Below are 110,546 nucleotides of genomic sequence, written 5' to 3' on the forward strand. Positions count from 1 at the left end.
GACCACCACGGGCTTCTTGGAGTTGGGGTCCTCGCCCAGCTCGCGCAGCGGCGCCGCGGCGGCGGCCCGGCCCCTGCCCCGCTGCTTGGGCTGCGCGAACAGCTCCTTGGCCTGCTCGATCGTGACCGTGAGCAGGTCGTCCTCGGAGGCCAGCGACCGCGAGTCGGTGCCCTTCTTCAGGTACGGGCCGAACTTGCCGTTGTGGGCGACGACCTGCTCGCCCTCCAGCTCGCCGACGAGCCGCGGGATCGACAGCAGCCTGAGCGCGTCCTCCAGCGTCACCGTGTCGAGCGACATGGTCTTGAACAGCGAGCTGGTGCGCGGCTTGGGCGCGTCGGCCTTCTTGGTGCGCCGCTTCGGCGCCCCCTCGTCCTCCTGGGCGGCGGGCAGCACCTCCGTGACGTACGGGCCGAAGCGGCCGTCCTTGGCCACGATCATGTGCCCGGTCGCCGGATCGTTCCCCAGCTCCCGGTCGCCCGTCGGCCGCGAGAACAGCTCCTCGGCCTTGTCGGCGGTCAGCTCGTCGGGCGTCATGTCCTCGGGGACGTTGACGCGGGCGCCGTCGCGGTCGAGGTACGGGCCGTACCGGCCGACCCGGATCACGATGTCGGTGCCCCTGATCGGGAAGGAGCTGATCTCCTTGGCGTCGATGTCGCCGAGGTCGGTGACCATCTCCTTCAGGCCCTCGTCGCCGTCGTGGCCGAAGTAGAAGCGCCGCAGCTCCGGCACCCGCTCGGCCCGGTCGTTGGCGATGTCGTCGAGGACCTTCTCCATCTCGGCGGTGAAATCGTAGTCGACGAGGTTGCCGAAGTGCTGCTCCAGCAGGTTGACCACGGCGAACGCCAGGAACGACGGCACCAGCGCCGTCCCCTTCTTGAACACGTAGCCGCGGTCGAGGATCGTGCCGATGATCGAGGCGTACGTGGACGGCCGCCCGATCTCGCGGTCCTCCAGCTCCTTGACCAGCGACGCCTCGGTGTAACGGGCCGGCGGCTTGGTCGAGTGGCCGGCCACGTCCAGCCGCGACAGGCCGAGCACGTCGCCCTCGGCCAGGTTGGGCAGCCGCTTCTCGGAGTCGTCACGGTCGGTCGACGGGTCGTCGGCCCCCTCCACGTACGCCTTCAGGAAGCCGTGGAAGGTGATGGTCCGGCCCGAGGCGCTGAACTCGGCGTCCTCGCCCGACGAGGACCGGCCGCCCACCTTCACCGAGATCGACTCACCGACGGCGTCCTTCATCTGCGACGACACCGTGCGCTGCCAGATCAGCTCGTACAGCCGGAACATGTCGCCGGACAGCCCGGTCTCGCCCGGCGTGCGGAACTCCTCGCCCGAGGGCCGGATCGCCTCGTGCGCCTCCTGCGCGCTCTTGACCTTGCTGCTGTAGACGCGCGGCTTGTCGGGCACGTACGCCGCGCCGTACAGCTTGATCGCCTGCGAGCGGGCCGCCGCGATCGCGGTCTCCGACAGCGTGATGCTGTCGGTACGCATGTACGTGATGAAGCCCTGCTCGTACAGCCGCTGCGCGACCTGCATCGTGTACTTGGCCGAGAAGCCCAGCTTCCGGCTGGCCTCCTGCTGCAACGTGGTCGTCCGGAACGGCGCGTACGGCTTGCGCGTGTACGGCCTGCGCTCGACGGAGCGGACCGAGAACGAGGCGCCCTGGAGCCGCGCGGCCAGCTCACCGGCGGCGGCCTCCGACAGGTGCAGCACGTCGTTGCTCTTGAGCAGGCCGGTGCTGGCGAAGTCGCGGCCCTGCGCCACCCGCTTGCCGTCGACGCCGGTCAGCGTCGCGGTGAAGTCGCGCGGCTTCTCCTCGGGCTTGTTGCTGTCGAACAGCGCCTGCAGGTCCCAGTAGTGGGCCGGCGTGAACGCCATGCGGTCGCGCTCGCGCTCCACCACCAGCCGCGTCGCCACCGACTGCACCCGCCCGGCCGACAGGCGCGGCTTGACCTTCTTCCACAGGACGGGGCTGACCTCGTAGCCGTAGAGGCGGTCGAGGATGCGCCGGGTCTCCTGGGCGTCGACCAGGCGCAGGTTGAGGTCACGCGGGTTGGAGACGGCGTCGCGGATCGCCTGCGGGGTGATCTCGTGGAACACCATGCGGTGGACCGGCACCTTGGGCTTGAGCACCTCGCGCAGGTGCCAGGCGATGGCCTCGCCCTCGCGGTCCTCGTCAGTGGCCAGGAACAGCTCGTCGGCGTCGCGCAGCAGCTGCTTGAGCTTGTTGACCTGCGCCTTCTTGTCGGGGTTCACGACGTACAGCGGCTCGAAACCGTGATCGACGTTGACGCCCAGGCGTGCCCACGCCTCCCCCTTGAACTTCTCGGGGATGTCATCGGCCTTCTCCGGCAGATCGCGGATGTGGCCGATGCTGGACTCGACGATGTAGCCGCGCCCGAGGTACCCGGCGATCGTCTTCGCCTTGGCGGGCGACTCGACGATGACCAGGCGTGTTCCGCCGGCGCTGCCGTTGTTGGCTGGCACGCTGCTTCCTACCTCGCTGTTCGCTTGCAATTCCCCCTGCCGGGAGCCGGCACAGATCTGAAAGGTAACCCGACTCGCGGAAATTTCCTTCCCCCGGGGCTACCCACTAGCTTTCGGGTCCACCCACAAGCACGCAGAATAAGGCCCAACGAGCGGCACCGCGCCCTGACTCACCCTGGAGACTAATCGTTGTGCTCGACTACTCCTACATGGATATCTTCATTCCGCGCGACCTCTCCCGCGAAGCCGCACGTCAGCTGCTGACCGAGCACGCGGAGTACGGACAGTGGGAGCTCTCCCGGGTGCGCCTGCACCCCGACGGGAGCCGGCACGTACGGCTGCGCCGCAAGGTCATGCGGGTCCGCAGCACCCTCTGACCTCGCCTGACCTCGGCCTGACCTCGGCCGACGCCCTCCGACGTCTGTTCAACGTCCAGGGCCTCCAGAGGCTTCCGCGGCCCGCCCGCGGGGCTCGTCCCGCCGCCCGGACGCGGACATGGCTTTGCCCGTCCCGGGCCGCGCCCCCGAGACGGGCAAAGCGTCTGTGAACCCGCCCGCCTCCTGGTGCGGAGACTGGCGGGGTTTTCGGTCCGGCCGCCCATGGCGTCAGCGGCGGACCGTACCTCTTCTTATGGGTGCTGACGTCAGCCCTTACCAGCGGGTGAGAGGCGCGGGACGTCAGGTGAGACTGGCCGGTCGCTTACTCCGCGTGCCTGTGCCGCACCGGCTTCGGCGACCGCTGCCGGCTGTTTCCGGCTGTCTGTGACTACTTCCGGCCGAGGCGGAAGCGGCGGGTCGCCGCGAACAGCGTCGCCGAGGCGGCGCACATCCCGCCCAGCAGCAGCGCGACCAGGGCGCCGAAGCTCATCCCGGTGATCCCGGCGGGCCGGGCGGCGCTCATGAGACCGATGTCACCCACCGGGAGGGAACGAGCGGCCGAGGTGGCGGCGCCGCCGACCGGCGTCGAGGCGACGAGCGAGGTCGCCGGGGAGACCGCGGACAGCGGGCCGGACACGCCGCCGGCGTTGCTCACGACCTCCTTGGCGTGCTTGCCGCGCGTGACCGGCTTGGCGGGCTTGGCGGGCTTGGCCGGCTGCGCGGGGCTCGCGGGCCGGGCGGGACGGTCGGGCAGGCCCGGCAGCGACGGCAGGACCGGCAGACCCAGCGAGTCGGACATGTCGCCCACGACAGGGATCCCGGCCGCGCCCTGCATCTGACGCGTCACGTCGCCGGCGCCCTGCAGGCCGCCGACGGCCGGGACCGCGGGCAGGGCGGGCAGCATCCCGCCGCCCTGGGCGCCGGGGCTCGCCGCGTACGGGTGACGCCCAGGCTTGCCGTGACCGCCGTGGCCGTCGTCGCCCGGCTTGCCGACGTGCGCACCGCCGAGGCACCCGGCGGCCGCGTCGCCCAGGACGGCGACGGCGTTGCCGCAGACGGTGATCGGCGCGGTGATCGGCGCGACCACCTGGTTGCCGCCGAGGACGCTGTGGTCGCCGGAGGTGCGGTTGCCGCCGGCGCCGGAGCCGTGCTGCGGCGAGACGTCGGCGCCGCCCTTGCAGCGGGCCCCGGCCAGGCCGAGGGCCGCGATGGCGTTGCCGCAGGCGTTGATGGGGGCGGTGATCGGCGCGACGACCTGGTTGCCGCCGAGCACGGAGCCGCGGCCGGACGTCCGGTTGCCGCCGGCGCCCTGCCCGCCGCCGTTCTTCACCGACGCGCCGCCCTTGCACCCGGCGAAGGCTCCGCCGAGCACGGCCACCGCGTTGCCGCAGACGTTGATCGGCGCGGTGATCGGCGCGACGACCTGGTTGCCGCCGAGCACCGAACCGCGGCCGGACGTCCGGTTGCCGCCGGCGCCGGACCCGCGGCCGCCGGAGCCCTCCACGGACGCCCCGCCCTTGCACCCGGCGACCGCGTTGCCCACCGCGTTGCCGCAGGCGGTGATGGGCAGGCTGATCGGGGCGATGACCTGGTTGCCGCTGCCGGCGCCGAAACGCCCGTCGGTGTCGTTGCCTCCCGAGCCCGGCCCGCCGTGGCCGCCGTGGCCGCCACCGTAGCCCTGGCCGCCGCCGTGGTGCCCGCCCGGACGCCCGGTCGTGACCGACGAGCCGCCCTTGCAGCCCGCGAACGCCTCACCGAACGCCGCGACGGCGTTGCCGCACACGTTGATCGGGGCTGCGATCGGCGCGACGACCTGGTTGCCGCCGAGGACCGAGCTGCGTCCGGAGGTGGTGTTGTGGCCGGCGCCGCCGCCCCGGCCGTTGTTCTTGACCGAGGCTCCGCCCTTGCATCCGGCGGTGGCCTCGCCGAAGACCGCGACCGCGTTGCCGCAGGCGTTGATCGGCGCGGTGATGGGCGCCGTCACCTGGTTGCCGCCGAGGACGCTGTGGTCGCCGGAGGTGCGGTTGCCGCCCGGACCGCCGCGGCCGTTGTTCTTGACGGTGGCGCCGCCCTTGCAGCCGGCGTCGGACCTGCCGAACAGGGAGACGGCGTTGCCGCAGGCGTTGATGGGGGCGGTGATCGGCGCGTTGACCTGGTTGCCGCCGAGGATGCTCGAGTCGCCGGACGTCCTGCCGGGGATGCTGGAGCGGCCGGTGTTCTCCACCGACGCGCCGCCCTCGGAGGAGGCGTGGGACTCGCCGACCGCGGCGACGGAGTTGCCGCTGATGTCGATCGGCAGGGTGACGGGCAGGTTGACCTGGTTGCCGCCGCCGACGGAGTGGTCGCCGGAGGTGTCGGCGAACGCGGTGCCGCCGCCGAACGACATGACCGCGACCGCGAGCAGAGCCGCGGGTGTGGAAGCCTTCGCCCACGTACGCATGATGAGTGCTCCTATGACTTCTGGGGGGAAATGAATTGCGCCTGACGATCCGCGGGAGGCGAGGCCGTACGGGAGCGTGACGCGTCGCCGTACAAGCGGGACCTCGCGGACCGCGGATCAGTGATGACTGACGTGTCGCCCGCCGGCGGAGGGGCTCATGCCCCACCGGTTCGTGCGGGCGGGCTGACGGCGCCGCCGGAATGATCGCCGGCGGCCCGGCCCGTCGCGGACGGGAACCATGACTCGCCCGTGTCGCCTCGCCCGATCCGGTTGCCGGCCACTTCGCGCGCCGACCGCTTCCCGGCCACGAACGTCGTCGCCGGACGACCGCCCCGGCGTGACGCGCGTCCTGTCAGACGCGCCGCCGTGGTGCGGCGGGCGTCCCGCCTGACGCGCCGCCGTGGAGCGGCGGGCGCCCCGCCTGACGACCCGCCCTTGTACGGCGGGCGCCCTGCGTGACAGGCGTCTGGCTGCGTCGGCCGCGGGCCCTGCGGGCCGGTGGCGAGTGGAACCGTGACAGTCCCGGACGAGTGGAACCGAGGCAGTCCCGGACGATTGAACCGGGGATGGAACCTGCCGGTCCCGGGCGAGCGGAACCTTGGCGGTTCCGGGCGAGTGCGGGCCATGGCCGCGCTCCGCCGCCGGCCCGTGAGGACCGGCTGCAACGGCGGGGTCAGTCAGGTGAGAAAGAAGGGTCGTCCGCCGCTGTGCGGACGACGGGGGGAAGCTCGCGCGCCATGACGACACGCCCGGCCTGAAGCCCCGGGTCGTACACGGACCTCGCGATGTCCCCCATGCCTGGCCCGAAGGGGCCGCCACCGCCGCCGGGCACCAGTCCGTCGGTGCCCAGGATCTTGTTCGCGGTGGAGGAAGGCGGCAGACCGGGGTCGGACTGGCTGGTCAGCCCGTCGACCGTGCGCCCTGCCATGGCCTCGGCGTTGTCCGCCGCCGAGATGCCGCCGTCGCCCGTGGGGAAACCGTCCGTGATGGACCCGGTGACGGTGTCGGAGGTGCTGGAGCGGGAGTCGGCGAGTGCCGTGATTCCCGTGGCGGCTCCGCCGGCCGCGTCTGCCGCAGCCTTGTGCGCCGCCGTCGTGCTCGCGGCCGTGTGCGCCGCGGTCGTGCTCGCGGCGGCCGGAGCGGCGAAGAGCGTCCCGAACAGGACGGCGAGCAACCAACCGGCGGCGATCATGCCTCCGGTCACGGCCGCTCGCGCGACCACCCGGCGGGCACCGGCCGCGAACCGCGCCATCCGGTCCGCCCGCTCGGTGATCGCCTCGCCTGCCGGGACGGCCACGGGCACGGGCGCGCCGAAGACGGCTCGGGCCACAGCCCTCGACCGTCGCACCGGCGTGCGTGTCACGTGACCTCCCTAAGCTCCGGAACCGGCCTCACGCCGTGAGGCCGGTTCCTGGACTCACCCCTCAACGGTCCGTAACCGTAGCAGCACCCAAGGTGATCGCAAGCAGTTTTCAGCGCAGTCCCATGAATCAGTCAAGCCCCAGCGTCACCAAGCCTCACCAACCACCATGAACTACCCAGCGACGGCCCCTCCCTCGCCCCGAGGCCCGGTCGTAGCGGTCGGCTCGGAAGCGGTCGGCGGACGCGGAAGGGTTGGCGTGGAAGCGGTCGGCGGACGCTGGAGGCCCTGCGCCGCGGGCCCTCCGGCGGCACGCAGCGCGGCCTCGCACCACCCGCCGGACGCCACGTCACCCGCTCTCGCGGATTCCCGGTATCACGCACCCCCCAGAGTTTGCTAACCTAACTGAGCCGACGCGAGATGACGGTCTCGCGTGCAGGCACCAAGTCCGGGTGGCGGAATAGGCAGACGCGCTAGCTTGAGGTGCTAGTGCCCAGTGATGGGCATGGGGGTTCAAGTCCCCCCTCGGACACCAGACCCAGAATCCTGGTTGCTGAAGACAGCAACCAGGATTTTGTGTTGTGAGGGGTGCTGCAGAGCAACGGAATCGCGGCCGGCGTCGAGGTAATCCCGGCGCCGGCCGCTGATCAGTGCCGCCTCTGGTGTGCGGGCCGCACCCGTACCGCCGCCGGTCAGGCGGGGCGGCGCTTCTCGTACTCGTCGATGACCTTGCCGAGCTTCGCCAGCCGCTCGGTGAACCACACGTTCTCCGCGCCCGCCGCAGGCCGGTTCGGGTCGACGTACTGGTAGCCGAGGTTGGAGAACATGGCGACGATGTAGGTGCGGCCGCCCTTGCCGGGCAGGGCCTTCACGATCCCGGCGTCGGCGCCGGAATTGTTGACCCAGCCGTTCTTGTGGGCGTACGTCACCTCGGCCTTCTGATTGCACGGTCGCACATCGCGGCCGTACGAGATGCCCTGTCCGGGGATCGTCACGGTGCCGTCGGCGCCGAGCCACCGCGAGGGCGTGAGCTGCGGGATGCCGGGAGCGGGATAGTCCGCGCCGCACCAGTTGGTGGTGGAGAGGGCGACGTTCATGCCCTGCTCGGCCAGCCTGCTCCTGAAGAACGCGCGGGAGGCGTCGCTCAGGACGTCGGCGGTGACCGCGGTGCCGCCCGGGGTCTCCCACAAGGTGCCCACCCCGCCGTTGACCAGCATCAGCAGCTTCGCCGTGTCGAGCGAGGTCATGGTGACGGGGTTGCCCCATCGCGCGCCGTTGTCGGGGTTGGTGTTCTTGAGCTGCAGCGTCTCCAGACCGAGATCCTGGAAGGTCTGGTTGAGGCCGTTCACCGCGCCCTTGTCGTGCAGCAGCTTGACCATGGCGCAGGCGGCGGCGTTGGACGACCAGGTGAGCGCGGAGTCGAGGTAGTTGCGGACCGTGTCGCTGCTGGCAGGTCCGCACAGCGAGCTGACCGTGACCGGCTGGTAGGCGTAGGTGTCGTCGAGCGAGATCTGGCCCTGGTCCACCAGCCGCAGCACCCCGAAGGCCACCATCAGCTTCAGGACGGACGCGGGGTAGGGGCTCATGAAGTCGATCGGGGCGTTCTCGCGGCCCGGCACGATGTCGATGCTGCCTTGGCCGCGGTTGGCGTACCAGCCGGCGTCGTCCCACTGCCTCCAGCGGACGTCCGTGGTGTGCAGTTTGTCGTCCACCGGCACGGCCTTGCCGTCCGGGTACTGCGGGCTCATCAGCACGGTGCCGGAAGAGACGGGGCGCCCGAGCCTGTTCAGCTCGATGACGGTCAGGTCGATCTGGGGCTGCTGCGTGATCGGCGCGGCCGCCGCGACGGCCGCGCGCAGGTCCGCCTTCTGCGGAAGCTGCTTCGCCTCCTTGTCGGCGCCGTCGCGCCGCAGCGCGTCCAGCTCGGACGTGCTCGTCGGCGGGTTGGTGTCCAGGACCTGCTCGAACTGCTGACGGTCGAGCGCCTGCCGCAGGAAGCGCGCCAGGGCGCTTACGGAGCCGTTGTCCACCTCCGCGTGCGCCGGGGGCGTCGCCACGAGGCCGCCCAGCAGTACGGCTGCGGCGGCGAGCCCGGAGGCGACACGCCTTCGATGACTTGTGGATCTGGTGAAAATCACCTGACCACTCTAGTAAGAATGATCATGGCGATCCCGTAAACCGGCAAATCAGCAGAAATGCAGGCGGTATTCCTACACGCCCGTTGGGGCGCACCACCTGCTCAGTGAGCCGTCCAGCCGCCGTCGACGGGCAGGATCGCGCCGGTGATGTACGAGGCGGCGGGACTGGCCAGCAGGAGCGCGGCTCCCGCCAGTTCGGTGGGCTGCGCCCAGCGGCGCGCGGGCACCTGGTGGTCGAGGAAGTCGCGGACGCGCGGGTCGTCGTCGGCGCCTTCGTTCAGCGGAGTGTGGAACGGCCCCGGGGCGAGGGCGTTGACGCAGATGCCGGTGCCGGCCAGCTCGACGGCCAGGCTGCGGGTGAGCTGGACGACGGCGCCCTTGCTGGCGGCGTACCCCGCCCGGCCGGCGGCGCCGACCAGGCCGAGCGCGCTGGCCAGGGTGACGATGCGGCCGTATCCCGCGGCCCGCATGACCGGGACGGCCGCCTGGCAGGCCAGGAACGTCCCGACCACGTTGACCTCCAGACAACGCCGGAACTCGGCCGCGCTCAACCGGCCGAGCTCGCCTCTGGCCTGGACCCCCGCGCTGGTCACCAGGATGTCCAGGCGGCCGAACCGGTCGGCGACCTCGCCCACGACCCGTTGGACGCCGTCCTCGTCGCTGACGTCGCAGGCCAGTGCCGTGGCCGGTCGTCCGGTGAGCGACGTCATCCGCGCCGCGGCCCGGTCGCCGGCCTCCCGCTGCCGGCTGACGAGCGCGACGGCCGAGCCGGCCTGGGACAGGGCGAGGGCGATGGCGTGTCCCAGGCCCGAGGAACCGCCGGTGACGATGGCGACGTGTCCGGTCAGATCGGTGCCCGCGCCTGGGGCCGGAGCCGGTTCGTTCATGGTTCCGTTCTTTCGTCGTGCGCTCTACCGGTCACCAGTCACCGGTCACCGGCCGGCCGGCCGGCCGAGGTAGGCGGCTCCGTTGACCCAGTTCTGGACGAGCAGGCGCGCCGCCCGATTGAGGTCTCCGTCGCGGATGGCGGTGAGGATGTCGCGGTGTTCCTCGATGCTGCGCCGGGCCCGTTCCGGGCCGCCGAAGTAGAGCACGTCGTAGCGCTTGAGCAGCGGCTTGGTCTGGGCGATGATCCGCATCAGGTGGGCGTTGCCGCAGGCCGACAGCAGCATCGCGTGCCACCGGTCGTCGAGTTCGGCCAGGCCGCGCTCGTCGTCCAGGGCGGCCCGCATGTCGTCGATCTGCCGCTCCAGCGGGTCGGTGAGCCCGAGCAGGTCCTGGGGAGCGCTCCAGCGCAGCGCGAGGGACTCCAGCTCACCGACGAGCGGATACAGCTTGCGAGCCTCGTCGAGGTTCAGGGGCGGCACGCGGAAGCCACGCCTCGGCTCGGCGACCAGCAGGCCGCGGTCGGTGAGCTCGACCAGCGCCTCCCTCAGCGGGGTGCGGCTGACCTTCAGCTCGGCCGCGAGGCGGACCTCGTTGATCCGCGCCTCGGCCGGCAGCCGGCCGTCCAGGACGCGGGCGGTGACCTGCTCGGCGATGTCGCGCCGCAGGGGAGCCGTCGTGGTCTGATCCACTCTTCCGCCTTCTTGCATGCAGAACGTGATTTCTGTATTCAGAATATCGGGCTCGCATGCACGAGTCGCGTCTCGTCCAGCCATGAGCATGAGCTGACGGTCCCTGTCTATGATGTCAGAATGACAGATGCCGCCGACGCCAAGCGGGAGCAGGTCGTGACCGCCGCGCTCGAGGTGTTCGGCCGCTACGGCTTCCGCCGTACCTCGATGGATCTCATCGCCCGGGCGGCCCGCATGTCGCGACCGGCCGTCTACCTGCACTTCAGCAGCAAGGACGACGTCTTCAGAGCGGTGGCGCAGAGGTTCGCCGGCGGCATCGTCGCGGCGGCCGAGAAGGCACGACGGTCCACGCGGCCGATCACGGACCGGCTCTATGACGTGCTGGCGGTCAAGGTCGAGTTCTTCGTCGGCACGGTGGAGGCGGAGTACCGGGCGGAGTTGTTCGCCGAAGCCGAGGTGCTCGTCGAGGACGTCATGGTCGCGTTCGAGGCGGACTATCTCTCCGTGGTCGAGGCAGTGCTCGACGACGCCGCGGAGGAGCTCGACCTGCTCGGTGTCGATCTTCCTGCGGGTGACGTCGCGGCGGTCCTGGTGGACGCGGTGGCCGGGATCGCGCGGCAGAAGGCCGACCCCGCCGTCCTGCGGCTGCGTCTGCGCCAGCTCGTCGAGCTCGCGGTGCGGGGTCTCACCAGCAAGCCCGCCGTCCTCCCGTCAGCGTGATCCGTCCCGCCGGTCGGCGGGCCAGTCGGGCGCCCCAGGCGAGCCCAGGTCGTCGTGCTGCCCGGACGTGGCGTGACAGCGCCCGCGCTGTAGCGCGCCCTCTTCTCACACTCTGACGTTTTGTGTCTATATTGTCAGCATGAAGCTCGTCACCAACCTCGCCATCACAAACGCCTGCAACGACCAGAAGCGGGATCACTGACATGTGGACGACGGCACTGCTCACCTTCTTCGCCGGCGTCTTCGCGGCGAACGCGACGCCCCACTTCGTCAAGGGCATCACCAAGGAGCCCTTCCCGACGCCCTTCGGCCACACGCCGCTGATCAACCTCGTCGCCGGATGGGGGATGTACGTCATCGCCGCCCTCCTGCTCGCGGGAGCCGACGTGGCCGTGCGGCCGTGGCCCGCCGCCGTCTCGGGGGCGATCGGGGTGCTCGTCATGGGCGTCTTCCACGCGCACGTCGGCGCGTTCGGCAGACGGCCGCCGGCGGAGGCGGCGCCGCTCGCATGAACGCCCGTCTCCGCGTACGGCATCGTCCAGCCGTACGCGGAGACCGCCGTACGCGGAGACGGGCCTGGCCGCCGGTCAGGCGGCGGGACGCGGCAGCGGGGCGCGCAGCAGGGACCACGCGGCCGCGCCGAGCAGGAGGACGAAGCACGCGGGGCCAAGGGTCTGGGCCACCTCATGCCGGGTCGCGCCGATCACGGCGTCGACGAGCTGCACACCCGCGTTCAACGCGAGCACCAGCGCCAGCGGGCGCCACGCCCGCAGTGCCGCGAACACGGCCAGTCCGCCGAGCAGCACGATGCTCCGCGCGGCCATGTAGGCGGCGAACGCGCGCGGCGCCGCCGCGTCACCGCCGGGAACGAGGATCCCCGGGGCGAGCAGGCCCGAGACGGTGAAGTAGCCCGACGAGAGGACGGTCAGGACGACCACGACGGTCGCGAACACCCGCGCCGATCGTCCGGGAGCCATATGATTCGGTACCCTAATCATATGGGGAAGCTAGCATTGCGGTCATGACGCCGCAAGTGACCGACAGCCTGGCCTTCCTGCTCAGCAAACTCGGGCAGGCGACCGCCGAGCGCTTCGCCGACCGGCTCGCGCCGCTGGGCCTGCGCCCCCGGCACTGCGCGGTGCTGCAGTTGCTGGAGACCGCACCGCTCGGCCAGCTCGCGCTGGCCAGGACCATCGGCGTCACCCCCAGCGTGGTCGTCGACATGCTGGACGAGCTGGAGGGCGTGGGAGCGGTACGGCGGGTGCGCGACACGGCCGACCGGCGGCGGCAGCTCGTCGAGCTCACCGACGAGGGGCGCGAGCTCAGCCGCTCGGCCGCGAAGGCGGCCGCCCAGGTGGACGCCGAGCTGCTGGGCGGGCTGCCCGCGGATCAGCAGAGCGCGCTGCGCCTGGCCCTGACCGCCATCGCCACCACTCACGACCTGCTGCCTCGCGGTTGAATGGTTCCTCCCGACCTCTCGAAAGGTGAACGATCATGGAGTTTTCCCAGGCGCTCGACGCGCACTTAGCGACGATCGAGGCGCGTGACCTGGAGGGTTATCTCGCCACCGTCCACCCGGACGCCTCACTGATCCTGCCGAACGGGACGCTCCTTCGCGGCAAGGAGGCGATCGCCGAGTTCCACGCCGCCTGGTTCGACGACACCGACTGGTCGATGCGGACCGAACCCGTGCGGGTGGAGACGGCGGGCGAGGCCGCGTTCGCCCTGCTGTCGGCGGTGTACGACGACCTCGACCCGAAGGGCGAGCCGTACCGGAAGACCTACCACCTGACCCTGTACTTCACCCGGACCGACGGGCGGTGGCTGCTCGTCCACGACCAGAACACCTACTCCTGAGAGCCCACCGGCGAAGGAACTCCGGGAGGGGCCGGATCGTCCTGTCCTACATGAGGGAAAAGACGCAGGACGACCGGTTCCGGAACCTGCCGGAGCGGCCGGACCCGGCGACGTGGCGCTCCGGCAGGGACGAGAGTCCCCTGCCGCAGGCGATCGCCGAGCCGGCGATGGCCGAGGACGCCGCCCTGCGCTGGGTGGCTCCCGAGCTCGAAGCCGCCCGGCGGATCAGCGACGCCGTCGTACGGCGTCGCGGTTCCCGCGACTGAGCGCACACGTCGCCGGCCGCGGTCAGGACGCCGTTACGGACGTGAGGCCGTCCAGGGCTTCGCGAAGCGCGGTGGCGAAGCTCGCGGCCTCGAAGATGAAGCCCAGATGGTTGCCGGGGAACTCGACGTACGGGCAGCCGAGGCGTTCGGCCTGGATGCGGGCGGTGCGGGCGTAGTAGGCCCCGGCGCTCTCGCGTCCGGCGGCGGTGACCATGGCGACCTCGTTGCCGCGGATGGTGTCGAGGTCGGGGTTGTAGGTGGCGAGCGGGAGGTATTCGCGAGCCAGCCAGAACTCGGCGTTGCTCGTCATCTCACCCGCCGCCACGCGGGCCTGCTGGGGATGGGCGGCGTCGAAGCCGACGAGTTCGGTGGCGAAGACCTTCGACGCCGCCGCCGCGCCCTCGGCGATGAACGTACCGTGCACGCGGTCGGCGAAGGCGAGCCAGGCGTCGGCGTCGGGCAGCAGCGGCGAGGTGGGGCCCTCGTGGGCGACCAGTGCCCGGATGACGTCCGGCTCATCGGCGGCGAGCTGCAGGGCGATGTTGGCGCCGCCGCTGTTGCCGAAGACGTAGGCGTCGTCGCCGCCCATCGCCCGGATCACGGCGACCGCGTCGCGGGCCTGCTGTGCCATGTCCAGGTCGACGGTGGTGTCGCCGGTGCTGCGGGAGTTGCCGCGGCGGTCGTAACGGACGACCGTGTAGTGCTCGGCGAGGAAGCCGGAGATCCGCGCGTAGTGCTCGGAGGCGCCGCCGCCACCGGAGATCATCAGCAGCAGCGGGCCGGTGCCCTCGTGGTCGTAGACGATGTCGGCGCCTTCGGTGTGGACGCGTGCGGTCGTGGTCATGCGGTTGTCTCCTTCTTGCCGGCGGATGCCGGTCTCCGGGTGTGGTGCCGGCCGGGCGTGCGGCCCGGCCTGTCGGGGTCGGCCTGTGCGGGTCGGGCAGGCGGTTGACCCGGCCCTGCGGGACGATGAGCGTCACCGCGCTGCCGAGGGACGCGCCGAGCTGCATGACGACCCTGTTGGCGGCGCTGCGTTCGGCGGCCGGACGACGGCATGCCGGATGGAGCGGCCTCGGACGAGGCCGCTCGGGCCGGTGGTGGTGGACGGGTGGGGGCGCGCTAGCGCGACGGGCCGGCCGGCGGGGCCGGGAGTCCCGCGGCGACCTGCCGCAGCGCCTCCCGCAGCAGCGGGACCAGCGGGACGGGCGGATCAGCGCGCAGCCACTGTTCGGTGGCGACGTGGACGGCGGTCGTCACCGCACCCGCGACCAGGCGCGGATACATGTCGCGGCCGGGATCGGTGCCTGTCCGTTCGGTGCCCGTCCGTTCGGCGACCGCCGCGGCGAGCTCGCTGTCGGCCGCCAGGGCGGCCTTGAGCGCCTCGGCCTGGAGCGCGGGCTCGGCGGCGATCAACCGGATGCCGCCGAGCACCTCCGCATCCGGGCTCTCGTGCGCCCGGTCGGCCTCGGCCAGCGGCGACAGCACCGCGTGGGTGACGGCCTCCCACAGCGGCTCGCCGGCCGGGCGTGCCCGCAGCGCCTCGGCCGCCTGCCGTACGCGGTCGACGTGGCGGGCGACCAGGGCCTCGTACTTGGTGGAGAAGTAGTTGTTGAACGTCCGCGTCGTCACCTGCACCTCGGCGGCGATGTCCTCGACCCGGACGTTGTCCAGCCCCCGCTCCAGCGCCAGGCGCAGGGCCGCGAGGGTCAGCGCCTCGCGGGTCGCGCGCTTCTTCCGCTCACGGAGCCCGGTGCGCCGGCCGCCTGCCGGGGTGCGTTCGGTGGTCACACCCCCACCATAGCCAGAACTTTCCGAATAAGAAAGATTTCTCATTCAGAAAGTTTTGGCTATGCTCTCCCGCATGGGGTTGAGAGAGCGGAAGAAGCGGGAGACCCGGATCGCGCTGAGCTGGGCGGCGATCAGGCTCACGGTCGACCGCGGCTTCGACGACGTCAAGGTGGAGGACATCGCCGCGGAGGCCGGCGTCTCGCCCCGCACGTTCAACAACTACTTCGCCGGCAAGGCCGAGGCGATCGCCGCGCGCCACTTCGAGCGCGCGGCACGGATCGCGGACGAGCTGCGCGCCCGCCCGTCGGACGAGCCCCTGTGGGAGGCGATCCGCGCCGCCGCGCTCATCGGGGCGCCGCTCGTCACCGAGTCCGCGGACACCCAGCCCGACGCGGGCTGGGTGGCGGGGCTCCGGCTGCTGACCGGGCATCCGGCGCTGCGGGGCGAGTTCCTCAAGGCCGGCATGGCCGCCGAACGGGAGCTGGCGGCCGCCGTGGCCGAGCGCACCGGCGCCGACCCGGAACGCGACCTCTATCCGCGGCTGGTGGCGGGCACGGTCGGCGTCGCCATCTCCGCCTCGACCGATCTGTGGTTGCGCGTCGGCCCTCCGGCGTCGTACGGCGAGCTGCTCCAGGACGCGCTCGACCAGGTCACGAGGGGCCTGCCCCTTCCTACCGGTCCTGCTCCCGGAAGAAGTGGGTGACGGTGTCGCGCAGGACGGCGGCCTGCCGGCGCACCGCGGACAGGCGGACGTAGTCGTCGCCGAGCAGGTCCCCCTCTTCCGGCACCCCGAACATCACGGTCGGGATCCCCCGGGACGACGGGCCGCCCGCGTCGAAGCTGCCACCGTAGATCGTGTGACGGGGTTCGCCCACGTGCGTCCGGATCGACGCGGCCAGGGGGTCGAGAACGTCACGACGCTCGGGCGGCAGGTACGCCGGGAGCATCGTGACCCCCTGCCGGACACTGATCTCACAGCCGGTTCCCGCTCCCTCGACGGCCGCGCGGATCTCGTCGATGGCCGCGGCGGGGTCGCTGCCGGGCAGCAGCCGCCGGTCCACCGTGATCCGGGCGCGGGCGGGGAGGGTGTGCGGCGCCAGCGGCTCGTACCGCACCTGGTACGGGACCACCTGCTCGTGCCCCAGTTCCGGGTGGGAGCGCGTTCGCACGACGGCGTCGAGCTCGCCGAGCCGCCGGACGACGTCGGCGGCCGCGTCGATGACCCGCCCGGCGGCCGGCGGGGACGACGAGTGTCCCGTCGTCCCCTCGATCTCGACGAGCACGTCGACGCGCCCGCGGTTGCCGACGGTCACGTCGAAGCCGGTGGGGAAGAGCTGGATGAGCAGGTCCGGCGTACGCGGGAGGCCGTCGAGGATGGCGTTCGAGCAGTCATGGGTGCTGCGTCCCTCGTTGTTGACGCAGAGCAGCAGGGTCCCGCGCAGCGGCACGCGCTCGGTGATGATCCACCGGGCGAGGTCCAGGAGGCACGCCTGGTGGGCCTTGTTCTGGGTGATCCCCTGGCCGAACACGCAGGGCTCGTCGACGCCGAGCTCGACGGGCGTCCGGATACGTCCCGACCAGGGCTCGGCCATCAGGTTGTGGTGCTGCGTCGGCGTGTACGCCATGAGCGCGAGGCACGGCCCGGCGCCGTCCCCGAGCCGTACCGCGAACTGGTTGCGGGGCAGGTCGATGATGTCGAGGGCCCCGAGGCCCTGGAACATCGGCCGCAGGCACTCCTGGACGTAGTGCCGGAGCGTCGGGTGGTCCGGCTCGATCAGCGTGTCCGCGCCGAGCGGCACCGCGGACGGCACGCGGGCGAGCGTCACCAGATCGGCGACCAGCGGATCCGCCGGGCCGGGGGTGTGGGAAGGGGAGGGCATGGAGGCTGCCTGAGGTTCCAGATGCATGACGACCATCTTCACGGTCGCCATCTACGCACTCATCCGCCGCCCCTCGTACATCAGGCGCGGCGGCTGATATGACTACTGAATGCGGGAAGAAGCCGCTCAGGCAGCGATCGACATGTTCCTGTCCGCGTTCAACGTCTCGGACGACGACCACATGACCCCCTTGCTGTCCCAGGCGCTGACCTCTGACGTGGTGTTCTGGGGTCCGCTGGGACGGAGCGAGGGAGTCGCGGCAGTCGAACGGTTCGTGCGGGACATCCGCCGGCACCCGGCCGGTGTCGGCACGATGGTCCGGTGTTCGGCCGTGGACGTGCCGGGTGAGTGGGCGCGCTATCAGTGGGTCTTCACCACGCCCGACGGGGGACCGCGCCTGGCCGGAACGGACGTGGTCCACCTGCGGCAGGGCCGCATCGACCAGATGATCGTCTTTGCGGGGGACGTCGGGCGCTCTTCCTGACGAGCGTGCGCGGAAGCTCGTGTTCGCCTCGGCGGCCCTTGTCTCAGATCGTGACGGCGAACTTGCCGACGGTTCCGCCGGTGAAGTCGGCGAGCGCGCGCGGTGCCTCGGCCAGCGGGTACGAGCGGGCCACCGGCACGCGGAGGCGTCCTTCGACCGCGTCGGCGGCGAGCCGGGACAGGGTGTCCGGGGTCGGGTCGGCCATCACGGCCGTGGCCTTGATGTCGCGGCCGGACTCCTCGGGCCGGTAATGGATCGTGGAGGCGAACCGCCCGCCGTCGGCCAGCAGGGCGGCGACAGCCGCTCCGTCGCCCACCAGGTGCAGCGCGGCGTCCACCCCGCCGGGCGCGATCGCGCGTACCCGCGCCGGCAGATCCGTGTGGTCCACGGCCCAGGTGGCGCCCAGGCCGGTGACGAAGGCGGCCTCGGCCCCGGGGCGGGCGGTGGCGATCACCCTGGCGCCGCGCGCGGCGGCGAGCTGGACGGCGAACGCGCCCACGCCGCCGGTCGCGCCCGAGATCAGGACGGTCTCCCCCGGCGCCGGGGCGAGGGCGTCGACGGCGTTGAGCGCGGCGGTCCCGGCCAGCCCCAGCACGCCCGCGCGGGTGTGGCCGAGCCCGTCGGGGATCCTGGCCACGCCGTACGTCTCGCTCACCACGACGTACTCGGCGAAGCCGCCCTGGCCCAGGGTGGGGCGCATGACCACGCCGAACACGTCCTCGCCCGGCGTCAGGCCGGTCACGTCCGGGCCGACGGCCGCCACGGTGCCGGCGAAGTCCTTGCCGAGCACGACCGGGAACTCGTACTCGTACGCGCCCTTGAGATAGCCGCCCAGGACGCCGAGGTCGAAGCCGTTGACCGAGGAGGCCAGCACCCGGACCAGCACCTCGCCCGGGCCCGGCTCCGGCACGGGCAGGTCGGCGGGCGCCAGTTCGGCGCCGAAGTCGGGGAAAGCCATGGCACGCATAGTGATCGCTCCGTTTCGGTGGACCATGGGAAGGCTGCTCATCGCAACAGCACTTTCTGTGCGCTGGTTACTTCTTGTGCGCGCATCGAGTCTCGTCCACAATGCCGCCATGGCGAAAGAAGGCACTTTGACCCACGCAAGGCACACCGATGTGCGCGAGGCGATCGGCGAGGACCATCCGAGCTGCCGGCTGCGCGACATCCTCGACCGCGTCGGCGACAAGTGGAGCGTGCTGGTGATGGACCTGCTCGGCGACGGCCCCAAGCGCTACTCCGAGCTGCAGCGCGCCATCGCGGGCATCTCCCAGCGCATGCTCACCCTCACCCTGCGCAGCCTGGAGCGCGACGGCCTGGTGGAGCGCACCGTCACCCCCACCTCGCCGCCGCGGGTGGACTACGCGCTGACCCCGGTCGGGCGGACGCTGTCGTCCCAGGTCGCCGGGCTCATCAGCTGGGCGCGGCAGCACCGTGAGTACGTGGCCGCCTCCCGCGCGCGCTACGACGCGTCATGAGAGCCCAGGGTCTTCTATGGTCGATAGTAGATCGCTGCCGCCGGTAGGGGGTATGGGTATGTCGCGTGGGGACGGCGGCCACGTCCCCCCGCGATCCACACGGGTCAGGCCCGGGCCTCCTCGGGCCGGGAGTCCGCCGCGACGGACGTCTTCCGGCCGCGCATGAGGACCAGGGCCAGCACCCCGCCCGCGGCCGCCACCACGGCGGCGCCGACGAAGGCCGCCCGGAACCCGCTCGTGAGCTGGGACAGGTCGCCCAGCTCGGCGGCGCCGCGCGAGGTGGCCACGGCCGTCATGACCGCCAGACCGAGCGCCGATCCCACGTTGTAGGTGGTGTTGACGATGCCCGAGGCCAGACCGCTCTCCTCCGGCCGCACCCCCGACATGGCGGACATCATCGCCGGGATGTAGGCCAGCGACATGCCCACGGCGGCGATCAACGAGGCCGGCAGCACGTCGGCGACGAAGGCGCCGTCCGGCCGGACCAGCGAGAGCACACCGACCCCGGCCGCCAGCACGAGCATGCCGATCACGATGAGCGGCTTGGCGCCGAAACGGCCCAGCAGGCGCGCGGTGATGCCGATCATGAAAATCATGATCGCGACCGTCATCGGCAGCAGCGCCGCGCCGCTGGGGAAGGCGCCGTAGCCGAGGACCTGCTGCAGGTAGAGGTTGAGGAAGTACCACATCGGGATCCACGCGGCGCCGAGCAGCGCCATCGCGAGGTTGGCCATGGCCAGCCCGGGGGTGCGCCAGATGCCGAGCGGCATGATCGGCTGCCTGACCGTGCGCTGGACGACCAGGAACGCCGCGAGCAGCACGGCGGCGCCGGCCAGCTCCAGGAGGGTGGCCGGAGCGCCCCAGCCCTGCTCGGGAGCGCGCACGACGGCGAACACGGCCAGGGCGATGCCGCCGGTGACCGTGGCGGCACCGAGCAGGTCGACCGAGCCGCGCCTGCCCTGGACGGCCGGCAGCAGCGCGGGCACCGCGGCGAGGGTCGCGAGGCCGATGGGGATGTAGACGACGAACACCCAGGGCCAGCTCAGGTACTCGGTGACGACGCCGCCCAGGAACACCCCGGCGGTGCCGCCGGCCGGCGCGGCCGCGCCGTACAGCGCCATGGCCTTGCCGAGCTCCCGGGAGTCGTGGCCGAAGAGCATCATGAGCAGGGTCATCGCGGACGGGGCGATCAGCGCGCCGCCGACGCCCTGGACGGCCCGGCCGAGGATCTCCACCCAGGCCGTGCCGGCGGCCGCGGCGACCACGGAGCCGGCGAGCAGGACGACCCAGCCCGCGGCGAAGACCCTGCGGGCCCCCAGCAGGTCGGACAGCCGGCCGCCGAGCAGCAGCAGGCCGCCGAAGGCGATCACGTAGGCGTTGAACACCCACTGCAGGCCGCCCTGGGTGAAGCCGAGTTCGCGCTGCATCTCCGGGAGCGCGACCCCGATGATGGAGGTGTCCATGATGACCATGAACTGCGCGGCGGCCAGCACGGCGAGTGCCCACCACCTGCGGGGATTGACGGCGTTCATGCCGTACTCCTGATTCCTCGCACCGTACGATGCGATCTATGGGTCTGGGGTGATCGGGAAATCGGACCGGACCCGCCGGTGGGCGTGCGTGCCGACGCACGCCCACCGTTCGTGTTCCTAGGACCCGGTCCCGGACAGGCGGTAGCCCGCACGCTCCACCGCGGCGCGGATCTCCTCGTCGGAGAAGCCGGCGCCGCTGACGGTGACCGCGCCGGTGGACAGCTCGACGGCCACACCGGAGACGCCGGAGACGCCGCCGATCTCCGTCGAGACCGACGAGACGCAGTGGCCGCAGGTCATGCCGCTCACCGAGTAGACGCTCCGGTCGCCGCCGTCCGCGGTGACGGTCGCCGTCGCGGCCTCACCGGTGCCGCACGCACATGCCGTGCACATGTCGCCCTCCTCTTCATACCCATGGGGGGTATCTCTGACGCCGAGGAAGCTAACATACCCCCTGGGGGTTTGCAAGAGCCCCGCTTCCCGGACGCGGGCCGGCGGGTGGGCCTAGAAGGAGAGGAACTCGAGGCAGTGGTGGGCGAGCAGGGACGCCAGGCCCGGGGCGAGGCCGGTCACGGCCGGCCCCGCGAGCAGCACGCCGACCGCGAGCGCCCCGGTGACCCGCTCGCCCCGACCGAGCGGCGGCGCGGGGGCGAGCAGGCGCCGTACGCGGGCCAGCGCGCTCTCGCCGCCGGCCCCCAGGGTGAAGGCGGGCGCGCGGCCGGTGGCCAGGCGCACCAGAGCGGACGCGATGAGCACGCGGGGATGGCGGCGCGCTGCCAGGTCGTCGGCCAGCAGCTCGACCAGCCGGGCGAGCTCCGCCCGCCCCCGCTCGAACAGCGGCATGCCGGGGAACGCCCGGGCGAACGTCTCGCCGAAGGCGAGCACGAGGTGGTGCCGGCCGCGCAGGTGCGCGCGCTCGTGGGCGAGCACGGCCGCGGTCTCGTCGGGGCTCAGGTCGCGCAGCGCGGCCGTGGTGATCACCGCTTTGCCCTGCCGGCCGGGCACGCAGTACGCGAGCCGCTCGTCGAAGTCCACGACGATCGCGTCCAGCGCGCCGTCGTGCCGGCCGAGCAGGGTGAGCGCCTCGGCGTGGCGGCGCCGCTCGGCCCGGGCCCCGGCCAGGACGGCGACGGCGCACCAGGCGAGGCGCGCCACCAGCGCGCCGGCGACGCCCACGCCGACGAGCGCGGTCGCCGCGGTGAGACCGGGCCCCTCCGCCAGCACCTCGGCGCACTGCGCGAACAGCTCGGCCAGGCCGTGGCCCACCACCGGCGCCGGGACCGCCAGCACGAAGACGGCCGACAGCACGGAGACCACCACCGAGACGCAGGCCGCCTGCCACACCATGATCGCCAGCCGGGGAGCGCGCCCGGTCCAGGACGCCCTTCCCAGCAGCCGGGGAAGCGCGACCGCGGCGACGAGCGCGTAGATCGTCAGCCCGGCGGCCAGGACGGCCGCCACGGTCACGCGCGGCCCTTCGGGGGGTAGACCTTCAGCGCCGCCTCCAGGGCGTCGGCCTCCTCGGGCGTCAGGCGCTCCAGGAAGTGGACGAGGGTGGCGGCCTGGTTGCCGCTGCGGGCCAGCGACTCGCGCATCAGGTCGGCGGTGTACGCCTCCTTGGAGGAGACCGGCCGGTAGATGTACGCCTTGCCGACGGCCTCCCGCCTGAGCAGGCCCTTCGTGTGCAGCTTGTCCATCACCGTCATCACGGTCGTGTAGGCGATCTCCCGCTCGCGGCGCAGATCCTCCAGCACGTCGCGCACGGACGCCGGCCGGCGGTAGGACCACATGCGGTCCATGATCGTGGACTCCAGCTCCCCGAGACCGCGCACCATGCAGAACCCTCCAGACAGCCAGGTCATCCCCATGCTAACGGCTGTCCGACGCCGCTTCTACTATGGTGCTTAGGGGAACGAAGGACATCAGCTCGGGGGGCGGACGGTGCGAGGAGCAGTGGAGGGGTGGCGCCGCGGCTCGCGGCTGGCGCTGCTCGTGCTGCTCGTCCTCGGGGTCTGCGGGATGCACACCCTCGGCCACGTCGGCCTCCACCGCGCGCACGGCGGTACGGCGGCGCCCCACCGGTCACACGGCACCACCGTGGCGGACCACACCCGGCTCGACCACACCCGGTCCGAGAGCGCCCGGTCCGACCACACCGGGCGTCATGCCGCCGGTCAGGCGTCCTCGGCGGGCGGGCAGTTGCCCGACCTCGACCCGGGCAGCGTGTGCCTGGCCGTCCTGACCTCGCTCCTCCTGCTCCTCGTGGCGGCGGCGCGGGCGCGCGCCCGCCGGGGGACGGAGCCGCCGGACGCGATTGGGCGGGTCGCGGGCCGGATCGCCCGGCCGCCGCCCCTCCCCCTGTCGCTCCGGCTCGCTCGGGTGTCGGTGCTGCGCATATAGGCCGTTCGCCTCGCGACCACGGCCATGCACGCGTACGACGACAGGAGTCACCCGACCATGCCCACGAACCGATTCACGCCCACGAACCGATTCACGCCCACGAACCGATTCACGCCCAAGCGCCTCTCGTTGACGGCCGCCGCCGGAGCCGGCGCGCTCGTCCTGCTCACCGCCTGCGGCGGCGGCACCGCCCCCATGCCGGAGCGCGGCCTGTCGGCCGCCACCGGCGCGGCCACGACGTCCTCGGCGCCGTCGGCGCCCGCCACCCGGCCGGGAGGCTCGTTCGACGACGCGGACGCGATGTTCGCGCAGATGATGATCCCCCACCACCGGCAGGCCGTCGAGATGGCCGACCTGGCCGCGACCCGGGCGAGCGATCCCGAGGTCAAGGAGCTGGCCGCCAAGATCAAGGCGGCCCAGGACCCGGAGATCACGACCATGCGGGGCTGGCTCAAGGACTGGGGCAAGCCCGAGCCCACCGACATGGGACACATGGACCACGGCATGCCCGGCATGATGTCCGCCGAGGACATGGACAAGCTCAAGGACGCCAAGGGCACCGCGTTCGACAAGCAGTTCGTCCGCATGATGATCGCCCACCACGAGGGCGCGATCCGGATGGCCGGGACGGAGCTGGCCCAGGGCCGCGACGAGGCCGCCAAGAAGCTGGCCCGGAGCATCGAGTCGTCCCAGCAGGCCGAGATCGACCAGATGAAGAAGATCCTCGAACGGCTCTGACCTGCCCCGCCGGACGCCCGCTCAGGCGGGCGTCCGGCGCGGCCCGGAGGTTCAGCCGGTGAGGAGCTTGTCCGCCGGGATGACCTGGCGCGGGATGCTCGGGCTCGACCAGCGCAGCTCGGCGATGGCGTCGTAGCCGTTGTCGTAGAACTCCATCGTGATGTCGTGCGGGCCGGCGCTCAGCGCGACCGAGGCGGTGTCGTCGCGCTTGGAGTGGTCGGTCCAGGCGTCGATGAGCAGCTTGCCGTCCACCCGGAGCCGCACGCCGTCGTCGCTGGTCGTGATGAAGGTGTACGTCTCGGCCTTGTCGGCGACGACCTTGCCGGTCCAGCGGGCGCTGAAGGTGTCCGGGCCGATGGCGGGGTCGGGCGAGGAGGCGCCCCAGTCGAAGTTCACCGTGGGGTCGACGCGGGTGACGCTCGCGCCGGTGAGGTCGGCGTTGTCGAAGTAGGTCGCCTTCAGGCCCTGCTCGCCGATGACCAGCGTGGTGGCCGACCCGGCCGGCAGCGTCACCGTGGCCTTGCCGCCGGAGACGGTCGCGCTGCCGGTGCGGTGCGGGGTCCAGGCGTCGGAGGTGCTCTGCCAGACGGCGGCGGTGCCGCTCGACAGCCCGTTGAGGGTGAGCGCGGTCTCCAGCGGCTCGGCGCCCACGTTGACGAGGACGACGTTCTTGGCGTTGTCGGAGGCGAAGACGTGCAGCTTGGCGGTGTTCGCGCTCGCCTGGACGACGGTCGTGCCGAACGGCCGGAACAGGCCCTCGCCGGTGTACATGCCGAGGCCGTGGTAGATGGGCAGCGGCTCGCTGCGCGCGATGCCGCCCTCGCCCTTGGTGCTGGTCAGGCCGAGCCGGCCGTTCTTGTCGCCGTACTGGTAGGCGCTCGCGCCGGCGTGCAGGATCTGGCCGAGGGCCGCCGCGCCCCACAGGGTGTTGAAGTGGGCGAGCGTCCGGTGACCGTCGGGGTCGTCGAAGTCGGAGTTGAACTCGCCGATCTGGATGGGCAGGTCGCGGCCGAGCACGGAGCGGACCGTGGCGCGCACGCCCTCGATGTCGGTCTCGTACGCGCGGATCACGTCGCCGAGCAGCGCCTCGTCGGTGATCTGCTCGGAGCCGTTGCCGTAGTCGTGGTAGTCGACGAAGCTCACCCGGTCGCCCGAGCCCTGCAGGAACGTGCGGATGTAGTCGTCGGCGTTCCAGGCGGTGGCGGGGCCGCCGATCACGAGGGCCGGGTTCTCGGCGCGCAGGGCGTCGGCGATGAGGTTGAAGCGCCTGCTGTACTCCGTGGCCGACATCTCGGGCTTTTCGGGGGTGCAGGCGCAGTTGAGCTCGTTGCCCACGATGAAGCGCCGGATCGGCTTCCCCGTGGCGGCGAAGTGCCGGTAGAGGGCGACCGCGTCGTCCCGGTTCACCTCCGCGCTCTGCCGGCCGTCCACCTGGAGGATGACGACCGGCTCGGCGCCGAGGTCGCGGATCGCGTCGATCCAGGCGTCGCCCGACACCTGGGTGTCGCACTTGTAGCCGCCGCAGACGATGGGGCTGCTGTGGTCGCCCGGCTGCTGGTAGTGCAGCTCGATGCGCATCCGGCCGGCGGCGAGCCGGCGGAGGTTGTCGCGGTGTCTGGTGTCGTTGGTGATGTACGAGCCCTCGCCGTACCCGGTGATCCCGATGCCGATGTCGGCGGGGGAGATCGTGCGGATCGGCTTGGTGAAGTCCACCGAGACGGTGGCGGCCGCGGCCGCCTCCGCCGATGCGCCCGCCGGCCAGACCAGCGCGGCGGCCGCCAGGCCGCCGGCGAGAACGGCGCGTAACGCGCGTCGTGCAGTTGCCCTCATCCTGCTCCTGTCAGAGTCCTCAAGATCTGGAGGATCATGACACGGCCGGATGTCCCGGGGGTTACGTGAGCGGTCAGCGACGGGGTTGCAGCCAGCCGAACGTGCGCTCCACGGCCCGCCGCCAGTTGTCGTACTCCGACTCCCGGCGGGCCGGGTCCATGGCCGGCAGCCACTGGGCGGCGCGGTGCCAGTTGCGGCGCAGTCCCTCCAGGTCGGGCCAGTAGCCGACGGCCAGGCCCGCGGCGTACGCGGCGCCGAGCGACACGGTCTCGGCGACCATGGGCCGCACGACCGGGACATCCAGCACGTCGGCGATGCACTGCATGAGCAGGTTGTCGGCGGTCATGCCTCCGTCCACCTTGAGCACCCGCAGGTCGAGCCCGGAGTCCGCGTTCATGGCGTCCACGACCTCGCGGGTCTGCCAGGCGGTGGCCTCCAGGACCGCCCGCGCCAGATGCCCCTTGGTGATGTACGAGGTCAGCCCCACGATCACGCCGCGCGCCTCGCTGCGCCAGTGCGGGGCGAACAGCCCGGCGAACGCGGGCACGATGTAGCACCCGCCGTTGTCGTCCACGGTCTTGGCCAGCGTCTCGATCTCCGGGGCGCTGTTGATCAGGCCGAGGCCGTCGCGGAACCACTGCACGAGCGCGCCGGTGACGGCGATCGGCGCCTCCAGGGCGTACACCGCGGGCTCGGCGCCCACCTGGTAGCCGACGGTGGTGAGCAGGCCGTGGGTGGAGCGGACCGGGTCCTTGCCGGTGTTGAGCAGCAGGAAGCCGCCGGTGCCGTAGGTGCACTTGGCCTCGCCGGGTGCGAAGCAGGTCTGGCCGAACAGCGCCGCCTGCTGGTCGCCCAGCGCGGCGCCGATGCGGACGCCCGGCAGGACCGTCCTGGCCACGCCGTACGTCTCGGTCGAGGGCCGGATCTGCGGCAGCATGGCGCGCGGGACGCCGAAGAAGTCGAGCAGGTCGTCGTCCCACTCCAGCGTGGTCAGGTCCATCAGCAGGGTGCGGCTGGCGTTGGTGACGTCGGTGAGGTGCAGGCCGCCGTCCGGGCCTCCGGTGAGGTTCCAGATGAGCCAGGACTCCATGGTGCCGAACAGCACCTCGCCCCGCTCGGCGCGCTCGCGCAACCCGGGTACGTCGTCGAGCAGCCAGCGGATGCGGGGCGCCGAGAAGTACGTGGCCAGCGGCAGGCCGCAGCGCTTCTGCACCATCGACGCCTCCGGCCGGGCGGCCAGCTCGTCGACCAGCGCCGTCGTGCGCGTGTCCTGCCACACGATGGCCCGCCGCAGGGGAACGCCGGTGTTGCGGTCCCACACGAGCGTGGTCTCGCGCTGGTTCGCGATGCCGATCGCGGCGACCTGCTCCAGGCCGACCCCGGCCTGTCTGAGCGCCTCCGGGGCGATGCGTTCAAGGTTGCGCCAGATCTCGACGGCGTCGTGCTCGACCCACCCGGGCTGCGGGAAGTGCTGGCGATGCTCCCGCTGCGTCACCGACACCAGGCGTCCCTGCTGGTCGAAGATGATGCACCGCGTCGACGTCGTACCTTGGTCGATGGACATCACATAGCGCGTGGCCATGGCGTTCACCTCGGTATGTGTGAAGTGGGTGTCACCAGCGCGCGGCACCGAGATCCCGGGAGACCGCGCGCGCCGCGTCGCGCACGAACGTCACCAGGGCGGTGTTGGGCTGGCCTTTGGCGTCGCAGATCCGCTCGACGGCCCCGGAGATGCCGATGGCGCCGACCACCAGGCCGCCGTGCCCCCGGATGGGGGCGGCGATGCCCGCCTCGCCCACGGTCATCTCCTCGACCTGGGCGGCCCACCCGACCTCCCGGATGCCCGCGAGGCTGCGGGTCAGGTCCTTGGGAGCGACGATCGTCCTGCGGGTGAAGGCCTCCAGCGGGCCGTTGCCGAGCGCGGCGCCGGCGCCGGAGTCGAAGGCGAGCAGGACCTTGCCGAGGGCGGTCGCGTGCATCGGCATCAGCGAGCCGACGTCGAGGGTCTGCAGGGTGTCGTCGGGGCGGAAGACGTGGTGGACCACGAGGACCTGGCCGTCGAGAACGGTGCCGATCTTGACGGACTCGCAACTGCGCGCCGCGAGCGCGTCGGCCCAGTTGATGGCGCGGGAGCGGAGCTCGTTGACGTCCAGGTAGCTCGTGCCGAGGTGCAGCAGGGCCGCGCCGAGCTGGTACTTGCCGGTCGCGCTGTCCTGCTCCACGAAGCCGACCAGTTGCAGGGTGCGCAGCAGGCCGTGCGCCGTGCCGCGGGGAAGGCCGAGCGATGTGGCGATCTCGCCCACGCCGAGCTTGCCCGAGCTGCGCGCGAGGAGGCGCAGGATGGCCGCTCCCCGCTGGATGGACTGCACTGGACCTGGCACGGCATCGAGCCTAGTCGGGCGGCGCTTGTTCGACAATGTCGGCGCCGCTCAAAGAAAGATCTACACATATCACCTCATACCGCTCAGAGTGTGCGCCGGTTCATAGGCTCAGACCATAATCCCGGATGCCATAGCTGACTAGTGTTCGACATTGTCGGCACCCCGTCGTTGACCCTGTGGTTTTCCTCACTTAGCTTCCAAGCAGCCGTGAAGCACTCGAAGCTTCACCGGAGGTTCTGCCTGCGACGACACCTGTTCCCGCCCGAGGACCGGAGCGTGGTGAGGCACTGTGAGGAGGAAGACATGGCGGAGCGACTGAAAGCCCGTGGGATGCTCGGCGAGTTGGCCGCCGAGTTCGCGGGGACGATGATCCTGATCCTGTTCGGGGTCGGCGTGGTGGCCCAGGTGGTCGCCGGCGGCATCGGCGATCACGACAGCATCGCGTGGGCCTGGGGGCTCGGCGTCACGCTCGGCGTCTACGTCGCGGCGCGGATCACCGGCGCCCATCTCAACCCGGCCGTCACCATCGCCATGGCCGCGTTCAAGGGCTTCTCCTGGCGCAAGGTCGGACCGTACGCGCTGGCGCAGACCGCGGGGGCGTTCGTGGCCGCGCTGATCGTCCGCTTCAACTACGCCGAGGTCCTCGCCAAGATCGACCCCGGCCACACCATCAAGACCCAGGGGGTCTTCTCCACGCTGCCCGGCAACGGCACCCTCCCGGTGGACACCTGGGGCGCCTTCCGCGACCAGGTGATCGGCACCGCGATCCTGCTGTTCCTGATCCTCGCCATCACCGACGTGCGCAACAACGCGCCCCTCGCCAACCTGGCCCCGGTCGTCGTCGGCCTGCTCGTCGTGGCCATCGGCATGGCCTGGGGCACCAACGCCGGCTACGCCATCAACCCGGCCCGCGACTTCGGACCCCGGCTGGCGTCGTTCCTCACCGGCTACCACACGGCCTGGCAGGACCAGTACGGCCAGCTGTACTTCTGGGTGCCGATCGTGGCGCCCGTCATCGGCGGCCTGATCGGCGCGGCCCTCTACCAGGTCCTGGTGGGGCGGTTCCTGCCGATCGAAGATGAGCCTGAGCCCGGCCGCGTGCCGGCCAAAGAGTCCTACGAGACCGTCTGACCACCCCACCCCCCTTCCGAGGAGGCACGATTCCATGCCGGACTTCGTCGGCGCCGTCGACCAGGGAACGACGAGCACCCGCTTCATGATCTTCGATCACGGCGGCAACGAGATCGCCCGCCACCAGCTCGAGCACGAGCAGATCCTGCCGCGCGCCGGCTGGGTGGAGCACAACCCCACGGAGATCTGGGAGCGCACCCGGGCGGTGATCGAGACCACGCTGAACAAGGCGAATCTCGTGGCCTCCGACCTGGCCGCGCTCGGCATCACCAACCAGCGCGAGACCTCCGTGGTCTGGAACCGCACCACGGGCCGGCCGTACTACAACGCCATCGTCTGGCAGGACACGCGTACGGACCGGATCGCCTCGGCGCTGGAGCGCGACGGCAGGGGCGACGTCATCCGCGCCAAGGCCGGACTGCCGCCCGCGACGTACTTCTCCGCCGGGAAGATCCAGTGGATCCTGGAGAACGTCGAAGGCGTGCGCGAGGCGGCCGAGGCCGGCGAGGCGATCTTCGGCACCACCGACACGTGGCTGCTGTGGAACCTCACCGGCGGCCCCGACGGCGGCCGGCACGTCACCGACGTCACCAACGCCAGCCGCACCATGCTCATGGACCTGGAGAAGCTGGACTGGGACGACGAGCTGCTGTCGTTCTTCGGCATCCCGCGACGGATGCTGCCGGCCATCGTCCCGTCCTCGCACGCCGAGGCGTACGGGCACACCCGGGAGAACGGCCCGCTGGGCGGGCGGGTCACGCTCGGCGGCGTGCTCGGCGACCAGCAGGCCGCCACCGTCGGCCAGGTGTGCTTCGAGGTCGGCGAGGCCAAGAACACCTACGGCACGGGCAACTTCCTGCTGCTCAACACCGGCACCACCCCGGTCCGCTCGAAGAACGGGCTGCTCACCACGGTGTGCTACCAGTTCGGCGCGGAGGCCCCGGTGTACGCGCTGGAGGGCTCCATCGCGGTGACCGGCTCGGCCGTGCAGTGGCTGCGCGACCAGCTCGGCATCATCTCGGGGGCGGAGCAGAGCGAGTCGCTGGCCCGGCAGGTCGAGGACAACGGCGGCGTGTTCTTCGTGCCCGCCTTCTCCGGCCTGTTCGCGCCGTACTGGCGCTCCGACGCCCGCGGCGCGATCGTCGGCCTGTCGCGCTACAACAACAACGCGCACATCGCCCGCGCCACGCTGGAGTCCATCTGCTACCAGAGCCGCGACGTGGTCGAGGCGATGCGCCAGGACTCCGGGGTCACCCTCGACGTGCTGCGGGTGGACGGCGGCGTCACCGCCAACGACCTGTGCATGCAGATCCAGGCCGACGTCCTCGGCGTCCCGGTCTCCAAGCCCGTGGTGGCGGAGACGACGGCGCTGGGCGCCGCCTACGCCGCCGGGCTCGCCGTGGGCTTCTGGAAGTCCACCGACGAGCTCAAGCAGAACTGGCAGGAGGACCGCCGCTGGCAGCCCTCCTGGTCGCAGGAGCAGCGCGACGGCGGCTACGCCACCTGGAAGAAGGCCGTCACCCGCACGCTCGACTGGGTCGACGTCGGCTGAGCCGCGCGACCACCCGGGCCGCGGTCCGCGCACGGCCTCGCGCGGACCGCGGCCCAGGGCCCGCCTGACTTTCTTGAGATGAGGAGCTCTACTGTGACATCTGTACCGCTGGGACCCGCGTACCGCGCGGAGACGCTGCGGCGGCTGGGCGACGACGAGTTCGACGTGCTGGTCGTGGGCGGCGGCGTCGTGGGCGCCGGCGCGGCGCTCGACGCCGTGTCCCGCGGCCTGTCGGTCGCGCTGGTGGAGGCGCAGGACTGGGCCGCCGGCACGTCGAGCCGGTCGAGCAAGCTCGTCCACGGCGGTCTGCGCTACCTCGAACAGCTCGACTTCAAGCTGGTCAGGGAGGCCCTCAAGGAGCGCGGCCTGTTGCTGACCCGGCTCGCGCCCCACCTGGTGCGCCCGGTGCCGTTCCTGTTCCCGCTCCGGCACCGGCTGTGGGAGCGGTTCTACGTGGGCGCGGGCATCGCCCTGTACGACATGCTCGACGGCAGGCGGATCCTGCCGCGGCACCGGCACATGAGCCGGCGTGGCGCGCTGGCCGCCGCGCCCTCGCTCAGCCCGGACGCGCTCGTCGGCGCCGTCCAGTACCACGACGCCCAGGTGGACGACGCGCGGTTCGCGATGACGCTGGCGCGCACCGCCGCGCAGTACGGCGCGGCCGTCGCGACCAGGGCCCGCGTGACCGGGCTCGTCCGCGACGGTGACCGCGTGACCGGGGCCCGGGTGGCGGACCTGGAGGGCGAGCGCGAGATCGTGGTGCGCGCCCGCCAGGTGATCAACGCCACCGGCGTCTGGACCGACGAGACCGCGCGGATGGCGGGCAACAAGGGCGGCCTGCGGGTCAGGGCGTCCAAGGGGGTCCACATCACGGTCCCGCGCGACCGGATCACCCTGCACACTGGCCTGATCCTGCGTACGGAGAAGAGCGTGCTCTTCACCATCCCGTGGGGCCGGCACTGGATCATCGGCACCACCGACACGGACTGGAACCTCGACAAGGGCCGCCCCGTGGCCAGCCGGGCCGACATCGACTACCTGCTCGACCAGGTCAACAAGGTGCTGAGCACGCCCCTCACCCACGAGGACATCGACGGCGTCTACACGGGCCTGCGCCCGCTCCTGGCCGGTGACGCCTCGGACACAGCCAAGCTGTCCAGGGAGCACACCGTCGCCCGGCCCGCGCCGGGGCTCGTCGTCATCGCCGGCGGCAAGTACACGACGTACCGCGTCATGGCGAAGGACGCCGTGGACGTGGCCGCGCGCGAGCTGGGCACGGCCGTGCCGCGCTCGGTCACCGACCGGCTGCCGCTGCTCGGGGCCGAGGGGTTCGAGGCGCTGCGCAACGGCCGCGCCCGGCTGGCCGCGCGCGCCGGGGTGGACGTCGCCCGCGTCGAGCGCCTGCTCGGGCGCTACGGCTCGGCCGTCGAGGACGTCCTCGGCCTGATCGAGGAGGACCCGTCCCTCGGGGAGCCGCTGACCGGGGCGGCCGACTACCTCCGGGCGGAGGCGCTGTACGCGGCCACGCACGAGGGGGCGCTGCACCTGGAGGACGTGCTGGTGCGCCGTACCCGCATCTCCATCGAGGAGCGCGACCGCGGCGTGGCCGCGGCGGCCGAGGTGGCCGCGCTCATCGCCCCGGTGCTCGGCTGGGACGAGGAGGACGTGCGGCGCGAGACGGAGCGCTACCGGACCATGGTGCACGCGGAGATGTCCGCGGAGCTGCAGCCCGACGACGTGTCGGCGGTGGCGGCCCGCGCGGAGATCTTCCAGGAGGCGGGCCCTCGCGCCGACGATCGGGCAGTCGGCGTCTGACGGCCGGGGCCGGTGGGCGTCCCGGGGCCTGCGGTAGGGTCCCGGGACGCCCGCCGCGCCCGACCCAGGAAGGATCTCCGTGTCCGTTTCCGGCAAGCCGTGGAGCCAGGCGAAGGTGTGCGGATAAGCTGGACACCATTCCCGCTGGTCATGGGTGGCGACGGCATCGACTCGGCGACGGAGAGGCAGTGCCATGGCACGCCTGGTGATCGATATGGAGCGGCACGGCGACGTCGACGTGGTTCGCCTGACCGGTGAGCTGGACATGAGCTCCAAACATCTGCTGACCACGGCCCTGGCCGGGCCGCTGGCCGCGGAGCGGCCGCGGATCGTCCTCGACATGGCCGGGCTGCGCTTCTGCGACTCCAGCGGGTTGTGGCAGCTCATCGACAGCCAGCGCCGGGCAGAGAGCCGCGGCGGCGGCCTGCGCCTGGCCGGTGTGCGCGGCGTGCTGGCCCGGCTGCTGACCATCACGCAGCTCGTCGACCAGTTCCCGCCCTACGGCTCGCTGGAGGACGCCTGCCACTGGTCGTCCCTGCGCTGAACCCGCCCCCCATCGCTACGATGGCCGCTTGCCGATCTTGCGGGAGGACATCGTGACCGGACTCGGGGTGCTGGGCGTCCACGCCCATCCGGACGACGAGGCGATCTGGACGGGCGGCACGCTGGCCAGGTGCTCCGCCGAGGGGGCCAGGACCGCGGTCGTCACCTGCACCTGGGCGGAGGGCACCGTGCGGGCCGGCGAGCTGGAGCACTCGCTGGACATCCTGGGCGCGGGCAAGCCGCGGCTGCTGGGCTACGCCGACGCGCACAAACCCGAGTCGGCGCCGGGCGCCCCGCGCTTCCTGGACGTGCCGTTCGACGAGGCCGTGGGCCAGGTGGTGCGGCACATCAGGGAGTTCAGGCCCGACGTCGTGCTGACCTACGACGGGTACGGCTCCTACGGGCACCCCGACCACGTCCACGTGCACCGGGTCACCCTGGCGGCGGTGGAGGCGGCCGGGTACGACCAGCTCTATCCGGACATGGGCGAGCCCTGGTGGCCGCGGGCGCTCTACCTGTCGGTCATCCCCCGGTCGGTGGTGGTGTCGCACTGGCGGGCGGTCTTCGGCGCCGATCCCGAGCCGGGGCAGACGCTGCCCGGCGTGCCCGACGACCGGGTCACGACGACGCTCGACATCGCGCGGTGGGGCGAGCGCAAGCTGGCGGCCATGCACGCGCACCGGTCGGAGCTGGAGCGGGGCGCGTCGATGACCCTGCTGACCGCCCTGCCCGAGCAGGCGCGCGCCCAGCTCCTCGGCACCGAGTGGTACCGCCGCGTCGGCCACACCGGCCCGGCCGAGACCTCGCTCACCGCCTGACCGGGACTCCGTCGGCCCAGGTCGCGGCGGCGCAGGCCGACCCGTTCTTCGCCGACCGGAAGCGTGCGCCTCGGGCGCGTGGAGACCGGGCCCGCGGCGCGCCTCCCGCACCGCGGACCCGGTCGTCTGGGGCGGGGTCAGCCGGTCGGGAAGTTGTCCGGGGTGCGGATGCGGTCGCGCATGTACGCGCCCGACTGCGTCAGCACGGCCGTCCCCGTGTACGTGCCGCCCGAGCAGGTGCCGGGCCTGAAGGCGGCGCTGCTCTCGTCGGCGTCGGAGTAGGTCCAGTTCGCGTAGCTGATCTTGTACTGGTCCAGCAGGTTGAGCCACGTCGTCGTGCTGGCGAGGTCCACCGTGCCGCCTCCGGTGTAGGTGACCGTGCCGAACTCCGTGACGAACATCGGGATGCGCGTGGCCGCCCTGCTGAGCGCCGCCCGGTAGGTGTCGGTGTGGGAGGCGGCGTAGAAGTGGAACGTGTACATGATGTTGGCGGCGTTGACCGGGTTGTTGACGACCTCGCTCTCGTTGCCGCCCTCCGAGACGCCGAGCGACGACCAGCCGCGGGTGCCGACCAGGACGACGGCGTCGGGGTCGTTGGCGCGGATGACGGGGATGACCTGCTCGGCGTAGCTCTTGATGGTCGCCCAGCTCACCCCGTTGGGCTCGTTGGCGATCTCGTAGACGACGTTCTTCTTGGCGGCGTTGCGGGCCGCGACGGCGGCGAAGAAGGTCTTGGCCCGGTCGAGGTTGTACATCGGGTCGCCGGGCGTCAGCGTGTGGAAGTCGATCAGCGCGTACAGGCCGCGCGCCTCGGCCATGTCCACGAGGTTGTTGACCTGGGCGGTGAAGGCCGGCGGGTTGGTCTCGTAGCCGTCCTCCTGGACGTACATGGAGATCCGGAGCAGGTCGGCCTTCCAGTCGTTCGCCAGCGCGTCGAGGGAGGCGGTGTTGTAGCACTTGGCGAACCACTGCAGGCCGTGCGTGCTCATGCCGCGTAACTGGATGGGCCGGTTGTACTGGTTGCAGAGGTTGACGCCGCAGACCCGGAGCTGCCCGTTGATCCCCACCGGGGTGCCGTTGGTGGGCGGCGTCACGGTGGGCGTGGGGCCGGGGGTCGTGGAGCCGGTGCAGGTGACGCCGTTCAGGGTGAAGGAGGTCGGCGCCGGGTTGGCGCCCGTCCAGCTCCCGTTGAAGCCGATCGTGGTCGAGGCGTTGGTGGCGAGCGCGCCGTTGTAGCTCATGCTGCGCGCGGTCACGGCGGCGCCCGTCTGGCTGTACGTCGCCGACCAGCCCTGGACGACCTTCTGGCCGGAGTCCGGGAAGGTGAAGCCGAGCGTCCAGCCGTTGACCGGGTCACCGAGGTTCTTGATCGAGATGTTGGCGCTGAAGCCGCCCTGCCAGGTGCTGGCCGTGTAGGTGACGGCGCAGCCGGTGGCGGCCGCGGCGGTGACGGCGGGGCTGACCGCCACGCCGCCGAGGGTGAGCGCGGCGACGGCGCCGATCGCGAGAGCGGCACGTCCGCGGAGCGGGCGTGGGAGCAACGTCACGGTGGTGGCCTTTCGCGTCCGATGGGCCGGCGGGGGATCGCGCAGGCGTGCTGCGGAGGGGGTGCGCGCGATCCGGGGCAAGGTATCAACGGGGCCGGTCCGAGCTGTAGGAACGCGGGTCTCCCGGCTGCCTGGGGACGGGCGGCGCGGGAGGCGTTTGTCCTGTTCGGCGGGGTTTGCGGGGTGCCGCCGGTGGTTGAAAGTTTCAGGTCGACCGAAAATCTCCAACCGTTGAATTACACCATCGGTCAGCCTATGGTGGAGATCGTCACGTCAACGGCGACGACGAGGAGCGACATGCTGGAGGTCATCGGGGCGGGCCTGCCGCGTACCGGGACGTTGTCGACGAAGGCCGCGCTGGAGCGGCTGGGATTCGGCCCCTGCTACCACATGTTCGAGGTGATGACCCATCCCGACCACGTGGACCGGTGGCTCGCGGCCACCGCCGGCGAGGTCCACGGCCGGGAGGGGTGGGACAAGATGTTCGCCGGATACCGCTCGGCGACCGACTGGCCGGCCAGCCACTACTGGCGCGAGCTGGCCGAGACCTATCCGGACGCCAAGGTGGTGCTCACCGTGCGCGACCCGCGCTCGTGGTACCCCAGCATCAACATGCTCATGTCCGGGCCCGCCGCCTCCGTGATGGCCCGCGACGGCCGGTCCCTGGAGGATCTGCCCGAGCAGGCCCGCGCGATCTTCGCGGGCATGGTCCGGATGCGGCCGGCCCTGGAGGCGATCGGGCGGTGCTACTTCGGCCCCGACTGGAGCTCCGGGCACGGCGTGCCCAGCGAGGAGCTGGCCGTCGAGGCGTTCGAGCGGCACGTGGCCGCCGTCAAGGCCGGCATCCCGGCGGAGCGGCTGCTCGTCTTCGACGTACGCGAGGGGTGGGGGCCGCTGTGCGCCTTCCTCGGCGTCGAGGCCCCCACCGAGCCGTTCCCCCGCCTGAACGACACCGACTCGATGCGGCAGAACTTCGAGCGACTGCTGCAGGGTGAGTCGTTCACCGTTCCGCCGCCTCGCTGACCGCGTCCTCCTGGGCCTGGTCCGGGCGACGGGAGCGGAGCAGGCTCGCCGTGACCGCGGTGACGAGGATCGCGGCGACCACTCCCAGCGAGAGCGCCGTCGGGATCTTGTAGACGTCCAGGAGCAGCATCTTCACGCCCACCCAGACCAGCACCAGCGCCAGGCCCAGCTTGAGGTAGGTGAAGCGGTGCATCAGGCCGGCGAGCATGAAGTACATCGCCCGCAGGCCGAGGATGGCGAAGGCGTTGGAGGTGAAGACCAGGAACGGCTCCGAGGTGACCGCGAAGACGGCCGGGATCGAGTCCACCGCGAACACGATGTCGCTGACCTCGACCAGCACGAGCACCGCGAGCAGCGGCGTGGCCACCCAGCGGCCGCCCTGGCGCACCAGGAACCGCTGGCCGTGGTAGTCGTCGGTGACGGGGACCAGACGGCGGAACAGGCGCAGTGTCCTGCTGCTGCCCGGGTCCACGCTCTCGTCGCGGTGACGGGCCATCCGGATCCCGGTCAGCACCAGGAAGGCGCCGAACACGTACAGGATCCACGAGAAGCTCGCGATCAGCACGGAGCCGGCGGCGATGAACACGCCGCGGAACACCAGCGCGCCCAGCACCCCGAAGAACAGCACGCGGTGCTGGTAGCGCGCCGGGACCGCGAAGTAGCCGAAGATGATGGCGAAGACGAAGACGTTGTCGACCGCCAGCGACTTCTCGATGAGATAGCCGGCGTAGTACTGCCCGGCGAGCTCGCCTCCCCACAGCCACCAGACCACGGCGCCGAAGCCCAGGCCGAGCGCGATCCACAGCGCCGACCAGAGGGCGGCCTCGCGCACGCCGACCGCGTGCGCGCGCCGATGGGAGAACAGGTCGATCGCGAGCATCACCGCGATCACGCCCAGCACGGCAGGCCAGGCCCAGAAGGGGACGTCCAACGAGATACCTCCGGTCCGATATCGTCGGCCGGAGGTCTCCCCGCCCTCCCGCGGCGCTCGCGCGCGGGACGGCGTCAGGACCGGGCGGGCCTCGGGGCTCGCCGTACTGACGACCCTGACGGTTTCGGGTACTCCCCTCCGCTCCCTAGGGTACGAAAGGGATCCCTATCATCAAAATCCCCCATAAGGGGACGCCCGCGACTCAGCGGCCCGCCGCGACCCGGCGCACGGCGGCCACGATGTCGGTGTTGGGCAGCCCCTTCAGGAGGTACTCGGTGACGCCGGCGCGCCGCATCTCCTCGACGGACCCGGCGTCGCCGTAGGCCGAGAACGCCATGACGCGGGTGCCCGGGCAGCGGTCGCGGATCACGCGGGCGGCGTGGGCGCCGCCACCGCCGGGCATGCGGACGTCGAGGATGGCGACGCGCGGCGTGTGGCGCTCGGCCAGGGCGATGGCCTCCTCGGCGTCACCGGCGACGGCGACCACGCTGAGGTCGGGCTCGGCCTGGAGCACCTCGCTGAGCACGTCACGGATCATCGGCTCGTCGTCACCGATGAGGACGGTCAGCAGCTCCTTCACGGTTTCCCGGTCGTGCCGCGCGTTCACCCGCGGACACCCTCACCGCCAGCGGCCAGAGCCGGCACCCAGAACTCCACCGTCGTGCCCTCGCCCGGGCGGCCGCGGATGCTCCACCAGCCGCCCGCCATCTCGGCGCGCTCGCGCATCTCGATGAGGCCGAAGTGGTCGGGCGTCGCGAGGATGCCGAGCGGGTCGCCGACGCCGACACCGTCGTCGGCCACCCGCACCAGAACACCGTGGCCGCTGGACGACAAGGACACGTTCACCGCCTTCGCCTGCGCATGCTTGCGGACATTGGTCAGCGCCTCCTGACATATCCGAAATATCGTGATCGCTGTCTCGGAGGGCGGCTCCCGGTCGAGCTCGTGGCACAGCTCGTACGCCAGCCCCGCGCCGGTCACCACCTGGTCCAGGTACGAGGTCAGCCCCTCCACCAGCCCGTCGCGGTCGAGGCCGGGCGGCCGGAGCCGGAAGGTGAGATCGCGCAGCCGGCGGATCGCCGCGGACACGGTCTCGTTGAGCCGCCGGGCCGCCGAGGCGCTCGGCCCCTCCAGCCGGTCGGCGAGCAGTTGCAGGCGCATCCCGACGGCCACCATGGACTGGATCGTGTCGTCGTGGACGTCCCAGGCGATGCGGCGCCGCTCCATCTCCTGGGCATGGACCAGATGGGTCAGCAGCCTGCTCCGCTCGTCCAGGGCGCGTTCGGCGGTGCGCCGCTCGGTCATGTCGCGGGTCACCTTGCCGAAGCCGCGCAACCGGCCGGTCCCGTCGAACAGCGCGGTGATGATCACATTGGCCCAGAACCGCGTGCCGTCGGCGCGGACCCGCCACCCCTCGTCCTCCAGCCGCCCCTCCGCCACGGCCACCTCCAGCTCGCGAGCCGGCTTGCCCGACGCCACGTCCTCCGGCGGATAGAACACCGAGAAATGCTGCCCGATGATCTCCTGCGCGCGGTAGCCCTTGATGCGCTCCGCACCCGCGTTCCAGCTCGCGATCCGGCCCTCCGGATCCAGCATGAAGATCGCGTAATCGACGACGCTCTGCACGAGCAGCCGGAAGCGCTCCTCGCTCTCCCCCAGGGTGCGCTCGGCGGCGCGCCGCTCGGTCATCTCGCGGGTCACGTTGCCGAAGCCACGCAGCCGGCCCGTGTCGTCACGCAGGGCCGTGACGACCACATTGGCCCAGAACCGCGTGCCGTCGGCGCGGACCCGCCACCCCTCGTCCTCCAGCCGCCCCTCCGCCACGACCGTCTCCAGCTCGCGAGCCGGCTTGCCCGACGCCACGTCCTCCGGCGGATAGAACACCGAGAAATGCCGCCCGATGATCTCCTGCGCGCGGTAGCCCTCGATGCGCTCCGCACCCGCGTTCCAGCTCACGACCCGGCCCTCCGGATCCAGCATGAAGATCGCGTAATCGACGACACCCTGCACCAGCAGCTGGTGGTCGGCCTGGATGATCTCTCGGGGGCTCTCGTCGGACATAGTGCAGCTTCGCACGTCCGGCTGTCAGTTGGCCCAACTCGGGGCGGGAATCGCGGCCAGCTCGCACCAGACGACCTTGCCGCCGTCGTGCGACTGGGAGCCCCAGCGGCTGGAGAGCCGGTCGATGACGTTGAGCCCCCAGCCGCTCCTCGGGCCCGGCTCGCGCGGCTCGGGCATCCGGGAGCTGGAGTCGCGGACCTCGATGCGCACGCGGGTGGGCCCGGCGACCAGGTGGAGCACCGGCGCGCCCGCGCCGTGGACGAGCGCGTTGGTCACGAGCTCGGAGACGATGAGCAGCGCGTCGTCGTACGGTCCCGTGTAGCCGCTCTCGGTGAGCGCCTGCCGCGTCAGGTCACGGGCCAGCGTGATGCTGTCGAGCTCCTCCGGTAGGTGGTGCTCGACCGTATACACCGAACCCTCAGTGCCCATCCTCTCAGTTTCGCCTGCATACGGCCGCGCGGCGAGACTCACCGGCTTCATCCCGTCTAGTGCATGTGCATCAGTCTCATGAGTCGGCATGGGCGTCAGTCGACCAGCCCCTCCCGGCGGGCGATCGCCACCGCCTCCAGCTTCGACCCGGCGCCCAGCTTCTCCAGGACCCGCTGGATGTGGTTGCGCGCGGTGTTGTGCGCCACGCCGAGCCGTTCGCTGATCAGCGCCGTGCTGGCCCCGTCCGCCAGCAGGAGCAGCGTCTCCATCTCCCGCGCGGTCAGCTCGGCGCCCGCGGGCTTGGCCCGGCCGGTGAGCCGGTCGAGCACCCCGGCCAGCAGGTCCGGCGCGAACACCACCCCGCCCGCGGCCACCTGCCGGACCGCCGACTCCAGCTCGTGCAGCGCCGCCGACTTCAGCACCAGACCCGCCCCGCCCGCCTCGGCGACCCGGGTGGCCGAGGCCGAGGTCCCCTCACCGGTCAGCACCAGCACCCGCGTCCGCGGCGCGGCGGTCGTGAGCCGGCCGATCGCGGAGATCCCGTCGCCGTCCGGCAGCCGCCGGTCCAGCAGCACCACGTCCGGCTGGAGGCGCTCCGTGTCGGCCACCGCCGTCTCGATCGACCCGGAGCGCGCCAGGACCTCCACGTCAGGGGTGCGGTCGAGCGCCAGCCCGAGCGCCTCGGCCACCATGTCGTGGTCCTCGACCAGCAGCAACCGGATCAACGGCGACTCTTCGGGCGGAGGCTCTCCGGGCGGGGACTCGCCGGGGGGTGGTGACATCACGGGAATCCTCACGACGACGATGCGCGGACGACGATGCCGGCGTGCCCATTCTCCCGCGTCCCTCACCTCCCAGTCACGTCGGGTGTCACGACGGTGACAACCGGACGCGCGTCCACACCTCCGTCAGGCGACCCCCTCCAGGCGGGTGAGGCAGCCGCTGATGGCCACGGGGTTCCTGATCAGGTTGAGGATGGGGCAGACCCGCTCCACCTCGGCGTGCAGCCGCGCCAGGTCCTCGTCGGAGGCGGGCGAGGACAGCCGCACCTCGTAGCGGAAGTCGTACGGGTGGACGGGCACGCCTTCGGCCTCCGGGCTGTCCGGGGCCTGGGCGCGCGGGTCGTACTGGGCCTGGACGTCCACGTCGAGCGAGTCGAGCGGGATCTCCAGCTCCGCCGCCTTGATGAGGAAGATGTGGGTGACACAGCTCCCGAGCACCCCCGCCTGCAGCTCGGGCGAGCCCGGGCCGAGGCCGTAGCCCGCGAGGTCGGGGCCGCTGTCGCTGATGATCTGGAAGTCCCTGATCCTGATGCGGCGCACGCCGCTGCGGCCCTCGGCGGTGACGTGGGCGTGCAGCGGCACGGGTCCGCTCGACGGGGCCGCGCGCCGGGCGAGCAGCGCCTCGCGCTTGTGGGACAGGTATGCGCGCAGAGTGGTCATGTCCGGATTCCTGCCTAGGAGAGGGTGACGGGGCCGTGCGGGGTGTCGAGGTGCGCGCGCAGCGCCGGCTCGGGCCCCTCGGTGACCTCCAGCTCGGCCTCCACCGCCGCCAGGTCCTTCCGTACGGACTCCGGGTCGGGATGGGACGCGGCGAACGACGCCAGACCGAGCCGCGGCAGACCCGAGGCCGCCGGGTGCGGCGTCCGGCCCCAGTCGATGAGGAACGGCACCAGGCGCACCTCCGCCGGGTCGGCCCGCCGGGTGAGCACCCAGTCGAGCCGCACGCCGTCCGGCCGGATCCGGGACAGCGGCGCCACCTCCCCCGGGTCGTAGCCGCGCTCCCGCGCCCGCCGTACCCGCGTCCCCAGGTCGCTCCCCCGCACCGCCCAGGCGGCCAGCCTGGGCGTCGTGAGCGTCTCCAGCCCGAACGCCCGGGGCCGCGCGTCGGGGCCGGCCTCCGGGTCGGGACCGATGATCTCCAGGTACGCACCGGGGCCGAAGCCGACGAGGTAGTTGGCCGTGCCGCCCGGGTGGCTGCCGCCGGGGACGGGCCGCACGCCCGTCCGTCCGGCGAACTCCTCGACCCCGGCGAGCAGGTCGGGCACGGCGTAGACCAGGTGGTCCAGTTCGAGACGGGTCATCTTCGTCATTCCTTCCCAGCGGGAGTCTCGGGTGCGGTCGGCTCGCCCAGCGAGAGCATCAGCCGGTTGGCCCAGTTGAAGAACGCCGCCGCGTGCAGCGCGTCGCTGATCGCGAGGTCGTCCAGGCCGGCGGCGCGCAGCGCTTCGAGATGGTCGCCGGTCAGCGCCGGCGGCGTGGCCGCGAGCGCCACGGACGCGTCCACGATCGCCCGCCAAAGCTGGTCCTGCGGCGCGCCGACCCCCTCGTCCAGCAGCCGCCGGACGTCGTCGGGCCGCTTGCCGTAGTGCTCGGCGAAGCGGGCGTGCACGGAGGCGCAGAACACGCAGCCGTTGCGGCGGGAGGTGGCGGTGGCCGCCAGCTCGCGCTCGGCGCGCGGCAGGCCGCCGTCGGCGTTGTGGAAGACGTCGAGGTCGGTCTTGGTGCGCGCGTGCAGGACGGCGGGGTCGCGGGCGAGCAGCCGGAAGTACGGCGAGGCGGCGCGGGCCCGGTCGACCAGCGCCTCGCGGTGGGCTTCGGTCAGCTCGGCCTCGGCGAGCGGCTCCACCCACGGCTCCCAGCCGAGCCGGTCCGTGGTGAAGGCGAGTGGTGCGGCGGTCAAGGACGAGGTCCCTTCTGGGCGGTACGGAGGAGGCGCAGCCCGGCGACGACCCGGATCTGGAAGGTGAGGAACGACACGAGCTGGGAGAGCGTGACGACGCCGGTCGTGCTCCAGCCCGCGCGGGCCAGCGCCCGCAGCGCCTCCGGGTCCGCTTCGCGCGGCCGGAAGACGAGCAGGTGCGCGTGCTCCAGCGCGGCGGCGAGCCGGTCGCCGAGCGCGGCGCGGTCGCCCACGCGATGGACGGGGCCGGGGACGCTCTCGCCGGCCAGCGGGCCCTCCGGGTAGATCCCGTACGGTCCCGTGGTGGCGGCGGCCTTCACCTCGGCCGACACCACCGCCGCCAGGTCGGGGGCGTGGGCGGCCAGCAGGTCGTCGTAGTGCCGGGCGGACTCGGGGTCGCGGTGCAGCCCGGCGACGAACGCCGCCACCGCGTACCGCTCCACCAGGCTCACCTCCCCCGCGCCGCCGCCTCCCGGGTCGCTGCCGGTGGCCTGTGGGAAGAGGGCGAGGTAGCCGCGCTGGGCGTGCTCCCGGGCGTCCGGGCGGCGGCGCCGGAGCCGGTCGAGCGGTGAGCCTGGGTCGATGCCCGCCAGCCGGTCGATGATGTCGGTGCTCATGTCCTGCTCAGTTCGGTAGGGGATGCGGTGGGGGGCTGGGGCGTCCAGCCGAGCGCGGGGGCGACCTCGGTCGCGAGCAGCTCGATCGAGCGCAGGATCCGCGGGTGCGGCGGATCGACGGAATGGACCTGGAAGACCAGGTCGGTGACCCGGTCGAGCGTGGGGTCGGCGCGCAGGCTCGCGATCACGTCGTCGGGCGTGCCCACGTGGACGTCGAACGCGGCGATCAGCCGCTCGACGCCGCCGTCCGCCGGCACCGGGAAGCCGCCGAGCTCGAAGTGCCGCACGGCCCGCGCCAGGCCCGCCTCCGCGTGCCGCAGCGCCTCCTCGCGCGTGTCGGCCACGAACGCCGTGCGCGAGGCCACGATCCTGGGCGTCGCCCCGGCCGGCAGGTGCTCGTAGTAGGCGTCCACGATGGGCCGCTGGATCTCGGCCAGCGTCAGGTCGGGCGCGTCCTTGGGGCGCGGCTGGGTGCGCGACAGCATGAGGCCGTTGCCGGCCCGCCCGGCGCGCTCGCCCCCGCCGACCGAGAACGTGGCCTCCCAGACGGCGTCGAGCAGCCGCGGCGCGGCCGGGTGGAGGCGGTTGCCGCCGCCGAGATCGCCGCCCGACCAGGCGTTGACCAGCACCGCGAGGTGGTCGGCGTACAGGGCGGCGCGCTCGGAACTGTCGCGGCCGAACGCGGCGAACGACGACGGCGTGCCACCGCTGCCCACGCCGACCTCCAGCCGGCCGCCGGAGAGCTGGTCGAGCACGGCGGTGTCCTCGGCCACCCGTACCGGGTGCTCCAGGGGCAGCGTGATGATGCCGGTGCCCAGGCGGATGCGGCTGGTCCGGGCCGCGACGTGGGCGAGGAACACGAGCGGGGCTGGCAGGCCGCCCTCGGTCTCGCTGAAGTGGTGCTGGGCGACCCAGGCGGTGTCGAAGCCGTGGCGTTCGGCGTGCGCGATCTGCTCGGCGGCCAGGCGGTAGCGCTCGGCGGGCGGGGCGTCGTCGAGGAGCCGGGTGAAGAACCCCAGGCGGCGGCCGGTCATCGGGTGACCTCCTGCCTGGCCTGCTCGGCCCGCGTGACCTGCCCGGCCCGCGTGGTTCGTGCCGTCGTGCCCGGCACCGCGGCGAGCAGTGCCCGGGTGTAGGCGTGGCCGGGGCTCTCGAAGAGCTGCCGGGTCGTTCCGGATTCCACGATGCGTCCTTTGCTCATGACGGAGACGGTGTGCGAGATCTGCCGCACCACCGCCAGGTCGTGCGAGATGAACAGGTAGGTGAGCCCGAGGTCGCGTTGCAGCTCCCCGAGCAGGTCGAGGATCTGCGCCTGCACGCTGACGTCGAGGGCGGAGACCGCCTCGTCGAGCACCACGACCCGGGGGCCGGGCACGAGCGCGCGGGCGATGGCGACGCGCTGCCGCTGGCCGCCGGACAGCTCGCGGGGTCTGCGGCCGAGCAGGGCGGCGGGCAGCGCGACCCGGTCGAGCAGGTCGCGCACGCGCTCGCGGCGGGCCGGCCGGTCGCCGAGCCCGAAGTTGCGCAGCGGCTCCTCGACGATGTCGGCGATGCTCTGCCGGGGGTCGAGCGAGCCGTACGGGTTCTGGTAGACGAGCTGGACGTCCCGGCGCAGGGCCCGCAGCCGCGCGCCGCGCAGCCCGGCCGTCTCGACGCCGCCGATGGCGACCGACCCCGACGTGGGCTCGGCGAGCCGCATGACCATGCGGGCCGTGGTGGTCTTGCCCGAGCCCGACTCGCCGACGAGCGCGTGGGTGGTGCCGCGCGGCACCTCGAACGAGACCCCGTCCACGGCGCGGAACGGCCGCCCGCCGGCGCGGTACTCCTTGACCAGGTCGCGCACCACGACGGCCGCTTCGCGCGGCCCGTCCTCGACTCCTGACGCGCGCGTGGAGACCGGGACGGCCCGAGGGGTCCGGGCGTCCCGAGCGGTCTCCGCGGTCGCGGAGGTCTCGGCGGTCGCGGAGGTCTCGGCGGTCGCGGAGGTCGGGGCGAACAGGAGCTCCGGTGCCCGGAGCGCCGGGGCGTCGCGCAGCAGCCGGGCCGTGTACGCGGCCTGGGGCGCGTCGAGCACGGCCCGGGTGGCGCCCCGCTCCTCGATGCGGCCGTCCTTCATCACGACCAGCCGGTCGGAGCGGTCCATCGCCACGCCCAGGTCGTGGGTGACGAGCAGGACAGCCGTGCCCGACTCGGCGCGCAGGTCGTCGATGAGGTCGAGGATGCGCCGCTGCACGGTCACGTCCAGGGCGCTGGTGGGCTCGTCGGCGATGACGAGCCGGGGTTCGAGGGCGACGGCGACGGCGATCAGCACGCGCTGGCGCATGCCGCCGGACAGCTCGTGCGGGTACTGCCGGGCCCGTACCTCGGGATCGGGAAGGCCGACCCGCTCCAGCAGCTCGACGACCCGGCGGGTGATCGTGCGCCGGTCGCCGCGCCGGTGGATGCGCAGCGCCTCGCCGATCTGGACGCCGACGGGCTTGACCGGGTTGAGGGAGTTGGCCGGGTCCTGCGGGACCAGGCCGATCTGGGCGCCGCGCACCGTCTGGAGCCGGCGCTGCGACCAGCCGGCGATGTCGGCGCCGCCGAGCAGGATCTCCCCGCCGTCCAGGCGTCCGTTCGGCGGGAGCAGGCCGATGACGGCCTGGGCCGTGGTGGTCTTGCCGGAGCCGGACTCCCCGACGACGGCGACCACCTCGCCGGGCTCCACGGTGAACGACACCCCGTGGACCGCCGGGCGGGCGTGCGGCCTGCCCCAGCGGCCCCGCCTCGCGTACGACACGGTGAGGTCGCGTACCTCCAGCAGGCTCATCCGTCCTCCCTCCCGATGGACCGGCTGATCCGGCTGGCGGCGAGCACGACCGCCACCACCACCGTTCCCGGCAGCGTGGTCAGCCACCATGCCGTGGCCAGGTAGTTGCGCCCCTCGGAGATGAGCAGCCCCCACTCCGGCGTGGGCGGCTCGGCGCCGTACCCGAGGAAGCCGAGCGTCGAGATGGCCAGGATCGCGACGCCGAACTGGAGGGCGGCCAGCGCGACGACCGGGACGAGCGAGTTGGGCAGCACGTGCCGCCACAGCACCGCCGCGAACCGCCCGCCGCTGCCGAACGCCGCCTCCACGTAGTCGGTGCGCCGGACCCGGACCACCTCCGAACGCGCCAGCCGGGCGAACGCGGCGACGGATCCCACCCCGACGGCGACGGCCACGTTCACCGTGCCGGGGCCGAGCAGGATGATGACCGTGAGCGCGAGGAGCAGCCCCGGCACCGACAGCAGCACGTCCACGACGCGCATGACGATCTCGTCCAGCGCCCCGCGCACCGAGCCCGCGACCAGGCCGAGCAGGGTGCCGAGCACCAGGCCGACCGCGACGGCGACGAACGCCCCCGACAGCGAGTGGACGGCTCCGTGCACCACCCGGGCGAACAGGTCGCGGCCCACGGCGTCGGTGCCGAACAGGTGGCCCGGGCCGGGGGCGCGCAGCTTCTCCGCCGGAACGCCGGAGATGGGGTCGTACCCGGTGAACACGCCGGGCACGAGCGCCCACAGGGCGACGAGCACGATCAGCGCCCACGACAGGATCACGCCGGGCCTCACGCGGCGACCCTCCTCAGCCTGGGGTCGAGCACCGGGTACAGCAGGTCCACGACCAGGTTGACCAGCACGAACACCGTCGCGGCGAGCACGACGACCGCCAGCAGCACCGGCGTGTCCTGGGCGTTGACCGCCTGCTCGGTGAGCCGGCCGACGCCGTTGCGGCCGAAGACCGTCTCGGTCACCACCGACCCGGCGATGAGCTCGCCGAACGTCAGCCCGGCGACGGTCAGCGTCGGCGGGAGGGCGTTGCGCGCCACGTGCCGCCACAGGATCCACCCCGATGAGGCCCCCTTGGCGGCGACGACGGGCACGAACGGCTGTGCCCGCACCTGGTCGAGGCTGCGCGCGAGGATCTGCGCGATGGGCGCGGAGATGGGCACGGCCAGCGTCAGCACCGGCAGCAGGAGCTGCTGGACCTCGCTGCCGCCGATCACCGGCACCAGCCGCAGCCGGAAGGAGAACACCTGGATGAGCACGATGCCGAGCCAGAACGCCGGCACCGAGACGAACAGCGACGGCACCGCCTGGAGCGCCCCCCGGATCCACTTCAGCCGGGTGTGGCAGGAGGCGAACGCAACGGCCACGGCGATCAGCACGGCCAGCGCGAACGCCGCCCCCGCCAGCTTCGCGGTGGCCGGGAGCCCCTCGGCCAGCCGCTCGGCCACGGGGGTGCCCGTGTCGATGGAGTAGCCGAAGTCGCCCCGCAGGAAGCCGAGCAGCGTGTGCAGGTAGGCGCCGGGGCCGTCCGTGCCGTAGTAGGAGCGGATCTCGGCGATCTGCTCCGGCGACAGGCCGAGCTCGGGGTTCTGGAACTTGATGAGGATGGCGTCGCCGGGCAGGAGCTGGAGGAGGACGTATCCGGCGGTGAAGGCGGCCCACAGGACGAGCGCCGCCTGCCCGGCCCGCGACAGGAGGTATCTGGCGGATCCGCTCATGACTTCCAGACCGAGTAGAAGCTGGGCCGGGCCACCGCCTCGAAGGCGACGCCGTGGACGTTCGGGGCCACGCCGTACACCTGCGGCTCCTCGAACAGCGGGATCGCGTACGCCTGGTCCACCACGTACCGCTGGATCTCGGCGACCTTGGCGTTGCGCGCGGCCTCGTCGGGCAGGGCCGACTCCTCCTCCAGCAGCCGGTCCAGCTTGTCGTCGTTCGACAGGATGACGTCGCGGTTCTTCGTGTGGAAGTGGCTCTTGATGACGTCCTGGTCGGCGCGGCCGACCATGGAGTGGGCGATGGCGGTCTTCTCGGCGTTCTTGATGTCCACGGCCTGGGTGCCGGCGTCGGCGGGGCGGATCTCCAGCTTGACGCCGAGCTTGGCCCACTGCTGGCCGACCAGTTCGAGGGTCTGCTTGGACAGCGGCTGGGGGCCGGAGACGAAGACGCCGAGCTGGAGCTTGGCGCCGTCCTTCTCGCGGACGCCGTCGGCGCCCTTCGCCCAGCCGGCCTCGTCGAGCAGCTTCGCGGCGGCCTCGGGGTCGTGGGCGAGCTCCTTGGACAGGTCGACGTAGCCCTGCGCGAGGTGGCTGAGCACGGAGGTGGCGACCGGGTAGCTCGGGGTGAACAGGGTGTCGACGACCTCCTTGGCGTTCGTGCCCTTCTGCAGGGCCCGGCGGACCTTGACGTCCTTCAGGATGCTGTTGGCCGGGCGCAGGTAGAGGCCGTTGTTGACGCCCCGGGTGGGCTCGGCGTAGATCGTGAATCCGGCGTCCTTGACGGTCTGCTCGTCGTAGGCCTGCACGTAGCGGACGTAGTCGGCCTGGCCGGAGGTGAGCGCGCCGACGCGGACGTTGTCCTCCGGCGTGACGATGATCTTGATCTTGTCGAGGTACGCGCGGCCCTGGTGCTCACTGGACTTCGGCGCCCAGTCGTAGTCCTTGCGGGCGGCCAGGTCGATCTCCTTGTCCACGACCTGGTTCGCGACCGTGAACGGGCCGGAGCCGACGACGTTCTTGAGCTGACACTGCTCCTCGTACGGCAGGGAGATCGTCTTCTTCGACACCAGGCCGGCGCCGATGACGGAGGTGCCCTGGAGGAAGCCGGGCGAGGGCTTGTCGAAGTGGAAGCGCACGGTGTTCCGGTCGACGACCTCGCTGCGCTCGTAGTTGTTGACGAACTCGGCGACGGGCAGCTTCAGCTTGGGGTCGCCCTTGCCGTACACGTCGAAGTTGGCGGCGACCGCGTCGGCGTCGAGGGGCGTGCCGTCGCTGAAGGTGACGCCGTCGCGCAGGTGGAAGGTGTAGAGCGTGGCGTCCTTGTTCACCTCCCAGGAGGTGGCGATCCACGGCTCGATCTTCAGCGTCTCGGGGTTCTGCCAGGTCAGCTTGTCGGTGAGCTGGTTGAGGACGCCGCCGTTCGGATAGAAGCCGGCGGCCGGCAGGTAGAGGCACGTGGGCGCCTGGTGTTCGAGGTAGGTCAGCGTCCCCCCGTACACCGGCTTGCCGGCGGCCGCCGCGCCGGCGGCCGGAGCCGTCCCGCCGCCGCCACAGGCGCTGAGCAGGCAGGCGGCGGCGGCGACGGCCAGGGACGCGAGGACGGGACGGGGTGCGGACGATGACATGGGGATGCCCTTCATGGAACAGGGAAGCCTGTGTGGCGTAAAAACCATATATACCTACTTGATTTGTAGGCAATATGGGGTCGCATGCTGAGACGTTGCTAGCATCCGGCCATGCCCTATCGCCTCATGGCCGCCATCGGGGAGTTCGACCGGCTCAGAAGCGTTGCCGGGCTCGTCGCCCCGCTTGAGCAGCGCCTGGGGCTGGTCCCTCTCAGCCGGTCTCTCGTCGAGGAGTTGGGCGGCCCGGCACCCACGCGGAACCCCCATCCGTCACAGGAGCGGCCCTTCTCCTTGCTGTCCCCCGGCTTCGACCAGGTGTTGGGCGAATGGTCGCGCGGCGGGCCGGTGGCCTTGGTGGAGGCGGACTTCCACGGCGGTCACGGGTACCAGTCCGCCAGGGTGTGGCGGGCCGGCGCCGGGGTGTGGGGCCCGGCGCACACGTGGGACTTCGGCGGCCCACGGCAGGGCTGGCCGATCAACGCGGCCCTCGCCCTCCTCGGCGCGGTTCCCGGCGGCGACCGCGACCTGTTCCTGACCGTGGGGCTCGGTCGCGAGAGCGACGAGGACGGGTGGGCGTGGCTCGCCACGCGCGCCGCATGGGCGGGGACCTACGACGAGTGGTACGAGGAGCGCGAGAGGGAGCGCGAGGAGACGGCTCGCGCCGCCCGGGAGGCGGACGGACACCGGCGGCGGACTGACGTCCCGGTGGTCCTGGACGGCGGCGCCGTCATGGACGTGCTCGGCCTCCCTCCGGGACCGATGGTGGGCGCCGCCATCCGTCACCTCCAGGACGTCCACGCCGAACGGGGCCTCACGTCGCGCGAGGAGGCCGTACGAGAACTGCGCGCCTGGGCCGCCGCGCAGCGGACCGACGCCTGACCGTCAGGCCCACCAGGCGGGCGGGCCCGCACCCTCGTCGGGTTCTGCGTCGTCGTCGGGTTCGGCGTCGTCGTCGGGCAGGTCGTACCAGTGGACGTCGCCGGGGAACTCCTCCGGCTCGTTCGGACCCTGGGCGGGGGCCGGTCTGGTGCTGGTCACGGAGGACTCCTCCAGGAGAGGCGCGCCGGTACGCCCGGCGTGAGGAAGCAGGACAGGGTAACCCGGATCAGGCCGCCAGGAGGCGACGGGACGATCGCGGCGGTGAAGGGCGTCAGGAGGCGGCCAGGCGGTCGCGTCCGTGGGCGCGGTCATCGGCGGGTCGCAGGAAATAGCCGGCCCGGCGAAGCGGCCGGTCAGTGGCCTTCGCCGGGCGGGGTCAGGGCGGTGGACGGCAGCGGGATCGCGGGGAACGGGTTGTCGGGCAGCAGGATCACCCGGCGCGCCCGGGCGGCCTGTCCGGCGGCGTCGAGATGCAGCAGCGCCGCGCCGACGCCGGCGGCGCCGACCATGTAGCCCGTGTCGGCGCTGACCTCCTCCGGCCGCAACCGCCGGTACGCCTGGTACCACCGGTAGCCGTGGCCGTCGTGGTCGGTGGCGCGGCCGATGAGGTTGCCGGCCAGCGTGCGGGCGTAGTCGAGGTGCGCCACGCGCCCGGTCGCCGCCCAGAGGCCCACGAACAGCTCGATCAGCCCGGCGGCCCCGCAGCACTGGCAGGCCACGTTCCAGTAGCCCTCGGTCTGCCGGTACGGCACGCCGCTGCTCGTGATGCCGCGCGCCAGGCGCTCGACCCATTCGAGGTCGCGCGGGTCGCCGGCCACCTGGTGCAGTTCGTGGAACATGCGCGCCACCCCGGCAGAGCCCGAACAGAAGCCCAGGTAGTGCAGCCCCCTGGCGTGCGGCACGTGGTGCGGCACGACCGCGCAGTCGCCGCTCACGATGCTGACCTCGCGCACGAAGTCGGCGCCGCTGCGGGCGGCCCGCAGGAAGCGGTCGTCGCCGCTGACCCCGTACAGGCGGGCCAGCAGGAACGCCGTGCCGGCCGTACCGGCGAGGAATCCCGGCGTGACGGCGTCCACCGGCAGGTCGGCGCAGTCGCCGAAGCGATGGCCGGGCACCGGCAGCCGGGCGATGCGCAGGCCCGCCTCGACGGCGAACTCCTCGTAGGCCGGCACGCCCAGGTGGGCGGCGGCGCGCAGCAGGCCGAGCACGATGCCGCCGTCACCGCGCTGCGCCGGGTCGGGCGACCAGCCCGCCTCGCCGTCGGCGGTGCGTCCCCGGCTGACGATCAGGTCGGCGATGGCCCTCGCCTCGGCCTCGAAACTGGCCTCACCCAGCGCCCATCCGGCCTCCATGAGTGCGATCATGACGCCGGTCAGGCCATGGTAGAGAGAGAGCTCGCCCTGGTCACGCCAGGTGGCGGCGAGGCGCCGGGCCCCGGCCCGGGCGTCGTCGAGGTACGCCTCGTGACCGGTGGCGGCGGCAAGTTCCAGGAAGAACAGCACGATGCCCGCGCCGCCCGAGTAGAGCGACCAGGGCTCCTCGGGGGTGGCCGCCGGTCGCCCGCGAGGGTCGGGGTTCGCGCGCCAGTAGCGCCCGTGCTCGTCGTCGACCGCCGCCGACCTGATCCACCTGCCGGCCAGGATCGCGGCGGTCAGCGGGGATTCCGCGCGGGCGCTCGGCGAACGGGTCCTGTCCAGACTCATGACTAGATTATCCCACACATTTGGTAGGAAAATAAGGATTACTTGGCACTGGAGGGAAGGAAGGACGAGGACGATGCCGCTGCCCCACTTCCTGGTGATCGGCGCCCCCAAGGCCGGCACGACGGCCCTGCACGCCGCGCTCCAGCAACACCCCCGGCTCCACCTGTCCCAGGTGAAGGAGCCCAAGTTCTTCCTCACCGACGGGCCGCCTCCCACCCGTGGCGGCCCCGGCGACGCGCCCACCTACCGGGAGCACGTCTGGCGCAGGCCGGACTACGAGGCCCTGTTCGCCGACGCGCCGACGGGCGCCCTGCTCGGCGAGGCCACCCCGTTCTACCTGTACGACCTCGACGCGCAGCGGCGCATCCACGCCCTCATCCCGCACGCGAAGCTCATCGCCATCCTGCGCGACCCGGTCGAGCGGGCCCACTCCAACTGGACCCACCTGTGGTCGGCCGGGCTCGAACCGATCGGCGACGTGGTGCGGGCCTGCGCCGACGAGCGCCGCCGCATCGCGGCCGGATGGGCGCACTTCTGGCACTACGTCGGACTCGGCCGCTACGGCCAGCAGCTCGCACACCTGTACACCCTCTTCCCTCGCGACCAGGTCCTCGTCTTCCGTTACCGCGATCTCGTGGACCGGCCCGCCGACACTCTGGACCGCATCTGCGGGTTCCTCGGGGTCGAGCGGGGCCTGCTCACCGAGGTACCCCGGGAGAACGTGACCGCTCATCCCGAGGAGGGCGGACGGCAGCGCCTGCTGTCGGTGACGGCCCGGGCGGCGCGCGTCCTGCCCCATGGGCTGGAGCGGGCGCTGAACCACCGCCTGGAGCACCTGCTCCAGCGCCACGGCAATCCGCGCCGCCCGCTCACCTGGGAGCAGCGGCGGGCCCTGATCCCGTACTTCGCCGAGGACGTCGAGCTGCTGCAACGAGTGACGGGGGCCGACTTCAGCGACTGGCTGCAGCCCCGGGAACGATCGGGCGGCCTGGTGGGCGCCCGCCCGCCGGGCCAGCGCCAGTCCCGCAACGGCCGCCCGAAGCCGCTCTGAGCCTCTGTCCGGGGCCGGGCCCGCGCCTCGACGGGGAGGCGCGGGCTCAGGCCGGGCGGAGCTCCGTGCGCAGCTCGTGGCTGCCGTCCGCGCAGGTGTACTCGTAGAACAGCCGCACCCCGCCCTCCGGCAGGTCCACCACGTCCAGGTAGCGCAGCCCGCCGCCCCCGTGCGGAGAGGAGGCGGCGGGGGCGTCGCCCAGCGGCGTCAGAGCCGCGGGGTCGGCGCCGAAGGCGACCCCGGTGCGCTCCTCGTAGTTCTCCGCGGCGCTGGCCCGGCCGTCGTAGAAGGCGAGCACTCCGGCCGGCGTGAAACGCACGGCGCTCACCCGCGTGCCGCGCGAGTCCCAAACGCCGGGACGGCCGCTCAGGGCCGTGCCCTGCCAGGTCCAGGTGAGGCCGTCGGCGCTGGTCGCGTAGTCGGTGACCATCTGGTCGGCCTCGTCCGGGTCGGCAAGGGGGTGGCAGGACGCCCACAGGTGCCAGGTGCCGCCCCGCCGGACGATGACCGGGTCCTTGACGCCCGTCTTCGGGTCGCCGGGCAGGACGGTGACGCGCCCGGCCGGGTCGAAGGAGGCGGGGTCGTCCGCTTCGAGGACCTCGACCCGCCAGTGCTTGGTGCCGTGCGTGGCGCAGCTCAGGTAGAGCCGCCAGCGCCCGTCGGGCAGGCGTACGAGCGTGGGACGCTCCAGCGACTCGGCGTCCATCTCCTCGCGCGTGATCGTCAGCAGCGGCTCGAAGCGCTCGCCGTCAGAGGAGCGGGCCACGACGACGGCATGGCCGCGCCCCTCACCGATGGGCCGGCGCAGCCGGTACGCGAGATGGACCACCCCGTCGTGCGCCACCGCGCTGGGGGCGCCGACCCAGTGCCCGGCACCGGGGGCCTCGGGCACGATCGCGGCGACCGAATGCTCAGGGGACGGAAGGAACGCCTCCACGGCGGGGACGTTCCCCTCTTCGATCAGCATGGGCACGAGGGTAGGCGGCGGGACCGGGAGCTTCATGCAGATTCGCCCTTCATTGGCGTCGAGATCAAGATCCTTGACTAATCCATATATTCCCTATTGCTTTCATGGGAAATATAACGCATCATCGAGGTCGCTGACGGGATCGGCGATGAGCGGGCGGAGGGACTGGGGGTGCCTCCGCCCGTCTCCCGTCACCGCCCCTCGTGGCCCCTCCTTCGCGGACCCTCCCTGGCGGAAAGGCGCTCCCATGAGCACACGAGACACCCCTGCCGACGACGCCGGCCGCACCGCGATCAGCGAGGACTGGGCGGCCACGGTCCTCGGGCTCGGACCGGCGAGCCCGGAGCGGGCCGGCACGTTGCCGTGGGCCGCGTCAGGCGTGCTCGTCGTCCTCGTCCTCGGGGCCGCGACGAGGTTCCTGGACAGGAGCGTACCCGTCTGGTTCGACGGATCCGGCCTGGCCAAGGCCGTGGAGTTCCCCGTCTACGCCATCGCCCTCGGCGTGGTCGTGGTGGCGCTGACCGCGTGGTTCGCGTTCCGGGTCGAGCGGCGGCCCGACGCGTCCCGGCCGGGGCTCGGCGGGCTGTGGCGGCGGTTCCCGAAGTTCGTGCTGGGCTTCGTGGCCGCGTCGGTGATCACCACCTGGTGGATCTCCACCGTGAGCGCGGCCGAGGGCAAGGCGGTCGTCGGCGTGGCCAACGACCTGCGTACCTGGTTCCTGATCCTGGCGTTCGTCAGCATCGGGCTGGAGTTCCGGGTGTCGTCGCTGCGGGAGGCGGGCTGGCGGCCGGTGGCGGTGTTCGCGAGTGCGACGGTGGTGAACGTGCTGGTCGCCCTGGGGCTCGCCGTGGTGCTGTTCAGCGGCTTCTCCGCCTGACCGGCGCCGCCGCGGCTCGCGGGCGCCGCCTCCCAGCCGCGGGCTCGCGGGCGCCGCTGCCCAGCCGCGGGCTCGCGGGCGGCGGCTCAGGCGAGGTGTTCCTTGATGGCGGCGACCTGCTCGCGCTGCTCCTCGACGAGCCGGCGGGCCAGCTTGACCGTGGGCGCGTGCTTGCCCATGGCCTGCGCGACCTCGGACATCTTCACGCCCGCTTCCAGGTGGTCGGCCAGCGCCTTGAGCCACGCGCGGTCGAACGCCGAACCGGACAGGCCCTTCAGCTCCTCCACGTCCTTGGCCGACGCCATGCCCGCCATGTCATGGCCCGCATGGCTCTCCTCCGGCACCTCGGCCTTCCACGAGCGCAGCCACGACGTCATCTGCGTGATGTCCTTCTTCTCGCCGTCGATGAGCTCGCGGGCGAGGTCGCGCACGTACGCGCTGCCGCCGCGCTCGACCGCCGGCTCGGCCAGCATGATCGTCATCCGGTGGTGGACGATCATCTCCTGCGAGAACGTGACGTCGGACTCCGCGTGGCCGCCTTCCGCCGCCACTCCGGCCGCCGCCGCGGGCGGAGCCGGCTGGGCGGGCTGGGCCTGGGAGACCGCGGAGCATCCGGCGACGAGCTGGAATCCCAGCACGGCCAGAACCGCCACGATGCGCTGCTGAGGCATGATCGCTCCTCGGAGGGGTCGGGGGCGTGGGGTCGGGCGGACCCGTCGCCCCGAGGTACGCGCCACCCGCCGCGCCGGTTCACGGCTCGCGTTAGTCTCCCGCTGTGACCTCGGTTCTGATTCTCAACGGCCCCAACCTCAACCTGCTCGGCACCCGGCGGCCGGAGATCTACGGCTCCGCCACGCTGGCCGACGTGGAGGAGCTGTGCCGCCAGGAGGCCGGCAAGCTGGGCCTGGACACGGTGTTCCGGCAGTCCAACCACGAGGGGCAGCTCGTCGACTGGATCCAGGAGGCGGGCGCGGAGGTCAAGGCGGGCCGGTGCATCGGCGCCGTCTTCAACGCCGGCGCCTACACGCACACCTCGATCGCGCTGCACGACGCCATCGAGGGCGCCGAGCTGCCCGTGGTCGAGGTGCACATCTCCAACGTCCACCGGCGCGAGGAGTTCCGGCACCACTCGTACCTGTCGCCGGTCGCGCGCGGCATCGTGGTCGGCTTCGGCGTGTACGGCTACGCCCTGGCCATCAACGGCCTGTACCACGCGACCCGGGCGTAGGACGGACCGCGCCGGCCCCGTTCGGGCGGGCGCGGGTCCTATCCGGGCAGGCGCCAGGCGGCCGTCCACAGGCGCGTGCCCGACCGGCGGTCCAGCCGGCGCAGGAACGACAGCACGCCCGCCGTGCCCGTCGCCCAGGTGTACCCGGCCTTGTCCAGGTCGTTGCCCGGGAACACCGGCCGTTCCGGCTCTCCCCCGGTCCGCGTCAGCATCAGCTCGGCGACCTCCTCGGCCCCGCGCCAGAAGCGGTCGTCGCCCGTGACCACGGCCAGGTCGATCAGCGCCTCGCCCATGCCCGCGATACCGCAGCACTGCGAGACCACCCACGCGTGAGGGGCGACCTTCAGGCCCGCCAGCGCGCCGCGCTCGGCGAGCGCGAGGTAGCCGTCGTCGCCGTACGCCGTCGCCGCGTGCGCGAACGCGCTCGCGATGCCCGACACGCCCTGGCACCAGGACGCGCCCATCGGCCGCGCGTCCGGCCCCGCCAGCTCGCCGAGCATGGCTTCGGCCCGTACGGCCAGCTCCTCGAACCGCTCCCTGGCCGCCTCGCCGGCCGCCGGGTCACCGGTGGCCTCGTGGTAGGAGAGCAGGAAGTCCGCGCAGCCCGCCGCGCCATGGGCGAACGCGGCGTCCACCGCCACGCCTGACCCGGGTGGCGGCGGGACGTCCTCCTCCGGTGCGGTGACCTCCCCCGCCAGCAGGCGCCTGGCGCACTCCGCCGCGACCTCCAGGTACCGGGGGTCGTCCTCGATCGCCGCCAGGGCCAGGTGCCCCGCGCCGGGAGCGGGCCGCCCCGCGCTGTCGGGCGTCAGCGTGACCGTGAACCGCGGCGAGGTCATCGCCCTGGTCGGCGAGAACGGCTCGGGCAAGACCACGCTCGCCAAGCTCCTGGCCGGGCTCTACCGGCCGGACACGGGCGCGGTCCGCTGGGACGGCGCCGACCTCGCGACGCTCGACGCCGACGCGCTGCGCCGCCACGTGTCGGTCATCGCGCAGGACCACACGCGCTGGCCGCTGACCGTCCGCGAGAACATCGTCATGGGCGAGGCCGTGGACGAGGGCCGGCTGGCCGCCGCCGCGCGGGCGTCGGGCGCGCACGAGGTGGTGGACGCCCTGCCGGACGGCTACGACGCCCTGCTCGACCGGCGCTTCCGCGGCGGGCACGACCTGTCGGGCGGCCAGTGGCAGCGCATCGCCGTCGCGCGCGGCTTCTACCGCGACGCCGCCCTGGTCATCTTCGACGAGCCGACCTCGGCGCTGGACGCCCGGGCCGAGCATGCCCTGTTCGAGCGCATCCGGTCGCATGCCGACGGACGTACGATCGTGCTCATCACCCACCGGCTGGCCAGCGTCCGCTACGCCGACCGGATCTACGTCCTCGACCACGGGCGCGTGGCCGAGCAGAGCACGCACGAGGAGCTGATGGCACGCGACGGGCTCTACGCCGACCTCTACGCCCTGCAGGCGTCGGCCTACCAGGAGGTGTCGTGATCGTCCTCGCGTCGGCCCCGCTCGCGGTGGCGGCCGTGCTGCTGGGTGCGGCGCTCGGCAAGATCCGCGACGTCCGCGCGTTCGCGGCGACGATCGGGGGCTACCGGGTGCTGCCGGCCCCGCTGGCCCTGCCCGCGGCCGTGGCCGTGCTCGTCGTCGAGGTGGCGGCGGCTGCGCTGCTGCTGGCGCCGGTGACGCGCCCGTGGGGGGCCGTGGCGGCGGCGCTGCTGTTCGCGGTGTTCCTCGGCGCGATGGGGTCGGTGCTGCGGCGCGGGCTGAGCGTGGGCTGCGGCTGCTTCGGCGGCCGTGATCTGGTCGGGCCCGGCACGATGGCGCGCACGGGCGTGCTCCTGGTGCTCGCGCTCATGGCGGTGGCGGCGGGTCCGGCGCCGTTCGCGCCGCTCCAGGTGCCGGTGGCCGCCGCGCTCCTGGGCGTCGCGTTCGTGCTGCCCCTCCTGGTGCCCGGGCGCGGACGGCACGGCCCGGGCGGCGGCCGTGCCTCCGGTGTCACGGCCACGAGAAGCCCGGTCGAACACGGTCCCCGGCCCGGGACTCCCTTCGCGCTGGAGGGCGCGCCGGAGCGGACCGCCGACCAGGTCCTGTACGCGCTCGTCTCGCCCGGGTGCGGGCTGTGCACGACGATGCTGCCCCACTTCACCGCCATGGCCGCCCGGATGGAGGTCGTGCTGGTCAGCGCGGCCCCCAAGGACGGGTCCTTCGGCTCCGACGGGCCGCCGCTCGTGGTGGACCCGGACGTGTACGACCGCAACGACATCCTCTGGCCGCCGTACGCGGTGGTGACGGACCGCCGGGGCACGGTCCTCGCCGCCGGGGGCGCCGCCGACCCGGCCCAGCTCCGGACCGTCATCGACGGCGCCGCCTCCCCCTCCCCGTCCTAGCGCCCGGCCCCTCCGGCTCCGGGCGGGCGTCCTCCGGGCGGGCGTCCTCTGGGCGGGCGTCCTCCGGGCGGGCGTCAGAAGCGGCGGGAGCGGCGCAGGGCGGCCGGGCGCCCGTCGGGGTCGACGGCCGCCCGGTAGAGCGGCATGGCCAGCAGCTTGCGGACGCGCCCCAGCTCGGGAGCCGGGTGCGGACGAAGCCGGCCGGGCGGCCGGGCGCCCCGGCGCTCATCCCGGTGCCAGGACTCCAGGCGCCGCGCCGACTCCGCGAACGCCTCGAAGGCCGCCTTCGGGTCGCACAGGTCGTCCACGTCGGCCGGGTCGCGGTCCAGGTGCTCGGCGGCCAGCGCGAGCCGCAGGTCCCGGGCGAAGCGGCGGCCACCGGCGGGCGGGCGCGGGTCGGGCTCCTCGTCCAGCACCGCGCAGCTCAGCTCCGAGTCGTACGTCCACGACCGCAGGTTGACGTTGTCGGACCCGACGGTCGCCCACACGTCGTCCACCACGCACACCTTGGCGTGCACGTAGACCGGCGTGCCCGCGTGGTTCTCCAGGTCGTACACCGCGACCCGGTCGCCGCCCGCCTCCCGCAGCCGGGTCAGGGCCTCGGACCGGCCGATGAGGCTCGCGGGACCGGCCAGCCAGCCGTCCTGGTCGGGATGCCGGGGCACGACGACGATCATGCGCAGCTCGTCCTCGCGCTCCAGCGCCTCCGCGAACGGCTCGATCACCTCGGTGGACCACAGGTACTGGTCCTCCAGGTAGACGAGCGAGCGGGCCCGGCGCAGCACCTTCCGGTAGGCGCGGGCGACGCTCCGCTCACCGCGCGGGGCGAACGGGTAGGGGCTCCGCCGGTACGGATACGTCCGCAGGAGCTGCACGGCGTGTGTCCCGGCCCGGCCGGGAGCGGGGCCCGGCGGGGGCAGCGGGGGCACGTCGTCCATCCGTTCCAGATGGTCGCGCAGGCGTCTTAACGGCTGCCGCGTCTCCGGGGCCGGGTCCTCCCAGCGCTCGCGGAACACGGTCTCCACCTCGGCCACCGCCGGGCCGTGGATCGCTGCCTGGATGTCGTGCCAGGGCGGGCTGTCGCCGTAGACGTCGGGCATGGGCGCGGCCTGCGGATCGCCGTGGTGGGAGGCGTCGTCGCGGCGGCTGTGGCACAGGTCCACGCCGCCGACGAAGGCCACGTCATGGGCCGGGTCGCCGGGTCGCCGGACGACCACGAACTTCTGGTGGTGGGCGCCGCCGGGCCGTACCCGGGTGTCGAGCAGCGCCTGGCCGCCGGCCGCCTCGATCTTCTCGCCCAGGTGGCGGTTCTCCTCGGCGCTGAAGCGCAGCGCGTCCAGGTGGGAGCGCCAGATCAGCCCTCTGACCAGCGCTCCTCTGGCCGCCGCCCCGGCCAGCGCGTCGGAGATCCGCGGCCCGTCCTCGGTGAGCCGCTCGTCGGGGTCGCCGCGCCAGTCGGCGAACAGCACCAGGTCGTCCTCGCGCGCGCTCTCCAGGCACGCCTTGAGCTCGGCGAAGTACGTCGCCCCGTGGATCAGGGGACGCACCAGGTTGCCCGTGGTCCAGGCGCCCAGCCGGGTGGACGGGTTGCCGCGTTCCTCGTCCGTGAGGAACCAGTCAGCGAGGTCCATTCGCTGACGGCTACCCGGCAGCGGTGCGGGCATGCGTCAGCAGCGTCCACAGCCGCTCCGGCGTCAGCGGCGTGACCGTGATCAGGTCCGCGACCTCGGGCAGGGCGGCGGCGACCGCGTTGGCGATGGCGGCGGGCGGGCCGATGGTTCCGGCCTCGCCGACGCCCTTCATGCCGCCGGGCGTGATCGGCGAGGGCGTCACCAGGCTCGCCAGCCCGAGTGCGGGCACCTCCCTGGTCGTCGGCAGCAGGTACTCGGTGATCGGCTGCCCGTCGTCGGTGTAGACGATCTCCTCGGTCAGCGCCATGCCGATGCCCTGCGCGATGCCGCCCGCGAGCTGGCCGTCCACGATGGCCGGGTTGACCTGCACGCCGCAGTCGTTGACCGCCCAGTAGCCCTCCACCTCGACCGCCCCCGTCTCCGGGTCCACGGCCACGGCCGCCGCGTGGGCGCCGTAGGCGTAGGTGTAGGCGGACGGGTCGTAGACGGCCCGCTCCTCCAGCCCCGGCGAGGCGCCCTCCGGCAGGTCCCAGCCGCGCCACGCCGACGTGGCGACCTCGCGCAGCGTCAGCGCGGCGCGCGGGTCGCCCTTGACCCGTACGGTCCCGTCGGCGATCTCCAGGTCCTCGGGCGCGGCCTCCAGCCGGTGGGCGGCGAGGGCCAGGATCTTGTCCCGCAGGCGGGTGGCGGCCTGGGTGAGCGCCGCCCCGCCGACGGCCAGCGAGCGGCTGGCGATCGAGCCGATCGGCGAGTACGGCGTGGCCGCCGTGTCGCCCAGCACCACCCGCACCCGCCCGAGCTCGACGCCCGTCCGGTCGGCGGCGAGCTGGGCCAGCGTCGTCTCGATGCCCTGACCGATCGCCGCCACGCCCGCGGAGACGACGACCGAGGCGTCGGGCTCCATGCGCACCACCGCGATCTCGTACCCGCCCGCGAGCTGCCCCGTCATCTTCATGTCCTTCGACGGCCCGAGCCCGGTCGCCTCGACGTGGCACGAGTACCCGACGCCTCGCCTGCGCCCGTCGCTCCACGCGAACGCCGGGCTGCGCTGGACGCCCTCGGACACCAGGTCGCGCAGCATGAGCAGGGCCCGCGGGTAGTCGCCCGAGTCGTACGGCTGGTAGAGCCGGGTCACGTACGGCAGCTCCTCCGGCCCGAGCAGGTTGCGCAGGCGCAGCTCCACCGGGTCGAACCCGAGCCGCCGCGCCGCCTCGTCGATCAGCCGCTCCCGCGTGTACGTCGCCTCCGGCTGGCCGAACCCCCGGTACGAGCCGGTCGGCGTGGTCGTCGTGACGACGCCGCGCACCCGTACCGCCGCCCGGTCGAACCGGTACGGGCCGGGCAGCAGGATGGCGGTCACCGAGAACGGCGAGATGCCGACGTTGGACGGATGCGCCCCGATGTCGCCGACCACGTCGGCGTGCAAGGCCACGAACCGGCCGTCCGCGTCCAGCGCCAGCCGCGCCCGGTGGAGGGCGGCCCGGGCGGGCAGCGTGGCGACCAGCCGGTCGCCGGGCGACTCGGTCCAGCGCACCGGCCGGCCGCCGAGGCGCATCGCGGCCAGGCAGACCAGCGCCTCGTCGGGGTAGAGGTGCTCCTTGCCGCCGAACCCGCCGCCGGTGTCGCCGCTGATGACGCGCACCCGGTCGTGGGTCAGCCCGAGCGCGTCGGCCGCGTGGTCGCGCACGTGGTGCGGCGCCTGCGTGGAGGTGCGGATCGTCAGCTCCCCGTCGGCGTACGTGGCGACGAGCGCGCGCGGCTCCATCGGGTACGGCGAGGCCCGGCCGTACCGGAAGGCCAGCTCGACCACGTGCGCGGCGCCGGCGATGGCCTCCTCGCAGTCGGCGTCGCCGAGGACCGAGTCGGTGAGCACGTTGGAGCCCCAGTCGGGGTGGAGGATCGGCGCGTCGGCCTCCAGCGCCCGCTCCACGTCGACGACCGGGGGCAGCTCGTCCAGGTCGAGGTCCAGCAGCGCGGCGGCGTCGGCGGCGGCCTCGGGCGTCTCGGCGACGACCACGGCGAGCGGCTGCCCCACGTACCGGATCGTCTCCTCCAGGGCCGGGTAGGAGGTGTCGCGCTGCCCGACGGCGAGCGTCACGCACGGCAGCCGCACGTCCGCCGCGTCGGCGGGCGTGATGACGTCGAGCACCCCGTCGGCCGCCAGCGCGGCCTCGGCGTCGCACTTGGCAAGCCGCCCGTACGCGATCGGGCTGCGCACGACGACGGCGTGGGCCGTCGCCGGGAGCCGCACGTTGCCCGCGTACCTGGCCCGGCCGGTCAGCAGCCGGGCGTCCTCCCGGCGGGGCGCGCGCGCCCCAACATGTCCGACTGCGTCCTCGTCCTCGACCTCGCCCATGGCCCTGATTGTGAGCGCCGTTCCCCGGCCGGTCCAGGACCCCGCGGCAGACGTCTCAGCGGGACGCGCGCCACTCCGCCACGATCCTGTCCACGTCGTACGGCAGAAGGTTGAGCGGCGGGCCGGACAGGCCGGTGCGGATGGCCTCGCGGATCCGGGCGTTGATCTCCTCGACCACCCGCCGCACCTCCCGCTCGGAGCGGGCGGCGCGCGCCTCGGCCAGCGCCTCCTCGGCGTCCTTGCGGAGCTGGAGCGTCGGCGGCAGCGGCATGGACAGCCCCTCGCTGCGCAACTTCTGCTTGATCCACCACATCTCGTCGTACGGCTTGTCGAGATCGGGCAGGGGCTTGCCCTTGCCCGGCAGGTCGTCGAACTCGCCGCGCTCCTCCGCCTCGCGGATCTGCCGGTCGATCCACGACTCGAAGTTCACCCCGTACGGCTTGCGGTCGCTCACGACGCTGCTCCTCCCGATGGCGGCGGCCTCGCGACCCAGGCTATGCGCCCCCTGCGGATCTTGGGATGGGCCCGTGATGGAATGGCAGGAGCAGTGTCCGAAGGAGGCTCCGTGGCCATCGTCTCGCGCGGCTTTCGCGGCCGGCCCAGAGCGGGTGGCGACCGGCTGCCGCCCGGCCAGTACCTCGTCGAGGACTTCCCCGTGCTGTCGGCCGGGCCGACGCCCCGCGTGCCGACCGACCGGTGGGAGTTCGCCATCGACACCGAGGAGGGCGAGACCCACCGGTGGTCGTGGCAGGAGTTCATGGCGCTGCCGCAGGAGCGGCCGGCCGTGGACATCCACTGCGTCACCAGGTGGTCCAAGCTGGACACCCACTGGGAGGGCGTCTCGCTCGACGTGCTCTTCGAGGACGTGGAGAGCGCCGCCGAGTACGCGCTGGTCCACTCGTACGGCGGCTACACCACCAACCTGCCGGTCGAGGACCTGCTCGACGGCAAGGCGTGGATCGTCCACCGCTTCGACGGCGAGGAGCTGGCGCCCGTCCACGGCGGCCCGGCCCGGCTGCTCGTCCCCCACCTGTACTTCTGGAAGTCGGCCAAGTGGGTGCGCGGCATCCGGCTGCTGAACGAGGACTGGCCCGGCTTCTGGGAGACCGCCGGGTACCACGAGTACGGCGACCCGTGGCGCGAGCAGCGCTACGAGGGCGACTAGTGGAGCGGACCCCCGCCCGCCGGGCGCGCTGGACGGCCGCCCGCCTGACCGGGATCCGTGACGAGACGCCGACCGCGCGCACGCTGCGGTTCTCGGTGCCCGGCTGGCCCGGCCACCTCGCGGGCCAGCACGTGGACGTGCGCCTGACCGCCGAGGACGGCTACAGCGCGCAGCGCAGCTACTCCCTGGCCGGCCCGGCCGACGGCGACACCGTCGAGCTGACCGTCGAACGCGTGCCGGACGGCGAGGTCTCGCCGTACCTGACCGAGATCATGGAGGTCGGCGACGAGGTCGAGCTCCGCGGGCCGGTCGGCGGGTGGTTCGTGTGGCGGCCGGAGAGCGCCGCGCCGGTGCTGCTCGTCGCCGGCGGGTCCGGGGTCGTGCCGCTGATGGCGATGCTGCGCGAGCGCCGCCACGCCGGCAGCCGCGTGCCGTTCCGGCTGCTGTACTCCCTGCGCGGACCCGACAGCCGCTACTACGCGGACGAGCTGCGCCGGCCCGACCCGGGCGTCGACGTGACCTACCTCTACACGCGCGGCACGCCGGATCCCTGGCCTCGGCCGGCCGGGCGCGTCAGGCTGGACGACCTCGCCGAGGGCGGCTGGCCGTCGTCGTTCGAGCCCGACTGCTACGTGTGCGGGCCGACGGGGTTCGTGGAGACGGTCGCCGACCTGCTGCTCACGCTCGGCCACGCGCCCGAGCGCATCCGGACCGAACGCTTCGGCCCCACCGGGGGCTGACCCGACCACCAGGCTTCGGCCCCACCGAGGGCCGACCCGACCACCAGGGGGCAGGCATGACCGCTGACCACCTCGACGGCAACGCGCTGGCCGGTCCGCTGGCCGAGCTGTTCGCCGTGGACGTCACCGCGGCGACCGGCCGGTGCGCGAGCTGCGGCCTGGCGGGTCCGATCGCCGCGCTGCACGTGTACGGCCCGGAGCCCGGGCTGGTGGGACGCTGCCCGGGCTGCGAGGAGGTCGTGCTGCGGCTCGTGCGCGGGCCGGGGAGCGCGTGGCTCGACCTGCGCGGCGCCCTGTCGCTCCGGGTGACGCTGCCGGAGTGACAGTAAGACCGGATTATCCGGACATTTCGCCGTCCTTACATCGCCCATACGCCGGATAAGTACACTCGGCCTGGTTCTCAACCGGCCGACATCTGCACCACCAGGCTCCTGGCCACGGGCGGCGCCCTCGGCCCCGTCCCCCTTGGGAGTCACGTGAGCAGCGGGCTTGTCGACGCGCCCCCGTCGCCGCCGTCCGGATCGCGCGAGCCGGCGCGGCCCGGCCGAGGGCGCTGGGCGCGATGGGTCATCGTGGTCGCCGTCACGGTCGTCGTGCTGGTGGCGGGCGGCGCGGTCGCCGTCTACGCCCGGCTGACCGGCAACGTCAAGCACGAGGACGTCACCGCCGAGGACCTCGGCGCCACCCGCCCGCCCAAGGTCGCCGGCACCGCGCTCAACGTGCTGATCGTCGGCTCCGACCAGCGCGACGGCAAGAACGCGAAGTACGGCCGCGTCCCGGGCGAGCGCACCGACACCATCATGCTGGCCCACCTGTCGTCCAAGCGGGACAACGCGATGGTGGTCAGCTTCCCCCGCGACTCCCTGGTCCAGCTCCCGGCCTGCCGCGCCAAGAAGAACCTGCCCGGCCAGCAGGCCCATCTCGGCATGATCAACGAGTCGTTCAACTCCGGCGGCATCGGCTGCACGTGGCGCACCGTCGAGTCGCTCACCGGCATCCACATCGACCACTTCGTCAAGGTCGACTTCACCGGGTTCAAGAGCATGGTGGACGCCGTCGGCGGCGTCCAGGTGTGCCTGCCGCAGGCCGTCAACGACAAGAAGGCGCTGCTCCACCTGCCCGCCGGCCGCCAGACCCTGAACGGCGAGCAGTCGCTCGGCTACGTGCGCGCCCGCTACAGCCTCGGCGACGGCTCCGACATCGGCCGGATCCAGCGGCAGCAGATGTTCATCGCCTCCATGGTCAAGAAGGTGATGAGCGGCGAGACGCTGACCGACCCCGCCAAGCTGCTCGGCTTCCTGGACGCGGGCACCAGGTCCGTCACCACTGACCGCGGCCTCACGCCGGGCGTCATGAAGGACCTGGCGACCGGCCTCCAGGGGATGAGCGCCGGGAAGATCCGGTTCATCACCACGCCCTGGCACTACTCGCTGACCCAGCCCGGCCGGGTCGAGTGGGTGCAGCCGCAGGCGGGCAAGCTGTTCCAGATCGTGGCCAGGGACCACGACCCCGCCGGCGTCAAGGGCGGCCAGACCAAGGTGGCCCGCTCCAAGGTGCAGATCGAGCTGCGCAACGGCACGTACCGCGGCGGGCTCGGCACCCAGGTGGCCGCCGCGCTCGAACAGCGGGGTTACCACATCACCAAGATCGGCGACACGGCCCGCAAACCGTACCCGAAGACCTCGGTCTTCTACTCGCCGAACGGCGAGACCAGTGTCCCCACGCTGACCAAGGACCTGCTGGCCGCGACGCCGCGCGCCGTCTCCGGGGCGCGGACGAGCCGGCTGGTCCTCGTCATCGGCAACGACTGGAAGGGCGTGAAGCCGCTGCGTCCCGACGACACCGAGGCGATCGCCGGCTTCGACGCCACCCACGACACCTGCGCCGCCACCTGACGGAGGCGTGACGCGCCGGTGTGGCGCGCCGGGACGTGCAACCGGATCGCCCATGCCCGCCGAAGACGGGGGCAGGAGGTGTCCATGCCCACGGACCATGACGACCACCACCCCCGTCCCGGCGGCGCGGACGACAGAGACCGCCGCCCCGGCAGTACGGATGACACCGACCGCCGTCCCGGGGGTGCGGACGACACGGACCGCCGCCCCGGAGGCGCGGACGACACGGACCGCCGCCCCGGCGAGGCGGGCGACACGGACTGCGTGATCGTCGGGGGCGGGCCCGCGGGTGTCGTGCTCGCCTACCTGCTGGCGCGCGGAGGGGCGCGGGTCACGCTGCTGGAGTCGCACGGCGACTTCAACCGCCGCTTCCGCGGCGACTCGATCGCCCCCGCGGTCCTCGACTACCTGCACACCCTCGGCCTGGCCGACGAGATGCTGGCGACGCTCCCCCACACCGTCGCCGGCAGTTTCGTCTGGCGGGCCCGGGGACGCGCCTACACCCTGGCCGACTACCGCCGCGCCAGCCCCCGCTACCCCTACTACGCGCTCATCCCCCAGGCCCGGTTCCTCCCCTTCATGGCCGGGAAGGCAGCCGCCTATCCGGGCTTCGAGCTGCGGATGCGCGCCCGCGCGGGCCGGCTGCTGCACGACGGGGACGGCCGCGTAAACGGCGTCGCGTACACCGAGGACGGCGTCGTCCACGAGCTGCGCGCCCGCCTGGTGGTGGCCGCCGACGGCCGCAACTCGAAGCTGCGCGCCCTCGGCGGCTTCACGGCGACCGAGCTGGGCGCGAGCCTGGACGTGCTGTGGCACGCGGTGCCCCGCGGACCGGACGACCCGGCCCTGTCGGGCCTGCAACTGGTGACCGCGCCCGGCGCCCTGCTGGCCGTGCTCAACCAGGACACGACCTGGCAGCTCGGCTACATGATCGCCGCCGGCAGCCACGGACAGGTGCGCGAGCGGGGCGTCGGGCCGATCGTGGAGGCGTTCACGCGGGAGCTGCCGTGGCTGCGCGACCGGCTGTCCTCGCTGACCGACGTCAACCAGCTCACGCTGCTCCCGGTGCGGATCACCGCCGTGGACCCGTGGTACCGCCCGGGGCTGCTGCTCATCGGCGACGCCGCCCACGTGATCTCCCCCGTCGGCGGGAACGGCATCAACCTCGCCATCGCCGACGCCGCGGCCACCGCCAACGCGATCCTGCCCTGCCTGCTGGACCCCGCCTCGCCGCCCGCCGCGCTGGACGCGGCCTGCCAGGAGGTGGAGGCGGTCCGGCGTCCGCCGACGGACAGGGAGCAGCGCAGCCAGCGGCGCGCGGAGCGCGCGGCCGGAGCCCGGCTGGCCAGGGGGACGACCGCGCCGCCGCTCATCTTCCGCCTGTTCGACCGGGTGCCGGCGATCGCCACCCTGAACGGCCGGCAGAACGCCTCGCTCATCCGGGTACCGCCGCCCCGGGCCGAGATCCTGCGGTCCTGAATCCGACTCAACGCCATATACAGTCCTTTTTCATGCTGTACGGCAGAGCCGCGGAGACCGCCGCGATCACCGACCTGCTGGCCTCGGCCGCCGCCGGAGAGGGCGGGGCCCTGGTGCTGCGCGGCGACGCCGGGGTCGGCAAGTCGACCCTGCTGTCCCTTGCCGCCGCCCTGGCTCGCCCCTCGTCCTCGCCGGAGGGGGCCTCGGAGGGCGCGCCGGGACGCGCCATGCGGGTGCTGCGGGCCGGGGGCTTCGAGCCGGAGGCCGACCTGGCGTTCGCGGCGCTGCACCAGCTCCTGTGGCCCGTGACGGGACTGCTGGAGGCGTTGCCCGGACCGCAGCGCGACGCCGTCGCCGGCGCGCTCGGTCTGGCCGCGCCCAGCTCGGACCGGTTTCTCGTCTCGGCCGGGGTGCTGTCCCTGCTCACCGAGGCGGCCGTACCGGACGGGCTGCTGTGCCTGGTGGACGACGTTCAGTGGCTCGACCGGGCGTCGGCCGACGCGCTGCTGTTCGCGGCCCGGCGGCTGCGCGCCGAGGGCGTGGTGATGCTCCTGGCCGTACGGGGCGACATGCCGGTCAAGGGGCTGCCGGAGCTGCGGGTGGGCGGGCTCGACGCGGCCAGCGCGGGCGACCTGCTCGGGTCCCGGGCGGCCGTCGCCCCGGCCGTACGGGACCGGCTGGTGGCGCTGTCGGGCGGCAACCCGCTCGTGCTGCGCGAGACGGCCACGCGGCTGACGGCCGAGCAGCTCTCGGGACAGGCGCCGCTGCCGGACCCCTTGCCGGGAGGCGAGCAGCTCTTCGGGGACCAGGTGGCGGGGTTGAGCGAGACGGCCCGGCTGGTGCTGCTGGCCGCGTCGCTGGAGAGCGACCTCGACGTGGCCCTGCGCGCGTCGGCCCGGCTGCCGAAGGCCGCGGAGACGGCGGGCATCGGTGCGGCGGTGGCGGGGCTGCAGGAGGCGGAGACGGCCGGGCTGGTGAGCGTGGAGGGCTCGACGGTCCGGTTCCGGCATCCGCTGGTGCGTTCGGCCGTCCACGCGTGGGCCGGGTCGGTGCGGTTGCGGCAGGCGCACGCGGTGCTCGCGGCGCTCGTCGAGGGCGACCGGCGGGCGTGGCACCTGGCCGCCGCCTCCCTGGGCCCGGACGAGGACGTGGCCGCCGCGCTCGCCGGGTCGGCCGCGCGGGCTCGGGCGCGGGGCGGGTACGGCGACGCCGCCACGGCTCTGGCCCGGGCCGCCGAGCTCACCCCCGCGCCCGCCCGTCGCGCGGAGCGCCTGGTGGAGGCCGCCACGGCCGCCTGGCTCGCGGGCCGTCCCGGTCAGGCGCAGACGCTCCTCGCGGAGGCCCGCGAACTGGCCGAGACCCCGACCGGGACCATGGCCTCCTCCCCCCACCCTGCCGACCGTCCGGGCGAGGAACACCCGCCATCCCCGGACACGCGCCCCCGAACGGGAGCGTCCGGGAAAGAGCCGCCGCAGGCAGTGGCGACCTCGGCGCAGACGTCCCGCGCGGAGGCCCCTCACATGAAGGTCCTCCACGCGTCCGAAGACGCCCCGCCCGGAGCGGACGGGCGCCCGGCGGAGGGGCCGCGTGACAAGACGGACCTGTCCGGGAGCGCGGACCTGGCCGACAGGACATACCCAGCCGGAAAGGCGGACCCGACCGGCCCCCGGAAGACGGACCTGATCGGCACGAAGCGCCCGGCCAGGAGCGCGGAGCTGACCGGCACGACACACCCCGCCGGGAGCGCGGACCTGACCGGCACGACACACCCCGCCGGGAGCGCGGACCTGACCGGCACGACACACCCCGCCGGGAAGGCGGGCCTGGTCGGGGAGATCGCGCGGTTGCGGGGCCGGTTCGAGTTGAACTCGGGTGACGCGGCCGAGGCCGTGCGGATCCTGAGCGGCGGCGACTCCCTGGAGGCGCTGGCCGACGCGTCCGAGGCGGCGAGCTACGTGGGCGACGTGGCCGCCATCGTGGAGCTGGGCCGCCGGGCGCGCGCCCACCCCCCGGGGTTCCTGCGCGACACCGTCGCCGGCATCGGCGCCATGATGGACCCCGAGGCCGCCGACGGTGAGGAGCTGCTGCGCGGGGCGCTGGCCCGTACCGGAGAGCTGCGGGAGGCCGCCGACTTCCTGTGGGCGTGCGCGGCGGCCAGCTACCTGGGCGAGCCCGACCTGTCGGCCGAGCTGGCCGGCCGGGCGGGCGCCGTGGCGAGGATGTCGGGCATCGTGGGCCAGCTCCCGGTCGTGCTGGAGTTCGTCGCGACGGCCGAGCGCATCCAGGGCCGGCTGGCGGAGAGCGCCGCGATCGCCGAGGAGGGCCTGGCGCTGGCCCGCGAGGCCGGCTACACGAACTCGGTCGGCGCCCACCTCGCGAACCTCGCCGTCGTGGCCGCCCTGCGCGGCGCGGAGGAGGACTGCCAGAGGTACGCCGCCGAGGCGCTGGCCATCGCCGTCCCGCACCGGATCGGCCTGCGGGCGGGCGTCGCCGCGTACGCGCTGGCCATGCTGGACCTCGGACTGGGCAGGTTCGAGGCCGCGCACGCCCGGTTCGTGGCGATCACCCGGGCGGGCCCGGGAGCCGGGCATCCGACGGTGGTGTGGCGCTCCACCCCGGACCGGGTCGAGGCCGCCATGGCGGCGGGCGAACCGCAGGCGGCGCGCGCGGCGGTCGAGGGGCTGGAGCGGTGGGCGGCGAGCGCCACGACGGCCGAGGCGAGGGCGCTGCTCGCCCGGTGCCGCGCCCTGGCGGGCGGCGACGACGAGCTGTTCGAGGAGGCGCTGCGGCTGCACGGTGAGCCGTTCGAGGGGGCGCGCACGGCCCTGCTGTACGGCGAGCGGCTGCGCCGCGCGGGGCGGCCGGGACAGGCGCGGGCGCATCTGCGGGCGGCGATGGAGGCGTTCCAGCGGCTGGGCGCCGAGCCGTGGGCGCGGCGGGCGCACGGCGAGCTGCGGGCGGCGGGCGAGACGGCGGCCCGGCCGGAGAGCGACGCGCTGGCGGCGCTCACGCCCCAGGAGTTGCGCATCGCGCGGCTGGTCGCGGCGGGCGCGTCGAGCAAGGAGGTGGCCGCGCAGCTCTTCCTCAGCCCGCGCACCGTCGAGTACCACCTGTACAAGGTGTATCCGAAGCTCGGCATCACCTCGCGCACCGAGCTGGCCCGGCTGCTGTGACCCCGGTAAGCCGCCATGCCCCCCGTAGGCGGGCCGCCATGACCCTCGTAAGCCGCCCGTACCGAAGCCCAGTAGTCCTACTGAAGGCGTACGGGCCCGGACACGACAGAGTTGCGGCATGCAAACGAACCTGATCGACATCGACGGCGTCCAGCTCCACACCGAGGAGTTCGGCGACCCGGACGGCATTCCGATCCTGCTGGTGATGGGCTCCATGTCGCAGGGCGTCCTGTGGCCCGACGCGTTCGTGGGGCGGCTCGTGGCCGGCGGCCGGCGGGTCATCCGCTACGACCACCGCGACACGGGCCGGTCGTCCGTCTTCGACTTCGCCAAGCAGCCGTACACGTGGGACGACATCAAGGACGACGTGCTGCGGGTCATGGACGCGTACGGGCTGGAGAGCGCGCACCTCGTCTGTCACTCGGCGGGCGGGCTGCTCGGCCAGTGCATCGCGGTCGAGCACCCCGAGCGGGTGCGCACGCTGACCGTGATCGGCTCCTCCCCGCTCGGCGGCCACGAGGGAGCGGTGATCATGCGGGCGCTCATGGGCGAGCCGCAGCCGGAGGGCAGTCTGCCGCCGCCCAGGCCGGAGTTCGTCGACCACTTCCGCAAGGTGATCGCGGGCCCGCCGCCCGTGAGCCGGCGCGAGCAGATCGACGGGATGATCGAGACGGCGCGGGTGTTGCACGGCACCGCCCTGCCGTTCGACGAGGACGCCGAGCGGCGGCTCCAGGAGCGCATCTTCGAGCGGGCGCGCGACCTGGCGGCCGTCGTCAACCACCGGCTGGCCGCCGCCGCCAAGCCCGACTTCGAGCCGGAGGGCGTGCTGCACCAGGTGAAGGCGCCGACGCTGGTCATCGAGGGCACCCACGAGCCGGCCAAGCCCGGGCACAGCGCGATCATCGCGGAGCGGATCCCGGGAGCGCGGCTGCTCATGGTGGACGGCATGGGTCACACCCTGCCGCCGGAGACGCACGAGGAACTGGTCGGCGCCATCCTCGCCCACACCTCCCCCGACCGGACATGACCCGGCCCCGGCTGCTCAGCCGGCGAACGCCGACAGCGCGGCGAGCGCGTCCACGACCTGGCGGGCGTCGGGCGTGCTCGCCGGGTCGAGCAGCCACTGGAGCATGAGACCGTCGGAGATGGCGATGAGCACGGACACCAGCGCCTCGGCCGTGACCGGCGAGTCGGGGCCCAGGCCGGCGCCCGCCCGCCGGAGCATCTCCACGCCCGCCTGGCGGGCCCGGGCGTAGGCGCCCGCGAGCTTGTCCCGCAGCGCGTCCTCGCGCAGCGCCGCCGGGAATCCCTCCACGCAGACGACGAGCTGGGGCCGCATCTCCTCGAACACGTCGACCAGCGCGACCATGGCCCGCTCCAGCAGCTCGCGCGGCGAGCCGGGCGCGCTGCCGAAGATCTCCTCCTCGACCCGCTCGGTCCACCTCTCGAAGCACCCGATGATGGCCTCGTTGAGCAGCGCGTCCTTGCCACCGAAGTGGTAGCCGATGGACGCGAGGTTGGTGCCGGAGGCGGCGACCAGGTCGCGTGCCGTCGTACGGGCGTAGCCCTTGTCGCGCAGGCAGCTCACCGCGGCGGCCAGCAGTCGTTCCCGGTATCCGCCGGCCTCTGTTCGTGACACGCGATCCATGCTATCGATATATACAAGCGTCTATGACGTACGTATATATACATGCTGGAGGTGTGACATGATCCCACCCGGCCCCAGGCTGCCCGCCGCCGCGCAGACGGCCTGGTTCATGGCCGACCCCGTGGGGTTCTTCGAGAGCTGCCACCGCCGCTACGGCCCCGTGTTCACCGCGCGCTACGTCGGATTCCCGCCCGAGGTGTACGTCGCCACCGGGGAACTGGCCGAGCAGGTCTACCGGACCGACCTCGGCGGCGGACGGGCCGGCGAGGCCCGGCGCGACTTCCTCGAACCCCTGGTCGGCGCCCACTCGGTGCTCACGCTCGACGGCGACCCCTGGTGGGCCCACCGCAAGCTGCTCACCCCGCCGCTGCGCGCCAGGCAGGTGGCGGGCTACCACGACGAGATCACCGAGATCGCCGCCGAACGCATCGCCGCCTGGCCGCTCGGCCGGCCGTTCACGCTGCGCGAGCGCATGCAGGACATCACGCTGGAGGTGATCCTGCGGCTGATCTTCGGCATCCGGGACGCCGCGCGCCTGACCCGGCTGCGGCGGCTGCTGCCCGGCCTGTTGCACGCCGGCAGCGCGATGACGGTCGCCATGGCGCCGCCCGGGCTGCGGTCCGTGCTGGGGCGCGTGCCGTTCGCGCCGTACCGGCGGTTCCTACGGCTGAAGGCGGACGTCGACGCGATCCTGTACGACGAGATCGCCCGGCGCCGCGCGGCGCCCGGCGGCACCGACGTGCTGGGCCGGCTCCTGGAGACCGAGCTGGGCGACGAGGAGATCCGCGACGAGCTGATCACCATGCTGCTGGCCGGGCACGAGACGACCGCGACCGGCCTGGCCTGGGCCTTCGAGCGGCTGCTGCGCCTGCCCGCGGTGCTGGAGCGCCTGCCTGACGACGAGGAGTACCTCGACGCCGTGGTCAGGGAGGTACTGCGCGTGCGGCCCGTCGTCTACGAGGCGCCGCGGCTGCTCGACGCCCCGCTACGGCTCGGCGAGCACGAGGTGCCCGCGGGCTGGTACGCCGGTCCGAGCATCCCGCTCGTCCACCACGACCCGGCGGTCTGGGACGAGCCTCAGGAGTTCAGGCCGGAGCGCTTCCTCGGCGGCCAGCAGCACACCCGGTCGTGGATGCCGTTCGGCGGCGGCCGGAGGTTCTGCGTCGGCGCGCAGCTCGCCCTGCTGGAGATGCGCGTCATCATCCGCGAGGTCCTGCGCCGCCTGGACCTGTCGGTGACCGATCCGGCCCCGGAGGCCAGGCGGCTCAAGAACGTCACGCTCGCGCCGGCCAGGCGCACCCGCGTCGTCGCGCGAGCCCGGGTCCGGGCGCGCGCGGCGTGAAGCACACCGTGGGACGTGTCACGCGCGACGTGAGCCACGTCGCGGGACGCGTGTCACGCGTGGAACACACCGCGGGACGTGTCGCACACCGCGAGGTGTGAGCCGCCTCGACGGGCGGAGGTGAAGAGCCGTGCCCGCCTCAACGGGCGGGCTCGGACTCCTGCTCGGACGACGTGGTGGGACGCATGTCGTCACCACGCGAGTCGACGGTGAGCTCCTCGCGCAGCCGGTCGTAGTCGATGGTGTGGCTGGTGTACTTCAGCTGGCGAGCGACCTTTGTCTGCTTCGCCTTGGCTCTTCCTCGGCCCATGGCATCTCCCTAGTCCCCGCTGTCATCCTAGCCAACAACGTTACGACTTGAAGAATTATGCAAGTGAACTGGATTAGTCTGTCACTATGCACGTGGAGGTCTACCAGGCCAAGGCCGACTTCTTCCGCACTCTCGGCCACCCCGCTCGCATCCGGGTCCTGGAGCTGCTTCAGGAAGGACCGCTCCCCGTAAGGGATCTCCTGGCCCAGATCGACATCGAGGCGTCGAGCCTGTCCCAGCAGCTGGCGGTGCTGCGCAGGGCCGGGATCGTCAGCGCCATCCGTGAGGGCAGCACGGTCGTCTACACGCTGGCCACCCCGGAGCTGTCCCAGCTCCTCGACACCGCGCGGCGCATCCTCACCGACATGCTCGCCGACCAGGGCGAGCTGCTGGCGGAGCTACGCGCGGAGGTCACCTGACCCCTCCGCCGCGGAGGGGTTCGGTTAGGCTCTGGCGCATGGTCTCCGAGCTGTTCGATCCCAAGGCGTGGCAGGCGGTCGAGGGATTCGCGTTCACCGACATCACCTATCACCGGGCGGTCGACCAGGGCACGGTCCGCATCGCGTTCAACCGCCCGGAGGTGCGCAACGCCTTCCGGCCGCAGACGGTGGACGAGCTCTACCGGGCGCTCGACCACGCCAGGCAGACGACCGACGTCGGCTGCGTGCTGCTCACCGGCAACGGCCCGTCGCCCAAGGACGGCGGCTGGGCGTTCTGCTCGGGCGGCGACCAGCGCATCCGCGGCAAGGACGGCTACCAGTACGCCGACGGCACCCCCTCCACCGGACGCCTGCACATCCTTGAGGTGCAGCGGCTCATCCGGTTCATGCCGAAGGTGGTGATCTGCGTGGTGCCCGGCTGGGCGGCCGGGGGCGGGCACAGCCTGCACGTGGTCAGCGACCTGACCCTGGCCAGCGAGGAGCACGCCCGCTTCAAGCAGACCGACGCCGACGTGGCCAGCTTCGACGGCGGCTTCGGCTCGGCGTACCTGGCCCGGCAGGTCGGCCAGAAGTTCGCCCGCGAGATCTTCTTCCTCGGCGACACCTACACCGCGGCCGACGCCCACCGCATGGGCATGGTCAACGCCGTGGTGCCGCACGCCGACCTGGAGGCCACGGCCCTCGAATGGGCGCGCAAGATCAACGGCAAGTCGCCCACGGCGCAGCGCATGCTGAAGTTCGCCTTCAACATGATCGACGACGGTCTGGTGGGCCAGCAGGTCTTCGCCGGCGAGGCGACGCGGCTGGCGTACATGACCGACGAGGCCGCCGAGGGCCGCGACTCGTTCCTGGAGAAGCGCGCCCCCGACTGGTCACCGTTCCCCTGGCACTACTGATCCCGGCCGCAGGAGCCCGCGGGTGACGGAGATCGTGGTGCCGGAGGCGCTGACGGCGTCCCACGTCAGGTGGGACGGCGAGGCGGGACGCGCCTGGTCGGCGGGGCTGCCCGAGCTGGCCGCGCGCTACCTGGAGGAGTGGGGTCTGCGCCTCGACGGCGGGCCGTGGCACGGCGTGGTGTCGCTGGTGCTGCCCGTGGTGCGCGCCGACGGCACGCGGGCCGCGCTCAAGCTCCAGCCGGTCACCGGCGAGAACGCCGGCGAGGGGCCCGGCCTGCGCGCCTGGGCCGGGCGCGGCGCCGTACGGCTGCTCGACGAGGACCCGAGCACCGGCACGCTCCTGCTCGAACGGCTCGACGCCGACCGGTCCCTCTCCGCCGTGCCCGACGACATGGAGGCGCTGCGGATCCTCACCGGGCTGCTCGGACGCCTGGTGGCCCTGCCCGCCCCGCCGGGGTTGCGGCTGCTGGGCGACATCGCCCGCGGCCTGCTGGACGACGCACCGCGCACGGCCGCGGGGCTGGCCCGCGAAGGAGACCGTGAGCTGGTGAACGCCTGCGCGGCGGCCGTCGCCGACGTGGCGGCCGAGCCGGGCGACCGGCTGCTCCACTGGGACCTGCACTACGACAACGTGCTGGCCGGTGACCGCGAGCCGTGGCTGGCCATCGACCCCAAGCCGCTCGCGGGCGATCCCGGGTTCGATCTCATGCCCGCGCTGCGCAACCGGTGGGACGACGTGGCGGCCTCGGGCGACGTGCGGCGCGCGGTGCTCGGGCGCTTCGACCTGATGACGGACCTGCTGGGGCTGGACCGGGCGCGGGCGGCCCGGTGGACACTCGGCCGGGCCCTGCAGAACACCGTCTGGGACGTCAAGGGCGGCGCCGACCGGATGGACGAGGTCCAGGCCGCGATCGCCCGTGCCGTGAGCACCCGCCTCTAGCTCCGCTCGCCCCCGGCGCCGGCTCCGGTCCCGACTCCAGACCCGGCGCCGGTGCCAGGCCCGGTTGCCTGGGCCGGCGAGCGGGCGTGGCCGGCATGCCGCCGCCTCACAGCCAGTACGCGGGGTAGCGGTGGCCCGGGAGCAGTCGGCCGAGCAGGACCCCGCTGGCGATCACGATGGCGCCGGCCGCGGCCACCGGCGTCAGCAGGTACCACGGGGCGGGGGCGGTGAGCCCGATGAGAGCCGCCGTGGCGGCGGCCGGCGGGTGCGGGGCGCGCAGCAACATCATCGGGGCCGTGGTCAGCGCGGCGGCCACCGCGGCGGCCCAGATCGACGGCCCGGCCACCCCCGTGACGGCCAGCGCCACGACGGTCGCCGCCACGTGCCCGAGGACGATGCTCCGGGGCTGCGCGAACGGCGCCGCCGGGACCAGCGCGACGATGGCGGCGCTGGCCACGAACGGCAGCGCGAACAGCGCCAGCCCGCTCAGACTGGTCACGCCGGCGAGCACGAGCAGCGCCGCGAGCGCCGCCCCGGTCGCCTTCACCACGTTCGACAGCGGCGCCCTGGCCGGAGCCTGCGAGGTCCAGCCCCCGAGGCCGCCAGCGAGGACTCCTCGCCGCAGAGCCCCGGCGACCCGGCCCGTGTCGCGGCCTTCGCCTGAGACGGCTCGTAAGGGCTTCTCGTCCGCAACCGGCGGCTGGGCGTCGCGTGCCGGACGATCGTGGAACCGGTCGTGGCGGGTCGGCAGCGCGGGGTGGTCGGCGTGGCGGCGCTTGCTGAGACGGTCGGGCATCGCGGGCTCCAGACGTGGCGAGGCAGGGGGGAGGTCGAGAGCCTTCACCCTAACCGGCTAAACAGTTTTTACAGGTTAGGTGATAGCATGGAGCGATATAACCGGTCAAATTGATTTGAGGGGTTAGGCAGTGAGAGTCCGGCCGCTTCGCGGAGAGCCCGTGGCGTTGGACCTGGTCAACACGGTGTGGCGCGAGCACGGCGCCAGGATGGACCAGTTCGACGATCTCGACGGGGTGCGCGCCTGGCTGTCCGACCACGCCATGGACCACGACGTGGACGGCGGCGGCGCGGGTTCGGGGCTGGAGGCCGTGCGGGACCGGCTGGTGCGGGCCCGGGAGGCCGTGCGGGACACCCTCGAAGGGCGCGGTTCCGCGGGGCTGAACGACGTGCTCGCCCATGGCTCGGTCAGACCGATGATGCGCGACGGCGGGCCGTACGAGCTGGTGGTCGTCGACGAGCCCGCCTGGCGTCCGGCGTGGACGGCGGCGGCGGCGTTCGTGCGGATGATGGCCGAGCGGCCGTCGCGGGTGCGCCCGTGCGCGCACCCCGAGTGCGTGCTGTGGTTCCTGGACGTGAGCAAGAACGGCAGCCGCCGCTGGTGCTCGATGGAGAGCTGCGGCAACCGCGCGAAGGCGGGCCGCTTCAGCAGGCGGCACAAGACCACCGGCTGACCGACCCGCCGGGCCGCGGCGAAGATCATCGCCGACCGAGCCGCCCGGCCGCGACACCGCGCCGACCATCACCGCCGACCGGCACGGCGGCCCATGGCCGCCACCCGGCCCGCCTCTGGCCGGCGATCAGTCGATGACGAAGGCCATCTTGCCGCGGCCGTGGCCGGTCTCGACCTCCCGGTGCGCGTCCGCCGCCTCCTCCAGCCGGTACGTCCGCCGGATCGGGAAGAGCAGCTTCCCCGAGGCGTACAGCTCCGCGTACCGGCCGAGGCGCTCGGCCGTCCGCACGCCCTGCGTCGTCCTGATGCCCAGCTCGGCCGCCTTGCCGTGCTCGACGAGCGTGAGGATGCGGCCGCGGTCCTTGACCAGCTCCAGCGAGACGTCCAGCGCCGCCCCGCCCGCGCCGTCGAGCGCCGCGTCCACGCCGCCGGGCGCGAGCGCGCGCACCCGGTCGGCGAGCCCGTCGCCGTACACCACCGGGACGGCCCCGAGGGCGCGCAGGTGCTCGTGGTTCTCCTCGCGGGCCGTGCCGATCACCGTGGCGCCGCGCCACCTGGCGATCTGCACCGCCGCCGTGCCCACCGCCCCGGCCGCGCCGTGGACGAGCAACGTGTCGCCCTCCCCCACGGCGAGGCCGTCGATGGCCAGCTCGGCCGTCTGCACGGCCGCGGTCAGCGCGCCCGCCACCTCCCAGGGGACGCCCGCGGGCTTGGGGGTCACGTTGGCCGCCGGCACCACGATGTACTCCGCGTAGCCGTTGAGCAGCGAGAAGCCGAGCACCTCGGCCCCCGGCCCGACACCGTCCACGTTCTCGCCGACCTCGTCCACCACGCCCGCGAACTCGTTGCCGGGCACGCGCGGCAGATCACCGCTGACGCCCGGCGGGACCCAGCCCTGGCGGATCGCCGTGTCGTACGGCTGCATGCCCGCCGCCTTCACCCGGACCCGGACCTCACCCGGCCCGGGCTCGGGCAGCGGCAACTCCATGACCTGCAAGACTTCGGGGCCACCGGGGGTGGCGAACGCCGCGGCTCTCATCGTTCGTCTGCTCATGAGCCGAGCGTGCCCCCTCAACCGCGCTTGAGGTCAAGCGATGTTCTACGTGGAACCATGGCGGGACAGCTCCAGGTGGGAGCCGGTGAACCCCTCGCGCAGCCGGCGGTCGTGAGTGACGATCACCAGCATCCCCTGGTACGCCCGCAGCGCCTCCTCCATCTGCTCCACCAGCATCGGCGACAGGTGGTTGGTCGGCTCGTCGAGCAGGAGCAGGTCCACCGGCGCGCTGACCAGCCGGGCCAGCTCGATCCGGCGGCGCTGGCCGTACGAGAGCTCGCCCACCCGCAACCGCAGGTCGGCCGGCCGGAACAGCCCCAGGGCGAGCAGCGCGTCGGCGTGCTCGTCCAGGGCACCCGGACGCCCGTCGGCGTAGGCCCGCAGCACCGTGCGGTTCAGCGGGCCGGTCGCCTCCTCCTGGCGGAGCAGCCCGACGCGGGCGGGCCGGCGTACCGTGCCCTGCTCGGGCTTCAGCTCACCGGCGAGGACCCGCATCAGCGTGGTCTTGCCGGCGCCGTTGGGGCCGGTGACGAGCAGCCGCCCGCCCGGCGGGATCTTCAGCTCGCCGAGCCGCAGCCGGCCGGGGACCAGCACGTCGCGCAGCTCCACGTCCAGATCGGAGCCCCGGTGGGCCGTCAGGGAATCCGCGGTGAAGCGCAGCGGTCGCGGCGGCGGCGGAACGGGGTTCTCGCGCAGCCACTCGGTCCGCTGCCGGGCCCGCCGGATCCGCCCCATCGCGCCGTGCGCCCGCGACCTGGCCCGGAAGGCGCCCGAGCCGTTGACCGCGAGCGGCACCTTGCGGGGGATCGCGTGCATCCGCACGATGTTGGACTCGGCGATGCTCGTCTGCCGGGCCACCTCGGCCGTCCACTCCTCGTACGCCTGGATCCGGCGCTGCCGCTCGGCGGCCTTGGCCGTGAGGTAACCGGAGTAGCCGTTGCCGTAACGGCTCACCCGTCCGCCGGAGACCTCCAGGATCGTGGAGGTGACCCGGTCGAGGAACACCCGGTCGTGGGTGATCGCCACCACCGTGCCGCGGTGCTCGCGCAGGTGCCGCTCCAGCCAGGCCACGGCCTCGTCGTCGAGGTCGTTGGTCGGCTCGTCGAGCAGCAGCAGCTCCGGCGCGGCGGCGAGGGTCGCGGCCAGGGCCAGCCGTGACCGCTCGCCGCCGGAGAGCGTGCCGAGGCGCCGCCCGCGGTCGAGCCCGGGCAGGCCGAGACCGTGCAGCGCGACGTCCACGCGCGCGTCGGCCGTGTAGCCGCCGCGCGCCTCGAACTCCGCGACGAGCCCGGCGTACGTCTCCATCGCGGCGTGCACGTCCGGCCCGACGTTCTCGCCCGGCCGGACGTTCTCGCCCAGCCGGACGTTCGCACCCAGCCGGGCGTTCGCGTCCGTCGTGGCGTCGGTGAGCGCCCGCTCGGCGTCCCGGATGCGGGCTTCGAGGGCTCGCACGTCGGCGAGGGCGCGGTCGATCACGTCGGCCACGCTCGCCTCGGGCGGCAGGCCGAGCGTCTGCGGCAGGTGGCCGACGCCGCCGGGCGCCCGCACGACGAGCTCGCCGTTGTCGGGCCGCTCGACGCCGGCCATCAGCCGGAGCAACGTCGACTTGCCGGAGCCGTTGTCACCGATGACCCCGACCCGCTCGCCGGGCTTGACGGCGAAGGTGACGCGGTCGAGCACGACGCGCTCGCCGTAACGCTTGGTGACGTCGGAAAGGGACAGTTGGGCAGCACGCATGAAGGGCCCACCTCCTGGAATCGTCGCGAACCATTGCTGGAACGGGACGCCGGCGGAGCGTCGAGCTCTACGCGGCGGCGTCCGGCGCGGTGATCACAGGAAGTTGGAGCACATGGTCACGGGACTGTAGGGAGTTCCGGTGACCATGTCAACCCCTCATCGGTCGAGCAGGGCCTCGGCCGCCGCGACCGACGCCTCACTCGCGGGCAGCAGCGGCAGCCGCACGTCGGCCGACGGGATGAGGCCCCGGGCGGCAAGGACACCCTTGATGACGGTCGGGTTGGGCTCGGCGAACAGGGCGGCCGACAGCCGGGTCAGGCGGTGGCCGAGGTCCCGCGCCCGCGTGACGTCGCCCGCGTCCCAGGCGGCGGCCAGGTCGGCGAAGTCGCGCGGAGCGAGGTTCGCCGAGGCCAGGATGCCGCCGGAGGCGCCGGCCGCGAGCAGCGGCGAGATGACCGCGTCGTCGCCGCCCAGCACGTCGAACCCGTCGGGCCGGTCGCCGAGCAGGTCCAGGGCCTCCTGGTCGACGCCGCCGGTCGCGTACTTCACCCCGGCGATCATCGGGTGGGCGCCCAGGTGGCGCAGCGTGGCGGCGCTCACGGCCTGACCGGTCCGGTAGGGGATGTGGTAGATCACCAGCGGCACCGGCGAGCCGTCGGCCAGCGCCTCGAAGTGCGCGACGACACCGCGCTCCGACGGGCGCAGGAAGTACGGCACGGTCACCAGGGCGGCCGTGACGTCCGGCGGCAGCGCCTCCAGCGCCCTGAGCACCGAGTGGGTGTCGTTGCCGGTCACGCCCACGGTCAGGGGCACCTCGCGCTCGCGGCACACCTCCGCGCACACCTCGACGACCTGCGCGCGCTCGTCCGGGGACAGCGCGGCGGCCTCGCCGGTGGTGCCGAGCGCCACCAGCCCGGACGCGCCCTCGTCGAGGACGCGGCAGGCGAGCTTGCCGAGCACGTCGGCGGCCACCTCTCCGGTGACTCCCGGGGCGGTCCCCGTGGGGGCGAACGGCGTGACGAGCGGTACGTGGATTCCCTTCAGCATGCTTCGAGCCTGACGCGGGCCGATACGTCAGGTCCAGTTCGGATATGTGCGGTCGAGCGTAAGCTCGACTGATGCTCGATCCTCGCAAGCTGCGCCTCCTGCGGGAACTCGCCCGGCGCGGCACGATCGCCGCCGTCGCCGAGGCCGTCATGTTCACGCCGTCGGCGGTGTCGCAGCAGCTCAGCGCGCTGGAGCGGGAGGCGGGCGTGCCGCTGCTGGAGCGCACCGGCCGCACCGTCACGCTGACGCCAGCCGGCCGGCTGCTGGTGGAGCACGCGCAGACCGTCCTGGAGGAACTGGAACGCGCGTCGGCCGCGCTGGCGGCCGTCCGGGGCGGGCCGTCGGGGCCGGTGCGCATCGGCGCGTTCCCGACGGCGGCCCGGGCGCTGATGCCCGCGGCGCTGGCCGAGCTGGCGCGCGCCTGCCCGGAGCTGGAGCCCATGGTGTCCGAGATCGACCCCGCCGACGTCTCCGGGGCGCTGCGGGCGGGCGAGCTGGACGTCGCCCTGGTCCACGAGTACGACTTCGTGCCGGCGGAGGCGGACCCGGCGCTGGCCACCGAGCCGCTGTTCGCCGAGCCGATGTACCTGACCGGCCGGGCGGCCCTGGCCGAGGCCCGCGACGACCCGTGGATCACCGGGAAGCCGGGCACCCTCTGCCACGCCATGACGATCCGGGCCTGCCAGGCGGCGGGGTTCGAGCCGCGGGTGCGCCATCAGGTGGACGACTTCGACACGGTCCTCGCGTTCGCCGCCGCCGGTCAGGGGGTGGCGCTGGTGCCGCGCCTGGCGGCGCTCGCGCCGCCGCCGGGCGTGACGCTGTCGGAGCTGCCGCTGAGCCGCCGCACGCTGGCGGCCTTCCGCGGCGGGTACGGAGGGCACCCGGCGATCGGCGCGGCCGTCGCCGCCTTCCGCACCGCGATCACCCACCTCCCCCTCTGAACGCCTCCCCCTCTGAGCACGGCTCCGGTCAGCCGTCCGCCAGCACCTCGCCCAGCACGGCGTCGGTGCTGGACTGGTCAGTGTTGTAGTCACCGGCCGTGACCGCCACCACCAGCCGGTTCTCCGCCGCCACGAGGATCCGCTGGCCGCCGTTGCCCATGGCCGCCACCCAGTGTCCCGGGTTCACGTACCACTGGTAGCCGTACTCGAACCCTTCAGCGATCCGGACCCGGGGCCGCAGCATCTCGGCGATCCACTCCCGCGGCACCAGCCCGCGCCCGCCGTCGAGCACCAGCGACCCCAGCTCGGCCAGGTCGCGCGGGCGCAGCCGCAGTCCCGCCGCGGCCATCGCGACGCCGCGGTTCGCCGTCCACTCGAACGGCATGCCGAGCGGCCCGAACAGCCGCTCCCGCGCGAACTCCTCCAACGGCACGCCCGCCCCGTCGGCGATGAGCTTGCCGAGCAGCGCCGCCGCGCCGCCGCAGTACCGCCACCGCTTCCCCGGCTCCTCCACCAGGGGACGCTCCAGGACGTACCGGTAGCGGTCCGGCGCCTCCTCCATGGCCAGCTCGCTGTTGGCGGTGCTGGTGTAGGGGACGTCCTCGTTCCAGTCCAGGCCGAGGGTCATGGTGAGGGCATGCTCGACCGTCAGGTGCTTCTTGCCCTCAGCCAGGTCGGCGTACGCGGGGAAGGCGGGCAGCAGCGGCTCGCCGGGCGCGGGCACGAGGCCGTCGCCGAGGGCGGCGCCGTACAGCAGCGCGACGACGCTCTTGGTCACGGAGCGGACGTCATGGACGACGTCCGGCCCGAACGTCACGTGCCCCAGCGGTTCGTTCAGCCGGAAGTCCTCGCCCGCGCCGTACCGCTCCAGCTCCACCCGCCCGTCCCGGACCACGACCAGCCCGTGCAGGCGCGGCGCCCCGGCCGCCGCCAGCAGCGCGTCGACCCGCTCCGCGATGTCCATCCCCGTTCCTCCTCCGTCGAACGCCATCGAACTCCACCGAACTCCATCGAATAGGACACGCATACCGCCTGACATGGTGTCAGCCGCAAACCGCTTTTACGCCAGCCAGTCGGCATTTGTTGGAATGATTGGCAGGAATGCCCGCCAGATCCGCGAAAGTGCGCTCATACTGGAGCCAGCTGGCCCCCCTACAGGAGCATTCATGCGGAAGACACCCCCTCGCATGACGCCGGAGGAGGAGCTGCCGGCAGGCCAGTTCCTCCAGCTCGCCGCAGTCGACTTCACCGGCGTCTACGCCGTGCACCTAGCCGCCAAGGACGAGCGGCTGAAGATGACCAGGCTGGGGATGAGCCTGCTCTCGGGCCCGTTCCTGGCGACCATCGCCCTAACCAGCGCCAAGGTCGTGGACCCGCGCAGCCTGACCTCCTGGAACACCGTCCCGTGGTACCTGTTCGCGCTGGTGACGGCGTTCGGGCTGCTCAGCGTGCTGCCGTTCCTGCGGCTGATCGAGGCGGTGAACGCGCACGCCCGCACGGCCCGGGCGATCAACAACTTCCGGCTCCTCTACGCGACCCGGCTCAAGGACGAGCTGGCCTGGTCGCCGAACCTGCCGGTGGACCCCCGCTTCCCCGAGACCTTCGCGCCCCTCGCCTGGCCGGGGATCAACGTCATGATGCTGGCCGTCGCCAACAGCTTCTACCTCGTGGTCGGCGTCACCGGCCTCAGCGGCCAGACGCCCGACCCGATCCTGCTGACCACGAGCGTCACGCTGGTGGCGCTGGTCCACTACTCGATCTACTACGTGCGCTGCAACGTCACGCGGCGGCGCCGGCTGCCCAACAACCCGTACCAGTTCCCGAACGTGGAGACCTGAATGCCCGGCCCTGCTCTGTGGGCGTCATGTGGGGAGGCGTGGATCTGGCTGATGCGCCATGTGTGGACGGAGGGCGCGCTCGGCGACGACGATCGCGGCCCCGTCATGGAGGGGCCGCCCGTGCTCTTCGAGATCGCCCAGGTGCGGCGGGACGACCCCGTGCTGGAGAGGTTCGGCGACGCGGACCGGCTCGCGCTCTACTGCCGCAAGTTCACCCAGGACACGATCGTGCCCCCGTTCAAGTACAGCTACGGGGCCCGGATCAGGGGCCAGCTCGCGTGGGCCGTGGACCTGCTGCGCACCAAGCCGTACAGCAAGAGCGCCTGGATCTCGCTGACCGTGCCGGGCGAGCCGTACGACTCGGTGCCGTGCCTGAGCGGGCTGGCCTTCCGGATCAGGGACGGCGGGCTGGTGATGACGGCGGCGTTCCGGTCGCAGAACGCGTTCACCAGCTACCTGAACTACGTGCCGCTGTCGGAGGTCCAGGCCGGGGTGGCGCGGAGCCTCGGCCTGGACTGCGGTCCGATGCGGGTGTTCGTGGACGTTCCCCACCTCTACCTGTCCGACAGCACGCACGTGCTGCGCGTCATGCGGCCGTGTCTACCGAAGCTGCTGTGAGCGGCGCGGCGATCTCCTCCAGGCCCTTCTGCTCGGCCTTGACCCCGAGGAACAGCTCGACGATCCCGGCGGCGATCATGATGACCGCGCCGATCGTGAACGCCAGCGCCGTGTCACCCGGCACGCCGGTCTCCACCAGCCCGGCGAAGACCAGCGGACCGGCGATGCCGCCCGCCGCGGTGCCGATCGCGAAGAAGAACGCGATCGCCATCGCCCTGGTCTCCATGGGGAAGATCTCGCTGACCGTCAGGTAGGCCGAACTGGCTCCGGCCGAGGCGACGAACAGCACCGCGCACCAGCAGGCGGTCAGCGTGACGGCGTTGAGCATGCCCTGGTCGAACAGCCAGGCCGTGCCGAGCAGCAGCACTCCCGAGCCGATGTAGGTGGCCGAGATCATCGGCACCCGGCCGACCGTGTCGAACAGCCTCCCGAGCAGCAGCGGGCCGAGGAAGTTGCCGATCGCGATCACGGCGAAGTAGTAGCCGGTGTGCGTGTCGATCTTGTAGAACGTGGACAGGATCTGGGCGTAACCGAACGTGATGGCGTTGTAGAGGAACGCCTGCCCGACGAACAGCGACAGGCCCAGGATCGTGCGCTTGGGGTAGCGCGCCACCATCGTGTGCGCGATCTGCACGAAGCCGATCGATTTGCGCTGGTGGATGGTGACGGAGCCCTTGGGCTCCGGCAGGTCGCCGCCCACCTGCTCCTCGATCTCGCCGACGAGCTGCTCGGCCTCCTTGCCGTGGCCGTGTATGAACAGCCAGCGCGGGCTCTCGGGCACGTGCCGCCGGACGAGCAGGATGGCGACGCCGAGCACCACGCCGAGGCCGAAGGCGATGCGCCAGCCGATGTTGACCGGCAGGTCGTTGAGCAGCGGCACGGTCAGCAATGCGCCGCCCGCCGCGCCGAGCCAGTAGCTGCCGTTGATGATGATGTCGATGCGGCCGCGGTGGCGGCTCGGGATCAGCTCGTCGATGGCCGAGTTGATGGCCGCGTACTCACCGCCGATGCCGAACCCGGTCATGAACCTGAACAGGAAGAACCACCACGCGTCGAAGGAGAAGGCCGTCATCAGGGTGGCCACCAGGTAGACGACCAAGGTGACGAGGAACAGCTTCTTGCGGCCGAACCTGTCGGTCAGCCAGCCGAAGAACAACGCGCCCAGGCACGCCCCGGCCACGTACAGGGCCGCCGCGGTCCCGGCGACCTGCGCCTGGCTGATGTCGATGCCACTGCCCGGCTTGGCGAGCTGGGCCGACAGGTTGCCCACGATGGTGACTTCGAGGCCGTCGAGGATCCAGACGGTGCCAAGGCCGATGACGATCATCCAGTGCCAGCGTGACCACGGCAGCCGGTCCAGCCGTGCGGGCACCTTGGTGGTGATTGTGCCGGTATCCACGTCCTTCATGAAGGAAACCTGGTACCCAGCAGGCAGATCACAAACGTCGGTTCACCCGACGGCTACGGGCTTGCGGGCCTCCAGCATCCAGGTCCTGAACCACGGCCCGCCGTACCAGAACCGCCAGCCCAGGTCGCGCCTGCGGACGTCCACGACGCCGAGCTCCCGCAGCGTCTGCTCGTACGCGGGGGTGTGCTGGAAGTCGGCCAGCAGCAGGAGCCCGCCGGGCCGCAGCACGCGGTGCGCCTCCCTGACGGCCCGCGCGCGGCCCTCGGCGTCCGGGATGTTGTGGACGGCCAGGCTCGACACGATCACGTCGAACGAGGCGTCCTCGAACGACAGCTCCCGCATGTCGCCGGTGACCAGGTCCACGCGCACGCCCTCGGCCTCGGCGTTGCCCCGGGTGACGCTCTCGTCGTTGCCCGACTGGTCGCGCGAGCGCCAGAGGTCGAGGCCGGTGGCCCGGCCCTCCGGCAGCCGTTCGGCGGCCAGCAGCAGCACCGCGCCGCGCCCGCAGCCGAGGTCGAGCAGCCGCTCGTCGCCCTTGAGCCGCTCCAGTTCCTCGGCCCACACGGCGAACTTGCCGCGCCGGGTCGTGTAGAGGTAGCTGGCCGCGCTGGCCGAGGTGTAGATGCCGCCCAGGAGGAAGGCGACTCCGGCCACCGGGACGCCCTGCATGAAGGACGTCACCGAGAGCACCAGCACCACGAGGGCTCCGATCACGAGACCCAGCAGGGCCAGCGGAGCGTCGAATCCGTAGCGTCCACGTCTCATAGTCACGTTATATCTCGATCTCGCGTTATATCGCAATCTTGGTTTGACCGGGAATTGGCATGACACTTCCCCTTCCCCGCCCTCATTCGACGACAAACCGTCTCTAACGTGGAAGACAGATGCGCAAAATGGGGGTTGAGCAGGGATGACGACCGGAGAACGCAGTTTCGGCCCCGGCGCGGCGATCGCGCTGACTCTGGGATCGGCGTTCCTGTGGGGGGTGGCCCACGTGGCCACCGACCGCCGCAAGACCGGCTTCGCGCTCATGGTGACGCACGTGCTGCTGCTGGCCGTGATCATCACCGCGGTGACGGCCTTCGGCACCCAGGTCCTGGCGCTGGCCGTGCAGCCCTTCTGGCTCACCACCCTGTCCGTCGCGCTGGCCGTGCTCGCGCTCGTCTGGTCCGCGGTCATCGTCCGGTCGTTCGTGCTGGTACGGCCCGAGCCGGCCAACACCGCGGGCCGCGTCCTCAGCGCGACCTTCACCGCCGGGCTGTGCGCGCTCGTCCTGGCGCCGACCGCGTACGCGGCCCGGCTGGCCTACCTGTCGCATGACGTGGTCGACTCGATCTTCACGGCCGAGATGACCCCGATCGTCGCCGACGATCCGTGGAACGGCGCGGCGCGGATCAACTTCCTGCTGATCGGCGCCGACTCCGCGCCCGGACGCCCCGGGGTGCGCACCGACAGCGTGACCGTGGCCAGCGTCGACACCGCGACCGGCGACACCACGCTGTTCGGCCTGCCGCGCAACCTGGAGCAGGTCCAGCTCCCGCGCGGCCCGGCCCGCCAGCGCTTCCCGAACGGCTTCTCCGGCGACGGCCCCGACACGCCGGGGCTGCTCAACGAGATCTTCCAGTACGCCGAGGACTACCCGGAGATGGTGCCCGGCGTGCGCCACGGCCAGCGCGGCCCCGCCCTGCTCAAGCAGACCGTCAGCGACATCCTCGGCATCCCGGTGAAGTACTACGCGATGGTCGACATGAAGGGCTTCGCGCAGATCATCGACGCCATGGGCGGGGTGAAGGTCACCATCAAACAGCCCATCGTGTACGGCAAGTACCGCGAGGGACACCTGGCCGCCGGCACCCGCAAGCTCTCCGGCCAGGAGGCGCTGTGGTTCGGCCGCTCCCGCACCGACAGCGACGACTACGTGCGCATGGGCCGCCAGAAGTGCCTGCTGTACGCCGTGGCCAAGCAGGCCGACCCGGTGACCGTGCTCAACAGCTTCGAGAAGCTGGCCGCGGCCACCAAGCGCGCGATCTCCACCGACATCCCGAAGAACTTGCTGCCGCCGCTCATCGAGCTGTCGGACAAGGTGAAGGACGCGCGGATCCGGAGCCTCAGCTTCGTGCCACCGCTGATCAACACCGCCTCGCCCGACTGGGGGCTCATCCGGGCCAAGGTCACCAAGGCGCTGGCCGACCGGCCCGCCGTGCGCCGCCCGGGCCACCCCAAGGCCCCCACGACCGCCCAGGGCTACGACCGGCCGATCGCGCTGGACGCCGCCTGCCACTGAGCGACCCCTCACTCCGCGTCCCACAGCGCCCCCCGGGCTTCGGCCCGGGGGGCGTCCGCGCGTTTACGCCCTCGCGGCCGCGGCCGATGTGGCATCATGGGCGTCACCTGAGAACGACAACGGTTTTCATAATCATCTGGAGCTATCGTGAGGGTGGCCTTCGTCGGCAAGGGCGGCAGCGGCAAGACGACGATGTCGGCCCTGTTCGCCAGGCACGTGGCGAGCCAGGGCGGCCCGGTGGTCGCCGTCGACGCCGACATCAACCAGCACCTGGCGCTCGTCCTGGGCGCGGGCCGGGCCCCCGAGCCGCTCGGCGCCCATCTCACCGAGATCAAGGACTTCCTGCGCGGCGACAACCCGCGCATCCCCTCGGCCGAGGCCATGGTCAAGACGACCCCGCCGGGGCGCGGGTCCCGGCTGCTGAGCCTGGACGACCTCGCCGCCTCGCCGTACGCGGTGACCACGCCCGACGGCGTCAGGCTGCTGGCCACCGGCCCGTTCGGCGAGGACGACCTCGGCGTCGCCTGCTACCACTCCAAGGTGGGCGCGGTCGAGCTGCTGCTCAACCACCTGGTCGACGGGCCCGGCGAGTACGTCGTGGTCGACATGACCGCCGGGGCCGACTCGTTCGCCTCGGGGCTGTTCACCCGGTTCGACCTGACCTTCCTCGTGGCCGAGCCGACCCGGCAGGGCGTCGGCGTCTACCGGCAGTACGCCGAGCACGCCGCCGGGTTCGGCGTGCGGGTCGCGGTCGTCGGCAACAAGGTCCACGGCCCCTCCGACGTCGACTTCCTGCGCGCCGAGGTGGGCGCCGACCTGGTGGCCTGGATGGAGCACTCGGCGGCCGTCCGCGCGATGGAGCAGGGCCGGCCGCTCGCCCTGGCCGACCTGGAGCCGGCCAACTCCGACACGCTCGCCGCGCTGCTCAAGCACCTCGACGCGCAGGAGAAGGACTGGGTCAGGTTCGGTCGCCAGGCCGAGGAGTTCCACCTGCGCAACGCCCGGGCCTGGGCGGACGCGCGCACCGGCCTCGATCTGTCCCTGCAGATCGACCCCGGGTTCACCTACGGACCGCCGATGACCACACGAGTGTCCCCCTCCAGCCATCTGGAGCACCACGCCGACCGCTCATAGCGTCGGTTCGATCCCCTTCGAGAGGAGACAGCATGTCGCTGACCGTTCCGAACGACCTGCTCGACCAGGCCAGGACCGGAGAGGTCGAGGACGCGGCGTTCGTCGCCTGCGTGCGCGAGTCCCTGCCCTACGCGTGGTCGGTGATCAGCGAGCTGGTCCAGCAGCGGGCGCGTGACGGGGCCGAGTTCGCCGACAACCAGGTGCCGCCGCCTTCGGAGGAGGCGCGGGGCCAGCTCCTGCGCTGCCTGGCGAGTGACGCCATGCGCGGCGCGCTGGAGCGTCACTTCGGCGTGCGGCTGGCGTTCCAGAACTGCCACCGGGTCGCGGTCTTCGACCCGGCGGCCACCGAGGCGCTGAGCGCGTTCGTCACGCCCCGCGCGCAGATCCTCAACCAGAAGCCCGAGCTGGTCGACTGCTGACCGCTTGAGCCAGGGGGCGGCGGGCCGCACGGCCCGCCGCCCCGCTCAGTTCGGGGGCAGGGCGGTCCGCACGCGGGGCAGCACCTCGGCGCCGAGCCGGCGGACGTTGTCCACGGCGCGGCGGTGGTCGCCGATCCCCTCGACCATGAGGATGATCCGCCGCACGCCCGTGGCCTCGGCCGTGGCGAGGACCGCCTCCGCGCACCGGTCCGCCGACCCGACGGGATGCACGCGGGTCAGGAAGTCCACGTACGCGGGCACGTCCCGCGCTGGCCGCCTGCGCCCGTCCACCGGCACGTAGCCGGCCAGGCCGGGCTCCAGCCAGCGCGGCATCGCCTCCTTGAGCTCCCGGACGGCCTGCCGCGTCGAGTCGGCCACATGCCCCACGGCCGCCGCCACGTGGGCGCCCGATCCGGGGCGCAGCGCGTCGTACGCCGCCACGTGGGCGCCCGGCCCGGGGCGCAGCGCGTCGTACGCCGCCACGGCCGCCGCCTTCTCGCGGTCGTCCACGTGCATCCCGAGCAGCATCGGCAGCCCCCGGCGCGCCGCCAGCTCCAGCGTCGCCTCCGACGTGCACGCCACCACCGGCCGCAGCGTGGCGGCGGGCACCAGGTCCACCTCCCTGAACCGGAAGAACTCCCCCTCGGCCGCCACCCGGCCGCCCGACAGCGCCCGCACGAGCACGTCCAGCGACTCGCCGAACCCCCGCTCGAACCGCTCCAGCCCGGTCCCGAACACCTCCAGGTCCATCCACGGCCCGCCCCGCCCGACCCCGAGCGTGAACCGGCCGCCCGACAGGTGGTGCAGCATGGCCGCCTGCTCGGCCAGCGCCACGGGATGCCAGGTGGACAGCACGCTCACCGCGGTGCCGAGGCCGATCCGCGAGGTGCGCCCGATCGCCACGGCGGCCAGCGTGGTCGCCGACGGGCACACCCCGTAGGTCATGAAGTGGTGCTCGGCGACCCAGGCGTCGTCGAACCCGGCCTCCTCGGCCGCCACCACCAGCTCGACGGTGTCGGCCAGCACCCGCCCGGGATCGCGGCCCGGGAAGCCCGCCGCCACGAGGAAGACGCCGACGCGCACCGGACCTCCCTAGCCGAACAGGCTGACCTGACCCTCGCTCGCCGCCGGATCGCGGTGCCGCTTCAGGTGGCGCCACCGCGGCAGGTCGTCGAGGTAGGACCACGACATGCGGTGGTGCTCGGTGGGCCCGAGCCGCGCCAGCGCCTCCTGGTGGACGGGCGAGGGATATCCGGCGTTGTCGGCGAAGCCGTAGGCGTCGCAGCCGAGCGTCGCCATGTGGGCGTCGCGCCGCACCTTGGCCAGCACGGACGCGGCGGCCACCGAGACGCTGGCCGCGTCGCCCCTGACCTCCAGGCGCACCGGCCAGGGCGCGCCGATGTAGTCGTGGGAGCCGTCGAGGATGACCGCGCCGGGCCGTACGGGGAGGGCGTCGAGGGCGCGGCGGGCGGCCCGGCGCAGCGCCTCGGTCATGCCGACCGCGTCGATCTCCTCGTGCGTGGCGTCGCCGAAGGCGATGCCCGCGGCCCATTCGCGCACCTCGGCGGCGAGCGTCTCGCGCCGGGCCGGGGTGAGCTGCTTGGAGTCGGTCAGCCCGGCGGGCGGCTCGGACAGGTCGGTGACGACCGCGCAGACGGTCACGGGTCCCGCCCAGGCGCCGCGGCCGACCTCGTCCACGCCGGCCACCGTGCTGACGCTGGGCTGGGAGAGCAGGAGGTGCTCGATGTCGTACGTCGGCGCCATAGCCGCACACGCTATCGCGCGGTCAGCGGCCGGGGGGACCGATCGGGTCGAGGTCGGCGGCGAGGTAGCGGGCCGCCACGTGGACGGCCCGCAGCGTCACCGACACCGACGGCCGGTGGACGCTGGACCCCCGCGCGACCGCGTGGACCTCGCGTCCCACCGGGTTGCCCGGGAACTGCCGCACCGCCACCCCGCGCACGCCCGCCGCGAGCGCGAGCGCCGGCACGGCGGCGATGCCGAGCCCCTTGGCCACCAGCGACAGGATCGTCCCCAGCCCCTCGAACTCCCAGGGCGTCGGCCGCGTGCCACCCACGTCGAAGAGCAGCCGGTCCACGGCCAGGCGGGACGGCTCGCCGTCCGGGGTGGCCATCCACGGCTCGTCGCGCAGCTCGCGCAGGTCGATCGGCACGTCGGGGTCGGCCAGCCGGTGCTTGCGCGGCACCACCAGCACGAGGGGGTCGCTCAGCAGCGGGAAGACGCGCAGGTGCTCGCTGTCCCGGACGCGGCCGTACCAGTCGTCGACCAGCGCGATGTCCACCTCGCCCGACTGCACCTCGCGCATGCCCCGCCCGGACCTGCTCTGCCGCAGCCGCAGCGTCAGCTCGGTGTGGCGGCGCAGCGAGCGGGCGAGCGCCGGCGCGAACGCCACGGCCGCCGTCGGGAAGGCCGTCACCACGACGCGTCCCGAGGGGGTGCCCGCGTGCGCGGACAGGTCCGACTCGGCCTCCTCGACCATGGCGAGGATGCGCTCGGCGTGCGCGACGAGGCGCCGACCGGCGTCGGTGAGCTCGGCGCTGCGCGCGGTGCGGTCGAGCAGGGCCGTGCCGGTCTCCCGCTCCAGGGCGACGAGCTGCTGTGACACCGCCGAGGGGCTGTAGCCGAGCGACGCGGCGGTGGCGGCGATGCTGCCGCGCCGGCCGAACTCGCAGATCAACATCAATCGCCGCAAATCGAGCATCGGTCTTCCTTACGCCTACCCACGAAAAGCCTCGCTTGTTCTGATGCAATACTGCAAGCAGGCTGGGAACGTGACAAACATGAGCATTACCCTCTCTGCCACGTTGGCGGCCAACGAAGACATCGAACGAAGACGACGCGCCGGGGAGCGCGTGCTGCACCTGGCCTTCGGCGAGGCAGGTCTGCCCGTCCACCCGGCGCTGCGCGACAGGCTGGTGGCCGAATCCGGCCGCAACGGTTACGGTCCCGTCGCCGGCGCCCCCGAGCTGCGCGCCGCCGCCGCGGGCTACTGGAGCCGGCGCGGACTCCCCACCGACCCCGGCCTGGTCGTCTGCGGGCCGGGCAGCAAGCCCCTCCTGTACGGCCTGCTCCTGGCGATCGGCGGCGACATCGTGCTGCCCAGGCCGAGCTGGGTCAGCTACGCCGCGCAGGCCGACCTGGTCGGCTCCCGCCCCCTCCTCGTGCCCCCGCCCGCCGGCGAGGGCGGCGTGCCCGATCCCGCCGGGGTCGCCGAGGCGGTGCGCCGGGCCCGCGCCCAGGGCCGCGCCGTCGGCTCCGTGCTCGTGACGTTGCCGGACAACCCGACCGGCCGCCTGGCCACCTCCGAGACCATCGGCCGCCTGGTGGACGTGGCCCGCGAGCTGGACCTCCTGATCATCTCCGACGAGATCTACCGCGACCTGCTGCACGAGCCCGCCCCCGCCTACGTCTCGCCCGCCGACCTGGCGCCCGAGCGGACCGTCATCACCACCGGGCTGAGCAAGAGCCTCGCCCTGGGCGGCTGGCGGATCGGCGTGACGCGGCTGCCCGAGGGCGCGCACGACCTGCGCGCGCGGGTGCTCGCCGTGGCCAGCGAGATCTGGTCGGCGCCGGCCGCGCCGGTGCAGCAGGCGGCCGCGTACGCCTTCTCCGAGCCGCCGGAGCTGGCCGAGCGCGTGGCGCTCAGCCGCCGCCTGCACGGCGCGGTCGCGCGCGCGGTCCACGCCCGCTTCGCCGCGATCGGCGCGAGCACGCCCGACCCGCAGGGCGGCTTCTACCTCTACCCGGACCTCGGCCACCTCGGTCTCGGCGGCTCCGCCGCGGTCACCCGGCGGCTGCTGGAGGACCACGGCATCGGCGTCCTGCCCGGTCACGCGTTCGGCGACGACCCCGCCGCCGCCCGCGTACGGGTCGCCGTCAGCCTCCTGTACGGCGAGACGGCCGAGCAGCGGCTGGCCGCGCTGGACGCCTCCAACCCGGTCACGCTGCCGTGGATCTCGGCCGCGCTGGACCAGTTGTCGGACGGCCTCGCGGGGCTCGCCGAGGCCATGCCGGGAGCGGCGCGTGAACGGCGTCCGGCCCTCGTGCCGACCCCATGTCACGGTTAGGCGAAATCTTCGCACAGAGGGGCTGCCCGAAACCCCGAATCAACCCTCTGACCTGGGCAAACAGCACATGATCCGAAACCCGCGAAACAAGCGCGAAAGAAGGTGGCCGTTGCCTGGTCACAACCGGCCCGGTCAGCCCTCATCATGTGCTCATGCCCGCTCTTGTCACCCTGTCCGGGCGCCTCGTGCGCCTGGAACCTCTCAGCCCCGCGGCGATCGACGATCTCGTCGCCGCGGCGAGTGAAGACCGCTCCACGTATGCCTTCACTCGCGTCCCGAACGGCCGGGACGAGATGGTCTCCTATGTGGAGGCCGCGCTGGCTGAGCAGGCGGGGGGCCGCACGATGCCCTTCGCCATCCGGTGGCTGCACACCGATCGCCTGATCGGTGCCACCCGTCTCATGAACCTGGAGTACTGGCAGGGCCCCATGCCCTGGCCTCCGGGGACACTGAGCGCGGTGGGCGAGATCCCGTCCGTGGCGGACATCGGCTACACGTGGCTGGGCGCGTCAGCCCAGGGCACGGGTGCCAACCGGGAGAGCAAGTTCCTGCTGCTCTCCCACGCCTTCGAGACCTGGAACGTCCACCGCATCACGCTCAAGGCTGACGTACGCAACGTCAAATCCCGGGCCGCCATCGAGGCCCTCGGCGCACACTTCGACGGGGTGCGGCGAGCGGAAAGCCGAGGCGCCGACGACACGGTCCGAGATACGGCGTTCTATTCCATCCTGAGTTCCGAGTGGCCGGCCGTCCGTGAGCGGCTGGCGCGAAGACTCGGGCTGGTGGAGGCCGCCTAGCAACCATGTCCGCCGAAGGCCCCGCCCACCTGATCCGGGCGGGGCCGGTATTCCGGACCCGGGAGGCATGACCGCCCCCGCGTCGTTCGGGGCCATGCCTCACTGACCCTCAGCATCCGCTCCGTAGCTCAACGCCCGATCAACACCGAATCAACGCCCACACCCGAAACGCCCGGGGTATTCCCCGCGGGGTAACGTATTCACCGCATGCGAGAAACGCCCTCGCCATCTCTTCCGCGGAAGATCTGCGCGGACGGAAAGATTTACGGCGGAGGGGCATGCCTATGTGTTAGGCAAGGTTCGCTCTATGATTTGGTAACAAATCGTTCCATTGCCCTGGAGACATACGGCATGGCTGGTCAGAGCGTCGAAGGCGGCCTTCGGTTCGCCGTGCTCGGTCCCGTGCGGGCGTGGCGTGATGGCGCGGAACTCGACCTGGGCACCCCGTTGCAGCGTTCCATTCTCGGGATGCTGCTGCTGCGCGAGGGCCGCGCGGTGACCCCGACCGAGATGATCGACGCCGTCTGGGGGGACGACTCGCCCCCGAGGGCCCTCGGCGCCCTGCGCACGTACGTCTCCCGGCTGCGCACGGTCCTCGAACCCGACCGCCCCGCCCGGTCCCGTCCCGAGATCCTCACCTCCGTGGGGCGCGGCTACGCGCTGCGCCTGCCCGACGGGGCGCTCGACCTGGTCCGCTTCGAACGCGGCCTCCACGAGGCCGAGGCGGCCCGCAAGGCCGGACGGCCCTCCGCCGCGGCCGAGGCGCTGCGCTCCGCCGTCGCCCTGTTCGAGGGCGAGCCGCTGGCCGGCGCCGTCGGCCCCTACGCCGAGCACCAGCGCGACCGCCTCGTCGAGTGCCGGCTCAGCGCCGTCGAGACGCTCATGGACGTGGACCTGGAGCTGGGCCGCCACGCCGACGTGGTCTCCGAGCTGATCGCGCTCACCGCCGAGCACCCGCTGCGCGAGCGGCTGCGCGCCCAGCTCATGCTGGCCCTGTACCGGTGCGGCCGGCAGGGCGACGCGCTGGCCGTCTTCACCGAGACGCGGCAGGCGCTGATCGACGAGCTGGGCATCGAGCCCGGTCGCGACCTGTCCTCCCTGCACCAGCGGATCCTGGCCGCCGACCCGGGCCTCGCCGTCGCGCCCGCCGCCGTCACGCCCGCGACCGTCCCCGAGGCCGCCGAGGAGCCCGAGCCGGCCGAGGAGGAGCAGGTCCCCGAGCTGCCCCGCCCGGCTCAGCTCCCGGCCGCGGTGAGCGACTTCACCGGCCGCAAGGAGATCGCCGGGCGGCTGCGGACGCTGCTGTCGTCGCCGTCGGCGGCCGAGGGCGTGCCGGTGGCGGTGATCTGCGGCATCGGCGGCGTCGGCAAGACGACGCTGGCCGTCCACGTGGCCCACGCCGCCGACGACCTCTTCCCCGACGGGCAGCTCTACGCCGACCTGCGCGGCTACACCGGCGAGGCGACCGCGCCCGAGTCGGCCCTGGGCGCCTTTCTTCGCGCCCTCGGCATCCCGCCCGACGTGATCCCCGAGGTGCCGGCCGAGCGCTCCGCGCTGTTCCGCTCGCTGCTGGCCGACCGGCGCATCCTCGTGCTGCTCGACAACGCCCGCGACGCCGCGCAGGTCATCCCGCTGCTGCCGGGCACGCCCGGCTGCGCCGCCATCGTCACGAGCCGGGTCAAGCTGGCCGACCTGCCCTCGGCCCGGCTGTTCGACCTCGACGTGATGGAGCCCGACGAGGCGCTGTCGCTGTTCTCGTCCGTGGCCGGGCCGGAGCGCGTCGCCGCCGAGCACGGGGCCGCCATGGACGTGGTGGCCGCCTGCGGGTTCCTGCCGCTGGCCGTGCGCATCGTGGCGGCGCGGCTGGCCGCGCGGCCGTCCTGGACGGTGGCCTCGCTCGTGCCGCGACTGGCCGACGAGCAGCGCCGCCTCGACGAGCTGCGGGTCGGCAACCTCGCCGTGGAGGCCACCTTCGCCCTCGGCTACGGCCAGCTCGACCCCGCCCAGCAGCGCGCGTTCCGGCTGCTGTCGCTGCCCAACGGCCCCGACATCTCGGCCGGGGCCGCCGCCGCGGTGCTGGAGCTGAGCGCGTTCGAGGCCGAGGACCTGCTGGAGTCGCTGGTCGACGCGAGCCTGCTGGAGGCGCCGGCGCCCGGCCGCTACCGCTTCCACGACCTGCTCAAGCTCTTCGCCCGGCGCATCCTGCACAAGACCGAGACGCAGCAGGCCAAGACGCTCGCGCTGCGCCGGCTGCTCGGCTTCTACCTGGCCTCGGCGCAGTCGGCGCACCGGCTGGCCTACGAGGGCAGCCTGATCGCCGACAACCTCGCGGTGGTCGGCACGGGCCGGGTGTTCGGCGCCGCCGACGAGGCCGTGGCGTGGCTGATCGCCGAGGGCGACTCGCTGTTCGCCGCGATCAACCAGGCCGCCAGCGACTCGCTCACGGCCGACGAGCTCCTTCCGGCCGCCGACATGCTGGTGGCGATGGAGCCGCTGATGGAGTCGGGCACCCACACCCGCGAGTTCGACCACGGCACGCGGGCGGTGCTGGCCGCGGCGCAGCGCCTCGGCGCCGCGGGGAGCGAGCTGCGCGCCCGCTACGTGCTCGGCCGGGTGCTGTTCGCCGGCAACCGGCTGACGGAGGCCGAGGAGCAGTTCAGGATCGTCCACGAGCTGTCCGTGGCGCGCGGCGAGAAGATCGTCACCGGCGAGGTCAAGAACGCCCTCGCCGTGGTCGTCGGCCGGCAGCGGCGTCACACCGAGGCGCTGTCGTGGTTCGACTCGGCCATGGACTGGTACCGGGAGAACGGCGTGCCCGCCGGCGAGGCGCTGGTGCTCAGCTACTCCGCGCGCGACCACCTCGGCCTCAACCGGCCGGAGGACGCGATCGCCGCCGCCGAGAAGGGCCTGGCCATCTTCACCGAGATCGGCAGCGGCGCCGGCACCGCCCGCGCCCGCTACCACCTCGGCATCGTGCTGTCCCGCGTCGGCCGCCTCACCGAGGCCGTCCACCACCACGCCGAGTGCCTGGCGTTCTTCCGGGCCAGCAAGCAGCGCGTGTGGGAGCAGCGGGTGTGCTCGCGGCTGGCGGAGACGTTCATCGCGGCCAGGCGCTACCCGGAGGCGGTCCGCCACGCGGAGCAGGCGCTGGTCGTCTCGCGGGAGATCGGCCACCCGTACGGCGAGGCGCTGTCGCTGACCGTGCTCGGCAAGGCGCTCAGGGGCCTCGGCAGCACGACGCGCAGCGCCGACTGCCTACGTCAGGCCTTCGACATCTTCGCCAGGCTCGGCGCTCCCGAGGCCGGGGACCTCAGGGCCCTCCTCGACTCCGCCCCGGTCTCCAAGCACGTCTCCGAGCCCGTCGTCGAGCCCTGAGTACAGCGCGTCGTCCAGTCGTGTCATCCACACATGGTTGATCAAGGCTGTCCTTAGGGAGTCACCAGACCAGTGGTGCAGCCCGGCCGGTCATCTCGGTCGCCGCGCCTCGCCAGGGGGCCCGGATGTCGGGTCGCTCGGCGCGGCGGCCAGCCGCCTCACATCGACGACCGGCCGGACCCGACGCCGGCCTCGAACCCCCCGGGACCGGCGTCGTGCTCCTGAGCCTCCACCGGCGGGCTCAACATCGGATCAACACCGGATTGCCTCACCGGTCAACGCCGTTGTCACCCCATTCGTACGGGCTTGTACGGACGATCAGAGCTCGAAGTAGCCCTCGGCGATGAGGGGGCGCAGGGCGTCGGCGTGCAGCACCTGGCCGTCGCCGACCAGCTCGGCGATCACGTTGAGCAGCGGCCCCAGCGCCAGATCGCCGTCGCACACCCCGGCCAGCGCGGCCTCGACCGTGCCGACCTCCCGGCTGCGGCGCAGGCCGCCCGTCTGGCGCAGCACGATCCGCATCGGGTCCTCGGCGCCGGGCAGCCCGATGCGCTCGTCCAGCAGCCCCTCGGCCGTGCGCAGCCGCGCCGCCGGCAGGTCCTCGACGCGGTGGGCCGTCGCGATGGCGTCGAGCACGCCGTCCACGTAGTCGCCCACCGGCAGCGCGACCTGGTGCGTGAGCCGCTCCAGGCGGACCACCGGGTCGATCGTGCCGGAGTTGCGCATGGAGATCCAGCCGAAGCCGACCGCCTCGACCTTCTGCTCGTCGAACCACGTCAGCCAGCGGTCGTAGTGCTCCGCGTAGCCGGGGGTGCCCTGCTCGGCCGCGTCGCGCAGCCACAGCTCGACGTACTCGGCGGGATCCTGGACGTCGCGCTCCACCACCCAGGCGTCGCATCCGGTGCCCGCCAGCCAGCCGCCGACCCGGTCGCGCCAGTCCTCGCCCTCGACGTGCAGCCAGTTGGCCAGGAAGTGGGCCTGGCCGCCGGGGGCGAGGTGGCGAGGCGTCTGCCGGACGAGGTCGCGGCAGAACGCGTCGCCGTCGCCACCCGTCTCGCGGTACGTCAGGCGGCCGCCGGGCGAGATCACGAACGGCGGGTTGGACACCACCAGGTCGAACAGCTCGTCCTCGACCGGCTCGAACAGCGAGCCCGTGCGGGCGTCCACGCCCGTGACGCCCGACAGCTCCCAGCTCAGCCGGGCCAGCTCGACGGCGCGCGGGTTGACGTCCGTGGCGGTGATCTCCTCGGCCCGCCCCGCCAGGTGGAGCACCTGCACGCCGCAGCCCGTGCCGAGGTCGAGGGCGCGCTGGACGGGGCGGCGGCTGACGAGCTGGGCCAGGTTCGCCGAGGCGCCGCCGGCGCCCACCACGTGGCCGGGACGCAGGGCCGGGTCACCCGGACGCACCTTGCGGTCGGAGACCACGTAACCGCCGGTCTCCCACGGCTGGAGGTGCACGTTCGCGCGCACCGCGCCGCCGTCGGCCTCGACCAGCCCGCACTCGCGCACGGCGGCCGGCACCCGCTCGGCCGGAACAGGGACGCCGAGCCACCACAGCCGGATGAGCGTGCCCAGCGGGTCGCCGTCGCAGGTCGCGCGCAGCGCCGGCACCAGTTCCTCACGGGAGAGCGCCGAGGCCGCCACGTCGCCCAGGCGGTCGCGGACGCCGTCGATCGTGTAGCCGGTTTCCAGCAGGTGGTCGCGCAGTCGTGCCAGTTCCACAGAGTCCATCCTTTCATCGCATAGGGCCGCGCATGATCCGATACCTACAGTGACCGTACTGTTACCGAGATACCCAAGCGTTCTGCAAGCGTGGGACAAGCCGGGCGCGATATCTCTTAGGGACCCTGCTCGACCGTTCGAAAGAGGAGCGGCCCCATGCTCATCCCGTGCCTGGCCTGCGAGTCCCGGTTCGTGCCTGACGAGTACTTCCGCGCCTGCTCCGACTACAACCGCGGCATGGACCTGGTGTCGTGGACCTGCCCGCGCTGCGGCAACCGCGACGACCTGCGGGTGCTACCCGGCGAGCTGGGTTTCGGCTACCCGTACCGGGGACGGTTCGACGTGCACGCCCGGGTGCGGGTGCCGGGCCTGCGCCGCCACCGCGGCGACCTGCGGCTCGACATCTCGCTGGACAAGGCGTCGTGGCGGGTGCCCACCCGGATGCGCCAGGCCGCCTGATCGCGTCGAGCGGGCGGCGACGCGCGTCCTTGGAACGCGCCAGAACCCCCCGGGGCCGCCCGATCAGCTCTCGGCGCGCTGGCGCAAGCTCTGCCAGGCGGCCTCGCCCAGCCCCTTGATCTCCTCGTCGGTGGGCGCGTGGGCGCCGGCGAACCACAGCCGGCACATCTCCTGCGCCGGGCCCAGCCACAGGACGTAGCACATGGTCGGGTGGACGGGCTGGAGCAGGTCGTTGTCCATGTGGGGCCGCCACCAGTCGGAGACGCGGCGGAAGAACCCGCGGCGCAGCTCGTGGACCTCGGCGCCGCCCGGCTCGTTCTTGCGCGGCGGCCGCTCGCTGACCAGCAGCCTGGCCCGCTCGGGGTGCTCACCGGCCCAGCGCATGTGGAAGGCGACGACCGCCTCGATGCCCTCGCGGGCCGTCCCGTGACTCTCCAGCTCGGCGATGAACGCCTCCTGGTAGGTCGCGAGGATCTCGGCGTACAGCACGCCGAAGACGTGTTCCTTGCTGGCGAAGTGGTGGTAGAAGCTGCCGACGCTGACGCCGCTCTCCTCGCGGAGGCTGGCCAGCGTGGTGGCCGAGACCCCGTCCTGGCTGAATCGGCGCAGGGCTCCCTCGATGATCCGGGTGCGCCCGTCGCGTCCGTTCTTGGCACTCTTCACATTTTCAATGGTGAGGCACCAGAACGTTATTCCGCAAATACGGACGCCCGGTTGATCATAGCCGTCACCTCCACCGACCCGGAAACCACCTTCAACACCGCGTCCGGCCACTGCCTGCGGATCATCCGCAGCGCCCGCCGGTTCTCGCCCATCACGTCCATGCCGACCGTGGTCGCGCCGCGCACGGCGGCCCGGAACAGCAGCGCGTCGATCAGCCGCGGTCCGAGCCCGAACCCCTGCCACTGGTCCGTCACCACCACGGCGACCTCCACGTCGTTCGCGCAGCCCCGGTAGCTCATGGCGTGGCCGATGATCTCGCCGTCGAGCGTGGCCACCAGGGCGTCCCGCCGCTCGTCCAGCGCGATGAGCGCGCGCACCAGGCTGGCGGCCGGGCGGCCGACGCCGGTGAAGAAGCGCAGCGTCCGGGTGTGCAGGGAGAGCCCGGACAGGAAGCGCCCGATCCGCTCCTCGTCGTCGGGGCGGGCGGGACGGATCTGAGTTCCCAGCATGGACTCAGCTTCCCTCGCCAGCCCTGAGTCTGTCAATTGAACTCAGGTATGATAAGAGGCATGATCCTGCCTTTCCGGGCTGACAACTGCTCCATCGAGCGCACCCTGGAAGTCGTCGGCGAGAAGTGGACCTTCCTGGTGTTGCGCGAGGCGTTCCGCGGGGTACGCCGCTTCGCCGACATGCAGGCCGCCACCGGCGCCCCCCGGCAGGTCCTCAGCGCCCGGCTGGCCCGCCTGGTCGAGGAGGGCCTGCTGCGCAAGGAGCCGTACCGCGAGCCCGGTCAGCGCCAGCGCGACGAGTACCGGCTGACCGACAAGGGCCGCGACCTGTATCCGCTGCTGGTCGCGCTCATGCACTGGGGCGACAAGTACCTCGCCGACGACGACGGGCCTCCGGTGCTGCTGACGCACCGCGACTGCGGCGCGTCGATCGAGGTGCACCTGCGGTGCGCCGAGGGGCACGAGGTGCCCGGTCCGCGCCAGGTCACGGCGCTCCCCGGCGCGGGCGCCCGCCTCCAGAGCGCCTGACGGAACCGCTCAGCGGCCCGAGTGGAGGACTCGCAGGTCAGCGCGCCGGGTGCAGGGCCCGCAGGCAGGAGCGGAAGTCCAGCACCGTCAGCAGCGCCGCCCCCGACAGCAGCACCGCGACCGCCGACGTCCGCACCAGCAGGTACGTCTCGATCGACTGGCTCAGCAGCAGCCACAGGCTCAGCGACGCGTTGCCGAGCTGCGCGCACCCCCACACGAGCGACTGCCGCCCGAAGAAGCGCCGCATGACCGGCTCCTCCATGACGTGCGGCGGCAACGGCACGAGGTCCTCCGCCACCCGCCGGGCCAGCGGCCTGCGCACCCGGGCGGTGCCCAGGAAGGCCGCGCTCGCGCAGAACACGCCCAGCGTCGGCTGGAGGAAGAACAGCACCGGGCTGCCCGACAGCAGCGCCAGCACCGCCCGCACGGTCACCATGCCGGCGGCCAGCAGCACCCCGCCCGGCACGGACGTGCGCCGGAGCAGCCGGTAGAGCACGCCCCCGTACACCCATGCCACGGACACCACCACACCACCCGTGAAGCCGGAGACGACCAGGCCCGCGTAGAAGACGGCGACGGGCAGGATCATGCCCTCGAACACCCGCGGCGCGGCGTGCCGGAGCAGGACGGCGAGCTTGGGCAGCTCGAACGCGTGTCCCTCGGGGGGCGCGGCAAGCACGGTCATGGGGCTCTTGGAGGGCCTCTCGGGGGACTCGGCGGAAGAGGCGTCGCGGGTCCGGAGCGGACGCCGCGGCACGAATCACGACCGTACGCGATGAACTGCCTTTCGGTAAGGGTTTCGACCAGATTGCGATAAGGTCACGCCCGCGCCACGGCCGATGGTGTAAGTTCGTCCGCCCGCTCCGGAACCCGAGGTGAGGCGTGTGAAGGGGCACCGGGGTCGGTGCCTACCCTTGAAGGGTGTACCGGTTCCTGCTGACGCCCCGCTGGATCGCGCTCCACGTCGTCGTGTTGCTCGTGATCCCCGCCTTCGTGTTCCTGGGACGCTGGCAGTTCGGACGGTTCGAGGAGCGATCGGCCAACAGCCACGACGTCACCGCCAACATCGAGGCCGCCCCGGTGCCCCTGGAGAGCCTGGCCGGGCAGAGGGTCAAGGAGGCCGACCGCTTCCGCACCGTCACGGCGACCGGCACCTACGACCCCGCCCACGCGCTGGTGGTGCGCAGGCGGCCCCAGGAGGGCCGGCCGGGCTTCTACGTGCTCACCCCGCTGAAGCTGGCCGACGGCCGGGCCGTGATCGTCAACCGGGGCTGGGTCAAGGTCGGGGCGACCGCGGACACACCGCCGGACGTGCCTGCGCCGCCGGGTGGTCAGGTAACTGTCACCGGCCGGCTACGTCTGGGCGAGACCGAGGAGTCGAGCGGCATCAAGGAGCGTCCCGGCCTGCCTCCCGGCCAGGTCCTGCTCATCAACCCGGCCGCGATCGGCAAGGGCCTGCCGTACGGGCTGCTGGACGGGTACGTCGAGCTCACGCAGCAGAAGCCCGCCACCGACCCGGCGCCCGCCCCGGTGCCCGAGCCCGACGTGGGCTCCGGCGGCGGCCTCAACTTCGCGTACGGCGTGCAGTGGTGGCTGTTCATCGGCGTGGCCATCGGCGGCTGGATCCTGCTGATCAGGCGCGAGGTGGCGGACCAGAGGAGCGGCGGGAGCACCGATTCCCCTGCGGATCCGGCGAATCGGAGTGAGTCGATCTCTGGTGGGTAGGAGCCGCGCCGGGGTTCGCATGAGCAGCATCCTCACACGGCGGACCCCTCACGGCCCGGGATCGCCCGTCATCCCCCTCCCGGCGATCCCGGGCCTCGAACACGGTCCGCGCCCCGGGCTCCGGCCGCGGCCGCTCACCCCGCGCCGCGCCATCCCCGGCGTCGCGGCGGGTACCGTGCGGGGCCGCAGTGGATACCCAACGGAGACTTCGCAGCTTGTTCGACGTTATCCCGCCGTCGTACGGTTACCTGCGTGACTACGCCGCTGCTCCCCGACCCTGATCCGAGGCGGCGCGACCATGTGATCATCTCCGCCGACGATCACCTGATCGAGCCCCCCGACCTCTTCGAGGGCCGGCTCGCGGAGAAATATGCCGAAGTCGCGCCCAAGGTCGTGGAGACGGAGGCCGGTCACCAGGTCTGGCGCTACGGCGGCGCCACCTACCCGTGCGCGGGCATGGACGTCGGCGCCGGACTCCCCCGCGAGCAGTGGACGCTCGACCCCATCCGCTTCGAGAACATGCGCCCGGGCTGCCACGACATCGAGGCCCGCATCGAGGACATGGACCTCGCGGGCGTCTGGGCGGCCCTGTGCTTCCCCGGCATGCTGGCCGGTCAGGCGGGCATGCCGTTCGCCAAGACCCGCGACCAGGAGCTCGGCCTCGCCCTCGTGCGCGCGTGGAACGACTGGCACATCGACGTCTGGGCCGGCACCTACCCCGAGCGGATCATCGGCCTGCAACTGCCCTGGCTGCCCGATCCCGACCTGGCCGCCAAGGAGATCCGCGCCAACGCCTCGCGCGGGTTCAAGGCCGTGGTGTTCCCCGAGTTCCCGACGCGGCTGCGGCTGCCGTCGATCCACACCGGCCACTGGGACCCGTTCTTCGCCGCCTGCGAGGAGACCGGCACGGTCGTCGCCCTGCACACCGGGGCGTCGAGCTGGTCGCCGGTGCCCTCGCCCGACACGCCCATCGAGGCGATCACCACGCTGATCCCGACGAGCGCGATGTTCGCCTGCGCCGACTGGCTGTGGTCCGGGGTGCCGCTGCGCTTCCCCAACCTGCGCATCCTCATCGTCGAGGGCGGCGTGGGCTGGCTGCCGCTGCTCGCCCAGCGAGCCGACTACGCGCTCGACCACCCCGTGGCGGGCGAGGCGCAGTGGGACGGCGGCCTCAAGCCGAGCGAGGTGCTGCGCCGCAACTTCTTCTTCGGCACGCTGAACGACCACTCCCTGTCGGGGGTGCGACTGGCGGTCGGGCTCGACCACGTGCTCCAGGAGAGCGGCTACCCGCACTCCGACTCGACCTGGCCCGACACGCAGAAATCCGTCGCGCGCAACCTGGGAGCGCTGCCACCGGCCGACGTCGCCAGGGTCGCGTACGGCAACGCCGCCCGGCTGTTCGGCCATCCGCTGCCCTCACGCGCCTGGCTGCGCATGGAGGAGATCTAGCCCCGAGGAGATCCAGTCCTCGCCTACTCCACGGCCGGAGCGTCGACGACACCCCGCACGATCGTGCGCTCGTGGTCGACGTACCGGCCGCTCTCGCCGAGCAGCGAGCCCAGCAGCCAGAGGAAGACGCCGAAGTCGTCGGCCACGCCGATCACGGGCAGGAAGTCGGGCAGGACGTCGATCGGGGAGATCAGATAGGCCACGCCGAGGCCCATGAGGGCCAGCTTGCCCTTGGTCATGCCTTCGTAGCGGCCGTTGATCACCGCGCCGATCAGCCGGGGGATCGCCCGCACTCGCGCCATCAGGCCGGGGGTGCCGGGCTTGGAGACGTCCCGGTACACCTTCCACGCGGCCGCGGCTCGTGCTGCTTTCGCCATCATGCGCCCTCCTCTACCCTGGCCTCTCACGACATAACGCGTTAGCCGGGCCACGGGTTCCCGCGGGTGTGACAGCCTCCTGCCGGGCCCCCGCGGGCGTGTCAGGCTCCGGGGGCGAGGTCCCGTACGGCCTGCTCCAGCGGCACCTCGCCGCCGGGCAGGGGCGCGAGGACGGGAGTGTCCAGCCCGTTGGCGACGTACTCGCGGATCCGCGCCCGGCACGTGGCCGCGTCCCCGTGCACCACCAGCGCGTCGACCACCTCGTCCGGGATCGCCTTGAGCGCCGCCTGCCGGTCGCCCGCCGCCCACGCCTCGCGCATGGGGCGCAGCGCCTCGCCGCGTCCCAGCCACTCGTGGAAGGCCGCGTACACCGGCACGGTCAGGTACGCCGCCAGCATCCGGCGGGCCAGCGCCCGCACCCGGTCCGCGTCCTCGCTCACGCACACGAACAGCCGGGCGATCAGCTCGGTGTCCGGCCCGATCTCCGCGCGCACCCGCCGGACGTCCTCGGGCGAGAGCCAGTTGGTGATGGCGCCGTCCGCCTCCTCGGCCGCCAGCCGCAGCATGCGCGGCCGCAGCGCCGCCAGCACGATCCTGGGCGGCTCCACAGGCGCCTTCTCCAGCCTGAACCCGCTGATCTCGAAGGTCTCGTACCTCTCGGTCACCTTCTCGCCCGCCAGCGCCCTCCTGAGGAAGCGCAGCGTGTCGCGGGTCCGCGCGTACGGCTTGGCGAACGTGCCCGCGTTCCAGCGCTCGACGATCGCGGGCGAGGAGGAGCCGATGCCGAGGACGAACCGGCCGGGCGCCAGGTCGGCCAGCGTGGCGGCGGACATGGCGAGCAGCCCGGGGCCGCGCGTCGAGACGGGGACGATCGCGGTGCCCAGCCGGACCTCGGGCGCCCACTGCGCGGTCAGGGCCAGCGGCACGAAGCCGTCAACCCCGCTCACCTCGGCCGACCAGACGTCGGTGTAGCCGAGCCCGGGCAGCTCCTCCACCAGCGCGCGGGACTCGGCCAGCGATCGGTCCTGGAAGGGAAGGGTCATGCCCCAGTTCCGGACGGCCCGCTCCGGCGTGGCCTGCCGGGTCATCGCGTACTGGGTCATCGCATCCTGCGTCATCGCGGCCTCCCGCTCGGCGTCGGTACCCCGGCGACCATACCAACCGGGCGGTATGCCGTCGCGGGGGGCTCACGCCCGCAGTTCGTGGACCGCCGCGATGAAGTCCTTGGTGATCCCGCGCAATCCCGGCAGGTGCGACAGCCCCACGAGCCGGTCCACCAGCGGCACGGTCACGTCGATCAGCCGGTACGTGCGCTCGCAGCCCGGAGAGGTGTCGTGCACCCAGAACAGCACCATGCCCATCGACAGCAGCCACAGCAGCTCGGGCAGCTCCTCGCGCAGGTCCTCGTTCATGCGGTCGCGCGAGCCCTCGACGACCTGCCGGTAGATGGCGATCGACGCCTCACGGGCCGGCGAGGTCTGCGCGCTGAACGGGCTCAGCGGGTTGGTCGGCTCCGCCGCGTGCTTGAAGAACTTCACCGCGAACTCGTGGTACGGCTCCGACACGCGCACCCACTCGCGCAGCACGCCGCTGAGCCGCGCGGCGAAGGAGGTCTCCGAGTCGAGCAGCCGACGGCAGGCCGCCTCGTGCTCGGTCTGGGCGCGGTCGTAGTACGCCTGGATCAACGCCTCCTTGCTCTCGAAGTAGTAGTAGGCGTTACCCACGGACACCCCGGCCTCGGTCGCGATGGCGCGCATGGTCGTCGCGTCGAAGCCGCGCTCCCGGAACAGTCGCAATGCCGTCTCGACGATGACCTCTCGGGTGCTCTCCGATCCTCGGTTTCGGGCTTCGGACACGTTCGTCACTTTACGGCTTCGTACCGGGTTAGGTCATGGAGCCGCACGGTGATCGACACCACAGGGCAAAATCCGGGAGTGACGCGGGTTATCCGGTGTGAAGCATGGGATTGATGTTTTCAGGCGGAAGGGCTATTTCCGCGAAAAGGCATCGACATGTGGATACGTGGAAGAGTGCGGCCCCTGCTGGCCGCGTTCCTCGGCATTGAGATCTCCATAATCGCGCTGGCGTCCACCGCCTCGGCCGCTTCCGTGACCACGGACGGCGAACGGCGTGTGACGCCACCAGTGATCATCAGGTCGTACTCCGTCGCCCTCCCGCGACGGGGCTCCGCCAAGCACCGTGAGGCGCGCGTGGCGGACCTTGACCAGGTCCGCGCCCGCAACGCGCCGATGGTGCGGATGTCGCACGACCTCGCCGCCGACTTCCTGGCGGAGGCGGGGATGCGCTACAAGTCGTCGGGACACTGTACGAACCGGCGGATCTTCACCTGCACGTCGCTGGACCAGGTGCGCACCGGCACGATCAACCGGATCGTCGACCTCAAGCGCGAGAGCGACTGCCCGATCACGGTCACGGGCGGCACCGAGGCCGGCCACGCGCCGGGCCGCTTCAGCCACGGCGCCGGCTACAAGCTCGACATCTCACACAACCGCTGCATCGACCGGTACATCACCGACCACTACCGGCAGACCAGGACGCGCGGCGACGGCTCGCCCCTGTACCGCTCGGACGCCGGCACGGTCTTCGCCGACGAGTCGGACCACTGGGACATCCTGTTCCGCTGACGGCCGCGTCCGCGACACCTTCCCGGCCGCTCCGGCCACCACGCTCCGCACGTACGTACGGCGCCGGCGACACACGCCCACGCCCAGAGCCGGGGAACGCACGGCCGGGCCCCGGCACACACGCCCGCGCACCGAACCCGGGGGACGCACTCCCGGGCACCGGCACGCACGGGAGCCGAGGGACGCACGCGCCTGGACACGGAACCGGGAACACACATCCGCGCACGGAACAGCGAGCGCACGCCCGCGCACGGAGCCGGAACCACGCCCATACGCACGCCGGAAGGGCGCACGCGGACCCTCTCAGGTCCACGCACGCCCTTGACCGTCGGAGCTACGGCGTCAGAGCTCGCTCGCCACCAGCTCGGCGATCTCCGCCGCGTTGAGGGCCGCGCCCTTGCGGAGGTTGTCGCCGCACACGAACAGGTCGAGCGTGTTGGGGAAGTCGAACGCCTGCCGGATCCGGCCCACGTAGGTGGGGTCGTTGCCGACCACGTCGAGCGGGGTCGGGTAGACCCCGTTGGCCGGGTCGTCCATGAGCACCACGCTCGGCGCCGCCTCCAGCACCCGGTGGGCGTCGGCGACCGTGATGTCGCGCTCGAAGCGGGCGTGGACGGCCAGCGAGTGCGTGGTCACCACGGGCACCCTGACGCAGGTCGCGGAGACCTTGAGGTCGGGGATGCCGAGGATCTTGCGCGACTCGTTGCGGAGCTTGATCTCCTCGGAGGCCCAGCCGCCGTCCTTGTACGAGCCCGCCCACGGCACCACGTTGAACGCGATGGGCGCCGGGAACGGCGAGTCGTCGGACAGCTTGTTGGCCAGGACCTTGCGCACGTCGCCGGCCGTCTGACCGACCGAGCGGTCGCCGGCCAGCGCCTCGACCTCGTCGTACAGCCGCGCCGAGCCGGCCACGCCGGCGCCCGACACCGCCTGGTAGGAGGCGACGACCAGCTCCTTGAGGCCGTACTCGGCGTGCAGCGCGCCCATGGCGGCCATCATCGACAGCGTGGTGCAGTTGGGCGTGGAGATGATGCCCCGGGGACGCTGACGCGCGTCCTGCGGGTTGACCTCGGGCACGACCAGCGGGACGTCCGGCTCCATGCGGAACGTGCCGGACTTGTCGATCGCGATCGCGCCGCGCCCGGCGGCGATCGGCACCCACTCGGCGGCGACCTCGTCAGGAACGTCGAAGATGGCGATGTCGATGCCTTCGAACACCTCAGGGGCGAGGGCCTGGACGACGACGTCCTCGCCGCGCACCTTCAGCGTCTTGCCCGCCGAACGCGGGGAGGCGACGAGACGGATCTCGCCCCAGATGTCGTCACGGGTGGACACGATGTCACGCATGACGGTGCCCACGGCGCCGGTGGCGCCGATCAGGGCGAGGTTGGGCCTGCTCATCGTCCGGTACCTCCATACACCACGGCTTCGACCTGGTCGGCGTCGAGATCGAAGGCGCGGTGGGCGGCCGCCACGGCCGCGTCCACGCCGTCCTGCCCGACGATGACAGAGATGCGGATCTCCGAGGTGGAGATCATCTCGATGTTGACCCCCGCGTCGGCGAGGGCGGCGAAGAACGTCGCGGTGACGCCGGGGTGCGAGCGCATGCCCGCGCCGATCAGCGACACCTTGCCGATCTGGTCGTCGAACAGCAGCGACTCGTAGGCGATGTCACCCTGGATCTTCTTCAGTGCCGTCAACGCCGTCGAGCTGTCGGCCGTGGGCAGCGTGAAGGAGATGTCGGTGCGGCCCGTCGCCGCGGCCGAGACGTTCTGCACGATCATGTCAATGTTGATCTCGGCGTCCGCCAGAGTTTTGAAGATCGCGGCAGCCTCTCCGACCTTGTCGGGCACCCCGACAACGGTGATCTTGGCCTCGCTCCGGTCGTGCGCGACGCCGGAGATGATCGGCTGCTCCATCTCGGTTCCTTCGGTGTAAGGGTCGGAGACGACCCACGTGCCTTCCTTGGTGCTGAACGAGCTGCGTACGTGGATCGGCAGGTCGAAACGGCGAGCGTACTCGACGCACCGCAGGTGGAGGATCTTGGCCCCGCAGGCCGCCATCTCCATCATCTCGTCGTACGAGATCTTGGGGATCTTGCGGGCCGCGGACACGATG

General features: G+C 72.7%; 111 protein-coding genes and 1 tRNA gene (2 of these 112 only partly in view). 50 read left to right on the forward strand and 62 right to left on the reverse strand.

Annotation, left to right across the window (positions count from 1 at the left end; all coding sequences use genetic code 11):
- Positions 1 to 2,484 carry the 5' portion of a type I DNA topoisomerase gene (topA, locus tag HTZ77_RS14455; protein ID WP_175590065.1) on the reverse strand. 270 nt of this gene lie to the left of the window's left edge, so the window shows 2,484 of its 2,754 coding nt (coding positions 1–2,484); its start codon is at positions 2,482 to 2,484; its stop codon lies beyond the left edge, outside the window.
- 209 nt (positions 2,485 to 2,693) lie between these two features.
- Here topA and HTZ77_RS14460 point away from each other — a divergent pair, with 209 nt between their 5' ends.
- Positions 2,694 to 2,861 carry a DUF5703 family protein gene (locus tag HTZ77_RS14460; RefSeq protein ID WP_205302617.1) on the forward strand — a complete coding sequence of 56 codons (168 nt, stop codon included), beginning with the start codon at positions 2,694 to 2,696 and terminating at the stop codon, positions 2,859 to 2,861.
- A 388-nt stretch (positions 2,862 to 3,249) separates the two neighbouring features.
- Here HTZ77_RS14460 and HTZ77_RS46145 read toward each other — a convergent pair whose 3' ends face one another.
- Together HTZ77_RS46145 and HTZ77_RS14470 are read right to left on the reverse strand one after the other, a co-directional pair.
- Complete coding sequence (locus HTZ77_RS46145) at positions 3,250 to 5,301, reverse strand: chaplin family protein (RefSeq protein ID WP_175590067.1); 2,052 nt, start codon at positions 5,299 to 5,301, stop codon at positions 3,250 to 3,252.
- Positions 5,302 to 5,974: 673 nt separating this feature from the next.
- Entirely contained in the window at positions 5,975 to 6,631 is a 657-nt protein-coding gene (locus HTZ77_RS14470) for a hypothetical protein (RefSeq protein WP_328808593.1), read from the reverse strand.
- 476 nt (positions 6,632 to 7,107) lie between these two features.
- Between HTZ77_RS14470 and HTZ77_RS14475 the strand changes: the two genes are divergently transcribed.
- Positions 7,108 to 7,196: transfer RNA gene (locus tag HTZ77_RS14475), tRNA-Leu, on the forward strand.
- Between the two features lie 157 nt (positions 7,197 to 7,353).
- Here HTZ77_RS14475 and HTZ77_RS48195 read toward each other — a convergent pair.
- The 3 genes from HTZ77_RS48195 to HTZ77_RS14490 form a co-directional block, all read right to left on the reverse strand.
- Positions 7,354 to 8,799 (reverse strand): serine hydrolase, encoded by a 1,446-nt coding sequence (locus tag HTZ77_RS48195; protein ID WP_205302618.1) that lies wholly within the window; start codon positions 8,797 to 8,799, stop codon positions 7,354 to 7,356.
- A gap of 101 nt (positions 8,800 to 8,900) precedes the next feature.
- A complete protein-coding gene (locus tag HTZ77_RS14485) occupies positions 8,901 to 9,686 on the reverse strand; it encodes an SDR family NAD(P)-dependent oxidoreductase (protein ID WP_175590068.1) in 786 nt (261 codons plus the stop codon).
- 45 nt (positions 9,687 to 9,731) lie between these two features.
- Positions 9,732 to 10,376, reverse strand: a complete 645-nt coding sequence (locus HTZ77_RS14490; protein WP_328808594.1) for a GntR family transcriptional regulator — start codon at positions 10,374 to 10,376, stop codon at positions 9,732 to 9,734.
- A 120-nt stretch (positions 10,377 to 10,496) separates the two neighbouring features.
- Here HTZ77_RS14490 and HTZ77_RS14495 point away from each other — a divergent pair, with 120 nt between their 5' ends.
- Positions 10,497 to 11,096, forward strand: coding sequence for a TetR/AcrR family transcriptional regulator (locus HTZ77_RS14495; protein WP_175590070.1), 600 nt, complete (start codon positions 10,497 to 10,499; stop codon positions 11,094 to 11,096).
- A 203-nt stretch (positions 11,097 to 11,299) separates the two neighbouring features.
- Positions 11,300 to 11,608: a hypothetical protein gene (locus HTZ77_RS14500; protein ID WP_175590071.1), complete on the forward strand. Its 309-nt coding sequence runs from the start codon at positions 11,300 to 11,302 to the stop codon at positions 11,606 to 11,608.
- A gap of 75 nt (positions 11,609 to 11,683) precedes the next feature.
- On the opposite strand, the gene HTZ77_RS14505 is transcribed toward HTZ77_RS14500, so the two are convergent.
- Positions 11,684 to 12,073 (reverse strand): hypothetical protein, encoded by a 390-nt coding sequence (locus HTZ77_RS14505; RefSeq protein ID WP_175590072.1) that lies wholly within the window; start codon positions 12,071 to 12,073, stop codon positions 11,684 to 11,686.
- A 44-nt stretch (positions 12,074 to 12,117) separates the two neighbouring features.
- On the opposite strand from HTZ77_RS14505, the gene HTZ77_RS14510 reads away from it, so the two are divergent.
- The 3 genes from HTZ77_RS14510 to HTZ77_RS14520 are packed head-to-tail and all read left to right on the forward strand — an operon-like array spanning position 12,118 to position 13,219.
- Entirely contained in the window at positions 12,118 to 12,555 is a 438-nt protein-coding gene (locus HTZ77_RS14510) for a MarR family winged helix-turn-helix transcriptional regulator (protein WP_175590073.1), read from the forward strand.
- Between the two features lie 35 nt (positions 12,556 to 12,590).
- The gene (locus HTZ77_RS14515; RefSeq protein WP_175590074.1) at positions 12,591 to 12,953 is read left to right on the forward strand and encodes a YybH family protein; all 363 of its coding nucleotides are present in this window, start codon (positions 12,591 to 12,593) and stop codon (positions 12,951 to 12,953) included.
- 50 nt (positions 12,954 to 13,003) lie between these two features.
- Positions 13,004 to 13,219 carry a hypothetical protein gene (locus HTZ77_RS14520; protein WP_175590075.1) on the forward strand — a complete coding sequence of 72 codons (216 nt, stop codon included), beginning with the start codon at positions 13,004 to 13,006 and terminating at the stop codon, positions 13,217 to 13,219.
- Between the two features lie 22 nt (positions 13,220 to 13,241).
- Here the strand turns inward: HTZ77_RS14520 and HTZ77_RS14525 are convergent, their stop codons facing one another.
- Together HTZ77_RS14525 and HTZ77_RS14530 are read right to left on the reverse strand one after the other, a co-directional pair.
- A complete protein-coding gene (locus HTZ77_RS14525) occupies positions 13,242 to 14,063 on the reverse strand; it encodes an alpha/beta fold hydrolase (protein ID WP_175590076.1) in 822 nt (273 codons plus the stop codon).
- A gap of 275 nt (positions 14,064 to 14,338) precedes the next feature.
- Positions 14,339 to 15,007 (reverse strand): acyl-CoA-like ligand-binding transcription factor, encoded by a 669-nt coding sequence (locus HTZ77_RS14530; RefSeq protein ID WP_328808595.1) that lies wholly within the window; start codon positions 15,005 to 15,007, stop codon positions 14,339 to 14,341.
- A gap of 73 nt (positions 15,008 to 15,080) precedes the next feature.
- On the opposite strand from HTZ77_RS14530, the gene HTZ77_RS14535 reads away from it, so the two are divergent.
- The gene (locus HTZ77_RS14535) at positions 15,081 to 15,710 is read left to right on the forward strand and encodes an acyl-CoA-like ligand-binding transcription factor (RefSeq protein ID WP_175590078.1); all 630 of its coding nucleotides are present in this window, start codon (positions 15,081 to 15,083) and stop codon (positions 15,708 to 15,710) included.
- Here the strand turns inward: HTZ77_RS14535 and HTZ77_RS14540 are convergent.
- Entirely contained in the window at positions 15,679 to 16,938 is a 1,260-nt protein-coding gene (locus tag HTZ77_RS14540; RefSeq protein ID WP_175590079.1) for a M20 family metallopeptidase, read from the reverse strand. The two genes, HTZ77_RS14535 and HTZ77_RS14540, sit on opposite strands and share 32 nt — an antisense overlap.
- Positions 16,939 to 16,996: 58 nt before the next feature.
- On the opposite strand from HTZ77_RS14540, the gene HTZ77_RS14545 reads away from it, so the two are divergent.
- On the forward strand, positions 16,997 to 17,371 hold the full coding sequence (locus HTZ77_RS14545) for a nuclear transport factor 2 family protein (protein WP_175590080.1): 375 nt from the start codon (positions 16,997 to 16,999) through the stop codon (positions 17,369 to 17,371).
- 43 nt (positions 17,372 to 17,414) lie between these two features.
- Here HTZ77_RS14545 and HTZ77_RS14550 read toward each other — a convergent pair whose 3' ends face one another.
- On the reverse strand, positions 17,415 to 18,329 hold the full coding sequence (locus tag HTZ77_RS14550) for an NADP-dependent oxidoreductase (protein WP_205302620.1): 915 nt from the start codon (positions 18,327 to 18,329) through the stop codon (positions 17,415 to 17,417).
- A 136-nt stretch (positions 18,330 to 18,465) separates the two neighbouring features.
- Between HTZ77_RS14550 and HTZ77_RS14555 the strand changes: the two genes are divergently transcribed.
- Positions 18,466 to 18,849 carry a winged helix-turn-helix transcriptional regulator gene (locus tag HTZ77_RS14555; protein ID WP_235994664.1) on the forward strand — a complete coding sequence of 128 codons (384 nt, stop codon included), beginning with the start codon at positions 18,466 to 18,468 and terminating at the stop codon, positions 18,847 to 18,849.
- 104 nt (positions 18,850 to 18,953) lie between these two features.
- Here HTZ77_RS14555 and HTZ77_RS14560 read toward each other — a convergent pair whose 3' ends face one another.
- The 4 genes from HTZ77_RS14560 to HTZ77_RS14575 form a co-directional block, all read right to left on the reverse strand.
- On the reverse strand, positions 18,954 to 20,381 hold the full coding sequence (locus HTZ77_RS14560) for an MFS transporter (protein WP_175590083.1): 1,428 nt from the start codon (positions 20,379 to 20,381) through the stop codon (positions 18,954 to 18,956).
- Positions 20,382 to 20,498: 117 nt separating this feature from the next.
- On the reverse strand, positions 20,499 to 20,774 hold the full coding sequence (locus tag HTZ77_RS14565) for a heavy-metal-associated domain-containing protein (RefSeq protein WP_175590084.1): 276 nt from the start codon (positions 20,772 to 20,774) through the stop codon (positions 20,499 to 20,501).
- Positions 20,775 to 20,885: 111 nt separating this feature from the next.
- On the reverse strand, positions 20,886 to 21,848 hold the full coding sequence (locus HTZ77_RS14570) for a M56 family metallopeptidase (RefSeq protein ID WP_205302621.1): 963 nt from the start codon (positions 21,846 to 21,848) through the stop codon (positions 20,886 to 20,888).
- A complete protein-coding gene (locus HTZ77_RS14575) occupies positions 21,845 to 22,216 on the reverse strand; it encodes a BlaI/MecI/CopY family transcriptional regulator (RefSeq protein WP_205302622.1) in 372 nt (123 codons plus the stop codon). The genes HTZ77_RS14570 and HTZ77_RS14575 overlap by 4 nt, the downstream gene beginning before the upstream one ends.
- 118 nt (positions 22,217 to 22,334) lie before the next feature.
- Here HTZ77_RS14575 and HTZ77_RS14580 point away from each other — a divergent pair, with 118 nt between their 5' ends.
- A complete protein-coding gene (locus HTZ77_RS14580; protein ID WP_175590085.1) occupies positions 22,335 to 22,781 on the forward strand; it encodes a DUF6153 family protein in 447 nt (148 codons plus the stop codon).
- 57 nt (positions 22,782 to 22,838) lie between these two features.
- Complete coding sequence (locus tag HTZ77_RS14585) at positions 22,839 to 23,519, forward strand: DUF305 domain-containing protein (RefSeq protein ID WP_175590086.1); 681 nt, start codon at positions 22,839 to 22,841, stop codon at positions 23,517 to 23,519.
- A gap of 51 nt (positions 23,520 to 23,570) precedes the next feature.
- Here HTZ77_RS14585 and HTZ77_RS14590 read toward each other — a convergent pair whose 3' ends face one another.
- From HTZ77_RS14590 to HTZ77_RS14600, 3 genes are all read right to left on the reverse strand, one after another.
- Complete coding sequence (locus HTZ77_RS14590; RefSeq protein ID WP_175590087.1) at positions 23,571 to 25,349, reverse strand: PA14 domain-containing protein; 1,779 nt, start codon at positions 25,347 to 25,349, stop codon at positions 23,571 to 23,573.
- A gap of 73 nt (positions 25,350 to 25,422) precedes the next feature.
- Positions 25,423 to 26,931, reverse strand: coding sequence for a glycerol kinase GlpK (glpK, locus tag HTZ77_RS14595; protein WP_175590088.1), 1,509 nt, complete (start codon positions 26,929 to 26,931; stop codon positions 25,423 to 25,425).
- A gap of 31 nt (positions 26,932 to 26,962) precedes the next feature.
- Positions 26,963 to 27,730 (reverse strand): IclR family transcriptional regulator, encoded by a 768-nt coding sequence (locus tag HTZ77_RS14600; RefSeq protein WP_175590089.1) that lies wholly within the window; start codon positions 27,728 to 27,730, stop codon positions 26,963 to 26,965.
- Positions 27,731 to 28,033: 303 nt separating this feature from the next.
- Here HTZ77_RS14600 and HTZ77_RS14605 point away from each other — a divergent pair, with 303 nt between their 5' ends.
- From HTZ77_RS14605 to HTZ77_RS14625, 5 genes are all read left to right on the forward strand, one after another.
- Positions 28,034 to 28,861 (forward strand): MIP/aquaporin family protein, encoded by an 828-nt coding sequence (locus HTZ77_RS14605; protein ID WP_175590090.1) that lies wholly within the window; start codon positions 28,034 to 28,036, stop codon positions 28,859 to 28,861.
- A gap of 34 nt (positions 28,862 to 28,895) precedes the next feature.
- The gene (glpK, locus tag HTZ77_RS14610; RefSeq protein ID WP_175590091.1) at positions 28,896 to 30,413 is read left to right on the forward strand and encodes a glycerol kinase GlpK; all 1,518 of its coding nucleotides are present in this window, start codon (positions 28,896 to 28,898) and stop codon (positions 30,411 to 30,413) included.
- A gap of 78 nt (positions 30,414 to 30,491) precedes the next feature.
- The gene (locus HTZ77_RS14615; protein ID WP_175590092.1) at positions 30,492 to 32,228 is read left to right on the forward strand and encodes a glycerol-3-phosphate dehydrogenase/oxidase; all 1,737 of its coding nucleotides are present in this window, start codon (positions 30,492 to 30,494) and stop codon (positions 32,226 to 32,228) included.
- 193 nt (positions 32,229 to 32,421) lie between these two features.
- The gene (locus tag HTZ77_RS14620; protein WP_175590093.1) at positions 32,422 to 32,772 is read left to right on the forward strand and encodes an STAS domain-containing protein; all 351 of its coding nucleotides are present in this window, start codon (positions 32,422 to 32,424) and stop codon (positions 32,770 to 32,772) included.
- 28 nt (positions 32,773 to 32,800) lie between these two features.
- On the forward strand, positions 32,801 to 33,589 hold the full coding sequence (locus HTZ77_RS14625; protein WP_205302624.1) for a PIG-L family deacetylase: 789 nt from the start codon (positions 32,801 to 32,803) through the stop codon (positions 33,587 to 33,589).
- A gap of 137 nt (positions 33,590 to 33,726) precedes the next feature.
- Here the strand turns inward: HTZ77_RS14625 and HTZ77_RS14630 are convergent, their stop codons facing one another.
- Positions 33,727 to 35,136, reverse strand: coding sequence for a cellulase family glycosylhydrolase (locus HTZ77_RS14630; RefSeq protein WP_175590094.1), 1,410 nt, complete (start codon positions 35,134 to 35,136; stop codon positions 33,727 to 33,729).
- A 297-nt stretch (positions 35,137 to 35,433) separates the two neighbouring features.
- On the opposite strand from HTZ77_RS14630, the gene HTZ77_RS14635 reads away from it, so the two are divergent.
- On the forward strand, positions 35,434 to 36,159 hold the full coding sequence (locus tag HTZ77_RS14635) for a sulfotransferase family protein (RefSeq protein WP_235994665.1): 726 nt from the start codon (positions 35,434 to 35,436) through the stop codon (positions 36,157 to 36,159).
- Here HTZ77_RS14635 and HTZ77_RS14640 read toward each other — a convergent pair.
- From HTZ77_RS14640 to HTZ77_RS14705, 14 genes are all read right to left on the reverse strand, one after another.
- Entirely contained in the window at positions 36,137 to 37,090 is a 954-nt protein-coding gene (locus HTZ77_RS14640) for a TerC family protein (protein ID WP_175590095.1), read from the reverse strand. The two genes, HTZ77_RS14635 and HTZ77_RS14640, sit on opposite strands and share 23 nt — an antisense overlap.
- A 202-nt stretch (positions 37,091 to 37,292) precedes the next feature.
- Entirely contained in the window at positions 37,293 to 37,697 is a 405-nt protein-coding gene (locus HTZ77_RS14645; RefSeq protein WP_205302625.1) for a response regulator, read from the reverse strand.
- A complete protein-coding gene (locus tag HTZ77_RS14650) occupies positions 37,694 to 39,151 on the reverse strand; it encodes a PAS domain-containing sensor histidine kinase (protein WP_175590096.1) in 1,458 nt (485 codons plus the stop codon). Before HTZ77_RS14650 ends, HTZ77_RS14645 begins: the two co-directional genes overlap by 4 nt.
- Positions 39,152 to 39,175: 24 nt before the next feature.
- Positions 39,176 to 39,580, reverse strand: coding sequence for an ATP-binding protein (locus tag HTZ77_RS14655; RefSeq protein WP_175590097.1), 405 nt, complete (start codon positions 39,578 to 39,580; stop codon positions 39,176 to 39,178).
- 95 nt (positions 39,581 to 39,675) lie between these two features.
- Complete coding sequence (locus HTZ77_RS14660) at positions 39,676 to 40,305, reverse strand: response regulator transcription factor (protein WP_235994666.1); 630 nt, start codon at positions 40,303 to 40,305, stop codon at positions 39,676 to 39,678.
- Between the two features lie 183 nt (positions 40,306 to 40,488).
- Positions 40,489 to 41,022 (reverse strand): OsmC family protein, encoded by a 534-nt coding sequence (locus HTZ77_RS14665; protein WP_175590099.1) that lies wholly within the window; start codon positions 41,020 to 41,022, stop codon positions 40,489 to 40,491.
- A 14-nt stretch (positions 41,023 to 41,036) separates the two neighbouring features.
- Positions 41,037 to 41,663, reverse strand: a complete 627-nt coding sequence (locus tag HTZ77_RS14670; RefSeq protein WP_205302626.1) for a VOC family protein — start codon at positions 41,661 to 41,663, stop codon at positions 41,037 to 41,039.
- A gap of 5 nt (positions 41,664 to 41,668) precedes the next feature.
- The gene (locus HTZ77_RS46155; protein WP_175590101.1) at positions 41,669 to 42,262 is read right to left on the reverse strand and encodes an alkylhydroperoxidase domain protein; all 594 of its coding nucleotides are present in this window, start codon (positions 42,260 to 42,262) and stop codon (positions 41,669 to 41,671) included.
- Positions 42,259 to 42,879 (reverse strand): CMD domain protein, encoded by a 621-nt coding sequence (locus HTZ77_RS46160; RefSeq protein ID WP_175590102.1) that lies wholly within the window; start codon positions 42,877 to 42,879, stop codon positions 42,259 to 42,261. The genes HTZ77_RS46155 and HTZ77_RS46160 overlap by 4 nt, the downstream gene beginning before the upstream one ends.
- Positions 42,876 to 43,913: a putative FMN-dependent luciferase-like monooxygenase gene (locus HTZ77_RS14685; RefSeq protein ID WP_175590103.1), complete on the reverse strand. Its 1,038-nt coding sequence runs from the start codon at positions 43,911 to 43,913 to the stop codon at positions 42,876 to 42,878. Before HTZ77_RS14685 ends, HTZ77_RS46160 begins: the two co-directional genes overlap by 4 nt.
- Positions 43,910 to 45,688, reverse strand: coding sequence for a dipeptide ABC transporter ATP-binding protein (locus HTZ77_RS14690; protein ID WP_175590104.1), 1,779 nt, complete (start codon positions 45,686 to 45,688; stop codon positions 43,910 to 43,912). Before HTZ77_RS14690 ends, HTZ77_RS14685 begins: the two co-directional genes overlap by 4 nt.
- Entirely contained in the window at positions 45,685 to 46,473 is a 789-nt protein-coding gene (locus tag HTZ77_RS14695) for an ABC transporter permease (protein ID WP_175590105.1), read from the reverse strand. The genes HTZ77_RS14690 and HTZ77_RS14695 overlap by 4 nt, the downstream gene beginning before the upstream one ends.
- Positions 46,470 to 47,408, reverse strand: coding sequence for an ABC transporter permease (locus HTZ77_RS14700; RefSeq protein ID WP_175590106.1), 939 nt, complete (start codon positions 47,406 to 47,408; stop codon positions 46,470 to 46,472). Before HTZ77_RS14700 ends, HTZ77_RS14695 begins: the two co-directional genes overlap by 4 nt.
- Positions 47,405 to 49,033 (reverse strand): TIGR04028 family ABC transporter substrate-binding protein, encoded by a 1,629-nt coding sequence (locus tag HTZ77_RS14705; RefSeq protein WP_175590107.1) that lies wholly within the window; start codon positions 49,031 to 49,033, stop codon positions 47,405 to 47,407. Before HTZ77_RS14705 ends, HTZ77_RS14700 begins: the two co-directional genes overlap by 4 nt.
- 111 nt (positions 49,034 to 49,144) lie before the next feature.
- Between HTZ77_RS14705 and HTZ77_RS14710 the strand changes: the two genes are divergently transcribed.
- Positions 49,145 to 49,912, forward strand: coding sequence for a hypothetical protein (locus tag HTZ77_RS14710; protein ID WP_205302627.1), 768 nt, complete (start codon positions 49,145 to 49,147; stop codon positions 49,910 to 49,912).
- 3 nt (positions 49,913 to 49,915) lie between these two features.
- Here HTZ77_RS14710 and HTZ77_RS14715 read toward each other — a convergent pair whose 3' ends face one another.
- The gene (locus tag HTZ77_RS14715; protein WP_175590108.1) at positions 49,916 to 50,071 is read right to left on the reverse strand and encodes a hypothetical protein; all 156 of its coding nucleotides are present in this window, start codon (positions 50,069 to 50,071) and stop codon (positions 49,916 to 49,918) included.
- A 194-nt stretch (positions 50,072 to 50,265) separates the two neighbouring features.
- Entirely contained in the window at positions 50,266 to 51,615 is a 1,350-nt protein-coding gene (locus tag HTZ77_RS14720) for a lanthionine synthetase LanC family protein (RefSeq protein ID WP_175590109.1), read from the reverse strand.
- Between the two features lie 73 nt (positions 51,616 to 51,688).
- On the opposite strand from HTZ77_RS14720, the gene HTZ77_RS14725 reads away from it, so the two are divergent.
- Complete coding sequence (locus HTZ77_RS14725; protein WP_175590110.1) at positions 51,689 to 52,666, forward strand: sulfotransferase family protein; 978 nt, start codon at positions 51,689 to 51,691, stop codon at positions 52,664 to 52,666.
- A gap of 46 nt (positions 52,667 to 52,712) precedes the next feature.
- On the opposite strand, the gene HTZ77_RS14730 is transcribed toward HTZ77_RS14725, so the two are convergent.
- On the reverse strand, positions 52,713 to 53,633 hold the full coding sequence (locus HTZ77_RS14730) for a glycoside hydrolase family protein (RefSeq protein ID WP_175590111.1): 921 nt from the start codon (positions 53,631 to 53,633) through the stop codon (positions 52,713 to 52,715).
- 247 nt (positions 53,634 to 53,880) lie between these two features.
- On the opposite strand from HTZ77_RS14730, the gene HTZ77_RS14735 reads away from it, so the two are divergent.
- Positions 53,881 to 54,510: a putative sulfate exporter family transporter gene (locus HTZ77_RS14735; protein WP_175590112.1), complete on the forward strand. Its 630-nt coding sequence runs from the start codon at positions 53,881 to 53,883 to the stop codon at positions 54,508 to 54,510.
- An 86-nt stretch (positions 54,511 to 54,596) separates the two neighbouring features.
- Here the strand turns inward: HTZ77_RS14735 and HTZ77_RS14740 are convergent, their stop codons facing one another.
- A complete protein-coding gene (locus HTZ77_RS14740; RefSeq protein WP_175590113.1) occupies positions 54,597 to 55,181 on the reverse strand; it encodes a DUF305 domain-containing protein in 585 nt (194 codons plus the stop codon).
- A 104-nt stretch (positions 55,182 to 55,285) separates the two neighbouring features.
- Here HTZ77_RS14740 and aroQ point away from each other — a divergent pair, with 104 nt between their 5' ends.
- Entirely contained in the window at positions 55,286 to 55,738 is a 453-nt protein-coding gene (gene aroQ / locus HTZ77_RS14745; RefSeq protein ID WP_175590114.1) for a type II 3-dehydroquinate dehydratase, read from the forward strand.
- A gap of 38 nt (positions 55,739 to 55,776) precedes the next feature.
- Here aroQ and HTZ77_RS46165 read toward each other — a convergent pair whose 3' ends face one another.
- Positions 55,777 to 56,577, reverse strand: a complete 801-nt coding sequence (locus HTZ77_RS46165; protein ID WP_235994667.1) for a lanthionine synthetase LanC family protein — start codon at positions 56,575 to 56,577, stop codon at positions 55,777 to 55,779.
- Here HTZ77_RS46165 and HTZ77_RS14755 point away from each other — a divergent pair.
- Positions 56,552 to 57,229, forward strand: a complete 678-nt coding sequence (locus HTZ77_RS14755; protein WP_328808597.1) for an ATP-binding cassette domain-containing protein — start codon at positions 56,552 to 56,554, stop codon at positions 57,227 to 57,229. The genes HTZ77_RS46165 and HTZ77_RS14755 overlap by 26 nt on opposite strands.
- The gene (locus HTZ77_RS47470) at positions 57,226 to 58,128 is read left to right on the forward strand and encodes a MauE/DoxX family redox-associated membrane protein (protein ID WP_175590116.1); all 903 of its coding nucleotides are present in this window, start codon (positions 57,226 to 57,228) and stop codon (positions 58,126 to 58,128) included. Before HTZ77_RS14755 ends, HTZ77_RS47470 begins: the two co-directional genes overlap by 4 nt.
- 74 nt (positions 58,129 to 58,202) lie before the next feature.
- Here the strand turns inward: HTZ77_RS47470 and HTZ77_RS47475 are convergent, their stop codons facing one another.
- Genes HTZ77_RS47475 through HTZ77_RS14775 form a run of 3 tightly spaced genes read right to left on the reverse strand, consistent with a single transcriptional unit; the run spans position 58,203 to position 62,569 of the window.
- Positions 58,203 to 59,759: a phospholipase D family protein gene (locus HTZ77_RS47475; RefSeq protein ID WP_175590117.1), complete on the reverse strand. Its 1,557-nt coding sequence runs from the start codon at positions 59,757 to 59,759 to the stop codon at positions 58,203 to 58,205.
- A gap of 10 nt (positions 59,760 to 59,769) precedes the next feature.
- Complete coding sequence (locus HTZ77_RS14770; RefSeq protein WP_175590118.1) at positions 59,770 to 62,115, reverse strand: xanthine dehydrogenase family protein molybdopterin-binding subunit; 2,346 nt, start codon at positions 62,113 to 62,115, stop codon at positions 59,770 to 59,772.
- A gap of 55 nt (positions 62,116 to 62,170) precedes the next feature.
- Positions 62,171 to 62,569 carry a DnaJ family domain-containing protein gene (locus HTZ77_RS14775; protein WP_175590119.1) on the reverse strand — a complete coding sequence of 133 codons (399 nt, stop codon included), beginning with the start codon at positions 62,567 to 62,569 and terminating at the stop codon, positions 62,171 to 62,173.
- Positions 62,570 to 62,680: 111 nt separating this feature from the next.
- Between HTZ77_RS14775 and HTZ77_RS14780 the strand changes: the two genes are divergently transcribed.
- From HTZ77_RS14780 to HTZ77_RS14810, 7 genes are all read left to right on the forward strand, one after another.
- Positions 62,681 to 63,280 (forward strand): sulfite oxidase-like oxidoreductase, encoded by a 600-nt coding sequence (locus HTZ77_RS14780; protein ID WP_175590120.1) that lies wholly within the window; start codon positions 62,681 to 62,683, stop codon positions 63,278 to 63,280.
- Positions 63,280 to 64,020 (forward strand): ferredoxin reductase, encoded by a 741-nt coding sequence (locus HTZ77_RS14785; RefSeq protein ID WP_328808598.1) that lies wholly within the window; start codon positions 63,280 to 63,282, stop codon positions 64,018 to 64,020. Before HTZ77_RS14780 ends, HTZ77_RS14785 begins: the two co-directional genes overlap by 1 nt.
- 56 nt (positions 64,021 to 64,076) lie before the next feature.
- Entirely contained in the window at positions 64,077 to 64,343 is a 267-nt protein-coding gene (locus HTZ77_RS14790) for a DUF6510 family protein (RefSeq protein WP_175590122.1), read from the forward strand.
- Positions 64,344 to 64,496: 153 nt separating this feature from the next.
- Positions 64,497 to 65,915 (forward strand): LCP family protein, encoded by a 1,419-nt coding sequence (locus HTZ77_RS14795; protein WP_175590123.1) that lies wholly within the window; start codon positions 64,497 to 64,499, stop codon positions 65,913 to 65,915.
- Positions 65,916 to 65,999: 84 nt separating this feature from the next.
- Positions 66,000 to 67,394, forward strand: a complete 1,395-nt coding sequence (locus HTZ77_RS14800) for an FAD-dependent monooxygenase (protein WP_175590124.1) — start codon at positions 66,000 to 66,002, stop codon at positions 67,392 to 67,394.
- A 32-nt stretch (positions 67,395 to 67,426) separates the two neighbouring features.
- Positions 67,427 to 70,567 carry a helix-turn-helix transcriptional regulator gene (locus HTZ77_RS14805; protein ID WP_175590125.1) on the forward strand — a complete coding sequence of 1,047 codons (3,141 nt, stop codon included), beginning with the start codon at positions 67,427 to 67,429 and terminating at the stop codon, positions 70,565 to 70,567.
- A 118-nt stretch (positions 70,568 to 70,685) separates the two neighbouring features.
- Positions 70,686 to 71,594: an alpha/beta fold hydrolase gene (locus HTZ77_RS14810; RefSeq protein WP_235994668.1), complete on the forward strand. Its 909-nt coding sequence runs from the start codon at positions 70,686 to 70,688 to the stop codon at positions 71,592 to 71,594.
- 15 nt (positions 71,595 to 71,609) lie between these two features.
- Here the strand turns inward: HTZ77_RS14810 and HTZ77_RS14815 are convergent, their stop codons facing one another.
- A complete protein-coding gene (locus HTZ77_RS14815; protein WP_175590126.1) occupies positions 71,610 to 72,206 on the reverse strand; it encodes a TetR/AcrR family transcriptional regulator in 597 nt (198 codons plus the stop codon).
- A gap of 67 nt (positions 72,207 to 72,273) precedes the next feature.
- Here HTZ77_RS14815 and HTZ77_RS14820 point away from each other — a divergent pair, with 67 nt between their 5' ends.
- Positions 72,274 to 73,557 (forward strand): cytochrome P450, encoded by a 1,284-nt coding sequence (locus HTZ77_RS14820; protein WP_175590127.1) that lies wholly within the window; start codon positions 72,274 to 72,276, stop codon positions 73,555 to 73,557.
- Between the two features lie 139 nt (positions 73,558 to 73,696).
- On the opposite strand, the gene HTZ77_RS14825 is transcribed toward HTZ77_RS14820, so the two are convergent.
- Positions 73,697 to 73,867, reverse strand: a complete 171-nt coding sequence (locus HTZ77_RS14825; protein WP_175590128.1) for a DUF3073 domain-containing protein — start codon at positions 73,865 to 73,867, stop codon at positions 73,697 to 73,699.
- 86 nt (positions 73,868 to 73,953) lie between these two features.
- Here HTZ77_RS14825 and HTZ77_RS14830 point away from each other — a divergent pair, with 86 nt between their 5' ends.
- From HTZ77_RS14830 to HTZ77_RS14840, 3 genes are read left to right on the forward strand one after another with little or no spacing between them, the layout of a single operon-like run.
- On the forward strand, positions 73,954 to 74,286 hold the full coding sequence (locus HTZ77_RS14830; RefSeq protein WP_175590129.1) for an ArsR/SmtB family transcription factor: 333 nt from the start codon (positions 73,954 to 73,956) through the stop codon (positions 74,284 to 74,286).
- A gap of 38 nt (positions 74,287 to 74,324) precedes the next feature.
- Entirely contained in the window at positions 74,325 to 75,203 is an 879-nt protein-coding gene (locus HTZ77_RS14835) for a 1,4-dihydroxy-2-naphthoyl-CoA synthase (protein WP_175590130.1), read from the forward strand.
- A gap of 22 nt (positions 75,204 to 75,225) precedes the next feature.
- Complete coding sequence (locus tag HTZ77_RS14840; RefSeq protein WP_175590131.1) at positions 75,226 to 76,143, forward strand: aminoglycoside phosphotransferase family protein; 918 nt, start codon at positions 75,226 to 75,228, stop codon at positions 76,141 to 76,143.
- A 106-nt stretch (positions 76,144 to 76,249) separates the two neighbouring features.
- On the opposite strand, the gene HTZ77_RS14845 is transcribed toward HTZ77_RS14840, so the two are convergent.
- Positions 76,250 to 76,939, reverse strand: coding sequence for an HPP family protein (locus tag HTZ77_RS14845; RefSeq protein ID WP_175590132.1), 690 nt, complete (start codon positions 76,937 to 76,939; stop codon positions 76,250 to 76,252).
- Between the two features lie 160 nt (positions 76,940 to 77,099).
- Here HTZ77_RS14845 and HTZ77_RS14850 point away from each other — a divergent pair, with 160 nt between their 5' ends.
- Positions 77,100 to 77,612: a CGNR zinc finger domain-containing protein gene (locus tag HTZ77_RS14850; protein WP_328808599.1), complete on the forward strand. Its 513-nt coding sequence runs from the start codon at positions 77,100 to 77,102 to the stop codon at positions 77,610 to 77,612.
- 126 nt (positions 77,613 to 77,738) lie between these two features.
- Here HTZ77_RS14850 and HTZ77_RS14855 read toward each other — a convergent pair whose 3' ends face one another.
- From HTZ77_RS14855 to HTZ77_RS14865, 3 genes are all read right to left on the reverse strand, one after another.
- Positions 77,739 to 78,665, reverse strand: coding sequence for an NADP-dependent oxidoreductase (locus tag HTZ77_RS14855; protein ID WP_407940507.1), 927 nt, complete (start codon positions 78,663 to 78,665; stop codon positions 77,739 to 77,741).
- A gap of 45 nt (positions 78,666 to 78,710) precedes the next feature.
- Positions 78,711 to 80,402: a TlrC/CarA/OleB/SrmB family ABC-F type ribosomal protection protein gene (locus HTZ77_RS14860; RefSeq protein WP_175590133.1), complete on the reverse strand. Its 1,692-nt coding sequence runs from the start codon at positions 80,400 to 80,402 to the stop codon at positions 78,711 to 78,713.
- A gap of 156 nt (positions 80,403 to 80,558) precedes the next feature.
- Positions 80,559 to 81,449, reverse strand: coding sequence for a 4-hydroxy-tetrahydrodipicolinate synthase family protein (locus tag HTZ77_RS14865; protein WP_175590134.1), 891 nt, complete (start codon positions 81,447 to 81,449; stop codon positions 80,559 to 80,561).
- A gap of 71 nt (positions 81,450 to 81,520) precedes the next feature.
- Between HTZ77_RS14865 and HTZ77_RS14870 the strand changes: the two genes are divergently transcribed.
- Complete coding sequence (locus HTZ77_RS14870) at positions 81,521 to 82,390, forward strand: LysR family transcriptional regulator (protein WP_175590135.1); 870 nt, start codon at positions 81,521 to 81,523, stop codon at positions 82,388 to 82,390.
- Between the two features lie 28 nt (positions 82,391 to 82,418).
- Here the strand turns inward: HTZ77_RS14870 and HTZ77_RS14875 are convergent, their stop codons facing one another.
- Positions 82,419 to 83,354: a serine hydrolase domain-containing protein gene (locus tag HTZ77_RS14875; RefSeq protein ID WP_175590136.1), complete on the reverse strand. Its 936-nt coding sequence runs from the start codon at positions 83,352 to 83,354 to the stop codon at positions 82,419 to 82,421.
- 202 nt (positions 83,355 to 83,556) lie between these two features.
- On the opposite strand from HTZ77_RS14875, the gene HTZ77_RS14880 reads away from it, so the two are divergent.
- Entirely contained in the window at positions 83,557 to 84,228 is a 672-nt protein-coding gene (locus HTZ77_RS14880; protein ID WP_175590137.1) for a hypothetical protein, read from the forward strand.
- 51 nt (positions 84,229 to 84,279) lie between these two features.
- Complete coding sequence (locus HTZ77_RS14885; protein ID WP_205302630.1) at positions 84,280 to 84,846, forward strand: thymidylate synthase family protein; 567 nt, start codon at positions 84,280 to 84,282, stop codon at positions 84,844 to 84,846.
- On the opposite strand, the gene HTZ77_RS14890 is transcribed toward HTZ77_RS14885, so the two are convergent.
- Together HTZ77_RS14890 and HTZ77_RS14895 are read right to left on the reverse strand one after the other, a co-directional pair.
- Positions 84,815 to 86,254 carry an MFS transporter gene (locus HTZ77_RS14890; RefSeq protein WP_175590139.1) on the reverse strand — a complete coding sequence of 480 codons (1,440 nt, stop codon included), beginning with the start codon at positions 86,252 to 86,254 and terminating at the stop codon, positions 84,815 to 84,817. The genes HTZ77_RS14885 and HTZ77_RS14890 overlap by 32 nt on opposite strands.
- Positions 86,255 to 86,296: 42 nt before the next feature.
- Positions 86,297 to 87,019 (reverse strand): class I SAM-dependent methyltransferase, encoded by a 723-nt coding sequence (locus tag HTZ77_RS14895; protein WP_175590140.1) that lies wholly within the window; start codon positions 87,017 to 87,019, stop codon positions 86,297 to 86,299.
- A 145-nt stretch (positions 87,020 to 87,164) separates the two neighbouring features.
- On the opposite strand from HTZ77_RS14895, the gene HTZ77_RS14900 reads away from it, so the two are divergent.
- The 3 genes from HTZ77_RS14900 to HTZ77_RS14910 all read left to right on the forward strand — a co-directional run bounded on the left by HTZ77_RS14900 (position 87,165) and on the right by HTZ77_RS14910 (position 90,091).
- Complete coding sequence (locus tag HTZ77_RS14900) at positions 87,165 to 88,538, forward strand: LCP family protein (protein ID WP_235994669.1); 1,374 nt, start codon at positions 87,165 to 87,167, stop codon at positions 88,536 to 88,538.
- A 147-nt stretch (positions 88,539 to 88,685) separates the two neighbouring features.
- Positions 88,686 to 89,672: an ATP-binding protein gene (locus HTZ77_RS14905; protein ID WP_175590141.1), complete on the forward strand. Its 987-nt coding sequence runs from the start codon at positions 88,686 to 88,688 to the stop codon at positions 89,670 to 89,672.
- A gap of 32 nt (positions 89,673 to 89,704) precedes the next feature.
- Positions 89,705 to 90,091, forward strand: a complete 387-nt coding sequence (locus HTZ77_RS14910; RefSeq protein WP_175590142.1) for an SCO5389 family protein — start codon at positions 89,705 to 89,707, stop codon at positions 90,089 to 90,091.
- A 45-nt stretch (positions 90,092 to 90,136) separates the two neighbouring features.
- Here HTZ77_RS14910 and HTZ77_RS14915 read toward each other — a convergent pair whose 3' ends face one another.
- The 3 genes from HTZ77_RS14915 to HTZ77_RS14925 are packed head-to-tail and all read right to left on the reverse strand — an operon-like array spanning position 90,137 to position 92,813.
- Complete coding sequence (locus HTZ77_RS14915) at positions 90,137 to 91,174, reverse strand: LLM class flavin-dependent oxidoreductase (RefSeq protein ID WP_175590143.1); 1,038 nt, start codon at positions 91,172 to 91,174, stop codon at positions 90,137 to 90,139.
- A 9-nt stretch (positions 91,175 to 91,183) separates the two neighbouring features.
- Positions 91,184 to 91,855 carry a ribonuclease HII gene (locus HTZ77_RS14920; protein ID WP_175590144.1) on the reverse strand — a complete coding sequence of 224 codons (672 nt, stop codon included), beginning with the start codon at positions 91,853 to 91,855 and terminating at the stop codon, positions 91,184 to 91,186.
- 22 nt (positions 91,856 to 91,877) lie between these two features.
- The gene (locus tag HTZ77_RS14925) at positions 91,878 to 92,813 is read right to left on the reverse strand and encodes a LysR family transcriptional regulator (protein ID WP_175590145.1); all 936 of its coding nucleotides are present in this window, start codon (positions 92,811 to 92,813) and stop codon (positions 91,878 to 91,880) included.
- Positions 92,814 to 92,892: 79 nt separating this feature from the next.
- Between HTZ77_RS14925 and HTZ77_RS14930 the strand changes: the two genes are divergently transcribed.
- The 3 genes from HTZ77_RS14930 to HTZ77_RS14940 all read left to right on the forward strand — a co-directional run bounded on the left by HTZ77_RS14930 (position 92,893) and on the right by HTZ77_RS14940 (position 98,351).
- The gene (locus HTZ77_RS14930) at positions 92,893 to 94,179 is read left to right on the forward strand and encodes a pyridoxal phosphate-dependent aminotransferase (protein ID WP_175590146.1); all 1,287 of its coding nucleotides are present in this window, start codon (positions 92,893 to 92,895) and stop codon (positions 94,177 to 94,179) included.
- 152 nt (positions 94,180 to 94,331) lie between these two features.
- Positions 94,332 to 94,976 (forward strand): GNAT family N-acetyltransferase, encoded by a 645-nt coding sequence (locus tag HTZ77_RS14935; protein ID WP_175590287.1) that lies wholly within the window; start codon positions 94,332 to 94,334, stop codon positions 94,974 to 94,976.
- Between the two features lie 351 nt (positions 94,977 to 95,327).
- A complete protein-coding gene (locus HTZ77_RS14940; RefSeq protein ID WP_175590147.1) occupies positions 95,328 to 98,351 on the forward strand; it encodes an AfsR/SARP family transcriptional regulator in 3,024 nt (1,007 codons plus the stop codon).
- Positions 98,352 to 98,669: 318 nt separating this feature from the next.
- Here the strand turns inward: HTZ77_RS14940 and HTZ77_RS14945 are convergent, their stop codons facing one another.
- The gene (locus HTZ77_RS14945) at positions 98,670 to 100,082 is read right to left on the reverse strand and encodes a DUF7059 domain-containing protein (RefSeq protein ID WP_175590148.1); all 1,413 of its coding nucleotides are present in this window, start codon (positions 100,080 to 100,082) and stop codon (positions 98,670 to 98,672) included.
- Positions 100,083 to 100,229: 147 nt separating this feature from the next.
- Here HTZ77_RS14945 and HTZ77_RS14950 point away from each other — a divergent pair, with 147 nt between their 5' ends.
- Positions 100,230 to 100,532 carry a hypothetical protein gene (locus tag HTZ77_RS14950; protein ID WP_175590149.1) on the forward strand — a complete coding sequence of 101 codons (303 nt, stop codon included), beginning with the start codon at positions 100,230 to 100,232 and terminating at the stop codon, positions 100,530 to 100,532.
- Positions 100,533 to 100,595: 63 nt separating this feature from the next.
- Here HTZ77_RS14950 and HTZ77_RS14955 read toward each other — a convergent pair whose 3' ends face one another.
- Both HTZ77_RS14955 and HTZ77_RS14960 read right to left on the reverse strand, forming a co-directional pair.
- Entirely contained in the window at positions 100,596 to 101,195 is a 600-nt protein-coding gene (locus tag HTZ77_RS14955; protein ID WP_175590150.1) for a TetR/AcrR family transcriptional regulator, read from the reverse strand.
- A gap of 26 nt (positions 101,196 to 101,221) precedes the next feature.
- Positions 101,222 to 101,704, reverse strand: a complete 483-nt coding sequence (locus tag HTZ77_RS14960) for a GNAT family N-acetyltransferase (protein WP_175590151.1) — start codon at positions 101,702 to 101,704, stop codon at positions 101,222 to 101,224.
- Positions 101,705 to 101,764: 60 nt separating this feature from the next.
- Here HTZ77_RS14960 and HTZ77_RS14965 point away from each other — a divergent pair, with 60 nt between their 5' ends.
- Positions 101,765 to 102,232 (forward strand): winged helix-turn-helix transcriptional regulator, encoded by a 468-nt coding sequence (locus HTZ77_RS14965; RefSeq protein ID WP_175590152.1) that lies wholly within the window; start codon positions 101,765 to 101,767, stop codon positions 102,230 to 102,232.
- A 37-nt stretch (positions 102,233 to 102,269) separates the two neighbouring features.
- Here HTZ77_RS14965 and HTZ77_RS14970 read toward each other — a convergent pair whose 3' ends face one another.
- Positions 102,270 to 102,917, reverse strand: a complete 648-nt coding sequence (locus HTZ77_RS14970; RefSeq protein ID WP_175590153.1) for a VC0807 family protein — start codon at positions 102,915 to 102,917, stop codon at positions 102,270 to 102,272.
- Between the two features lie 236 nt (positions 102,918 to 103,153).
- On the opposite strand from HTZ77_RS14970, the gene HTZ77_RS14975 reads away from it, so the two are divergent.
- The gene (locus HTZ77_RS14975) at positions 103,154 to 103,957 is read left to right on the forward strand and encodes an SURF1 family cytochrome oxidase biogenesis protein (protein WP_175590154.1); all 804 of its coding nucleotides are present in this window, start codon (positions 103,154 to 103,156) and stop codon (positions 103,955 to 103,957) included.
- A gap of 252 nt (positions 103,958 to 104,209) precedes the next feature.
- The gene (locus HTZ77_RS14980) at positions 104,210 to 105,406 is read left to right on the forward strand and encodes an amidohydrolase family protein (protein ID WP_175590155.1); all 1,197 of its coding nucleotides are present in this window, start codon (positions 104,210 to 104,212) and stop codon (positions 105,404 to 105,406) included.
- 23 nt (positions 105,407 to 105,429) lie between these two features.
- Here HTZ77_RS14980 and HTZ77_RS14985 read toward each other — a convergent pair whose 3' ends face one another.
- The 3 genes from HTZ77_RS14985 to HTZ77_RS14995 all read right to left on the reverse strand — a co-directional run bounded on the left by HTZ77_RS14985 (position 105,430) and on the right by HTZ77_RS14995 (position 107,639).
- The gene (locus tag HTZ77_RS14985; protein WP_235994670.1) at positions 105,430 to 105,786 is read right to left on the reverse strand and encodes a YkvA family protein; all 357 of its coding nucleotides are present in this window, start codon (positions 105,784 to 105,786) and stop codon (positions 105,430 to 105,432) included.
- A 98-nt stretch (positions 105,787 to 105,884) separates the two neighbouring features.
- Complete coding sequence (locus tag HTZ77_RS14990) at positions 105,885 to 106,871, reverse strand: LLM class F420-dependent oxidoreductase (protein ID WP_175590289.1); 987 nt, start codon at positions 106,869 to 106,871, stop codon at positions 105,885 to 105,887.
- Positions 106,872 to 106,970: 99 nt separating this feature from the next.
- Complete coding sequence (locus HTZ77_RS14995) at positions 106,971 to 107,639, reverse strand: TetR/AcrR family transcriptional regulator (RefSeq protein WP_175590156.1); 669 nt, start codon at positions 107,637 to 107,639, stop codon at positions 106,971 to 106,973.
- 354 nt (positions 107,640 to 107,993) lie between these two features.
- On the opposite strand from HTZ77_RS14995, the gene HTZ77_RS15000 reads away from it, so the two are divergent.
- Positions 107,994 to 108,428 carry a hypothetical protein gene (locus HTZ77_RS15000; RefSeq protein ID WP_175590157.1) on the forward strand — a complete coding sequence of 145 codons (435 nt, stop codon included), beginning with the start codon at positions 107,994 to 107,996 and terminating at the stop codon, positions 108,426 to 108,428.
- 342 nt (positions 108,429 to 108,770) lie between these two features.
- Here the strand turns inward: HTZ77_RS15000 and HTZ77_RS15005 are convergent, their stop codons facing one another.
- Together HTZ77_RS15005 and HTZ77_RS15010 are read right to left on the reverse strand one after the other, a co-directional pair.
- Positions 108,771 to 109,829, reverse strand: a complete 1,059-nt coding sequence (locus HTZ77_RS15005) for an aspartate-semialdehyde dehydrogenase (protein ID WP_175590158.1) — start codon at positions 109,827 to 109,829, stop codon at positions 108,771 to 108,773.
- Positions 109,826 to 110,546, reverse strand: partial view of an aspartate kinase gene (locus tag HTZ77_RS15010; protein WP_175590159.1) — the 3' portion only. It continues 554 nt past the right edge of the window; only the last 721 of its 1,275 coding nucleotides appear in the window; the start codon falls outside the window, past its right edge; it ends in the stop codon at positions 109,826 to 109,828. Before HTZ77_RS15010 ends, HTZ77_RS15005 begins: the two co-directional genes overlap by 4 nt.

This window comes from Nonomuraea montanisoli (assembly GCF_013363975.1).
Classification (GTDB): domain Bacteria; phylum Actinomycetota; class Actinomycetes; order Streptosporangiales; family Streptosporangiaceae; genus Nonomuraea; species Nonomuraea montanisoli.

Coding starts and splice junctions, on each gene's coding strand:
- HTZ77_RS14460 (WP_205302617.1), top strand. CDS start 2,694: ATGGATATCTTCATTCCGCGCGACCTCTCCCGCGAAGCCGCACGTCAG.
- HTZ77_RS46145 (WP_175590067.1), bottom strand. CDS start 5,301: ATGCGTACGTGGGCGAAGGCTTCCACACCCGCGGCTCTGCTCGCGGTC.
- HTZ77_RS14485 (WP_175590068.1), bottom strand. CDS start 9,686: ATGAACGAACCGGCTCCGGCCCCAGGCGCGGGCACCGATCTGACCGGA.
- HTZ77_RS14495 (WP_175590070.1), top strand. CDS start 10,497: ATGACAGATGCCGCCGACGCCAAGCGGGAGCAGGTCGTGACCGCCGCG.
- HTZ77_RS14500 (WP_175590071.1), top strand. CDS start 11,300: ATGTGGACGACGGCACTGCTCACCTTCTTCGCCGGCGTCTTCGCGGCG.
- HTZ77_RS14505 (WP_175590072.1), bottom strand. CDS start 12,073: ATGGCTCCCGGACGATCGGCGCGGGTGTTCGCGACCGTCGTGGTCGTC.
- HTZ77_RS14510 (WP_175590073.1), top strand. CDS start 12,118: ATGACGCCGCAAGTGACCGACAGCCTGGCCTTCCTGCTCAGCAAACTC.
- HTZ77_RS14515 (WP_175590074.1), top strand. CDS start 12,591: ATGGAGTTTTCCCAGGCGCTCGACGCGCACTTAGCGACGATCGAGGCG.
- HTZ77_RS14520 (WP_175590075.1), top strand. CDS start 13,004: ATGAGGGAAAAGACGCAGGACGACCGGTTCCGGAACCTGCCGGAGCGG.
- HTZ77_RS14525 (WP_175590076.1), bottom strand. CDS start 14,063: ATGACCACGACCGCACGCGTCCACACCGAAGGCGCCGACATCGTCTAC.
- HTZ77_RS14535 (WP_175590078.1), top strand. CDS start 15,081: ATGGGGTTGAGAGAGCGGAAGAAGCGGGAGACCCGGATCGCGCTGAGC.
- HTZ77_RS14540 (WP_175590079.1), bottom strand. CDS start 16,938: ATGGCGACCGTGAAGATGGTCGTCATGCATCTGGAACCTCAGGCAGCC.
- HTZ77_RS14545 (WP_175590080.1), top strand. CDS start 16,997: ATGCGGGAAGAAGCCGCTCAGGCAGCGATCGACATGTTCCTGTCCGCG.
- HTZ77_RS14550 (WP_205302620.1), bottom strand. CDS start 18,329: ATGGCTTTCCCCGACTTCGGCGCCGAACTGGCGCCCGCCGACCTGCCC.
- HTZ77_RS14560 (WP_175590083.1), bottom strand. CDS start 20,381: ATGAACGCCGTCAATCCCCGCAGGTGGTGGGCACTCGCCGTGCTGGCC.
- HTZ77_RS14565 (WP_175590084.1), bottom strand. CDS start 20,774: ATGTGCACGGCATGTGCGTGCGGCACCGGTGAGGCCGCGACGGCGACC.
- HTZ77_RS14575 (WP_205302622.1), bottom strand. CDS start 22,216: ATGGTGCGCGGTCTCGGGGAGCTGGAGTCCACGATCATGGACCGCATG.
- HTZ77_RS14585 (WP_175590086.1), top strand. CDS start 22,839: ATGCCCACGAACCGATTCACGCCCACGAACCGATTCACGCCCACGAAC.
- HTZ77_RS14590 (WP_175590087.1), bottom strand. CDS start 25,349: ATGAGGGCAACTGCACGACGCGCGTTACGCGCCGTTCTCGCCGGCGGC.
- glpK (WP_175590088.1), bottom strand. CDS start 26,931: ATGGCCACGCGCTATGTGATGTCCATCGACCAAGGTACGACGTCGACG.
- HTZ77_RS14605 (WP_175590090.1), top strand. CDS start 28,034: ATGGCGGAGCGACTGAAAGCCCGTGGGATGCTCGGCGAGTTGGCCGCC.
- glpK (WP_175590091.1), top strand. CDS start 28,896: ATGCCGGACTTCGTCGGCGCCGTCGACCAGGGAACGACGAGCACCCGC.
- HTZ77_RS14615 (WP_175590092.1), top strand. CDS start 30,492: ATGAGGAGCTCTACTGTGACATCTGTACCGCTGGGACCCGCGTACCGC.
- HTZ77_RS14620 (WP_175590093.1), top strand. CDS start 32,422: ATGGCACGCCTGGTGATCGATATGGAGCGGCACGGCGACGTCGACGTG.
- HTZ77_RS14635 (WP_235994665.1), top strand. CDS start 35,434: ATGCTGGAGGTCATCGGGGCGGGCCTGCCGCGTACCGGGACGTTGTCG.
- HTZ77_RS14650 (WP_175590096.1), bottom strand. CDS start 39,151: ATGTCCGACGAGAGCCCCCGAGAGATCATCCAGGCCGACCACCAGCTG.
- HTZ77_RS14655 (WP_175590097.1), bottom strand. CDS start 39,580: ATGGGCACTGAGGGTTCGGTGTATACGGTCGAGCACCACCTACCGGAG.
- HTZ77_RS14665 (WP_175590099.1), bottom strand. CDS start 41,022: ATGACCACTCTGCGCGCATACCTGTCCCACAAGCGCGAGGCGCTGCTC.
- HTZ77_RS14670 (WP_205302626.1), bottom strand. CDS start 41,663: ATGACCCGTCTCGAACTGGACCACCTGGTCTACGCCGTGCCCGACCTG.
- HTZ77_RS46160 (WP_175590102.1), bottom strand. CDS start 42,879: ATGAGCACCGACATCATCGACCGGCTGGCGGGCATCGACCCAGGCTCA.
- HTZ77_RS14685 (WP_175590103.1), bottom strand. CDS start 43,913: ATGACCGGCCGCCGCCTGGGGTTCTTCACCCGGCTCCTCGACGACGCC.
- HTZ77_RS14690 (WP_175590104.1), bottom strand. CDS start 45,688: ATGAGCCTGCTGGAGGTACGCGACCTCACCGTGTCGTACGCGAGGCGG.
- HTZ77_RS14700 (WP_175590106.1), bottom strand. CDS start 47,408: ATGAGCGGATCCGCCAGATACCTCCTGTCGCGGGCCGGGCAGGCGGCG.
- HTZ77_RS14705 (WP_175590107.1), bottom strand. CDS start 49,033: ATGTCATCGTCCGCACCCCGTCCCGTCCTCGCGTCCCTGGCCGTCGCC.
- HTZ77_RS14710 (WP_205302627.1), top strand. CDS start 49,145: ATGCCCTATCGCCTCATGGCCGCCATCGGGGAGTTCGACCGGCTCAGA.
- HTZ77_RS14720 (WP_175590109.1), bottom strand. CDS start 51,615: ATGAGTCTGGACAGGACCCGTTCGCCGAGCGCCCGCGCGGAATCCCCG.
- HTZ77_RS14725 (WP_175590110.1), top strand. CDS start 51,689: ATGCCGCTGCCCCACTTCCTGGTGATCGGCGCCCCCAAGGCCGGCACG.
- HTZ77_RS14730 (WP_175590111.1), bottom strand. CDS start 53,633: ATGCTGATCGAAGAGGGGAACGTCCCCGCCGTGGAGGCGTTCCTTCCG.
- HTZ77_RS14735 (WP_175590112.1), top strand. CDS start 53,881: ATGAGCACACGAGACACCCCTGCCGACGACGCCGGCCGCACCGCGATC.
- HTZ77_RS14740 (WP_175590113.1), bottom strand. CDS start 55,181: ATGCCTCAGCAGCGCATCGTGGCGGTTCTGGCCGTGCTGGGATTCCAG.
- HTZ77_RS46165 (WP_235994667.1), bottom strand. CDS start 56,577: ATGACCTCGCCGCGGTTCACGGTCACGCTGACGCCCGACAGCGCGGGG.
- HTZ77_RS47475 (WP_175590117.1), bottom strand. CDS start 59,759: ATGGACCTCGCTGACTGGTTCCTCACGGACGAGGAACGCGGCAACCCG.
- HTZ77_RS14770 (WP_175590118.1), bottom strand. CDS start 62,115: ATGGGCGAGGTCGAGGACGAGGACGCAGTCGGACATGTTGGGGCGCGC.
- HTZ77_RS14790 (WP_175590122.1), top strand. CDS start 64,077: ATGACCGCTGACCACCTCGACGGCAACGCGCTGGCCGGTCCGCTGGCC.
- HTZ77_RS14800 (WP_175590124.1), top strand. CDS start 66,000: ATGCCCACGGACCATGACGACCACCACCCCCGTCCCGGCGGCGCGGAC.
- HTZ77_RS14805 (WP_175590125.1), top strand. CDS start 67,427: ATGCTGTACGGCAGAGCCGCGGAGACCGCCGCGATCACCGACCTGCTG.
- HTZ77_RS14810 (WP_235994668.1), top strand. CDS start 70,686: ATGCAAACGAACCTGATCGACATCGACGGCGTCCAGCTCCACACCGAG.
- HTZ77_RS14820 (WP_175590127.1), top strand. CDS start 72,274: ATGATCCCACCCGGCCCCAGGCTGCCCGCCGCCGCGCAGACGGCCTGG.
- HTZ77_RS14825 (WP_175590128.1), bottom strand. CDS start 73,867: ATGGGCCGAGGAAGAGCCAAGGCGAAGCAGACAAAGGTCGCTCGCCAG.
- HTZ77_RS14830 (WP_175590129.1), top strand. CDS start 73,954: ATGCACGTGGAGGTCTACCAGGCCAAGGCCGACTTCTTCCGCACTCTC.
- HTZ77_RS14835 (WP_175590130.1), top strand. CDS start 74,325: ATGGTCTCCGAGCTGTTCGATCCCAAGGCGTGGCAGGCGGTCGAGGGA.
- HTZ77_RS14845 (WP_175590132.1), bottom strand. CDS start 76,939: ATGCCCGACCGTCTCAGCAAGCGCCGCCACGCCGACCACCCCGCGCTG.
- HTZ77_RS14855 (WP_407940507.1), bottom strand. CDS start 78,665: ATGAGCAGACGAACGATGAGAGCCGCGGCGTTCGCCACCCCCGGTGGC.
- HTZ77_RS14860 (WP_175590133.1), bottom strand. CDS start 80,402: ATGCGTGCTGCCCAACTGTCCCTTTCCGACGTCACCAAGCGTTACGGC.
- HTZ77_RS14865 (WP_175590134.1), bottom strand. CDS start 81,449: ATGCTGAAGGGAATCCACGTACCGCTCGTCACGCCGTTCGCCCCCACG.
- HTZ77_RS14870 (WP_175590135.1), top strand. CDS start 81,521: ATGCTCGATCCTCGCAAGCTGCGCCTCCTGCGGGAACTCGCCCGGCGC.
- HTZ77_RS14875 (WP_175590136.1), bottom strand. CDS start 83,354: ATGGACATCGCGGAGCGGGTCGACGCGCTGCTGGCGGCGGCCGGGGCG.
- HTZ77_RS14880 (WP_175590137.1), top strand. CDS start 83,557: ATGCGGAAGACACCCCCTCGCATGACGCCGGAGGAGGAGCTGCCGGCA.
- HTZ77_RS14885 (WP_205302630.1), top strand. CDS start 84,280: ATGCGCCATGTGTGGACGGAGGGCGCGCTCGGCGACGACGATCGCGGC.
- HTZ77_RS14890 (WP_175590139.1), bottom strand. CDS start 86,254: ATGAAGGACGTGGATACCGGCACAATCACCACCAAGGTGCCCGCACGG.
- HTZ77_RS14895 (WP_175590140.1), bottom strand. CDS start 87,019: ATGAGACGTGGACGCTACGGATTCGACGCTCCGCTGGCCCTGCTGGGT.
- HTZ77_RS14900 (WP_235994669.1), top strand. CDS start 87,165: ATGACGACCGGAGAACGCAGTTTCGGCCCCGGCGCGGCGATCGCGCTG.
- HTZ77_RS14910 (WP_175590142.1), top strand. CDS start 89,705: ATGTCGCTGACCGTTCCGAACGACCTGCTCGACCAGGCCAGGACCGGA.
- HTZ77_RS14920 (WP_175590144.1), bottom strand. CDS start 91,855: ATGGCGCCGACGTACGACATCGAGCACCTCCTGCTCTCCCAGCCCAGC.
- HTZ77_RS14925 (WP_175590145.1), bottom strand. CDS start 92,813: ATGCTCGATTTGCGGCGATTGATGTTGATCTGCGAGTTCGGCCGGCGC.
- HTZ77_RS14930 (WP_175590146.1), top strand. CDS start 92,893: ATGAGCATTACCCTCTCTGCCACGTTGGCGGCCAACGAAGACATCGAA.
- HTZ77_RS14935 (WP_175590287.1), top strand. CDS start 94,332: ATGCCCGCTCTTGTCACCCTGTCCGGGCGCCTCGTGCGCCTGGAACCT.
- HTZ77_RS14940 (WP_175590147.1), top strand. CDS start 95,328: ATGGCTGGTCAGAGCGTCGAAGGCGGCCTTCGGTTCGCCGTGCTCGGT.
- HTZ77_RS14945 (WP_175590148.1), bottom strand. CDS start 100,082: ATGGACTCTGTGGAACTGGCACGACTGCGCGACCACCTGCTGGAAACC.
- HTZ77_RS14950 (WP_175590149.1), top strand. CDS start 100,230: ATGCTCATCCCGTGCCTGGCCTGCGAGTCCCGGTTCGTGCCTGACGAG.
- HTZ77_RS14960 (WP_175590151.1), bottom strand. CDS start 101,704: ATGCTGGGAACTCAGATCCGTCCCGCCCGCCCCGACGACGAGGAGCGG.
- HTZ77_RS14965 (WP_175590152.1), top strand. CDS start 101,765: ATGATCCTGCCTTTCCGGGCTGACAACTGCTCCATCGAGCGCACCCTG.
- HTZ77_RS14970 (WP_175590153.1), bottom strand. CDS start 102,917: ATGACCGTGCTTGCCGCGCCCCCCGAGGGACACGCGTTCGAGCTGCCC.
- HTZ77_RS14985 (WP_235994670.1), bottom strand. CDS start 105,786: ATGATGGCGAAAGCAGCACGAGCCGCGGCCGCGTGGAAGGTGTACCGG.
- HTZ77_RS14990 (WP_175590289.1), bottom strand. CDS start 106,871: ATGACCCGGCAGGCCACGCCGGAGCGGGCCGTCCGGAACTGGGGCATG.
- HTZ77_RS15005 (WP_175590158.1), bottom strand. CDS start 109,829: ATGAGCAGGCCCAACCTCGCCCTGATCGGCGCCACCGGCGCCGTGGGC.